Source organism: Leisingera sp. ABM4_060 (assembly GCF_056158765.1).
Genome location: NZ_JBSWTX010000001.1, coordinates 3,410,466 through 3,519,157, shown reverse-complemented (window position 1 = coordinate 3,519,157; position 108,692 = coordinate 3,410,466). Strand labels below are relative to the sequence as shown.

123 protein-coding genes, 1 tRNA gene and 2 pseudogenes (2 of these 126 cut by a window edge) are annotated in these 108,692 nt (G+C 62.1%); 32 read left to right on the top strand and 94 right to left on the bottom strand.

Features of this window, described 5'->3' with window-relative positions; all coding sequences use genetic code 11:
- The 18 genes from ACXAEH_RS17005 to rplO all read right to left on the bottom strand — a co-directional run.
- A protein-coding gene (locus tag ACXAEH_RS17005; RefSeq protein WP_475034427.1) for an ATP12 family chaperone protein crosses the window boundary here: on the bottom strand, nt 1-606 show its 5' portion. The gene continues 99 nt to the left of window position 1, outside the view; only the first 606 of its 705 coding nucleotides appear in the window; it begins with the start codon at nt 604-606; its stop codon lies off the left edge, out of view.
- A gap of 4 nt (nt 607-610) precedes the next feature.
- Entirely contained in the window at nt 611-1,279 is a 669-nt protein-coding gene (locus ACXAEH_RS17000; RefSeq protein WP_475034425.1) for an HAD-IA family hydrolase, read from the bottom strand.
- Complete coding sequence (locus tag ACXAEH_RS16995) at nt 1,276-2,322, bottom strand: RluA family pseudouridine synthase (protein WP_475034424.1); 1,047 nt, start codon at nt 2,320-2,322, stop codon at nt 1,276-1,278. The genes ACXAEH_RS17000 and ACXAEH_RS16995 overlap by 4 nt, the downstream gene beginning before the upstream one ends.
- The gene (crcB, locus tag ACXAEH_RS16990) at nt 2,319-2,699 is read right to left on the bottom strand and encodes a fluoride efflux transporter CrcB (RefSeq protein WP_475034422.1); all 381 of its coding nucleotides are present in this window, start codon (nt 2,697-2,699) and stop codon (nt 2,319-2,321) included. Before crcB ends, ACXAEH_RS16995 begins: the two co-directional genes overlap by 4 nt.
- A 164-nt stretch (nt 2,700-2,863) precedes the next feature.
- Complete coding sequence (locus ACXAEH_RS16985) at nt 2,864-4,168, bottom strand: replication-associated recombination protein A (RefSeq protein ID WP_475034420.1); 1,305 nt, start codon at nt 4,166-4,168, stop codon at nt 2,864-2,866.
- Nucleotides 4,169-4,254: 86 nt separating this feature from the next.
- Nucleotides 4,255-5,646, bottom strand: a complete 1,392-nt coding sequence (locus ACXAEH_RS16980; protein ID WP_475034418.1) for a trypsin-like peptidase domain-containing protein — start codon at nt 5,644-5,646, stop codon at nt 4,255-4,257.
- A 226-nt stretch (nt 5,647-5,872) separates the two neighbouring features.
- Nucleotides 5,873-6,466 (bottom strand): TauD/TfdA family dioxygenase, encoded by a 594-nt coding sequence (locus ACXAEH_RS16975; protein WP_475034416.1) that lies wholly within the window; start codon nt 6,464-6,466, stop codon nt 5,873-5,875.
- The gene (locus ACXAEH_RS16970; protein ID WP_475035642.1) at nt 6,427-6,564 is read right to left on the bottom strand and encodes a hypothetical protein; all 138 of its coding nucleotides are present in this window, start codon (nt 6,562-6,564) and stop codon (nt 6,427-6,429) included. The genes ACXAEH_RS16975 and ACXAEH_RS16970 overlap by 40 nt, the downstream gene beginning before the upstream one ends.
- An 83-nt stretch (nt 6,565-6,647) precedes the next feature.
- Nucleotides 6,648-7,727 (bottom strand): 3-deoxy-7-phosphoheptulonate synthase, encoded by a 1,080-nt coding sequence (locus ACXAEH_RS16965; RefSeq protein WP_475034414.1) that lies wholly within the window; start codon nt 7,725-7,727, stop codon nt 6,648-6,650.
- A gap of 322 nt (nt 7,728-8,049) precedes the next feature.
- The gene (locus ACXAEH_RS16960; protein WP_475034413.1) at nt 8,050-10,461 is read right to left on the bottom strand and encodes a CHASE3 domain-containing protein; all 2,412 of its coding nucleotides are present in this window, start codon (nt 10,459-10,461) and stop codon (nt 8,050-8,052) included.
- Between the two features lie 172 nt (nt 10,462-10,633).
- Entirely contained in the window at nt 10,634-11,062 is a 429-nt protein-coding gene (gene rplQ, locus ACXAEH_RS16955; protein ID WP_475034411.1) for a 50S ribosomal protein L17, read from the bottom strand.
- 130 nt (nt 11,063-11,192) lie between these two features.
- On the bottom strand, nt 11,193-12,209 hold the full coding sequence (locus ACXAEH_RS16950) for a DNA-directed RNA polymerase subunit alpha (RefSeq protein WP_222456102.1): 1,017 nt from the start codon (nt 12,207-12,209) through the stop codon (nt 11,193-11,195).
- A 113-nt stretch (nt 12,210-12,322) separates the two neighbouring features.
- Entirely contained in the window at nt 12,323-12,712 is a 390-nt protein-coding gene (gene rpsK, locus ACXAEH_RS16945) for a 30S ribosomal protein S11 (RefSeq protein ID WP_008560534.1), read from the bottom strand.
- A gap of 14 nt (nt 12,713-12,726) precedes the next feature.
- On the bottom strand, nt 12,727-13,095 hold the full coding sequence (gene rpsM / locus ACXAEH_RS16940) for a 30S ribosomal protein S13 (RefSeq protein ID WP_019298012.1): 369 nt from the start codon (nt 13,093-13,095) through the stop codon (nt 12,727-12,729).
- A gap of 208 nt (nt 13,096-13,303) precedes the next feature.
- Nucleotides 13,304-13,789 carry a hypothetical protein gene (locus ACXAEH_RS16935; protein WP_475034409.1) on the bottom strand — a complete coding sequence of 162 codons (486 nt, stop codon included), beginning with the start codon at nt 13,787-13,789 and terminating at the stop codon, nt 13,304-13,306.
- A gap of 240 nt (nt 13,790-14,029) precedes the next feature.
- Nucleotides 14,030-14,611: an adenylate kinase gene (locus ACXAEH_RS16930; protein WP_475034407.1), complete on the bottom strand. Its 582-nt coding sequence runs from the start codon at nt 14,609-14,611 to the stop codon at nt 14,030-14,032.
- Nucleotides 14,608-15,972: a preprotein translocase subunit SecY gene (gene secY / locus ACXAEH_RS16925; RefSeq protein WP_039125961.1), complete on the bottom strand. Its 1,365-nt coding sequence runs from the start codon at nt 15,970-15,972 to the stop codon at nt 14,608-14,610. Before secY ends, ACXAEH_RS16930 begins: the two co-directional genes overlap by 4 nt.
- 111 nt (nt 15,973-16,083) lie before the next feature.
- Nucleotides 16,084-16,554 carry a 50S ribosomal protein L15 gene (gene rplO / locus ACXAEH_RS16920; RefSeq protein ID WP_475034405.1) on the bottom strand — a complete coding sequence of 157 codons (471 nt, stop codon included), beginning with the start codon at nt 16,552-16,554 and terminating at the stop codon, nt 16,084-16,086.
- Between the two features lie 193 nt (nt 16,555-16,747).
- Between rplO and ACXAEH_RS16915 the strand changes: the two genes are divergently transcribed.
- Complete coding sequence (locus ACXAEH_RS16915; protein WP_475034403.1) at nt 16,748-17,335, top strand: hypothetical protein; 588 nt, start codon at nt 16,748-16,750, stop codon at nt 17,333-17,335.
- Between the two features lie 569 nt (nt 17,336-17,904).
- Here the strand turns inward: ACXAEH_RS16915 and ACXAEH_RS16910 are convergent.
- From ACXAEH_RS16910 to ACXAEH_RS16845, 14 genes are all read right to left on the bottom strand, one after another.
- Nucleotides 17,905-18,120, bottom strand: coding sequence for a DUF1127 domain-containing protein (locus ACXAEH_RS16910; RefSeq protein ID WP_475034401.1), 216 nt, complete (start codon nt 18,118-18,120; stop codon nt 17,905-17,907).
- A gap of 263 nt (nt 18,121-18,383) precedes the next feature.
- On the bottom strand, nt 18,384-18,593 hold the full coding sequence (locus tag ACXAEH_RS16905; RefSeq protein ID WP_475034399.1) for a DUF1127 domain-containing protein: 210 nt from the start codon (nt 18,591-18,593) through the stop codon (nt 18,384-18,386).
- A gap of 267 nt (nt 18,594-18,860) precedes the next feature.
- Nucleotides 18,861-19,049, bottom strand: coding sequence for a 50S ribosomal protein L30 (gene rpmD, locus ACXAEH_RS16900; RefSeq protein WP_019298002.1), 189 nt, complete (start codon nt 19,047-19,049; stop codon nt 18,861-18,863).
- Between the two features lie 13 nt (nt 19,050-19,062).
- Complete coding sequence (gene rpsE / locus ACXAEH_RS16895) at nt 19,063-19,632, bottom strand: 30S ribosomal protein S5 (protein ID WP_039160792.1); 570 nt, start codon at nt 19,630-19,632, stop codon at nt 19,063-19,065.
- Between the two features lie 133 nt (nt 19,633-19,765).
- Nucleotides 19,766-20,125, bottom strand: a complete 360-nt coding sequence (gene rplR, locus ACXAEH_RS16890; RefSeq protein ID WP_475034398.1) for a 50S ribosomal protein L18 — start codon at nt 20,123-20,125, stop codon at nt 19,766-19,768.
- An 11-nt stretch (nt 20,126-20,136) separates the two neighbouring features.
- Nucleotides 20,137-20,670 (bottom strand): 50S ribosomal protein L6, encoded by a 534-nt coding sequence (rplF, locus tag ACXAEH_RS16885; protein WP_475034396.1) that lies wholly within the window; start codon nt 20,668-20,670, stop codon nt 20,137-20,139.
- 13 nt (nt 20,671-20,683) lie between these two features.
- A complete protein-coding gene (rpsH, locus tag ACXAEH_RS16880; RefSeq protein ID WP_475034394.1) occupies nt 20,684-21,076 on the bottom strand; it encodes a 30S ribosomal protein S8 in 393 nt (130 codons plus the stop codon).
- Between the two features lie 13 nt (nt 21,077-21,089).
- Nucleotides 21,090-21,395 (bottom strand): 30S ribosomal protein S14, encoded by a 306-nt coding sequence (rpsN, locus tag ACXAEH_RS16875; RefSeq protein ID WP_019297997.1) that lies wholly within the window; start codon nt 21,393-21,395, stop codon nt 21,090-21,092.
- A 19-nt stretch (nt 21,396-21,414) separates the two neighbouring features.
- Entirely contained in the window at nt 21,415-21,978 is a 564-nt protein-coding gene (gene rplE, locus ACXAEH_RS16870) for a 50S ribosomal protein L5 (RefSeq protein WP_475034392.1), read from the bottom strand.
- Entirely contained in the window at nt 21,978-22,283 is a 306-nt protein-coding gene (gene rplX / locus ACXAEH_RS16865; protein WP_039160800.1) for a 50S ribosomal protein L24, read from the bottom strand. The genes rplE and rplX overlap by 1 nt, the downstream gene beginning before the upstream one ends.
- 2 nt (nt 22,284-22,285) lie before the next feature.
- Nucleotides 22,286-22,654, bottom strand: a complete 369-nt coding sequence (rplN, locus tag ACXAEH_RS16860; RefSeq protein WP_005621870.1) for a 50S ribosomal protein L14 — start codon at nt 22,652-22,654, stop codon at nt 22,286-22,288.
- Nucleotides 22,655-22,753: 99 nt separating this feature from the next.
- Entirely contained in the window at nt 22,754-22,984 is a 231-nt protein-coding gene (rpsQ, locus tag ACXAEH_RS16855; RefSeq protein WP_008555996.1) for a 30S ribosomal protein S17, read from the bottom strand.
- 11 nt (nt 22,985-22,995) lie between these two features.
- A complete protein-coding gene (gene rpmC / locus ACXAEH_RS16850; RefSeq protein ID WP_039125973.1) occupies nt 22,996-23,196 on the bottom strand; it encodes a 50S ribosomal protein L29 in 201 nt (66 codons plus the stop codon).
- A gap of 201 nt (nt 23,197-23,397) precedes the next feature.
- The gene (locus tag ACXAEH_RS16845; protein WP_475034391.1) at nt 23,398-23,745 is read right to left on the bottom strand and encodes a hypothetical protein; all 348 of its coding nucleotides are present in this window, start codon (nt 23,743-23,745) and stop codon (nt 23,398-23,400) included.
- A gap of 158 nt (nt 23,746-23,903) precedes the next feature.
- Between ACXAEH_RS16845 and ACXAEH_RS16840 the strand changes: the two genes are divergently transcribed.
- Nucleotides 23,904-24,287, top strand: a complete 384-nt coding sequence (locus tag ACXAEH_RS16840) for a DUF6122 family protein (protein WP_475035613.1) — start codon at nt 23,904-23,906, stop codon at nt 24,285-24,287.
- A gap of 93 nt (nt 24,288-24,380) precedes the next feature.
- Here ACXAEH_RS16840 and ACXAEH_RS16835 read toward each other — a convergent pair whose 3' ends face one another.
- From ACXAEH_RS16835 to rplB, 6 genes are all read right to left on the bottom strand, one after another.
- Nucleotides 24,381-25,001, bottom strand: coding sequence for a TIGR02466 family protein (locus tag ACXAEH_RS16835; RefSeq protein WP_475034389.1), 621 nt, complete (start codon nt 24,999-25,001; stop codon nt 24,381-24,383).
- Nucleotides 25,002-25,507: 506 nt separating this feature from the next.
- Nucleotides 25,508-25,921, bottom strand: a complete 414-nt coding sequence (gene rplP, locus ACXAEH_RS16830; RefSeq protein ID WP_424979962.1) for a 50S ribosomal protein L16 — start codon at nt 25,919-25,921, stop codon at nt 25,508-25,510.
- A gap of 12 nt (nt 25,922-25,933) precedes the next feature.
- Nucleotides 25,934-26,644 carry a 30S ribosomal protein S3 gene (gene rpsC / locus ACXAEH_RS16825; protein WP_475034387.1) on the bottom strand — a complete coding sequence of 237 codons (711 nt, stop codon included), beginning with the start codon at nt 26,642-26,644 and terminating at the stop codon, nt 25,934-25,936.
- On the bottom strand, nt 26,644-27,024 hold the full coding sequence (gene rplV, locus ACXAEH_RS16820) for a 50S ribosomal protein L22 (protein WP_008557868.1): 381 nt from the start codon (nt 27,022-27,024) through the stop codon (nt 26,644-26,646). Before rplV ends, rpsC begins: the two co-directional genes overlap by 1 nt.
- 3 nt (nt 27,025-27,027) lie before the next feature.
- Nucleotides 27,028-27,306 carry a 30S ribosomal protein S19 gene (rpsS, locus tag ACXAEH_RS16815; RefSeq protein ID WP_024088539.1) on the bottom strand — a complete coding sequence of 93 codons (279 nt, stop codon included), beginning with the start codon at nt 27,304-27,306 and terminating at the stop codon, nt 27,028-27,030.
- A 3-nt stretch (nt 27,307-27,309) separates the two neighbouring features.
- Nucleotides 27,310-28,152 (bottom strand): 50S ribosomal protein L2, encoded by an 843-nt coding sequence (gene rplB / locus ACXAEH_RS16810; RefSeq protein WP_475034386.1) that lies wholly within the window; start codon nt 28,150-28,152, stop codon nt 27,310-27,312.
- A gap of 420 nt (nt 28,153-28,572) precedes the next feature.
- Between rplB and ACXAEH_RS16805 the strand changes: the two genes are divergently transcribed.
- Nucleotides 28,573-29,568 carry a hypothetical protein gene (locus ACXAEH_RS16805; protein WP_475034384.1) on the top strand — a complete coding sequence of 332 codons (996 nt, stop codon included), beginning with the start codon at nt 28,573-28,575 and terminating at the stop codon, nt 29,566-29,568.
- 375 nt (nt 29,569-29,943) lie between these two features.
- On the opposite strand, the gene ACXAEH_RS16800 is transcribed toward ACXAEH_RS16805, so the two are convergent.
- From ACXAEH_RS16800 to rpsL, 10 genes are all read right to left on the bottom strand, one after another.
- A complete protein-coding gene (locus ACXAEH_RS16800; RefSeq protein WP_475034383.1) occupies nt 29,944-30,240 on the bottom strand; it encodes a 50S ribosomal protein L23 in 297 nt (98 codons plus the stop codon).
- Nucleotides 30,237-30,854, bottom strand: coding sequence for a 50S ribosomal protein L4 (rplD, locus tag ACXAEH_RS16795; RefSeq protein WP_475034381.1), 618 nt, complete (start codon nt 30,852-30,854; stop codon nt 30,237-30,239). Before rplD ends, ACXAEH_RS16800 begins: the two co-directional genes overlap by 4 nt.
- Entirely contained in the window at nt 30,851-31,555 is a 705-nt protein-coding gene (gene rplC / locus ACXAEH_RS16790; RefSeq protein ID WP_475034380.1) for a 50S ribosomal protein L3, read from the bottom strand. The genes rplD and rplC overlap by 4 nt, the downstream gene beginning before the upstream one ends.
- A gap of 18 nt (nt 31,556-31,573) precedes the next feature.
- Entirely contained in the window at nt 31,574-31,888 is a 315-nt protein-coding gene (rpsJ, locus tag ACXAEH_RS16785) for a 30S ribosomal protein S10 (protein WP_019298501.1), read from the bottom strand.
- A 243-nt stretch (nt 31,889-32,131) separates the two neighbouring features.
- The gene (locus tag ACXAEH_RS16780; RefSeq protein ID WP_475034378.1) at nt 32,132-32,533 is read right to left on the bottom strand and encodes a hypothetical protein; all 402 of its coding nucleotides are present in this window, start codon (nt 32,531-32,533) and stop codon (nt 32,132-32,134) included.
- A 21-nt stretch (nt 32,534-32,554) separates the two neighbouring features.
- Nucleotides 32,555-33,067, bottom strand: coding sequence for an ImmA/IrrE family metallo-endopeptidase (locus ACXAEH_RS16775; protein WP_475034376.1), 513 nt, complete (start codon nt 33,065-33,067; stop codon nt 32,555-32,557).
- A 222-nt stretch (nt 33,068-33,289) separates the two neighbouring features.
- The gene (tuf, locus tag ACXAEH_RS16770) at nt 33,290-34,465 is read right to left on the bottom strand and encodes an elongation factor Tu (RefSeq protein ID WP_475034351.1); all 1,176 of its coding nucleotides are present in this window, start codon (nt 34,463-34,465) and stop codon (nt 33,290-33,292) included.
- Nucleotides 34,466-34,528: 63 nt separating this feature from the next.
- Nucleotides 34,529-36,646, bottom strand: a complete 2,118-nt coding sequence (fusA, locus tag ACXAEH_RS16765; RefSeq protein ID WP_475034374.1) for an elongation factor G — start codon at nt 36,644-36,646, stop codon at nt 34,529-34,531.
- An 18-nt stretch (nt 36,647-36,664) separates the two neighbouring features.
- Nucleotides 36,665-37,135: a 30S ribosomal protein S7 gene (rpsG, locus tag ACXAEH_RS16760; RefSeq protein ID WP_039165519.1), complete on the bottom strand. Its 471-nt coding sequence runs from the start codon at nt 37,133-37,135 to the stop codon at nt 36,665-36,667.
- A gap of 15 nt (nt 37,136-37,150) precedes the next feature.
- A complete protein-coding gene (rpsL, locus tag ACXAEH_RS16755) occupies nt 37,151-37,522 on the bottom strand; it encodes a 30S ribosomal protein S12 (protein ID WP_008204009.1) in 372 nt (123 codons plus the stop codon).
- A gap of 373 nt (nt 37,523-37,895) precedes the next feature.
- Between rpsL and ACXAEH_RS16750 the strand changes: the two genes are divergently transcribed.
- The gene (locus tag ACXAEH_RS16750) at nt 37,896-38,699 is read left to right on the top strand and encodes a putative rhamnosyl transferase (RefSeq protein WP_475034373.1); all 804 of its coding nucleotides are present in this window, start codon (nt 37,896-37,898) and stop codon (nt 38,697-38,699) included.
- A gap of 9 nt (nt 38,700-38,708) precedes the next feature.
- Here ACXAEH_RS16750 and ACXAEH_RS16745 read toward each other — a convergent pair whose 3' ends face one another.
- The 9 genes from ACXAEH_RS16745 to rplK all read right to left on the bottom strand — a co-directional run bounded on the left by ACXAEH_RS16745 (nt 38,709) and on the right by rplK (nt 52,884).
- Nucleotides 38,709-39,584 carry a DMT family transporter gene (locus ACXAEH_RS16745; protein WP_475034371.1) on the bottom strand — a complete coding sequence of 292 codons (876 nt, stop codon included), beginning with the start codon at nt 39,582-39,584 and terminating at the stop codon, nt 38,709-38,711.
- Nucleotides 39,581-40,396: a glycosyltransferase gene (locus ACXAEH_RS16740; RefSeq protein WP_475034369.1), complete on the bottom strand. Its 816-nt coding sequence runs from the start codon at nt 40,394-40,396 to the stop codon at nt 39,581-39,583. The genes ACXAEH_RS16745 and ACXAEH_RS16740 overlap by 4 nt, the downstream gene beginning before the upstream one ends.
- Nucleotides 40,397-40,511: 115 nt before the next feature.
- A complete protein-coding gene (rpoC, locus tag ACXAEH_RS16735; RefSeq protein ID WP_475034368.1) occupies nt 40,512-44,759 on the bottom strand; it encodes a DNA-directed RNA polymerase subunit beta' in 4,248 nt (1,415 codons plus the stop codon).
- Between the two features lie 94 nt (nt 44,760-44,853).
- The gene (gene rpoB, locus ACXAEH_RS16730; RefSeq protein ID WP_475034366.1) at nt 44,854-48,990 is read right to left on the bottom strand and encodes a DNA-directed RNA polymerase subunit beta; all 4,137 of its coding nucleotides are present in this window, start codon (nt 48,988-48,990) and stop codon (nt 44,854-44,856) included.
- 248 nt (nt 48,991-49,238) lie between these two features.
- The gene (gene rplL, locus ACXAEH_RS16725) at nt 49,239-49,613 is read right to left on the bottom strand and encodes a 50S ribosomal protein L7/L12 (protein ID WP_039165540.1); all 375 of its coding nucleotides are present in this window, start codon (nt 49,611-49,613) and stop codon (nt 49,239-49,241) included.
- A gap of 81 nt (nt 49,614-49,694) precedes the next feature.
- Nucleotides 49,695-50,213 (bottom strand): 50S ribosomal protein L10, encoded by a 519-nt coding sequence (rplJ, locus tag ACXAEH_RS16720; protein ID WP_475034364.1) that lies wholly within the window; start codon nt 50,211-50,213, stop codon nt 49,695-49,697.
- Between the two features lie 374 nt (nt 50,214-50,587).
- Nucleotides 50,588-51,568, bottom strand: a complete 981-nt coding sequence (locus ACXAEH_RS16715) for a Hint domain-containing protein (RefSeq protein ID WP_475034362.1) — start codon at nt 51,566-51,568, stop codon at nt 50,588-50,590.
- A gap of 190 nt (nt 51,569-51,758) precedes the next feature.
- Nucleotides 51,759-52,457: a 50S ribosomal protein L1 gene (gene rplA, locus ACXAEH_RS16710; protein ID WP_475034360.1), complete on the bottom strand. Its 699-nt coding sequence runs from the start codon at nt 52,455-52,457 to the stop codon at nt 51,759-51,761.
- Nucleotide 52,458: 1 nt separating this feature from the next.
- Nucleotides 52,459-52,884 (bottom strand): 50S ribosomal protein L11, encoded by a 426-nt coding sequence (gene rplK, locus ACXAEH_RS16705; RefSeq protein WP_039134872.1) that lies wholly within the window; start codon nt 52,882-52,884, stop codon nt 52,459-52,461.
- Nucleotides 52,885-53,151: 267 nt separating this feature from the next.
- Here rplK and ACXAEH_RS16700 point away from each other — a divergent pair, with 267 nt between their 5' ends.
- A complete protein-coding gene (locus tag ACXAEH_RS16700) occupies nt 53,152-54,066 on the top strand; it encodes a hypothetical protein (protein WP_475034358.1) in 915 nt (304 codons plus the stop codon).
- 184 nt (nt 54,067-54,250) lie between these two features.
- Here the strand turns inward: ACXAEH_RS16700 and nusG are convergent, their stop codons facing one another.
- Both nusG and secE read right to left on the bottom strand, forming a co-directional pair.
- Nucleotides 54,251-54,784, bottom strand: coding sequence for a transcription termination/antitermination protein NusG (gene nusG / locus ACXAEH_RS16695; protein ID WP_475034357.1), 534 nt, complete (start codon nt 54,782-54,784; stop codon nt 54,251-54,253).
- A 214-nt stretch (nt 54,785-54,998) separates the two neighbouring features.
- The gene (gene secE / locus ACXAEH_RS16690) at nt 54,999-55,196 is read right to left on the bottom strand and encodes a preprotein translocase subunit SecE (protein WP_039165547.1); all 198 of its coding nucleotides are present in this window, start codon (nt 55,194-55,196) and stop codon (nt 54,999-55,001) included.
- Nucleotides 55,197-55,398: 202 nt separating this feature from the next.
- Between secE and ACXAEH_RS16685 the strand changes: the two genes are divergently transcribed.
- On the top strand, nt 55,399-57,531 hold the full coding sequence (locus ACXAEH_RS16685; protein WP_475034355.1) for an O-linked N-acetylglucosamine transferase, SPINDLY family protein: 2,133 nt from the start codon (nt 55,399-55,401) through the stop codon (nt 57,529-57,531).
- 83 nt (nt 57,532-57,614) lie between these two features.
- Here ACXAEH_RS16685 and ACXAEH_RS16680 read toward each other — a convergent pair.
- Nucleotides 57,615-57,690, bottom strand: a tRNA-Trp gene (locus ACXAEH_RS16680).
- A gap of 176 nt (nt 57,691-57,866) precedes the next feature.
- Between ACXAEH_RS16680 and ACXAEH_RS16675 the strand changes: the two genes are divergently transcribed.
- A complete protein-coding gene (locus ACXAEH_RS16675; RefSeq protein ID WP_475034353.1) occupies nt 57,867-58,553 on the top strand; it encodes a lysophospholipid acyltransferase family protein in 687 nt (228 codons plus the stop codon).
- Between the two features lie 210 nt (nt 58,554-58,763).
- Here ACXAEH_RS16675 and tuf (ACXAEH_RS16670) read toward each other — a convergent pair whose 3' ends face one another.
- The 3 genes from tuf (ACXAEH_RS16670) to parC form a co-directional block, all read right to left on the bottom strand.
- Entirely contained in the window at nt 58,764-59,939 is a 1,176-nt protein-coding gene (tuf, locus tag ACXAEH_RS16670) for an elongation factor Tu (protein WP_475034351.1), read from the bottom strand.
- Between the two features lie 124 nt (nt 59,940-60,063).
- Nucleotides 60,064-60,651 carry a hypothetical protein gene (locus ACXAEH_RS16665; protein WP_475034349.1) on the bottom strand — a complete coding sequence of 196 codons (588 nt, stop codon included), beginning with the start codon at nt 60,649-60,651 and terminating at the stop codon, nt 60,064-60,066.
- 128 nt (nt 60,652-60,779) lie between these two features.
- The gene (gene parC / locus ACXAEH_RS16660; protein WP_475034347.1) at nt 60,780-63,128 is read right to left on the bottom strand and encodes a DNA topoisomerase IV subunit A; all 2,349 of its coding nucleotides are present in this window, start codon (nt 63,126-63,128) and stop codon (nt 60,780-60,782) included.
- Between the two features lie 228 nt (nt 63,129-63,356).
- Between parC and ACXAEH_RS16655 the strand changes: the two genes are divergently transcribed.
- The 6 genes from ACXAEH_RS16655 to ACXAEH_RS16630 all read left to right on the top strand — a co-directional run bounded on the left by ACXAEH_RS16655 (nt 63,357) and on the right by ACXAEH_RS16630 (nt 67,676).
- Nucleotides 63,357-63,974: an SH3 domain-containing protein gene (locus tag ACXAEH_RS16655; protein WP_475034345.1), complete on the top strand. Its 618-nt coding sequence runs from the start codon at nt 63,357-63,359 to the stop codon at nt 63,972-63,974.
- Nucleotides 63,975-64,008: 34 nt separating this feature from the next.
- Nucleotides 64,009-64,839: an SDR family NAD(P)-dependent oxidoreductase gene (locus tag ACXAEH_RS16650; protein WP_475034343.1), complete on the top strand. Its 831-nt coding sequence runs from the start codon at nt 64,009-64,011 to the stop codon at nt 64,837-64,839.
- Between the two features lie 73 nt (nt 64,840-64,912).
- Nucleotides 64,913-65,116, top strand: a complete 204-nt coding sequence (locus ACXAEH_RS16645; RefSeq protein WP_475034342.1) for a twin transmembrane helix small protein — start codon at nt 64,913-64,915, stop codon at nt 65,114-65,116.
- A gap of 6 nt (nt 65,117-65,122) precedes the next feature.
- The gene (locus ACXAEH_RS16640; RefSeq protein ID WP_475034340.1) at nt 65,123-65,695 is read left to right on the top strand and encodes a cob(I)yrinic acid a,c-diamide adenosyltransferase; all 573 of its coding nucleotides are present in this window, start codon (nt 65,123-65,125) and stop codon (nt 65,693-65,695) included.
- 293 nt (nt 65,696-65,988) lie between these two features.
- Nucleotides 65,989-66,747, top strand: a complete 759-nt coding sequence (locus ACXAEH_RS16635; RefSeq protein ID WP_039125518.1) for an electron transfer flavoprotein subunit beta/FixA family protein — start codon at nt 65,989-65,991, stop codon at nt 66,745-66,747.
- Complete coding sequence (locus tag ACXAEH_RS16630) at nt 66,747-67,676, top strand: electron transfer flavoprotein subunit alpha/FixB family protein (RefSeq protein ID WP_475034338.1); 930 nt, start codon at nt 66,747-66,749, stop codon at nt 67,674-67,676. Before ACXAEH_RS16635 ends, ACXAEH_RS16630 begins: the two co-directional genes overlap by 1 nt.
- An 83-nt stretch (nt 67,677-67,759) precedes the next feature.
- On the opposite strand, the gene ACXAEH_RS16625 is transcribed toward ACXAEH_RS16630, so the two are convergent.
- Nucleotides 67,760-68,581 (bottom strand): DUF6473 family protein, encoded by an 822-nt coding sequence (locus ACXAEH_RS16625; protein WP_475034336.1) that lies wholly within the window; start codon nt 68,579-68,581, stop codon nt 67,760-67,762.
- 153 nt (nt 68,582-68,734) lie between these two features.
- On the opposite strand from ACXAEH_RS16625, the gene ACXAEH_RS16620 reads away from it, so the two are divergent.
- Nucleotides 68,735-69,610, top strand: coding sequence for a 3-hydroxybutyryl-CoA dehydrogenase (locus ACXAEH_RS16620; RefSeq protein ID WP_475034334.1), 876 nt, complete (start codon nt 68,735-68,737; stop codon nt 69,608-69,610).
- A 93-nt stretch (nt 69,611-69,703) separates the two neighbouring features.
- Here ACXAEH_RS16620 and ACXAEH_RS16615 read toward each other — a convergent pair whose 3' ends face one another.
- Genes ACXAEH_RS16615 through ACXAEH_RS16585 form a run of 7 tightly spaced genes read right to left on the bottom strand, consistent with a single transcriptional unit; the run spans nt 69,704 to nt 75,114 of the window.
- Nucleotides 69,704-70,597: a lysophospholipid acyltransferase family protein gene (locus ACXAEH_RS16615; protein WP_475034332.1), complete on the bottom strand. Its 894-nt coding sequence runs from the start codon at nt 70,595-70,597 to the stop codon at nt 69,704-69,706.
- 33 nt (nt 70,598-70,630) lie between these two features.
- Nucleotides 70,631-70,900: an HPr family phosphocarrier protein gene (locus tag ACXAEH_RS16610; protein ID WP_475034331.1), complete on the bottom strand. Its 270-nt coding sequence runs from the start codon at nt 70,898-70,900 to the stop codon at nt 70,631-70,633.
- Nucleotides 70,901-71,308, bottom strand: a complete 408-nt coding sequence (locus ACXAEH_RS16605; protein ID WP_475034329.1) for a PTS sugar transporter subunit IIA — start codon at nt 71,306-71,308, stop codon at nt 70,901-70,903. It abuts the gene before it with no gap.
- Between the two features lie 9 nt (nt 71,309-71,317).
- Nucleotides 71,318-72,196 carry an RNase adapter RapZ gene (gene rapZ, locus ACXAEH_RS16600; protein ID WP_475034328.1) on the bottom strand — a complete coding sequence of 293 codons (879 nt, stop codon included), beginning with the start codon at nt 72,194-72,196 and terminating at the stop codon, nt 71,318-71,320.
- A complete protein-coding gene (locus tag ACXAEH_RS16595) occupies nt 72,189-72,626 on the bottom strand; it encodes an HPr kinase/phosphorylase (RefSeq protein WP_475034326.1) in 438 nt (145 codons plus the stop codon). Before ACXAEH_RS16595 ends, rapZ begins: the two co-directional genes overlap by 8 nt.
- A gap of 14 nt (nt 72,627-72,640) precedes the next feature.
- Nucleotides 72,641-74,356 carry a sensor N-terminal transmembrane domain-containing protein gene (locus ACXAEH_RS16590; protein WP_475034325.1) on the bottom strand — a complete coding sequence of 572 codons (1,716 nt, stop codon included), beginning with the start codon at nt 74,354-74,356 and terminating at the stop codon, nt 72,641-72,643.
- A gap of 53 nt (nt 74,357-74,409) precedes the next feature.
- Entirely contained in the window at nt 74,410-75,114 is a 705-nt protein-coding gene (locus ACXAEH_RS16585; protein WP_039159184.1) for a response regulator transcription factor, read from the bottom strand.
- A gap of 352 nt (nt 75,115-75,466) precedes the next feature.
- Here ACXAEH_RS16585 and ACXAEH_RS16580 point away from each other — a divergent pair, with 352 nt between their 5' ends.
- Entirely contained in the window at nt 75,467-77,065 is a 1,599-nt protein-coding gene (locus tag ACXAEH_RS16580; RefSeq protein ID WP_475034324.1) for a phosphoenolpyruvate carboxykinase, read from the top strand.
- Nucleotides 77,066-77,259: 194 nt separating this feature from the next.
- A complete protein-coding gene (locus tag ACXAEH_RS16575) occupies nt 77,260-77,937 on the top strand; it encodes a methyl-accepting chemotaxis protein (protein ID WP_475034322.1) in 678 nt (225 codons plus the stop codon).
- On the opposite strand, the gene dgt is transcribed toward ACXAEH_RS16575, so the two are convergent.
- The 3 genes from dgt to ACXAEH_RS16560 form a co-directional block, all read right to left on the bottom strand.
- On the bottom strand, nt 77,934-79,286 hold the full coding sequence (gene dgt / locus ACXAEH_RS16570; RefSeq protein WP_475035611.1) for a dGTP triphosphohydrolase: 1,353 nt from the start codon (nt 79,284-79,286) through the stop codon (nt 77,934-77,936). The two genes, ACXAEH_RS16575 and dgt, sit on opposite strands and share 4 nt — an antisense overlap.
- 70 nt (nt 79,287-79,356) lie before the next feature.
- Entirely contained in the window at nt 79,357-80,253 is an 897-nt protein-coding gene (locus ACXAEH_RS16565) for a cation diffusion facilitator family transporter (RefSeq protein WP_475034320.1), read from the bottom strand.
- Nucleotides 80,254-80,277: 24 nt separating this feature from the next.
- On the bottom strand, nt 80,278-81,045 hold the full coding sequence (locus tag ACXAEH_RS16560; RefSeq protein ID WP_475034318.1) for a sulfite exporter TauE/SafE family protein: 768 nt from the start codon (nt 81,043-81,045) through the stop codon (nt 80,278-80,280).
- Here ACXAEH_RS16560 and ACXAEH_RS16555 point away from each other — a divergent pair.
- The 4 genes from ACXAEH_RS16555 to ACXAEH_RS16540 all read left to right on the top strand — a co-directional run bounded on the left by ACXAEH_RS16555 (nt 80,930) and on the right by ACXAEH_RS16540 (nt 84,372).
- Complete coding sequence (locus tag ACXAEH_RS16555; RefSeq protein ID WP_475035640.1) at nt 80,930-81,187, top strand: hypothetical protein; 258 nt, start codon at nt 80,930-80,932, stop codon at nt 81,185-81,187. The two genes, ACXAEH_RS16560 and ACXAEH_RS16555, sit on opposite strands and share 116 nt — an antisense overlap.
- 3 nt (nt 81,188-81,190) lie before the next feature.
- A complete protein-coding gene (locus tag ACXAEH_RS16550) occupies nt 81,191-82,876 on the top strand; it encodes an acyl-CoA dehydrogenase family protein (protein ID WP_475034317.1) in 1,686 nt (561 codons plus the stop codon).
- Nucleotides 82,877-83,039: 163 nt separating this feature from the next.
- Complete coding sequence (locus ACXAEH_RS16545; RefSeq protein ID WP_475034315.1) at nt 83,040-83,723, top strand: SGNH/GDSL hydrolase family protein; 684 nt, start codon at nt 83,040-83,042, stop codon at nt 83,721-83,723.
- Nucleotides 83,724-83,970: 247 nt separating this feature from the next.
- The gene (locus tag ACXAEH_RS16540) at nt 83,971-84,372 is read left to right on the top strand and encodes an META domain-containing protein (RefSeq protein WP_475034313.1); all 402 of its coding nucleotides are present in this window, start codon (nt 83,971-83,973) and stop codon (nt 84,370-84,372) included.
- Here ACXAEH_RS16540 and recO read toward each other — a convergent pair.
- The 3 genes and pseudogenes from recO to era form a co-directional block, all read right to left on the bottom strand.
- Nucleotides 84,356-85,080: pseudogene (gene recO, locus ACXAEH_RS16535) on the bottom strand (DNA repair protein RecO). The gene ACXAEH_RS16540 and the pseudogene recO sit on opposite strands and share 17 nt — an antisense overlap.
- 70 nt (nt 85,081-85,150) lie before the next feature.
- The gene (locus ACXAEH_RS16530; RefSeq protein WP_475034311.1) at nt 85,151-85,480 is read right to left on the bottom strand and encodes a DUF1491 family protein; all 330 of its coding nucleotides are present in this window, start codon (nt 85,478-85,480) and stop codon (nt 85,151-85,153) included.
- Nucleotides 85,481-85,571: 91 nt separating this feature from the next.
- Nucleotides 85,572-86,477, bottom strand: a complete 906-nt coding sequence (gene era / locus ACXAEH_RS16525) for a GTPase Era (RefSeq protein ID WP_475034309.1) — start codon at nt 86,475-86,477, stop codon at nt 85,572-85,574.
- Between the two features lie 202 nt (nt 86,478-86,679).
- On the opposite strand from era, the gene ACXAEH_RS16520 reads away from it, so the two are divergent.
- Nucleotides 86,680-88,062, top strand: a complete 1,383-nt coding sequence (locus ACXAEH_RS16520; protein ID WP_475034307.1) for a multicopper oxidase family protein — start codon at nt 86,680-86,682, stop codon at nt 88,060-88,062.
- A 4-nt stretch (nt 88,063-88,066) separates the two neighbouring features.
- Here the strand turns inward: ACXAEH_RS16520 and rnc are convergent, their stop codons facing one another.
- The 9 genes from rnc to folK all read right to left on the bottom strand — a co-directional run bounded on the left by rnc (nt 88,067) and on the right by folK (nt 95,223).
- On the bottom strand, nt 88,067-88,744 hold the full coding sequence (gene rnc / locus ACXAEH_RS16515; protein ID WP_475034305.1) for a ribonuclease III: 678 nt from the start codon (nt 88,742-88,744) through the stop codon (nt 88,067-88,069).
- Entirely contained in the window at nt 88,741-89,577 is an 837-nt protein-coding gene (gene lepB, locus ACXAEH_RS16510; protein WP_475034303.1) for a signal peptidase I, read from the bottom strand. The genes rnc and lepB overlap by 4 nt, the downstream gene beginning before the upstream one ends.
- A gap of 58 nt (nt 89,578-89,635) precedes the next feature.
- Nucleotides 89,636-90,067 carry a holo-ACP synthase gene (gene acpS / locus ACXAEH_RS16505; protein ID WP_475034301.1) on the bottom strand — a complete coding sequence of 144 codons (432 nt, stop codon included), beginning with the start codon at nt 90,065-90,067 and terminating at the stop codon, nt 89,636-89,638.
- A complete protein-coding gene (locus ACXAEH_RS16500; protein ID WP_475034299.1) occupies nt 90,064-90,483 on the bottom strand; it encodes an ABZJ_00895 family protein in 420 nt (139 codons plus the stop codon). Before ACXAEH_RS16500 ends, acpS begins: the two co-directional genes overlap by 4 nt.
- Before the next feature lie 7 nt (nt 90,484-90,490).
- Nucleotides 90,491-91,237, bottom strand: coding sequence for a pyridoxine 5'-phosphate synthase (locus tag ACXAEH_RS16495; protein WP_475034297.1), 747 nt, complete (start codon nt 91,235-91,237; stop codon nt 90,491-90,493).
- A 101-nt stretch (nt 91,238-91,338) separates the two neighbouring features.
- A complete protein-coding gene (locus ACXAEH_RS16490; protein ID WP_475034295.1) occupies nt 91,339-91,980 on the bottom strand; it encodes a DUF2062 domain-containing protein in 642 nt (213 codons plus the stop codon).
- A 55-nt stretch (nt 91,981-92,035) separates the two neighbouring features.
- On the bottom strand, nt 92,036-94,168 hold the full coding sequence (locus ACXAEH_RS16485; protein ID WP_475034293.1) for a RelA/SpoT family protein: 2,133 nt from the start codon (nt 94,166-94,168) through the stop codon (nt 92,036-92,038).
- Nucleotides 94,169-94,206: 38 nt separating this feature from the next.
- The gene (rpoZ, locus tag ACXAEH_RS16480; protein ID WP_039125464.1) at nt 94,207-94,560 is read right to left on the bottom strand and encodes a DNA-directed RNA polymerase subunit omega; all 354 of its coding nucleotides are present in this window, start codon (nt 94,558-94,560) and stop codon (nt 94,207-94,209) included.
- Between the two features lie 93 nt (nt 94,561-94,653).
- The gene (folK, locus tag ACXAEH_RS16475; RefSeq protein WP_475034291.1) at nt 94,654-95,223 is read right to left on the bottom strand and encodes a 2-amino-4-hydroxy-6-hydroxymethyldihydropteridine diphosphokinase; all 570 of its coding nucleotides are present in this window, start codon (nt 95,221-95,223) and stop codon (nt 94,654-94,656) included.
- A gap of 136 nt (nt 95,224-95,359) precedes the next feature.
- Here folK and ACXAEH_RS16470 point away from each other — a divergent pair, with 136 nt between their 5' ends.
- Nucleotides 95,360-95,929, top strand: a complete 570-nt coding sequence (locus tag ACXAEH_RS16470; protein ID WP_475034289.1) for a LabA-like NYN domain-containing protein — start codon at nt 95,360-95,362, stop codon at nt 95,927-95,929.
- A 66-nt stretch (nt 95,930-95,995) separates the two neighbouring features.
- Here ACXAEH_RS16470 and ACXAEH_RS16465 read toward each other — a convergent pair whose 3' ends face one another.
- Nucleotides 95,996-96,454, bottom strand: coding sequence for a c-type cytochrome (locus tag ACXAEH_RS16465; RefSeq protein WP_475034288.1), 459 nt, complete (start codon nt 96,452-96,454; stop codon nt 95,996-95,998).
- 140 nt (nt 96,455-96,594) lie between these two features.
- Here ACXAEH_RS16465 and ispH point away from each other — a divergent pair.
- The 5 genes and pseudogenes from ispH (at nt 96,595) to ACXAEH_RS16440 (ending at nt 99,982) form a co-directional block, all read left to right on the top strand.
- Nucleotides 96,595-97,546, top strand: a pseudogene (gene ispH / locus ACXAEH_RS16460) (4-hydroxy-3-methylbut-2-enyl diphosphate reductase).
- Nucleotides 97,547-97,647: 101 nt separating this feature from the next.
- A complete protein-coding gene (locus tag ACXAEH_RS16455; RefSeq protein ID WP_475034286.1) occupies nt 97,648-98,262 on the top strand; it encodes a LysE family translocator in 615 nt (204 codons plus the stop codon).
- Between the two features lie 23 nt (nt 98,263-98,285).
- On the top strand, nt 98,286-98,885 hold the full coding sequence (locus ACXAEH_RS16450; RefSeq protein ID WP_475034285.1) for a class I SAM-dependent DNA methyltransferase: 600 nt from the start codon (nt 98,286-98,288) through the stop codon (nt 98,883-98,885).
- Complete coding sequence (rnhA, locus tag ACXAEH_RS16445) at nt 98,878-99,342, top strand: ribonuclease HI (protein WP_475034283.1); 465 nt, start codon at nt 98,878-98,880, stop codon at nt 99,340-99,342. Before ACXAEH_RS16450 ends, rnhA begins: the two co-directional genes overlap by 8 nt.
- Before the next feature lie 16 nt (nt 99,343-99,358).
- Nucleotides 99,359-99,982, top strand: a complete 624-nt coding sequence (locus ACXAEH_RS16440; RefSeq protein WP_475034281.1) for a trimeric intracellular cation channel family protein — start codon at nt 99,359-99,361, stop codon at nt 99,980-99,982.
- A gap of 15 nt (nt 99,983-99,997) precedes the next feature.
- Here the strand turns inward: ACXAEH_RS16440 and ACXAEH_RS16435 are convergent, their stop codons facing one another.
- From ACXAEH_RS16435 to def (ACXAEH_RS16410), 6 genes are all read right to left on the bottom strand, one after another.
- Nucleotides 99,998-100,990, bottom strand: coding sequence for a glycosyltransferase family 2 protein (locus ACXAEH_RS16435; RefSeq protein ID WP_475034279.1), 993 nt, complete (start codon nt 100,988-100,990; stop codon nt 99,998-100,000).
- Nucleotides 100,991-101,118: 128 nt separating this feature from the next.
- Nucleotides 101,119-101,355 (bottom strand): GlsB/YeaQ/YmgE family stress response membrane protein, encoded by a 237-nt coding sequence (locus tag ACXAEH_RS16430; protein WP_475034277.1) that lies wholly within the window; start codon nt 101,353-101,355, stop codon nt 101,119-101,121.
- An 11-nt stretch (nt 101,356-101,366) separates the two neighbouring features.
- On the bottom strand, nt 101,367-101,603 hold the full coding sequence (locus tag ACXAEH_RS16425; protein WP_475034276.1) for a hypothetical protein: 237 nt from the start codon (nt 101,601-101,603) through the stop codon (nt 101,367-101,369).
- Between the two features lie 48 nt (nt 101,604-101,651).
- A complete protein-coding gene (gene fmt / locus ACXAEH_RS16420) occupies nt 101,652-102,557 on the bottom strand; it encodes a methionyl-tRNA formyltransferase (protein WP_475034274.1) in 906 nt (301 codons plus the stop codon).
- Nucleotides 102,558-102,723: 166 nt separating this feature from the next.
- Nucleotides 102,724-103,221, bottom strand: a complete 498-nt coding sequence (def, locus tag ACXAEH_RS16415) for a peptide deformylase (RefSeq protein WP_475034273.1) — start codon at nt 103,219-103,221, stop codon at nt 102,724-102,726.
- A 13-nt stretch (nt 103,222-103,234) separates the two neighbouring features.
- Nucleotides 103,235-103,753 carry a peptide deformylase gene (gene def, locus ACXAEH_RS16410; protein WP_475034271.1) on the bottom strand — a complete coding sequence of 173 codons (519 nt, stop codon included), beginning with the start codon at nt 103,751-103,753 and terminating at the stop codon, nt 103,235-103,237.
- Between the two features lie 111 nt (nt 103,754-103,864).
- Between def (ACXAEH_RS16410) and ACXAEH_RS16405 the strand changes: the two genes are divergently transcribed.
- Both ACXAEH_RS16405 and ACXAEH_RS16400 read left to right on the top strand, forming a co-directional pair.
- On the top strand, nt 103,865-105,037 hold the full coding sequence (locus ACXAEH_RS16405; RefSeq protein WP_475034269.1) for a MalY/PatB family protein: 1,173 nt from the start codon (nt 103,865-103,867) through the stop codon (nt 105,035-105,037).
- A gap of 1 nt (nt 105,038) precedes the next feature.
- Entirely contained in the window at nt 105,039-105,569 is a 531-nt protein-coding gene (locus tag ACXAEH_RS16400; RefSeq protein WP_475034267.1) for a L,D-transpeptidase family protein, read from the top strand.
- 6 nt (nt 105,570-105,575) lie between these two features.
- Here the strand turns inward: ACXAEH_RS16400 and ACXAEH_RS16395 are convergent, their stop codons facing one another.
- Entirely contained in the window at nt 105,576-105,944 is a 369-nt protein-coding gene (locus ACXAEH_RS16395) for a hypothetical protein (protein WP_475034266.1), read from the bottom strand.
- A 215-nt stretch (nt 105,945-106,159) separates the two neighbouring features.
- Between ACXAEH_RS16395 and ACXAEH_RS16390 the strand changes: the two genes are divergently transcribed.
- The 3 genes from ACXAEH_RS16390 to cbiB form a co-directional block, all read left to right on the top strand.
- Nucleotides 106,160-107,134, top strand: a complete 975-nt coding sequence (locus tag ACXAEH_RS16390) for a glutathione S-transferase family protein (protein WP_475034264.1) — start codon at nt 106,160-106,162, stop codon at nt 107,132-107,134.
- A gap of 151 nt (nt 107,135-107,285) precedes the next feature.
- A complete protein-coding gene (locus tag ACXAEH_RS16385; RefSeq protein WP_475035609.1) occupies nt 107,286-108,248 on the top strand; it encodes an aminotransferase class I/II-fold pyridoxal phosphate-dependent enzyme in 963 nt (320 codons plus the stop codon).
- Nucleotides 108,245-108,692, top strand: the beginning of a protein-coding gene (gene cbiB, locus ACXAEH_RS16380; RefSeq protein WP_475034262.1) for an adenosylcobinamide-phosphate synthase CbiB. Its footprint extends 464 nt past the window's final position; only the first 448 of its 912 coding nucleotides appear in the window; the start codon lies at nt 108,245-108,247; its stop codon lies off the right edge, out of view. The genes ACXAEH_RS16385 and cbiB overlap by 4 nt, the downstream gene beginning before the upstream one ends.

Genomic DNA, 108,692 nt, shown 5'->3' with positions numbered 1-108,692 from the left:
CCAGCGTTCATCCAGCCGCGACAACTGCCAGATCTCATCCGCCCCGCGCCAGCCCTGCGCAGCAGCAAAGCCAAGCACCAAAGACCCGGAAATCCCTACCAAATCGTGAAATCCGGCCAGTTGGAACGGGCTCATCGCATGAACCTTGCGGGCGAGGACTTCCAGCGCCTCCGGGTCCTGCGGCTGATGCAGAACGCCGGTCCGGGGCTGCAGCCGGGCGCCCAGCGCTTCAGCGGCCCAGTCCAGCACCGGGTCCCATTCGTCCGCTTGACGCAACGTCAACTCAGCAGGCGTGTCGGCGCGGTAGCACAACAGGTCGGAATCGCCATATTCAGCCAGCATGGCGGCAACTTCGCTGTGCTGATGTGTCACCTTGTCAATCGCCGCATTGGCGGAACGGGTGAACGGCATGGTCCCGGGGTCAACTGATTCGGTCTGCGCGTCCCACTCAGCCGCCACCGCACCGGCCATCTCCCGTGTCGGCACCACCAGCGGCGCCTTGGCCGGTGTCTTCACCCGGCGGCCGTCCAGTTCCACCGCAAACCCGCCTTCGGCCTCCGCCAACGAGACCTCTTTCCAGAACCGTTTCTGTGCCCAGTTGCTCATGCCCTCAGCCTTTCCAAATCTCTGCCAGCAGCGGCCGCAGCTCCGTAAAATCGCGGATCAGGTAATCGGCGCCCAATGTCTCTGCCGGATGGTATCCCCAGGGCACGGCAATGGTGGTAACCCCCGCCGCCTTGCCCATCTCAATGTCAAACCGCGTGTCGCCGATCATCACAGTGCTGCCGCGCTCCACCCCGGTCTCCGCCATCGCTGTCAGCACCATCGAGGGATGCGGCTTTGACGGGTGATGATCCGCCACCTGCCGGGTCACGAAACACTCCAGCCCATGCGCCGCGATCAAGGCATCCACGCCCCGCTGCGACTTGCCCGTCGCCACGCCCAGCAGATATTCCGGCACCGCATTCAGCTCCATCAGCATCTCCCGCGTGCCCGGATACAGCGGCGAATGCGCCGCCCCCGCCGCCTGGCGGGACAGCATATACGAGGACTTATACCCTTCAACCAGCGCCTCGACGGTAGCGGCATCCTGTCCCGGCGCCAGCTCTTTCATCGCCAAGGGCAGCGACAGCCCGACAATCGACAGGATCGCATTGCGCGCCGGAACTTCCAGGCCAAGCCCTTGAAAAGCCTCGGCCATAGCCCCGGTGATCGCCCCCTGGCTATCGGCCAGGGTGCCGTCCACATCAAACAGGATCAGCCGCAAGGGCGCGCTCACTTCAGATCCTCAAACGGGTCATCGGCGGCCAGGTCCTCGGTCCAGCCGAAGGTGTCCCAGCTTTCCTTCATATGCTCCGGCAGCGGCGCCACCACCGAAATGTCTTTGCGCGTCACCGGGTGCTCAAACACCATCCGGCGCGCATGCAGGTGCAGCTTCTTGGAGATCACCCCGCCGATCGAGGCGCCCCAGCCGTCGCCCAGGTTCTCCTGCCCCGAGCCGCCGTATTTACCGTCACCCGCGATGGGATGGCCCATGCCGGACATATGCGCCCGCAGCTGGTGGGTGCGCCCCGTAATGGGTTCCATCGCCACCCAGGCGGCCCGGCTGGCCACCCGGTAAAGCGTCGCATAAAGCGTATGCGCCCGCTTGGCGCCATAGGTGTCGTCGATGTCGTGCGGATGCACGTTGATCATCTTCTCGCCTTCACCGGACTTGCCATGCCCCGGCGCCTTCACCAGCCCGTTCTTGATCTCGCCCAGGTACGGCGTCGGCACGCCCGCGACCAAAGCCCAGTATATCTTGCGGGTGTTCTTGTGCCGGAAAGCCGCCGTCAGCGCCTGCGCGGCCTTGCGGTTGCGCGCCAGCACCAAGACGCCGGATGTGTCCTTGTCAATCCGGTGCACCAGCTTGGGCTTCTCTTCCAGCCCGAACTTCAGCGCCTCTGCCAGACCATCCACATGCTTGGTGGTGCCGGAGCCGCCCTGCACCGCCAGCCCTGCGGGCTTGTTCAGCACGATCACATCATCGTCGCGGTAAATGACGCAAGCCTGGATCATCTTGGCATCGGCGTCCGAGATTTTCGTCTCGCGCGGCGCGGCCGGTTTCAGATCGCTGTCCGCCAGCGGCGGCACCCGCACCACCTGCCCCGCCTCGACGCGGGTATTGGCTTTCACCCGGCCGCCATCCAAGCGCAGCTCGCCCTTGCGGCACATCTTCTCGATGCGGCCCTGGTTCACATGCGGAAACAGCCGCCGCAGCCAGCGGTCAATGCGCTGGCCGCCATCGTCTTCGCTGACGGTAATCATCTGAACGCCGCTCATGCGAACACTCCCCTTCCGGCCATCAGGCCCAGAAACAAGCCGCCGACCGACAGGCCCACGGACAAAGCTACATACAGCGCCGCCTGCCCGAAGGCGCCGCGCTCGATCAGGTTGGCGGTCTCCAATGAGAACGCCGAGAAGGTGGTGAAACCGCCCATCAGCCCGGTCATCACCAGGGGGCTTGCCCAAGTCAGGTCCCGCATCGCCGCCGCCACCACAAAGACCCCCATCAGAAAGGAGCCAAGGATGTTCACCATCAGCACCGCCACCGGGAAATCGTGATGGCCCAGCAGACGGATCACCCCCAGCCCGGTTAGATAGCGGCACACTGCGCCAACAGCGCCGCCAAAGGCGACCATGGTAACCGAAGACATCATCCCCGTCCTGTCGCGCGCGCGTACGGAGATGTCAAGTTTTCCCCGCGTTGCACCGCACGCAAGGCTCCGCGGACCGGCCAGGCCGGGCCTGCTGCTTCTTTCTGGTTTAAAATACTCCCGCCGGAGGCACCGGTTTTCCTCCAGGAAAGCCGGACAGCCCGGCGTCAGCCAAACCGCTTCGGCACCGGCCTGCCGGTCAGCCGCTCCCAATACTCATCGGCGCGCTTTTCAAAGGTCGGCGACTGCCGCGCATCGCTCACATAAAACCGGCCCGGCGCGCCCTCCGGCGCATAGGGCTGGTCGACCCAGCCGCGCGGGTCCTTATGCGGGCTGCGGTAACCCTCATGGCCCAGCTCCGCCGCCCCCTGGTAGTGCGCGTCACGCAGATGCAGCGGCACCGCCATCGGCGGCTCCTTCGCCACCGCTGCCAGCGCCGCTGCAATGCCGTGGTTGGCAGAGCCGGATTTCGGCGCACGGGCCACATGCAGCGCCGCATGGGCGAGGATGATCTGCACCTCCGGCAAGCCGACCATCTCCACCGCCTGCGCCGCGGCCACCGCCGTCTGCAGCGCCGTGTTGTCGGCCAGGCCCACGTCCTCGGAGGCCTGGATCATGATGCGCCGCGCAATGAAACGCGGATCCTCACCGCCGTGGATCAGACGCGCCAGCCAGTAAAGCACCGCATCCGGGTCTCCCCCCCTCATCGACTTGATGAAGGCAGAGATCACGTCATAGTGCTGATCGCCCGAGCGGTCGTGGTTAACCGGTGCCGCCCTGTAGGCCTCCTCCAGCATGGCGTCCGTGACCTCAACCTGCCCACCCGCATGGCCGATGGCCAGGCTTTCCAGCGTTGTCAGCGCCCGGCGCGCATCGCCGCCCGAGCGGCCCGCGATCACCCGCATCTGCTCGGCGCTCAAAACCACCTCAACGCCTGCCCCCGCAAGCTGGCGCAGCCCGCGGTCCAGCACCTCCTCCATATCCTCGATCGGGATCGGCTCCAGCTTCAGGATGGTGGAGCGGGACACAAGCGCCTTCGGCAGCGCGGTATAAGGGTTCTGGGTGGTGGCGCCGATGAAATCGGCGGTGCCGTCCTCGCAGATCGCCAAGAGGTCATCGGCCTGGGTCGCCGAGAACCTGTGCACCTCGTCCACAAATATCAGCAGCGGCCGGATCCGTGCCTCATCGGCCAGCTGGCGGATATCCTTGACGCCGGCGCGGGTGGCATGCAGCTGGCGGAACTCCTTGCTGAGCATCTCGCCCGTGGCCCGCGCAATCGAGGTCTTGCCGATCCCCGGCGGGCCGTACAGCACAATGCTGCCCAGCTGGCCGGCCGCAATCCGGCGCCGCAGGATAGAGCCTTCCGCAGTCAGCGCCTTTTGGCCGATCACATCATCCAGCGACCGCGGCCGCAACGCTGCCGCCAGCGGCTGCGCCCCCTGTGCACCGCCTGCATCAAAAAGATCCGCCATTGTTACCCTCGCTTTCGCGGTGACCTCGCCTGCCTGATGCGTGCTCCGGCAAGACCCGCCCGTCAAGCGTCAATTGCCGCCTGCCGTCAGAGACGGAACCGCAGCGACATATGGCGGCCGCGGCGCTGCAGGTCGATCTGGATCCACCGGCCGCTGTCCGACAGGACCGCATAAACGTCATCCGGGCTGCCAACCGCCTGGCCGTTGACCGCCAGCAGCTGGTCGCCCGGCTGCACGCCGCCGCGGCCCGCATAAGGCCCGGGATCGGTGACCACCACGCCTTCGGACGAGAGCGGCAGGCCAAGCCGGGCAATCACCTGCGGATTGATCCGCGCCACGATCAGGCCCGGCAGCGCGGTCCTTTCATCCAGCTGCACCGGATTGGCGGGCGGCTGATCCGGCGCCGCGATCATCGGCACCTCGATCTCTTCCCGCGCACCGCCGCGCAGCCGGGTGATCGTGGACAGCCCGTCCAGCCCCGCCACCGACATCCGGAACACCATTTCGGAAGGCGAATTCACCACCTCGCCGTCCACCTGGGTGATCACATCGCCCACCTTGAACCCCGCTTTCGCAAAAGGGCTTTCCCGGTGCAGGTCAGAGACCACCATGCCCTCGGGCAGATCCATCCCCAGCGAGGCCGCCAGATCCGCGTCCACCGGCTGCCCGGCCATGCCCGCCCAGGGGCGCTGGAACTCTTCCGAGCCGCGGCGGGCCTGGCTGACGAACTCCTTCACCAGATTGGCGGGAATGGCAAAGCCGATACCGTTGGAGCCGCCGGAGCGCGACAGGATGCGGGTGTTGATGCCGATCAGCTCGCCATTCATGCCGATCAGCGCACCGCCCGAATTGCCCGGGTTGATCGGCGCGTCGGTCTGGATGTAGTAGCCAAAGCCGTCGCCGGCCCCCATGCCGGTGCGCGCAAGGCCTGAGATGATGCCGCTGCTGACGGTCTGGCCGACCCCGAACGGGTTGCCGATTGCCAGCGCCAGCTCACCCACTTCGACCTGGTCGCTGTTACGCAGCGGCAGATACGGCAAGTCTTCGGCCGCCTCCAGCTGCAGGATTGCCAGGTCGCTGGCCTTGTCGCCCAGGATCACCCGCGCATTGTATTCGCGCCGGTCCGCCGTCACCACGCGGATTTCAGTGGCCATGCCCACCACATGGTAATTGGACACCACAATGCCGTCGCCCGACAGGATCACGCCGGAGCCCAGCGAGTTTTCTACTCGCGGCTGCGGCTTGGCAAAGCCGCCGAAGAAGTCATCAAAAAACGGGTCGTTCATGAACGGCGAGCGGCGGCGCTGCTGCACCTGGCGCACCACCTTGGCATAGATATTCACCACCGCGGGTGAGGCCTGTTTGACCAGCGGCGCAAAGCCCAGCGCGATCTCCGCCTGGCTCTGCGGCACTTGGGTTTCCGCGGCGGCAGGCAGGGCCAGGATGAGGGCGAGGGCGGTCAGGGCGGGTCGGATCATGCGGGCTCCAGCGTTTGTTGCCCGAAGGATATGCGAAGGACGCGCCCGGATTGCAAGGCGGGAGGCGGCCGGGACCGGCCCGGGCAGAGGAGTGCTGCCCCGCAGGTTTGAAAGAAAGAGGAACGCTGCCCCGCGGGTTTGATAGAAAGAGGGGCGCTGCCCCTCTTGGCCTGGCGGCCAATTCACCCCGGAGTATTTCTGACCAGAAAGAAGCAGCAGGCAGGGCTCAATCCAGCGGTGCGTGCAGCCTTGTGCCCTTGGTGATGATGCCGCCACGGCTGCCGGGGGTGATGCTGCCGTAGCGCTGCTTGAAACACTCCGGCAGCTCCCGGCGGCCCGGCTCCGGCCAGCCGGTGAACCCGGTGCGGCCGTGCAACTGCGGGTGGCTGCAGACAAACGGCATGCCGCCCGGCTGCAGCCGCATGGCCAGATGCAGCGCCGGATCGCTGGCCAGGGCGTCGAACATGTCCAGCGCCTGCACATGTTCCGGCGTCAGCCGCATGGCTTCGGGAAACCGCTTGGCGCTGCCGCTGTACTGGCGCTGGCAGAACACGGTGAATTTGCCCGCGTGCCAGCTCAGCGGCGGAATGGTCATAAAGGGCTGCATCCCTTCAGGGACATCGGGCTGCCGGTGTGGAAGCTCTGGCGCGCGCGGGTCTGGCAGATGCGGGTATTCGGATCCCGGGCATCTGCGCCGATGCCGCGCACGTGTCCAAGGCTGAGGCAGTGCCGCGCGGCCCGCTCCAGACCGGCGATGTCCTCCGCAGACAGCCGCACCAGTCAGCGTTCGGGATGCACCTGCATATCCTTCCCGGTCCACGCCGCCGGGCTGCCGGTCCGTTCCGGCAATTGGTCCGGCATGCTGTCCTGCCCCGCTGCGGCGGCCTTGCCCAAAGGATGCGGGATGCGCAGCGGCATGCAACCGAAACTGCTTTGCCGCCGGGCTTCCCCTTGCCTGCGTGAAAAGCCACGCGCGGCAATGCGCCTGCCCGGGCGGGGCTTCAGGCCTCCGCCAGACCCGGCACCTCCGCTGCGGCGCCGCGTTTGGCAACGGCGTCCGCCAGCGTCTCCAGCGCAGCCACCGTATCCTCCCAGCCCAGGCAGCCATCGGTGATGGACTGGCCATAGGTGAGGCCGCCCTTGCCCAGGTCCTGGCGGCCCGCCACCAGGTGGCTTTCCACCATCACCCCGGTGATCCGGCGGTCGCCGCCTGCAATCTGCGCCGCCACATCCGCCAGCACCGCGGGCTGCTGCATCGGATCCTTGCCGCTGTTGGCGTGGCTGGCGTCGATCATCACATGGCCGCGGATGCCGTCCTTTTCCGCCAGCCGGCAGGCCGCATCGACGGAGGCCGCGTCATAGTTGGTGCCGCCGCCGCCGCGCAGGATCAGGTGGCAGTCCGGGTTGCCGCTGGTGGCGGCAATCGCCGCGCGGCCGGATTTGGCCAGCGCCATGAAATGATGCGGATGCGCTGCCGAGCGCACCGCATCCACCGCGATCTGCACATTGCCGCGGGTGCCGTTCTTGAAGCCCACCGGGCAGGAAAGCCCCGAGGCCATTTCGCGGTGGATCTGGCTTTCGGTGGTGCGGGCGCCGATCGCGGCCCAGGCGACCAGATCAGAGATGTACTGCGGCACCGCGGTGTCCAGGAATTCGGTTCCGACCGGCAGTCCCAGCGCGTTGATGTCCAGGCACAGGCGGCGGGCCAGCCCCAGGCCTTCGTTGATGCGGAAAGAGCCGTCGAGGCCGGGATCGTTGATCAGCCCCTTCCAGCCCGAGATGGTGCGGGGCTTTTCGAAGTAGACCCGCATCACGATCTCCAGCTGTCCGGCCAGGCGCTGGCGCAGCGGCGCCAGCCGTTCGGCGTATTCCATCGCCGCCTTGGGGTCGTGGATCGAACAGGGGCCGACCACGGCAATCAGCCGGCCGTCGCGCCCATGCAGCACGTTCTGGATCGCAGTCCGGCTGGCCAGCACGGTGCCGGTTGCAGCGGCGCTGGCGGGCATCTGCTGCGCGAGATCCTCGGGCGAGATCAGTTCCTGCATGCCGGTGATGCGGAGGTTTTCGGTTTGCGGTGTCATGTCCTTGCTTTCCTGGCGGGGGCCCCTCGCCGGCGGGCATGAAAAAAGCCGCCTGCGGATGCGGGCGGCTGGTTGGTATCCTGGTGCGTTCTGACTGGTTTTTCAGAATGCGCTGACCCCTCCGTCCGCCATGTGGCGCGGATAATAGAAATACCAGAATGCGATTGCGGTGCGGGTCATGCTGCGGACGCTAACGGAGATTCGCAGGCCTGTCACCCCGGAAATGCTCTGCGAGGCGTTTCAGCGGCAACAGGCGGGCAGGCTGTCCGCCGGGGAAAGCCTGCCCTTGTTGCGCCTGCCGGTTCAAGCCTGGCCAGGCAGGTCAGAAGTCCTGCCACAGATCGCGGGCCGCATTGCCCTGCGCGGCGGCGGCGGGCACCGGAGCAGCCTCCTCCGCCCAGCCATCGCCATGGGCAGAAGGCTCTGCTGCCGCGTCCGGCAGCGCCGGTGCAGGCTGTGCCGCCTGATCCGCTGCCCCCTCTGCCACCTTGAAATGGGCGACAAGGCCGGTCAGCTTGCTGGCGTCGGTGTTCAGCAGATGGCCTGCGGCGGTGGTTTCCTCCACCATGGCCGCATTCTGCTGGGTCACCTGGTCCAGCTGCGTCACCCCGGTGTTGATCTCGCCCAGGCCGGTGGACTGCTCCTCCGCGCCCTCGGCGATCTCGGAGACCAGCTGGGAGATATGGCTGACCCGTGCGGCGATGGATTGCAGCGCGTCGCCGGCCCGGCCGACCAGATCAACCCCCTGCGCCACCTGCTGGGTGCTGTCGCCGATCAATGTCTTGATCTCCATGGCTGCATCCGAGGACCGCTGCGCCAGCGCCCGCACCTCGGAGGCGACCACCGCAAAGCCGCGGCCTGCCTCGCCTGCGCGGGCAGCCTCGACGCCTGCGTTCAGCGCCAAGAGGTTGGTCTGGAAGGCGATGTCGTCGATCACCGAGATGATCTGCGAGATCTTGCTGGAGCCCTCTTCGATGCCGCTCATCGCCGCCACCGCGCTTTGTACCACTTCACCGCTGCTGGCGGCCTCCTGGCGCGCCTCCTGCACAGTGGTTTCCACGTTGCGCGCGCCCTCTGCCGCTGACCGCACGCTGGCAGTCAGCTCGTCGATGGCCGCTGCGGTCTGCTCCAGCGTCGCTGCCTGGCTTTCGGTGCGGCGCGACAGGTCGTCCGCCGCCTGGCTGATCTCGGAGGAGCCGTTGCGGATGCTGGAGGCGGCAGCGATCACCTGCTGCACCACTGCGTTGAGATTGTCGATCGAGCCGTTGAAATCGGTGCGCAGCTGCTCGTAGTCCTCCGGGAAGGCGTCGTCGATGCGGATCGTCAGATCGCCTTCGGACAGCCGCGACAAACGGTTGCTCAGCTCCTCGATCACCCCCTTCAGCTCGGCATCCTTGCCTTCGGCTTTCTGCTGCTCAGCCTCCTGCATCTTGACCAGTTCATCGCGGAATTTCTCCAGCGCGCGGGCCATTTCGCCCACTTCGTCGCCGCGGTTCCCGCCTTGGATCTCCACGGCATTGTTGCCTTCGGCCAGGCCGCGCATCGACACCACGATGCGGCGGATGCCGGACGCAATGCCGGAGCCGGTGACCAGCGCCATCACCGCGCCGATCAGGATTGCGGCGCCGATCGCCGCCGGGATCATCATCCGGGTCTGGGCGGTAATCTCCTCGCTGGCGGCGCGGCTTGCGGCCATGATGCCCGCCGCCTTGGTTTCAAGCGCGGCCATGGTGGCGCGAAAGCTGTCGAAATAGGCCTTGCCCTGGCCCTGGGCCACGAAATCCGCCATATCATCCATGGTGGCCGCGTCACCGATGTCCCGGCGCAGCTGAATCATCGGGACGGCAACATCCTTGCGCCAGTTGTCGATGATCTTGGATGCCGCATCCAGGCGGTTCAATTGAATCGTATCCTCGATCATGGCCAGCCGCAGTGAGCCCATGACCGACCGCAGACGGGTGCTGCCCTCCATGAACGGGGTGAGGAATTCCCGGTCGCCCGCCAGCAAATACCCCCGCATACCGGTTTCCATGTCCACGGCAGCGGCCATCAGGTCCTTGGCGGTGCTGATCGTCTTGTGGGTCTTCTCGACCGCTTCCAGTGAGGTGTTCAAATAGTCCGGATCCGCGATCCCTGCGTTCACCAGGGAGGTAAAGGTGTTGCGCCGGTCGGCAAGGTTGACCTCCTCCTCCTCGATGATCCTGGCAACCTCGGCGCGGAATTCATCAAAGAACACGCGGCCCTTGGACTGTTTCACTTCATCGGCCATATCGTTCATGGTCATCGCGTCGCCGATTTCGCGGCGCAGTCCGATGGCAGCCGCGGCAACAGTGTCCTGCCAGCCGGTCAGCGTCTGCTCCGCTTCGTCCAGGTTCGTCGTCAGCGCCGCATCACCCGCGGCCAGCGCCCGCAGGTTCTGCAAGGCTTCGGCCACATCGGCGCGGCCCTCCTCGAAGGGCACCAGATATTCCTCGCGGCCTGCCAGCAGATAGCCCCGCAGCCCGGCTTCCATTCCCGCTGCGGCCTCTGCCAGCGCCTGCGACTCGCTCAGGATCTCCTGCGCGTGCGCCACGTCGCCTGAGGCCTCTTCCATCCGGCCCAGATCGACAACGGCCAAAACGCCGACGCCCAGCACCAGCAGCAGCGGAAACATCGCCACTGAAACAATTTTTGCCTTGGTGCTGAGGTTTGCCAGGGAGAACCGCCTGGCCGCGGAAGTTTTCTTCTTCGTCATCGCATCCGTTCCGGAGTTTTCTTGGATGCGACAGTCAAACCAAAAGAAAATTACGATTCCCTTTCGCACAGAAAGTGAATTCTAAACATCCTCAGATTGCCGGTGCGGAACGAAAAACCCCCGCTCCGGGCGGAGCGGGGGCTGACAGGTGAACCCGGGGGTTCAAAGCGTCTTATTCTTCAGCTTCTGCAGCTGCTTCTTCTGCTTCCAGGCGGGCCTTGTCGGCGGCGCCTTTGGCGGAAACGTCGCGGTCGACGAACTCGATGATCGCCATCGGAGCCATGTCGCCGTAACGGAAGCCGGCCTTCAGGACACGGACATAGCCGCCCTGACGGTCCTTGTAGCGCGGGCCCAGAACCTCGAACAGTTTCGCGACGTCCTTGTCCTCTTTCAGCTTGGAAGCTGCCTGACGGCGGGCGTGCAGGTCGCCGCGTTTTGCCAGAGTGATCAGCTTTTCGATGATCGGGCGCAGTTCTTTTGCTTTGGGCAGGGTGGTCTTGATCTGCTCGTGCTCGATCAGCGAGCCGGCCATGTTCGAGAACAGGGCTTTACGGTGCTCATGAGTACGGTTCAGGCGGCGGTAACCACGTGCGTGACGCATTTTTCAATTCCTTCTTTGCGTTTTGCTTTGTCAGGCGGCTGATGCGTGTCAGCTGCTCACCTTGGGGCGGATGCCCTTGTATTCCCCCGCAGCCGGGGCATTTCGGGCGGCCCTTGGGCCGCCCAATCTCTTAGAAGCTGTCTTCGAACTTCTTGGCCAGATCTTCGATGTTGTCCGGCGGCCAGTCCTCGACGTCCATGCCCAGGTGCAGGCCCATGCCCGACAGCACTTCCTTGATCTCGTTCAGCGACTTGCGGCCGAAGTTCGGGGTGCGCAGCATCTCCGCTTCGGTCTTCTGGATCAGGTCGCCGATGTAGACGATGTTGTCGTTCTTCAGGCAGTTTGCCGAACGCACAGACAGTTCCAGCTCGTCCACTTTCTTCAGCAGGAGCGGGTTGAACTCGAGACCGTCGTCCTCGTCCTGGCGGCCAGCCGATTCCGGCTCGTCGAAGTTGACGAAGATCGACAGCTGGTCCTGCAGGATGCGGGCGGCAAAGGCCACGGCGTCATCAGGGGTGATGGAGCCGTCGGTTTCCACCTTCATGGTCAGCTTGTCATAGTCCAGAACCTGGCCCTCACGGGTCGGCTGAACGTCATAGGAGACCTTCTTGACCGGCGAATAGATCGCGTCGATCGGAATCAGGCCGATCGGTGCGTCTTCCGGCTTGTTCTTGTCTGCCGAGACATAGCCTTTGCCGGTGTTCACGGTCAGTTCCATGAACAGGTCAGCGCCATCATCCAGGTGGCAGATCACGTGATCGCGGTTCAGAACCTCGATGCCCGCGGTCTCGGCGATGTCGCCTGCGGTGACAACGGCCGGGCCCTTGGCATTGATCGACAGGCGCTTGGGGCCTTCGACTTCCATGCGCAGGGACACGCCTTTGAGGTTCAGGATGATGTCGGTGACGTCTTCACGCACACCGGCAACGCTGGAAAACTCGTGCAGCACGTTGTCGATCTGCACGCTGGTGATGGCGGCGCCTTGCAGCGAGCTCATCAGAACGCGGCGCAGCGCGTTGCCCAGGGTCAGGCCAAAACCGCGTTCCAGCGGCTCTGCGACGACAGTTGCCTGGCGTGCAGGATCGTTGCCCGGCTTCACTTCCAGCTGTGCCGGCTTGATCAGCTCTGCCCAGTTCTTATGGATCATGCGTTCCCTCCATTCCTGTCCTTGCCCCATGTCCAGAAGGCCAAGGACGCCCGAGGTTTAAATGACGCACTGGGGCCCTGCGAATCAAGCGGGGCCCCAGCAAAAAATCGAAATTAGACGCGGCGGCGCTTCGGCGGACGGCAGCCGTTGTGCGCGATCGGGGTCACATCACGGATCGAGGTGATGTTGAAACCGATGGCGGCCAGAGCGCGCAGCGCCGATTCACGGCCCGAACCGGGGCCCTGAACTTCGACTTCCAGGGTTTTCACACCGTGATCCTGGGCTTTCTTGCCCGCATCCTCAGCAGCCATCTGCGCCGCGTAAGGAGTGGATTTCCGCGAGCCTTTGAAGCCCATGGTGCCGGCGGACGACCAGGAGATCGCGTTGCCCTGCACATCGGAGATCAGGATTTTGGTGTTGTTGAACGACGAGTTCACATGCGCAACGCCAGAAGCGATGTTCTTACGCTCTTTGCGCTTAATGCGGGTTTTATCGCGTGCCATTGATCAAGCCCCCCTTACTTCTTCTTGCCGGCGATCGGCTTCGCCGGGCCCTTGCGGGTGCGGGCGTTGGTGTGGGTACGCTGACCGCGGACCGGCAGGTTGCGGCGGTGGCGCAGGCCACGGTAGCAGCCCAGGTCCATCAGACGCTTGATGTTCATGGTCACTTCACGGCGCAGGTCGCCTTCGACGGTGTAGTTGGCGTCGATGTGCTCGCGCACGGCCAGGACTTCAGCGTCGGACAGTTCGTTCACACGACGGGTTGCGTCGATGCCAACAGCCTCGCAGATGGCTTTCGCCGAGGTGTTGCCGATACCGGTGATGTAGGTGAGGGCGATGGGAACCCGCTTTGCAGTCGGGATGTTAACGCCGGCAATACGTGCCACGTGTCACTTTCCTTTTCGTTGCGGTTCCGTAGCGCCGGAACCTTTTTTCACAACACTTGACCGTGGCAGTGTGGCCAGAGGGTCCAGCATTTCGAGGTAGTTTGGCGGACGGACGAATCCTGCCGCCGGGAATCATTCCCAGAAGGGATGGGGCTGGGTATTTGGTATTTCCAGTGCAGTCAACCCCGTTGCCACCTATGGCTTGGCTTTATGCTGCGCTACAAGTGGAGACACCCTTTTCCGCAAGCGACTGCCAGTTTTCGCCAAGAAAAACACGTGCATCCACTGCCTTGGAGAATCCTGGCTCCCCCTTCTTTAACATGACGACAGCAAGACGTTGATCATGGGAACCAAAGGCAATGGGTCCGCCACCGGTGAACGTCGTGTGGGATTGTCCGTAAACGTTGTTTCCATAAACATTGTAAGTGGAATTGGTTGTCGCGCCTGTTGGAGCAGTGTTCACAATCTGTACGTTGTTTGCAGATTGCATCCCTTGGATAATGAAACCATCGTAGCCCGCTCTAATCGTCTCAACTGCAGCCATTTTTGCGGCGACCTTAGCCGCACCTGATCGTCCGCACGCAGGCGCTGCACTTGTATCAAGTATGAAGGAATTCTTCGAAATAGGAGTTACGGTAGTACTGGCACAGGCAGACAATGCTAGCAAACTAACCATAACAATAAATTTCTTCATTGGAGTCTCCTCAGTCACTAGGCAAAATTCGTTGGCGTGCAGCATTCTAAATACGCAGTCAATCAAAAAGGTTGCAATAGCAATGACTGTCCATCCAGAGTTGCAGCCTGGATGCTCAACTAAAACCACCTTCAGCGATTGACCATTGAACTGACCACTCTTCCGAAAAGCGGCTAGAATCAAAAAAACGCCCCGTGCATTCTCTGCACAGGGCGTTTGCGATTCATTTTGGCATAGGCCTTAGCTGCCCATGATCCAGTCGATCGACTTGCGGACTTCGTCGATGGTGTCCATGCCGTCGATCCGCTGCAGGTTGCCCTTGGCATAGTAGTAGCCGATCAGCGGCGAGGTCTTCTTGTAGTACTCCATCAGCCGGGTGCGCATGGCCTCCGCGGTGTCATCGGCGCGCACGGGCTTGCCTGCGGCCTTGGCTTCGGCGGCGCGGTTGACGACGCGCTCGACCAGCACCTCGTCATCGACCTGCATCTCGATGACCGTATTCAGCTTGAGCCCCATCTCGTCCAGCAGCTTGGCCAGCGCATCCGCCTGCGGCAGGGTGCGCGGGAAGCCGTCGAAGATGAACCCGCCTTCGGAGCCTTCCTGCAGCTTCTCGCGGATCAGGCCGATCACGATCTGGTCGGTGACCAGCTTGCCTTCGGCCATGATCGCCGCGACCTTCTTGCCCATTTCGGTGCCGGAGGTCTGGGCTTCGCGCAGCATGTCGCCGGTGGACAGCTGGGTCATGTTGCGGGATTCCACCAAGTGGCTGGCTTGCGTTCCTTTGCCTGCGCCCGGCGGGCCCAGCAGAATAATATTGGTCATCGGCGAGAGGGTCCCCGTTTTGTCCGTTTCTTGTTGCGCCCGCGCAGCTGGCTCTTCTCGATAAGGCCCTCATACTGATGCGCGAGGAGGTGGCTTTGCACCTGCTGAATGGTGTCCATGGTGACGGATACCACAATCAGAACGGATGTGCCGCCAAAATATACCGGGATGGCGAATTGGCCGCGGAGGACCTCCGGCAGCAGGCAGACCAGGGCCAGGTAGCCGGAGCCCAGAACCAGGATGCGGTTCACCACATACTCGATGTATTCCGCGGTTTTCTTGCCCGGGCGGATGCCGGGAACAAAACCGTTCTGGTTCTTCAGGTTGTTGGCAACGTCTTCCGGTTTGAAGGAGACGTTGAAGGTGTAGAAATAGGCAAAGAACACGATCATCGCCACGAAGAACAAGAGGTACAGCGGCTGGCCGGGGCCGAAGTTGGCCAGGAGCCAGGACATCACCGGACCGGTGGCCGCACCCGAGGAGAACGCCGAAATGGTGGTCGGCAGCAGCAGAAGCGAGGAGGCAAAGATCGCCGGGATAACGCCCGCCGGGTTCACCTTGACCGGCAGATGGCTGGAGCCGCCGTCATAGACCTTCATGCCGACCTGGCGGCGCGGGTACTGGATGTGGATCTTGCGCAGCGCGCGTTCCATGAACACCACGAACATGATCACCGCAACCACCATGACGATCACGCCGATGATCACCGCCGGGCTGATCGCGCCGGAGCGGCCGGAGGCGAAGAACTGGGCAATCGCGGCCGGAACCTCGGCGATGATGCCGACGAAGATGATCAGCGAAATGCCGTTGCCGACGCCGCGCTGGGTGATCTGCTCGCCCAGCCACATCAGGAACATGGTGCCGCCCACAAGGGTGATCATGCAGGCCATGCGGAAATACATGCCCGGATCGGTGGCCAGGTCGCCCTGCTCCAGCGACACGGCGAGGCCGTAGGCCTGTGCAGTCGCCAGCGCCACGGTACCGTAGCGGGTGTACTGGTTGATCTTCTTGCGGCCCTGCTCGCCCTCTTTCTTGAGCTGCTCAAGCGAGGGCACCATCGAGGTCAGAAGCTGAACAATAATCGAGGCGGAAATATAGGGCATGATGCCCAGGGCAAAAATCCCCATCCGGCCAAGCGCGCCGCCGGTGAACATCGACACCATGCCGCCGATGCCCTGGCCCGCCTGCTCCATGAACTGGCGCAGGGCTTCGGCGTCGATTCCCGGAACCGGAATGAAGGTGCCCAGGCGGTAGACAATCAAAAGGCCGATGGTGAACAGGATGCGGTTGCGCAGATCCGTGGCTTTGCCAAGGGCCGCCCAGCTGGTGTTCGCCGCCATTTGTTCTGCTGCTGATACCATGAAAAGGTCTCTTCTTTAGCGAAACGCCGCCCGGAACCGTTTTCCGGCTCGGGCGGCGTCTTGGGAAAACTCGAAGACTATGTAAGCGGCATTGGCGCCGCTCACAAGCCGTTACTCTGCGGCGGCTGCAGTTGCCACAGTCAGAGCGCCGCCGGCTTTTGCCACGGCTTCAACGGCAGCGGCCGATGCGCCGGTGACCGAGATGGTGGCTTTGGCGGTGATTTCGCCTTTGGCCAGAACGCGGACGCCGTCCAGCTTGCGGCGCACCAGGCCGGAAGCCACCAGCAAATCTTCGGTGATGTTTGCTGCGTCCAGCTTGCCTGCGTCGATGAACTTCTGGATCAGGCCCAGGTTCACAACCGCGTATGCCTTGCGGTTCGGCTTGTTGAAGCCGCGCTTGGGCAGACGCTGATAGAGCGGCATCTGGCCGCCTTCGTAGCCGTTGATGGCCACACCCGAGCGGGATTTCTGGCCTTTGATACCACGGCCGCCCATTTTACCGGTGCCGGAGCCCGGGCCGCGGCCAACGCGCTTGCGTTTTTTGGTGGCGCCGTCGTTGTCGCGCAGTTCGTGCAGTTTCATGTCGCTTCTCCTTGCCGGATGTGGCCCCCGAAGCGTGATGGGCCAACCGCGGCGTTTCTTGATTGGTGATTCCGTGGCGCAGAACGCCACCGGGTGCCTATAGACCTGTTGGGGGATGGGATCAAGGGGTGCCTTGATCAGCTCACCTCAATGGCGAATAACTTTGGCGAACAATCCTGAACAGGTCATCGCCATGAACAAAGTGAAACGTCACATTATAGATCAAGATCGCCTTCCATCAGGGTTTCCGTGCCACCTTCTTTCCGATGAACACTGGTGCCTTCTGGGTAAAACCGTAGCAAGTTTTGGAACCTTAGAATACTTTTTGGGTCGTGCGATCTTCGCTCTTACCGCAACTAGATCTTACCCAGAGGACGAAATTGAAAAAGAATACGAGAAGTGGCTAAAACAACTCGAACGCTCTCTCTACAACCTGCTAAAGCCGCTCGTTGACGAGTTCATCGCCGCCGCGAAGAGGCATCCGGACTTGTCGATAGAAGACATCGACGTGCTGAAAGCCGAGCTTGAGCGCGCAGCGGAGATGAGAAACGTTTTGTGCCACGCCCATTGGCCAGCGCCTGACTCCTTCGGTAAGGTCACACCGTTCTATGTCAACAAAAGACTAGAAGTTTGGGACGGTCCAGTTGATGTAGATTTCCTTCGGACAGTTCAAGTTGCTACGGCTGAGCTATGTGTCGCAGTAGTAAATGTCGTTACTCACATGGGTTATCAGTTTCCGGGCTCTAATGGGCCTGGGATGGCGATCTTCGCGCGAAAGTAGCCCTGTGAGGAAAAAACCTAGATTCGATCCATGGCTTCTCCACACGTCTGCGCTCCCGCCAAGGCCCCTGCCCTGCCGGTTGCTGCTCTATCTGTCTTTCTCTGTGTCCGTTCCGTCTGAGGCCGTCCGTTAAAGGGTGGCGGCGCCGCCGGGGTGGAGATGGGATGGGCATCGCCCATGCGAAAACGCGTCTGCGCGCTCCGGGTGCCAGACCGGAGCCCTGTTCCAGGTGCCGGGGGTGCTACGCCCGGCGGGTGATCATGATCAGGAAGCAATCTCGCATAGCCAGGTAAATTCTGCGTAGGCGGGGCGTACGGCGGGGGCGCAACGGATGATCTAGCCCAACTTCTGCCAGGATGTTGAATTCCTCGAAGGGCGGCGCCTGACCCTGGGTGGGCGTGAAGCGCCCTCCCGTGGGGAGGGTCGGGCGCCGCCCGGCCTGCAGCCGGGCTAAGGGGGATCATAGTATTCGCTTGTCATCCCTGAAACGCAAAACACCCCCGCCGTTGGGCAGGGGTGCATCTGGTCCGGGACCGAGGGAGGGAGGAGGCTCCGGAACCGGAATTCTGTCAGCGGCCGTAGACGTTCTCGCGGGCGGTGCCGGGGATGTTGCCGCGGTGCAGGCCGATGTCGGCCAGCTCGCGCGCGGAAAGGCCGCGCAGCTCGGTCACGGTGCGTTTGTACTCGCGGCGCAGTTTCCAGTCCTGCATCAGGCTGGCGGCCAGGCCGCGCAGGCGGGCGGACAAGCTGGATGAGGCGGGGGCGGACAGGGTCGAATATGCCATCTCTTGCGTTTCCTATCAGTTGGACCGGGCCAATGCCCGGCCGGAGTGTTTCTTGTGACGGTTTTGTAACGCAGGGGAGATAGGCACCGCCGCCCGGCCCGGCAACGGATGCTTTGGTCTGGCGGCTATGCAGTGGCCGCATAGCACATTTGCGTGAGAAAACGCGGCCTTGGCGCAAAAGAAAACGCTCCCGCCGGATGGCAGGAGCGTCTTGGCCCGGGGCGCAAAGGAGGAGGAGAGCTGCGCCCGGGAATAGGGAATTCTCAGCCGTAGACGTGCGCGCGGGCGATGTCGGCGATGTCGGCGCGGCGGACGCCGATGTCGGAGAGCTCATGATCGGAGAGCGCGTCCAGCTCGTTGTAGGTGCGCTGGAATTCGCGGGCCTTCATCCAGGAGTCGATCACGCTGTCGAATGCGGAGCGGATGCGGGCGGTCAGCGAGATGCCGGCGGAAGCGGAGAGTACATATGCCATCGTTAAGTTCCTTGTCTCAAGCGAGCCGGGCCTATTCCCGGCGGTCTGTCTTACGGTCCGTTCTGTGACAGGGCTGAGATAGGATGCGGGCGCGATTCCAACAACTGACGGTTCGGACTGCCCGCTATGCAAGCTCTGCAAGGGGCCTTGCCAGCCGGTTAACAGCCCGGCCCGCCCCTCTGCCTGCCCTGCGCAAGAGCCGCCGCAAACGAAAAACGCCCCCGGTGTCCCGGAGGCGTTTTCCAAAGTTAGTGCTCGAAAAGGGGCTTAGCCGCGCTCTTCGATGATCTGAACCAGGTGCGGGATCGAGTTGACCATGCCGCGGACCGAAGGGGTGTCCTCCAGCTCACGGGTCTTGTGCATCTTGTTCAGGCCCAGGCCGACCAGGGTCGCGCGCTGTTTGGCGGGGCGGCGGATCGGGGAGCCGATCTGCTTGACGACGATGGTTTTTGCCATGTCTCTCTACTCCTTACGCTTCAGCTTCGGCAGCAGCCGGTGCATCGTCCCGCTTGGGCAGGATGTCAGCAACCTTTTTGCCGCGGCGCTGTGCAACCGAACGCGGGCTCTGCTCTTTGGTCAGGCCGTTGATGGTGGCGCGGATCATGTTGTAGGGGTTCTGCGAGCCGATCGACTTCGAAACGACGTCCTTGACGCCCAGCATTTCGAAGACTGCGCGCATCGGGCCGCCTGCGATGATACCGGTACCTTCCGGAGCGGTGCGCATGACCACTTTACCAGCGCCGTGACGGCCGTTGATGTCGTGGTGCAGGGTGCGGCCCTCTTTCAGCGGCACGCGGACCATCTGGCGTTTCGCCTGCTCGGTCGCCTTGCGGATCGCCTCGGGCACTTCTTTCGCCTTGCCCTTGCCAAAGCCGACGCGGCCTTTCTGGTCGCCAACAACAACCAGAGCTGCGAAGCCAAAGCGCTTACCGCCTTTTACGGTTTTCGACACGCGGTTGATCGCGACCAGGCGATCTGCAAATTCCGGTGCCTCTTCACGCTCGCGGCGGGGGCCGCGGCGGTTTTCACGTTCTGCCATCAGGCATTCCTTTCATAGGGCGCATTCCAGTTAGCACGGGGGGCGCCTGTTTTCTCAATCCTTGGTGAGAACCGGGCCGAAGCCCGGCCTCCCGGATCATCGGGGCAGCCCTGTCAGGCTGCCCGCATGGGATTTAGATCTTCAGGCCGCCTTCACGCGCAGCGTCGGCCAGAGCCTTCACCTTGCCGTGGAACAGGAAGCCGCCGCGGTCGAAGTAGGCCTCGGTCACGCCAGCCGCTTTCGCGCGCTCGGCGATCAGAGCACCGACTTTGGTTGCGGCTTCGACGTTGTTCTTGCCAACAACGCCGAGATCTTTTTCCAGGGTCGACGCCGCTGCCAGGGTCACGCCGCGCAGGTCGTCGATCAGCTGAACAGAGATGTTCTTGTTCGAACGGTGCACGGACAGACGCGGACGGCCTGCGTTCACTTTGCGAAGCTTGTTCCGGACGCGCAGCCGGCGCTTCAGAAACAGGGTACGTTTGCTGTTTGCCATTTTGCTGGTCCTTACTTCTTCTTGCCTTCCTTGCGGAAGATGAACTCGCCCTTGTAGCGGATGCCTTTGCCCTTGTAGGGCTCCGGACGGCGCCATTCGCGGATTTTCGCCGCGACTTCGCCCACCTGCTGCTGGTCGATACCTTCCACAACGATTTCGGTCTGCTTCGGTGCGGTGATGGTGATGCCATCGGGTGCAACGAAGTCGACGTTGTGGCTGTAGCCCAGGTTCAGCTTCAGGGTGTTGCCCTGCATCTGAGCCCGGTAACCCACACCCTGGATCTCCAGCTCTTTCTTGAAGCCCTGGGTCACGCCGGTCACGAGGTTGGCCACCTGAGTGCGGGACATGCCCCACTGCTGACGGGCACGCTTGGACTTGCCGCGCGGCTCGATGGTGACAACGTTGTCGTTCACGGTCAGGGTGACGTCGTCGGTTGCGGTGAAGGTGCGGGCGCCTTTCGGGCCTTTCACTTCGATGGTCTGGCCGGACACGGCAGCGGTAACACCGCTGGGCAGTTCGACCGGTTTTTTACCAATACGGGACATCTGCGAGGCCTCCTTAGAAGACGGTGCAGAGCACTTCGCCGCCAACGTTGGCTGCGCGTGCGTTTGCGTCCGACATCACACCCTTGGGGGTGGAGACAATCGACACGCCCAGGCCCTGGCGGACCGACGGGATGTCATTGACGCCCATGTAAACGCGGCGGCCGGGCTTGGAAACCCGCTTGAGCTCGCGAATGACAGGTTCGCCGTCGAAGTATTTCAGGCTGATTTCGATGGCCGGGTGGCCATTTTCACCAGTGGTTTTCTCATAACCGCGGATGTAGCCCTCGTCTGCCAGCACGTCCAGCACCCAGGCACGCAGCTTGGAAGCCGGTGTGGACACGGTGGATTTGCCGCGCATCTGAGAGTTACGGATACGGGTGAGCATATCGCCGATAGGATCGTTCATATCAGTCTCTCCCTTACCAGCTCGATTTCACCAGGCCGGGGATCTGACCAGCAGAGCCCAGCTCGCGCAGCGCAATACGGCTGACCTTCAGCTTACGGTAGTAAGCGTGGGGACGGCCGGTGAGCTGGCAGCGGTTGTGCAGACGGGTTGCCGACGAGTTGCGCGGCAGTTTCGCCAGTTTCAGACGCGCCTTGAAGCGCTCTTCCATCGGGCGGGATTCGTCGTTTGCGATTTCTTTCAGCTCGGCACGCTTTGCGGCGTATTTTGCCACCAGGCGCTCGCGCTTCTTCTCGCGTTCGATCATGCTTTTCTTAGCCATGGTCTCTTCCTTCCCGCGATCAGCTGTTGAAGGGCATGTTGAAAGCTTTCAACAGCGCCTTAGCTTCCGCGTCGGTTTCTGCGGTGGTGGCAATTACGATGTCCATGCCCCAGGCTTCGTCGATCTTGTCAAAGTCGATTTCCGGGAAGACGATGTGCTCTTTCAGGCCCATGGCATAGTTGCCGCGGCCGTCGAAAGAGGTGCCGGACACGCCGCGGAAGTCACGGATACGCGGCATCGCGATGGTGATCAGACGGTCCAGGAATTCGAACATCCGGTCGCCGCGCAGGGTCACCTTGGCGCCCATCGGCATGCCTTCGCGAACGCGGAAGCCGGCGATGGAGTTCTTGGCCACGGTGGTGACAGCCTTCTGGCCCGCAATCGCGGTCAGGTCGGCCTGTGCGGATTTGGCTTTCTTGCTGTCTTTGACAGCAGCGCGGCCGCAGCCGATGTTCAGAACGATCTTCTCCAGCTTGGGGATCATCATATCGTTCTTGTAGCTGAATTCCTCTTTCAGGGCGCCACGGATGGTGTCCTTGTAGAGGGTCTTCAGACGCGGGGTGTAGGTTGCAGCGTCAAGCATCAGACAGTCTCCCCGGTGGTCTTGGCGAAGCGCACCTTCTTGCCGTCTTCCTCGCGGAAGCCGACGCGGGTTGCTTTGCCGTTGCTGTCCAGCAGTGCCAGGTTCGACAGATCGATCGGCAGTGCCTTGGGCAGACGGCCGCCCTGGCTGTTTTGGGTCTGGCGGGTGTGGCGGATCGCCATGTTCACGCCTTCGACAACGGCTTTGCCGGCTTTCGGGTCAACAGAGGCAATGGTGCCTTCTTTGCCCTTGTCACGGCCGGACAGCACGATGACCTTGTCGCCTTTGCGGAGTTTCGCAGCCATAGTTACAGCACCTCCGGAGCAAGCGAGATGATCTTCATGAAGTTCTTCGCGCGCAGTTCACGAACAACCGGGCCAAAGATACGGGTACCGACCGGCTCGTTGTTGTTGTTCAGGATAACGGCTGCGTTCCGGTCAAACCGGATTGCAGTGCCGTCTTCGCGGCGGACTTCTTTGGCGGTGCGCACGACAACGGCCTTACGGACGTCGCCTTTTTTCACGCGGCCGCGCGGGATGGCTTCCTTGACCGAGACGACGATGATGTCGCCTACGGATGCGTATTTACGCTTGGAGCCACCCAGAACCTTGATGCACTGAACTCGGCGGGCGCCGGAGTTGTCAGCAACATCCAGATTTGTTTGCATCTGGATCATGTGGTTTCTCCCGACCTATGGGGCAGCGATGCGTGCTGGTATCCCCCAGGGTTTCGACTGACTGTTAAGTCTAGCCGCCAGGAGTCTCGGATGAGACTCTTAGGCTTCCAGAACTTCCCAGCGTTTCGTTTTCGATTTCGGCGCGCATTCGATGATGCGTACGGTGTCGCCGACCTTGAAAGCGTTCTTTTCATCGTGAGCCCGGTATTTCTTGGACTTACGGATGGTTTTCTTCAGAACCGGGTGCGTGAAGCGGCGTTCAACCGAGACGGTGACGGTCTGGGCGTTTGCGTCGCTGGTCACAACGCCTTGCAGGATACGTTTGGGCATTGTGTCGCTCCTTATTCGGCTGCTGCTGCAGCTTTTTCGTTCAGGATGGTCTTGACGCGGGCAGCATTGCGGCGGGCCGCCTTGATGCCTGCGGTCGATTCCAGCTGACCGGTTGCCTGCTGAAAGCGCAGGTTGAAGCTCTCTTTTTTCAGGGATGCGAGCATATCGCGGAGTTCATCCACGGTCTTCTCGCGCAGATCATTGGCGTTCATCGCCTTTGTTCCTTGTCCAAAGCACCAGAAGGCCCCGAGGGTCACCTTGTTACCTGGTGGGTTATGTCAACCGCCCGGAACGGGCAGCAAAAAAGAATCACCTGGCCCCGACCCAATGAGGATTGGGGGCAAGCGATGGGTCCCTATAGAGGAGACGGGGTGCCGGGGCAAGGGGAGATTCCTCCTGCCCCGGGCAGGCAGTTAGTCGCAATCGTAGATGATCTGCTTGGACGGCCTGACTGTGCCATCCGCAAGGGTGGTTTTGGTATCGGTCAGCGGCTTGTAGATTTTCAGCGTGGGATATCCGATCCGCTGACAGTAAGCCGCTGCGCGCGACTGAATTGCCGCATGGGAGACCTGTTCAGGGAAGTAGATGATCTCCAGATGGCTTTCCACAGGAAACGCCAGGGTAATACCGGTGCGATCAGCTTCGGCCGGGAACACGCGGGCAACCAGCGCAGCGCGCCGTTCATGCATTTTACCCAAGTCTTTTGTACAGGCCGCGGTCGCAGCCAGCGCAGCAACCGCCAGTATGAGTTTTGCTTTCAAAAAATCGGTCCTTTGATAATGCCTCAATCCGTGCAGCGCGCCGGGGCACCGCCGGGCTGCTGCCTAGCAAAACGGGCATCGAGGCGCAATTCATCGTCAAGACGGAACCGCGGCACGCGACGGATTGGACACGGAAACTACTTGTACTGCATTTGACGATGCTGCAAAGGGCACTGGAAACCGCCGAGGGCGAATTAGCTGTGTATCTTTATCTGCTCCCGCCCCTCATCCACTATGGTTCCCACTTCCTGGCGCCCTTCGCCATTGCGCGGATCCTGTTTGGCAGGCAGCGGTGGCTGGCCGCCGCCGGGCTGATGATCCTGGCGAATATGATTGACGCCGACCATCTGCTGGCAACACCAATCTTCGATCCAAACCGCTGCAGTCTTGGCTTTCACCCGCTGCACTCAGGGCTGGCTGCCGCCGCCTATGCCGCAGCGCTGCTGGTGCCAAGCTGGAAGATCCGAGCGCTGGCGCTCGGCTGCCTATGGCACCTGGCGGTAGATGGGCTGGACTGCGCGATGCAGGGAACCTGGAGCTGACCGCGCCGCAGAACCGGAATTCTACGAGAATTCCGGCCATGAAAAATCGATTTTTCATGGCCGTTTTCCGCTGCCGGAAAACGGCTCCCCCGCTCACTCCCACCGGTAATTGAAACTTACCGAAATCCGCTCTTCCTCAGCCATGTTGAGCGGCACCTCGTGGCGGATGAAGCTTTCCCACAAGAGCACATCGCCCACTGCGGGCGCCTGGTAGACAAAGGTCTTCAGCTCCTGCCGGCAGTCTTTCAGGCGTGGCGGATGCGCCATCATCATCGCGTGGCGCGGGTCCTCCAGCTTCAGCGCCGAGGCGCCGTCGGGCATCGACACGTAAGTTGTGCCGGAGATCACCGAATGCGGGTGGATGTGGCTGGCGTGCGTCCCGCCCTCCGGCAGGATGTTGATCCACAGATCCTCCAGCACCAGCTTGCGGCCGTCCAGATCCAGCTCCAGATCCTTGGCAAAACCCGCCACATGCAGATCCAGCGACTTCACCACATCGGCAAAGACCGGGAACCGCCAGGGCAAATCCGTCAGCGAGGCGTAGGACGTATACCCCGGGTAGCCGTTCTCCTCGCACCAGTCCTGCCCCGCCTCGTCATCGCCGGCGATCACGAGGCAGGAGTTTTCCAGTTCCTGCGCGTCAACCGATGGTCCGTGTTCGGACAGCTGCGCGCGGTAGAGGCGGGTCACGAAAAGCAAGTCAATCTGAGCCATAGCTGCGTCTTAGCGCAGCACTGCCCTCTTGGCGAGCCGCTTCGGCCGCCTCCGGATGCTTCTTTCTGGTTCAAAACTACTCCGGGGGAGCCGCAGCAGGCGGCGGGGGCAGAGCCCCCATGCGGCGCGGGCCAGTGGCTTTGCCGCCGGCAGGCTGCCCGCAGGGGCCAGTGGAAAGGACATTGAGACCAGTTCGCATCAGAGGGCGCTCCAACCAATCAGGCGCCCGTGCCGCTGAGGCCCGGCAACCCGGGGAACCTCCCGGCAGCAGGACACATTGACAAACATTGCCAATCCCTAGCAACAGACTGCGAGCCATTCGTGTTCAGCCTGGCATGGCAACGCATCACCCTGCCCCTTTCTGCCGGGGCTGCCGGCAAACCGCTCTGCCAAAAGAAAACCCCCGCTGATCTCTCAGCGGGGGTTTCTGATTTTCAGGACCGGTTGCGCTCCCGCCGCCTTTGCTCGCAAGAGCAGCGGGCCGCACGCGGCGGCAAGGCCGCTGCTTACCAGTCTTCGCGGACCACGACGCGAGTCTTGACCGGCAGCTTCATCGCGGCCAGGCGCAGGGCCTCGCGGGCGATCTCATCGCTGACGCCGTCGATCTCGAACATCACGCGGCCGGGCTTCACTTTGCATGCCCAGTAATCCACGGACCCTTTACCTTTACCCATACGGACTTCGACGGGCTTGGAGGTCACGGGAGTGTCCGGGAAGATACGGATCCAGACACGGCCCTGACGCTTCATGTGGCGGGTCATGGCACGGCGGGCAGCCTCGATCTGGCGTGCAGTCACACGCTCAGGAGTGGTTGCCTTCAGGCCATAGGTGCCGAAGTTCAGGTCGGAACCGCCTTTTGCCAGGCCGTGGATCCGGCCCTTGTGCATCTTGCGGAATTTAGTGCGCTTTGGTTGAAGCATCTCAATTCCTCCTTAGCGGCGGCCGCCACCAGCACCACGGGGTGCAGGGCCGTCCTGGATTTCCTGAGCCTTACGGTCACGCGCCGAAGGATCGTGCTCCATGATCTCGCCTTTGAAGATCCAGACCTTGATCCCGATGATCCCGTAGGGGGTCATCGCTTCGGAGTGTGCGTAATCGATGTCGGCACGCAGGGTGTGCAGCGGCACGCGGCCTTCACGGTACCATTCGGTCCGCGCGATTTCCGCGCCGCCCAGACGGCCAGCCACGTTCACCCGGATACCCAGGGCGCCCATGCGCATGGCGTTCTGAACCGCACGCTTCATGGCGCGGCGGAAGGACACACGGCGTTCCAGCTGCTGAGCAATGCTCTCGCCAACCAGCTGCGCGTCCAGTTCCGGCTTGCGCACTTCAACGATGTTGAGGTGCAGCTCGGAGTTGGTCATCTTGGCGATTTTCTTGCGCAGGACTTCGATGTCCGCGCCTTTCTTGCCGATGATGACGCCCGGACGGGCGGTGTGAATGGTCACACGGCATTTCTTGTGCGGGCGCTCGATGATCACGCGCGCAATGCCTGCCTGCTTGCATTCTTTCTGGATGAACTCGCGGATTTTCAGGTCCTCGAGCAGCAGATCACCGTAGTCTTTGGTGTCGGCATACCAGCGGCTGTCCCAGGTGCGGTTGACCTGAAGGCGCATGCCGATCGGATTGACTTTCTGACCCATTAGGCTTGCTCCTCAACTTGACGCACCTTGATGGTGATCTCCGCGAACGGCTTCAGGATTTTGCCGAACCGGCCACGAGCCCGCGGACGGCCGCGCTTCATGGTCAGGTTCTTGCCAACCCATGCCTCGGCGACGATCAGCTCATCGACGTCCAGGTTGTGGTTGTTTTCAGCATTCGCGATGGCGGACTGAAGGCATTTCTTCACGTCCTGCGCGATCCGCTTGTTGGAGAAAGTCAGGTCGGTCAGCGCCTTCTCGACTTTCTTGCCGCGGATCATCTGCGCCACCAGGTTCAGTTTCTGCGGCGAGGTACGGAGCATGCGCAGTTTTGCCATTGCTTCGTTGTCTGCCACGCGGCGGGGGTTCTTTTCCTTGCCCATGACTTACTTCCGCTTCGCTTTTTTGTCAGCGGCGTGGCCATAATAGGTGCGGGTCGGCGAGTACTCACCGAACTTCTGACCGATCATGTCTTCCGAGACGTTGACTGGGATGTGCTTTTTGCCGTTGTAGACACCAAAGGTCAGGCCGACGAACTGCGGCAGGATGGTGGAACGGCGCGACCAGATCTTGATCACTTCATTGCGGCCCGATTCACGCGCTGCTTCGGCCTTTTTCAGGACATAAGCATCAACGAAGGGGCCTTTCCATACGGAACGTGCCATGGATTAGCGGCCTTTCTTCTTGGCGTGGCGCGAGCGGATGATGAGCTTCTGCGACGCCTTGTTTTTGTTGCGGGTCCGTTTGCCCTTGGTCGGTTTGCCCCAGGGGGTCACCGGATGGCGGCCACCGGAGGTCCGGCCTTCACCACCGCCGTGGGGGTGGTCGATCGGGTTCATCACGACACCACGCACGGAAGGACGCTTGCCCTTGTGGCGCATACGGCCGGCTTTACCGAAGTTCTGGTTCGAGTTGTCGGGGTTGGACACGGCACCAACGGTGGCCATGCATTCCTGACGCACCAGGCGCAGTTCGCCCGAGGACAGGCGGATCTGAGCGTAACCGCCGTCACGGCCAACAAACTGAGCGTAAGTGCCGGCTGCGCGGGCGATCTGGCCGCCTTTGCCCGGTTTCATCTCGATGTTGTGGACGATGGTACCGATCGGCATGCCCGAGAACGGCATTGCGTTGCCCGGCTTGATGTCTGCCTTTGCGGAGGCGATGACCTTGTCACCCACTGCCAGACGCTGCGGAGCCAGGATATAGGCCTGCTCGCCGTCGTCATACTTCACCAGGGCGATGAAGGCAGTCCGGTTGGGGTCATATTCGATGCGCTCGACGGTTGCGGCGACATCAAATTTATTCCGTTTGAAGTCAACGATCCGGTAGAGACGCTTTGCGCCGCCGCCGCGGCGGCGGGAAGTAATCCGTCCGGTGTTGTTCCGGCCGCCCGATTTGGTCAGACCCTCAGTGAGAGATTTGACCGGACGCCCTTTCCAAAGCTCCGAACGGTCGATCAGAACCAGCCCACGCTGGCCCGGCGTCGTCGGCTTATACGACTTAAGTGCCATGCTTTCTGTCTTCCGTTTAGCGTGCCAGGCCTTAGGTTATTGTCTTTGGCCCAGCTATGTTTAAGGCCCCCGTAGGTGCCAAAGATATAGGGCCCCGAAGGTCCCCGAGTTCACACATCCTGACAAACGTAACGACCCCGGAGCGAATCCGGGGCCTTCAGGATGGATGGCGTGTAGCAGAGGTGTTTGGGGGAGTTTAGGGGTGACATACGCAACGATGTCGCCCATTTGTTAAGCGCTGAATTTCCACAAAGTAAACTTAGCTATCCCACGTCGAGTTACCATACTTTCATGCTAGAAAAGCCAATCGTCGTCTACTTGGACACACAAGACTATATTCGCTTGTTCAACGAGGACCGACACAGCCCTTCTCATCGAACGTTAGACAGGCTCATTGAGTTTAGAGACCAGGGGAGCATAGTGATCGGATTCTCTTGGGCAATCATGCTTGAGTTTGTAACCAAACCTACTGATAGGTTCCGAACAGAAAGAGTTCGGCGCGGCCAGCTTGTTAAAGATATCTGCGGTCCGAATGCGTTTCCCTTCCTTACAGAAATCGAACTTGGTGCCAAGTTCCCTAACTCTGGGAGGTGGATGTCGGGGAAGGGAGGAGAGCATCTTCGCGCCAAAGAGTTTCGGCAAAAAATGTACAAAGAGTACCTTAGCGTTCTGTCAACAAGAGGGAATCTCAACCGTGCGGAATTAAGGCGATTAAAGCGCCCGCAAGCGATGAATGAGTTACTCAGGAAGAGCACGTCAACTTGGGGAAACAAGGCTGAAGACTATAAGGGTATACCCGTCTCCAAAGAGTTTGTAGAAAGCGGTATCGCTAACCGTTTCCTAAAGGGACGTTGTTCAGATGCCGAGTTTGAATCCCATCTAAACAAATGGTTTAGTGACCCTGCTGAGTACAGTCGGATTGTTTACGACTATGGCGGCATGCCAAACATGCTTTCAGAGTACTTCGGGGGCGGCATAGAGGCGTTTGAAAAGCTAATCTTGGGCCTCCAAAGCTACAACAAAGGATTTGACGAACTCGAAGCTGCGAGAGCCAAGATTTGTCAAAAAATCCTTGCGCTTGGGGTTTCCAAGAGAAGCGCTAGAGAACTAACGAAACCCAAAATAAGACGTGAAGCATTCGATGCTAAGAGCGCGATGAAGCCTATAGCCGATGCTTATGGCCCAGAGCGTGTAGCACATTTCAGCCATTACATTGAGCGAGCCCAGAAGGCTAATTACAAATTCAAACCTAGCGACGTAATCGACCTAATGCAGATGATGTATATTTGTGAGTGTGATCTTTTCCGCTGCGACAAAGCCATGAGCGATCTTTTCAAAGATTACCCTCCATTCGACGGCAAACTGGTGAAACGCTTTGAGGACCTTCCTGCGAGGATCGAAGCCGAAATAGGTTGATTTCCTGTAGAGCGCCAGCGCCGTCCCGCGGGGTGGCGCTCTCAACGTGGCGTTTGGCAGTTTATCCCGGCCAAATCCGTACGACTTCACCGACACGCAGAACACAAGCCAAAGCGCCGCCCCATGGGGGCGGGACGGCGCTGGCGCGGCGGCCTGCGGCCTCGATTCCGCACCTGGGTGCAAGATCGCAGCTCTGCGCATTGAAGGCTGTTGCGTGAGGTGCGCACGCACGGCTTCGCGGATCTTAACCGGCAGCGGCTATACCTCGGGGCAAAGCTGCCTTCAGGACCCCGCCATGCCCCACAATCCCCCTGCCCCAAAGCAAAAGGCCCCCGCTTGCGCGAGGGCCTCTCAATCTTGTCAAAGACACAAATCTCAGAGTCCGGTGGACACGTCGATGGTGTTGCCTTCTTCCAGGGTCACATAGGCTTTTTTCACGTCCTTGCGGCGGCCCATCTGGCCGCGGAAACGCTTCACCTTACCCTTGGTGACGGTGGTGTTGACCGCTTTAACCTTGACGCCAAAGAGCGCTTCAACGGCTTCTTTGATCATCGGCTTGTTGGAGTCGATTGCCACTTCGAAGACCACTGCGCCGTTCTCGGACGCCATGGTGGATTTCTCGGTGATGATCGGCTTGCGGATCACGTCGTAGTGTGCTGCTTTCGCGCTCATTTCAGGCGAGCCTCCAGTGCTTCGACACCTGCTTTGGTGATCACCAGGGTGTCACGCTTCAGGATGTCATAGACGTTGGCACCGATGGTCGGCAGGATGTCCAGACCTTCGATGTTGCGCGACGCTTGCAGGAAGCCTTCGTTGACCGAAGCGCCGTCGATGACCAGAGCGCGTTTCCAGCCCAGGTTCTTCACCTGTTTGGCCAGTGCGGCGGTCTTGCCCTCAGCTGCTGCGTCCTCGATGATGACCAGCTCGCCCGCTTTTGCTTTGGCGGACAGCGCGTGGCGCAGGCCCAGCTTGCGGAACTTCTTGGTCAGCTCGTGGCCGTGCGAACGCGGGGTCGGGCCCTTGTAGATACCACCCTTGCGGAAGATCGGCGCGTTGCGGTCGCCGTGGCGCGCGCCGCCGGTGCCCTTCTGGCGGTAGATCTTCTTGGTCGAGTAGGAGGTCTCCGAGCGGGTCTTCACCTTGTGGGTGCCGGCCTGCGCGTTGTTGCGCTGCCAGCGGACCACGCGGTGCAGGATGTCCGCACGCGGCTCCAGGCCGAACAGGTCTTCCGACAGTTCGATGTCGCCTGCCTTGGCGCCGTCCAGTTTGATCACGTCAAGTTTCATGCTTCACCACCTTCCGCGGGAGCTTCCGCAGTTTTCAGAGCGGCCGGGAAAGGCAGACCCTCGGGGGCTTTCTTCTTCACGGCGTCCTTGACGGTAACCCAGCCGGATTTCGGGCCCGGTACGGCACCCTTGATGAAGACCAGGCCGCGCTCGGCGTCGGTTTTCACCACTTCCAGGTTCTGGGTGGTCACGCGGGCAGCGCCCATGTGGCCGGCCATTTTCTTGCCTTTGAAGACGCGGCCGGGGTCCTGACACTGACCGGTCGAACCGTGCGAACGGTGCGAGATCGACACACCGTGCGAGGCGCGCAGACCGCCGAAGTTGTGACGCTTCATGGCACCTGCAAAGCCTTTACCGATCGAGGTGCCGGTGACGTCCACTTTCTGGCCAGCCAGGAAGTGTTCGGCCGAGATTTCGGCGCCGACTTCGATCAGGCCGTCCGCGGGAACGCGGAATTCGGCCAGCTTGCGCTTGGGTTCCACCTTGGCAGCGGCGAAGACACCGCGCATGGCTTGCGAAGTGCGCTTTGCCTTGGCAGAGCCTGCACCCAGCTGAACAGCGGTGTAGCCGTCTTTTTCTTCGGTGCGCTGAGCAACAACCTGCAGGCCGTCCAGGGACAGAACGGTCACAGGGATCTGCTTGCCGTCTTCCAGGAACAGGCGGGTCATGCCCACTTTTTTAGCGATAATACCGGAACGCATAATCTATACCCTCCGATCTTACGACTGCAGCTTGATTTCGACGTCAACGCCGGCGGCCAGGTCGAGCTTCATCAGCGCGTCCACGGTCTGCGGGGTCGGGTCGACGATGTCGAGAAGGCGCTTGTGGGTGCGGATCTCGAACTGGTCGCGGGATTTCTTGTCGACGTGGGGGCCACGCAGAACAGTGAATTTCTCGATCTTGTTCGGCATCGGGATCGGGCCGCGCACTTGCGCGCCGGTCCGCTTGGCAGTGTTGACGATCTCTTGCGTGGACGCATCCAGCACGCGATAGTCAAATGCCTTCAGCCGGATACGGATGTTTTGGCTTTGCATCGTACAGCCTTTTAGTCAGGCGTTGGGGTTGAGAGGAGGGCCTGCGACCACCGCAACCCCTCATCGAACCCAAAAGGCGGGAATCATCCCGCCCCTATCCGCACGTGGCGAACTCGCGCCCTATACGCCCTGCGGGCCCATGAGGCAAGGGGTTTCGCGGCGAAACCGTTGCGTTTAGAGCGGGCGGTGCGTTTGGGGCTTGTTAAGATCTAAGAAGCAAGGCGTTTTTTACCAAAAACAACGCTACTCCGGTGGATCTCTAAATAAGAAACGCACCGCAACATATCCCATGCCAACAATCTGCAAGAATGTTTCCACAGTTATTGCAGTTATGAACCATTCGTACTGCAGAAAGTTAAAAACCCTTAAGCCGACACCAACCGCTAGTAGACCATTGAACACAATCAACCCTGTGATCCATCCGATGATCCACGATGACCAGCGCGTTCTGAGTTTGTAGAACTCACGAAGACCTTGCGTCTTGATATTTGCCTCAAGGACCTTGACACGTCGCGCCAACTCGTCCGCCTCAAGGCCACCTTCTTCTAGCTGTTGCTCTTTCCTTTGTTCTTTATCTTCTTCTTCAAAGGTTTCCAGCTCATCCAAATCCGGAAGCTCGAATTTGTCATCAAAATCATCGCTCATAAAATCTTTGAGAACCCACTACTACGTTGCTAGGTTCGGGTGGCGCCGAAGTAGATCCAAGCGGTTTTCAATGACGTCTTCCGAAACCGCGAACATCGTTGCTAGCTCGCTCACATCCGCAACGTCTTTGTACTTCCGAAGAATATCCAACGGGACCAAGAAGTTAGCGGCGAAAGTATCCGCCTCGACTTCTTCAACCGGTTTTTCCTCAATATGAACATTGCTGCGAAATACCGGCTGATAGTCTTTGGACTTAATATACTCCTGATGCAATACGGCGTGGCCGAGCTCGTGAGCAATCGTAAAAATCATGCGATTGGGAGCGATATCTTTATTGATAACAATCTTGTTGTCCGACTTACGGTAGAAGCCAGAAATCTTCTTATTGTACGGCTCTTGGAACTTCGCGTACACGACTTGAATATTCTTTTCTTCCGCAATTTTCTCTGGGTCGAACGGCGGTTTGGACCCAAGAACGCGCCTTGTAGCAGCAGCCGCGTTGGACGCTTTCTTAAAGTTCGGCTTCTTTGCCATTACAGAGCTTCCCTTCAGAAGGTTGCACCGGAACTGATATAAATATGGCGGCCAGTACGTCAAGAGGATGGTTTTCCCAACATTTGAGCATCTTCATAGTACCCAACCCAAGTTAACAAAGCAAAAGGGCCTCCCGAGGGAGGCCCTTTCGCAGAACATTACCGAGTGGGCTCCCGGCAGTTTTCTAGCGAAAACCGCCTGCCGCCCACTGGTCCAAAATCCTTATTCGATGATTTTGGACACAACGCCGGCGCCGACGGTGCGGCCGCCTTCGCGGATGGCGAAGCGCAGGCCGTCTTCCATCGCGATCGGCGCGATCAGCTCAACCGCGAACTTCAGGTTGTCGCCCGGCATCACCATCTCGGTGCCTTCCGGCAGGGTCACGGTGCCGGTCACGTCGGTGGTGCGGAAGTAGAACTGCGGACGGTAGTTCGCGAAGAACGGGGTGTGGCGGCCGCCTTCTTCCTTGGTCAGGATGTAGGCTTCGGCTTCGAACTTGGTGTGCGGGGTCACGGAACCCGGCTTGCACAGCACCTGGCCGCGCTCGACGGAGTCACGGTCCACACCGCGCAGCAGGGCGCCGATGTTGTCGCCGGCTTCACCGCGGTCCAGCAGCTTGCGGAACATTTCCACGCCGGTGCAGGTGGTTTTCGAAGTGTCTTTGATGCCGACGATTTCGATTTCGTCGCCAACGTTGATCACACCGCGCTCCACACGGCCGGTCACAACGGTGCCGCGGCCGGAGATCGAGAACACGTCTTCGATCGGCATCAGGAACGGCTGGTCAACCGCGCGCTCCGGGGTCGGGATGTATTCGTCCACGGCCGCCATCAGCTCTTTGATCTTGTCTTCGCCGATGTTGGCGTCGCGGCCTTCCATCGCCGCCAGAGCGGAGCCTGCAACGATCGGGATATCGTCGCCCGGGAACTCGTAGGAGGACAGCAGCTCGCGGATTTCCATTTCCACCAGCTCCAGCAGCTCTTCGTCGTCGACCTGGTCGACTTTGTTCATGAAGACAACCAGGGCCGGAACGCCGACCTGACGCGCCAGCAGGATGTGCTCGCGGGTCTGCGGCATCGGGCCGTCGGCTGCGTTCACAACCAGGATCGCGCCGTCCATCTGGGCCGCGCCGGTGATCATGTTCTTGACGTAGTCGGCGTGGCCGGGGCAGTCGACGTGGGCGTAGTGGCGCGCGTCGGTTTCATATTCCACGTGGGCGGTGGAGATGGTGATGCCGCGGGCTTTTTCTTCCGGCGCGCCGTCGATCTGGTCGTAGGCTTTGAAGTCGCCGAAGTATTTGGTGATTGCCGCGGTCAGCGTGGTTTTGCCGTGGTCAACGTGGCCGACGGTGCCGATGTTGACGTGCGGTTTATTACGTTCAAACTTTTCCTTAGCCATGATGGCCTCCTTTTGTTTCGAGGGAGGTCCGCAACGGTTGCGAACCCCCTTATTTTCTGACGCTTACGCGTATTTCGCCTGGATCTCGTCGGAGATGTTCTGCGGCACTGGATCGTAGTGATCGAACTGCATGGTGAACTGGGCGCGGCCCGAGCTCATCGAACGCAGGGTGTTGATGTAGCCGAACATGTTTGCCAGCGGCACAAAGGCGTCGATGGCAATGGCGTTGCCGCGGTTCTCCTGGCCGGACACCTGGCCGCGGCGGGAGGTCAGATCGCCGATGATGCCGCCGGTATATTCCTCCGGGGTGATCACTTCGACCTTCATGATCGGTTCCAGCAGCTTGGCGCCGGCCTTCTTCATGCCTTCGCGCATGCCCATGCGGGCGGCGATTTCGAAGGCCAGAACGCTGAAGTCAACGTCGTGGAACTTACCGTCGATCAGGGCAACCTTGAAGTCGATCACGGGGAAGCCGGCCAGCGGGCCGCTGTCCATGACGGACTGGATGCCTTTTTCCACACCGGGGATGTATTCCTTCGGAACCGCACCGCCGACGATGCGGGATTCGAAGGAATAGCCTTCGCCGGCTTCGGTCGGCGAGATGATCAGTTTCACCTCGGCGAACTGGCCCGAACCACCCGACTGTTTCTTGTGGGTGTAGGAATGCTCGACCTCTTTGGAGATGGTCTCGCGGTAGGCCACCTGCGGTGCACCGATGTTGGCTTCCACCTTGAACTCGCGCTTGAGGCGGTCAACCAGGATGTCCAGGTGAAGTTCGCCCATGCCCTTCATGATGGTCTGACCGGACTCGAGGTCGGTTTCGACGCGGAAGGACGGGTCTTCGGCGGCCAGACGGCCCAGACCCTGGGACATTTTCTCCTGGTCGGCCTTGGTTTTCGGCTCAACCGCAATCTCGATCACCGGATCCGGGAAGGTCATGGTTTCCAGGACAACCGGATCGTTGACGGCGCAGAGGGTGTCACCGGTGGTGGTGTCCTTCAGGCCTGCCAGCGCGATGATGTCGCCCGCGAACGCTTCGGTGATTTCCTCGCGGTCGTTGGAGTGCATCATCATCATCCGGCCGACGCGCTCTTTCTTACCCTTGGTGGAGTTCAGAAGCGTGTCGCCCTTGTTCAGGACGCCGGAATAAATGCGGGTGAAGGTCAGCGAGCCGACGAAGGGGTCGTTCATGATTTTGAACGCCAGGCCCGAGAACGCCATTTCATCGTCCGCGCGGCGGGCAATGTTACGCTCTTCGGTTTCGTCACCGGGTTTGAAGCCCATGTAGTCGACAACGTCCAGCGGGCTGGGCAGATAGTCGATCACGGCGTTCAGCAGCGGCTGCACACCTTTGTTCTTGAACGCGGAACCGCCCAGAACCGGAACAAACGCCAGCTCCAGGGTGCCCTTGCGCAGCAGTTTGCGCAGGGTGGCAACGTCGGGCTCTTCGCCTTCCAGGTAGGCTTCCATGGCGTCGTCGTCCATTTCGACGGCCGCTTCCACCATTTTGCCGCGCCATTCGTCAGCCATGTCTTTCAGGCTGTCGCGGATCGGAGCTTTGATCCAAGATGCGCCCAGATCTTCGCCCTGCCACAGCCATTCTTCCATGTTGACCAGGTCAACCAGGCCTTCCAGCTCGGTCTCTGCGCCGATCGGAACACCAACCGGAACCGCGCGGGCGCCGGTGCGGTCTTCGATCATCTCAACACAGTTGAAGAAGTCGGCGCCGATCTTGTCCATCTTGTTGACGAACACCATCCGCGGAACCTTGTAGCGGTCAGCCTGACGCCACACGGTTTCGGTCTGGGGTTCAACACCGGCGTTGGCGTCCAGAACACAGACTGCACCGTCGAGAACCGCCAGCGAACGCTCAACTTCGATGGTGAAGTCAACGTGGCCGGGGGTGTCGATGATGTTCAGGCGGTGCTTGGGCGAGTCGGCGGTCTTACCGTCTTCGGTGCGTTCCCAGAAAGTGGTGGTCGCAGCCGAGGTGATGGTGATACCGCGTTCCTGCTCCTGCTCCATCCAGTCCATGGTGGCTGCACCGTTGTGCACCTCACCGATGTTGTGGGATTTGCCAGTGTAATACAGGATGCGTTCGGAGCAGGTGGTTTTACCTGCGTCGATGTGCGCCATGATACCGAAGTTACGGTACAGGTCGAGCGGATATTCGCGTGCCATAGGTCTGTGTCCTCCGGCTTACCAGCGATAGTGCGAGAAGGCTTTGTTCGCCTCTGCCATCTTGTGGGTGTCTTCGCGCTTCTTGACCGCGGTGCCACGGGACTGGACGGCGTCCAGCAGCTCGCCTGCGAGGCGCTCTTCCATGGTGTTCTCGTTGCGGCCGCGGGCGGCGGTGATCAGCCAGCGGATGGCCAGCGCTTCGCGGCGCTCGGGGCGGACTTCAACCGGAACCTGGTAGGTCGCACCGCCAACACGGCGGGAGCGGACCTCGACGGACGGCTTAACGTTGTCCAGCGCTTCGTGGAACACTTCCACCGGCGCGCGCTTGATCTTGGTCTCAACGCGGTCCAGCGCGTTGTAGACGATTTTCTCTGCAACCGACTTTTTGCCGTCGATCATCAGGTTGTTCATGAACTTGGTCAGAACGCGGTCGCCGAACTTGGCGTCGGGCAGAACTTCGCGTTTTTCAGCGGCGTGACGACGTGACATATCAGCCTCTCCTTCTTACTTAGGACGCTTCGCGCCGTACTTCGAGCGGCGCTGCTTACGGTCTTTGACGCCCTGGGTATCCAGAACACCGCGCAGGATGTGGTAACGGACACCCGGAAGGTCTTTTACACGGCCGCCGCGGATCAGAACCACGGAGTGTTCCTGAAGGTTGTGGCTTTCACCGGGGATGTAGGAGATCACTTCGAAACCGTTGGTCAGGCGGACCTTGGCAACTTTCCGCATAGCGGAGTTCGGTTTCTTCGGAGTGGTGGTGTACACGCGGGTGCAGACGCCGCGCTTCTGCGGGCACTGCTCGAGGTGCTGGGACTTCGAAACTTTACGCTTCGGCTGACGCGGCTTGCGGATCAGCTGCTGGATCGTTGGCATTCAGGTATTCCCCGTTTAGCAACTTGTCATGCACGCCGGCGCGTGCGGGTTATTTCGCTGCACCTGTGCGTCCACAAGCGCAAAAACCGCAATCGCTCCCATTCCGAGGTGAGACGACGCGGTGAGGTTACAGAGGGCCGGGGTGGTAAAAGTGCCCAGGCCTTGAGACACTGCAATTTTGAATTCGGCTTGCGAAGCATACACTCCGGGTGCCGGATAGGCGCGCGTATATGGGGAGTCGCGCAGGTTGTCAACAGCGGCCGGGCGCTGCGGCCCGGGGCCGGTTGCGGGCAGGACCGGCACGGCAGTTGCCAGCAGGCCGCCGGCCCGCCATAGTCGCGCGCGCAGGCTTTTGCAACAAACGGATTTCAGAATGCAGGTCATCGGATTGTGCCGGTTCTCCTACCCGGCTCTTGGCGGTTTCCAGGTCGAGCACGAAACGATGGATGAGCGTATTGCCTATCTCTATGCCGAGGCGCGGATGGAAGAGCGGTTCCGGCTGTTTGAAACCATCGCCCTGCCCGCCTTCCGGGAGCAGACGGATCCGGAATTCGACCTGATCATCGTCACCGGGGACAGCCTGCCGGAAGCGTACCGGGACCGGCTGCATGATCTGACGGCGGGCATGCCGCAGGTCCGGATCCTGGCAGAGCCGCCCCGCAGGCACCGGGACGCGATGAAGGATGTTCTGAAAGCGGCCCGCCGGGACCCCGGCAAACCCTGCATCGAGTTCCGCCATGACGACGACGACGCAGTTTCCGTGGACTTTATCCAGCGGCTGCGGGCCACGGCAGAGGATTGCCGCGGACTGATGCGCAAGAACCGGTCGGTGGTGATCGATTTCAACCGCGGATACCTGGCCAAGGCCGGGCCCGGCGGGATTGCCGCAGAGGAAGGGGTGCACTCCTACCTGGCTGTCGGCCTGGCAATGCATGTGCGCGGCGGCTGTCCTCTAACGATCATGAATTTCGCCCACAACAAGATCAACCGCTTCATGCCGACGGTCACGGTGACCGATGCGCCGATGTTCGTGCGCACCCACAACGGCTATAACGACTCGCGCCAGAAGTCCGCAAAACCGGTGCAGCTGACACCGCTGACACCGGCCCAGGAAGGTGAGTTCGAGGCCCGCTTTGCGATCCGCGCGGACCATGTCCGGGACGTCTTTGGACGCTAGGCGCCCGCGTCAGGCCTTGCTTTTGCGGGCCTGCCGGCGTTCGCGGTAGAGGGTAAAAATGCCGGCGCTGGCAACGATGGCGGCGCCGGCCAGGGTCAGCAGGTCCGGCCATTCGCCGAACACCGCCCAGCCCAGGAGCAGCGCCCAGAGGAGGCCGCTGTAGCGGAACGGGGCCACCACCGCGACTTCGCCCACCCGCATTGTCATCACCGAGCACAGGTAGCCGGCAAAAATGAACAGCGCCGCCCCCATCAGGGTCAGGAATTCGGTGCTGCCCATGGGTTGCCATTCGGTGGCGGCAGAGGCGGCGATGCCGGACAGCAGCACGGAGACCGAGGCCGAGAAGGTGACCGTCATCGACGGCACCTCTGGCGGCATCCGCCGGGTGACCAGGTCGCGGGCGGTGATGCAGGCCACCGCCGCCAGCGCATAAAGCGCGCCGTCGCTGAAGCCCTCCGGCCCCGGGCGCACAATCAGCAGCATGCCGCAGAAGCCCGCGGCAATGGCCGCAAGGCGGCGCCAGCCCACCGGCTCTTGCAGAAACAATGCGGCGCTGAGCGTGACCGCCAGCGGCAGCACCTGCAGGACCGCGGTTACATTGGCGATCGGCATCAGCATCAGCGCAGTGAGGAAGAGATAGGTGTTGGCAACCTCGAAGACGCAACGCAGGCCGAGCATGGCCCAGGCGCCGCCGGAGAGGTTCAGGCGCAGGCTGCCGAGCCGCAGTGCCAGCAGCAGGATCAGAACGCTGGCGGCCAGCCCCCGGACCGTCAGGATCTGCGGCAGCGGCAGCGCATCACCTGTCAGCTTCACCAGCGTGTCATTGAAGGTATAGGCGGCCATGCTGCCCGCCATCAGCAGCGCTCCGGCCTGGTTCGGCGTCATTGCAGCAGGTCCTTGAGGCTGGCGAAGCTGTGGCCGAAATGCTGTTCCAGCGCTGCTTCGGCCTGTTTCGGGCGCCATTTCCGGGTCAGCCCCATGTGGGTCGGGTTGGACTTGTTGTCGCCGTGAATGGTGCGCAGGAAGGCCGGCACCGAGATATCGGAGAAGGTATTGTAGTGCTGGGCTATCTTGCGGTGGTTGAAGGCGTAAGGATTGTGGTCGCTGCCGGCCAGGGCCACCAGCGACATGCCAGCTGACAGGGGAGACCGCTCGCAAGTGTCATAAAGCTCGATGCCGTCTTCGGTTTTTTCAAGATAGAGCCCTCGGTTGTGGGCAATGATAAACGGGGTTTCACCCGCGCCCTGCAATGGGATCATGCCACGGGCAAACGCCTTGGTGCGCGTGACAAAGTCCAGATCCAGCGCATCGTCGTCATCAAGCCGGAACAGGACCTTGTGCGTGGCCCGCCGCAGCTGCACCCGGCCATAGGCTTCCTTCAGCTGCTGGTAATGCGGCCGCGGGGCGGCCTGGTGGCAGAGGATGTTCGGATAGGGCCCGATCAGCGCCAGCAGCCGTTCAAGGTACGGCTGCGGCAGCCCTTCGGATGTCAGAATGATCAGCCGGAAGCTGGTGTCGCTCTGCCGGGTCAGGGACCTGAGGCACAGATGCTCGAACAGGCGGAACCGCAGCTCCATCCGGCCGGGCGAGAACAGATGTGCGGCCAGCTCCTTCCGGGTGGGAAAGACGTCAGAGTAATAGTCGGTTGCAAGCGCGGAAAACCGCACCAGCCCGATCATCCTCAGCCTCAGATCCATGACCGCTCCCTGCGCGCCGGGGTTCACCTGCCCAACAGATAACCGCACAGGCGGAAACGAAAAAGCCCCCGCATGAAATCATGCGGGGGCTTTTCCCAACGTTTGCTGCCGGGGCTTAGTCGCGGCTTTCCGGGGTTTCGACCAGGATATCCAGATCGTCGCCGCCGCCCATCACGTCCTCGTCCATCACCGGTGCAGCCAGGGCTGCAGCGGCTTCGGCTTCCTCGCGGCGGGCTTCCAGAACCACGTTGTCGCGGCCCTGTGCAATCGAGCGCACGGCCTGGGTCGCGCCGCCGGTGCCGGCCGGGATCAGGCGGCCCACGATGACGTTCTCCTTGAGGCCGACCAGCTTGTCCTTCTTGCCCTGCACCGAAGCCTCGGTGAGAACCCGGGTGGTCTCCTGGAAGGAGGCCGCGGAGATGAAGGAGCGGGTCTGCAACGACGCCTTGGTGATGCCGAGCAGGATCGGTTCGCCCTGTGCCGGGCGCTTGCCGCGGGCCAGAGATTTCTCGTTGGCTGCGTCAAACTCCTGCTTGTCGACGTGTTCGCCTTTCAGCAGCGTGGTGTCGCCGGAGTCCGAGATCTCCCACTTCTGCAGCATCTGGCGGACGATCACCTCGATGTGCTTGTCGTTGATCTTCACACCCTGCAGTCGATAGACGTCCTGGACCTCGTCGATCATGTAGTTCGCCAGTGCCTCGACACCCATGATGGACAGGATGTCATGCGGTGCCGGGTTGCCGTCCATGATGTAGTCGCCCTTCTGGACAAAGTCACCTTCCACAACCGGGATGTGCTTGCCCTTGGGCACCATGTATTCGACGGGCTCCAGCGACTCGTCCACAGGATCAATCGCGATACGGCGCTTGTTCTTGTAGTCGCGGCCGAAGCGCACGTGGCCATCGATTTCGGCGATGATCGCGTGGTCTTTCGGACGGCGGGCTTCGAACAGTTCCGCAACGCGCGGCAGACCACCGGTGATGTCCTTGGTCTTGGCGCCTTCACGCGGGATACGCGCAACAACGTCGCCAGCCATGACCTGCTGACCGTCCTCGCAGGACAGAATCGCATCCACGGACATCGGGTAGGTGACCGGGTTGCCGTTGTCGTTGCGAACCGGCTCGCCGTTGCTGTCGACCAGGATGATCTCCGGCTTCAGGTCGGAGCCCTTCGGAGCCGCACGCCAGTCGATCACGATCTTCTGGGTCATGCCGGTGGCTTCGTCGGTCTCGTCGCGGACCGCCAGGCCCGAGATCAGGTCCACGTATTTCGCGGTACCCGGTTTCTCGGCGATGATCGGCAGGGTGTAGGGGTCCCATTCGAACAGCTTGTCGCCGCGGGAGACGTCCTGGCCTTCCTTGACGAACAGCTTGGAGCCGTAGCCCAGCTTGTGGCTGGCGCGCTCTTCGCCGTGCTCGTCCTGGATGATCAGCTTCATGTTGCGGCCCACAACCAGGGTCTCGCCGTTGGCGTTCACCAGGGTGTTGGGCATCTCGAAGACGATCTTGCCTTCCTGAGACGCTTCCAGGAACGACTGCTGGCCGCCCTGGGCAACGCCGCCGATGTGGAAGGTCCGCATGGTCAGCTGGGTGCCGGGTTCACCAATCGACTGCGCCGCGATGATGCCGACGGCCTCGCCGGTGTTCACCTGCGTGCCGCGGGCCAGGTCACGGCCGTAGCACATGGCGCAGACGCCCTCTTCGCTCTCACAGGTCAGCGGCGAGCGGATGCGGGTCGACTGCACACCGGCCTCTTCCACTGCGTCGGACATGCGTTCGTCGATCAGCTGGCCGGCGGCCACGATGATCTCCTCGGTGCCGGGACGCTTGATGTCGTCGGCAGCCACACGGCCCAGGATGCGTTCGCTGAGCGAAGCAACCACTTCACCGTCGTTGACGGCCGCCTCAGCGGTGATCGCCCGCTCGGTGCCACAGTCGCGCTCGCGCACGATGCAGTCCTGCGCCACATCCACCAGACGGCGGGTCAGGTAACCCGAGTTCGCCGTCTTAAGCGCGGTATCCGACAGACCCTTACGGGCACCGTGGGTCGAGTTGAAGTACTCAAGAACGGTCAGACCTTCTTTAAAGTTCGAGATGATCGGGGTCTCGATGATGTCGCCGTTCGGCTTGGCCATCAGGCCGCGCATGCCGCCCAGCTGCTTCATCTGGGTAACCGAGCCACGCGCACCGGAGTGAGCCATCATGTAGACCGAGTTCGGCTCCATGACTGCACCGTTCTCGTCGCGCTTGTCGTCCGAGATGGTCGACATCATCGCTTCGGTGACCTTGTCGTTACACTTCGACCAGGCATCGACAACCTTGTTGTACTTTTCGCCCTGAGTGATCAGGCCGTCCATGTACTGCTGTTCGAAGTCTTTGACCTGATCGCGGGTGTCGTCGACGATGGTCCACTTGGTGTCAGGGATCACCATGTCGTCCTTGCCGAACGAAATGCCCGCCTTGAACGCTTCACGGAAGCCCATGGTCATGATCTGGTCGCAGAAGATCACGGACTCTTTCTGGCCGCAGTAGCGGTAGACGGTGTCGATGACCTGCTGAACCTCTTTCTTCCGCAGCAGTCGGTTGACCAGCTCAAACGGCGCTTTGGCGTTTTTCGGCAGCAGCGCGCCCAGACGGACACGGCCCGGCGTGGTTTCAAACCGCTGCAGGACTTCGTTGCCCTCTTCGTCGATCTGGGTGATCCGCGCAGTGATCTTGGAGTGCAGGTGCACTTCGCCAGCGTCCAGCGCGTGCTGAACTTCGTCGATGGTGCCAAAGATCTTGCCTTCGCCGGGCATACCTTCGCGCTCCAGGGTCACATAGTAGAGACCCAGGATCATATCCTGCGACGGAACGATGATCGGTGCGCCGTTGGCGGGCGACAGAACGTTGTTGGTGGACATCATCAGGACGCGCGCTTCCAGCTGGGCCTCAAGGCTCAGCGGGACGTGCACAGCCATCTGGTCGCCGTCAAAGTCCGCGTTGAACGCCGAGCAGACCAGCGGGTGCAGCTGGATTGCCTTGCCTTCGATCAGCGTGGGTTCGAACGCCTGGATGCCAAGGCGGTGCAGCGTCGGTGCGCGGTTCAGCATCACCGGGTGCTCGCGGATCACCTCGTCCAGGATGTCCCACACTTCGGGACGCTCTTTTTCGACCAGCTTCTTCGCCTGCTTCACGGTCGAGGACAGGCCTTTGGCCTCCAGACGCGAGTAGATGAAGGGCTTGAACAGCTCCAGCGCCATCTTCTTGGGCAGGCCGCACTGGTGCAGCTTGAGTTCCGGACCGGTCACAATCACCGAACGGCCGGAGAAGTCGACACGCTTACCCAGAAGGTTCTGGCGGAAGCGGCCCTGCTTGCCTTTCAGCATGTCGGACAGCGACTTCAGCGGGCGCTTGTTGGCGCCGGTGATGACGCGGCCGCGGCGGCCGTTGTCGAACAGCGCGTCCACGGATTCCTGCAGCATCCGCTTTTCGTTGCGGACGATGATATCCGGCGCGCGCAGTTCGATCAGACGCTTCAGACGGTTGTTCCGGTTGATAACGCGGCGGTACAGGTCATTGAGGTCGGAGGTCGCAAAGCGGCCGCCGTCCAGCGGAACCAGCGGACGCAGTTCCGGCGGAATGACCGGGATCACGGTCATGATCATCCATTCCGGACGGTTGCCCGATTCCAGGAAGGATTCCACGACTTTCAGACGCTTGATGATCTTCTTGGGCTTCAGTTCGCCGGTGGCTTCGGCCAGTTCGGCGCGCAGCTGCTCGGCTTCCGATTCCAGGTCGATCTGGGCCAGCATGTCACGGATTGCTTCGGCGCCGATGTTGGCGGTGAAGGCGTCCATGCCATAGGCATCCTGAGCGTCCATGTACTCTTCTTCGGTCATCATCTGACCATAGGAGAGGTCGGTCAGGCCCGGCTCGATGACGACGTAGTTTTCAAAGTACAGAACACGTTCCAGATCGCGCAGGGTCATGTCCAGCATCAGGCCGATGCGGGACGGCAGCGACTTCAGGAACCAGATGTGCGCAACCGGCGCCGCCAGTTCGATGTGGCCCATGCGCTCGCGGCGCACTTTCTGCAGGGTGACCTCGACGCCGCATTTTTCACAGACGACGCCGCGGTATTTCATCCGCTTATATTTGCCGCACAGGCATTCGTAGTCTTTGATCGGGCCAAAGATCCGGGCGCAGAACAAGCCGTCGCGCTCCGGCTTGAAGGTCCGGTAGTTGATGGTCTCAGGCTTTTTGATTTCGCCGTAGGACCAAGACAGGATCCGTTCCGGGCTGGCCAGAGAGACTTTGATTTCGTCAAAGACCTTCGGCGGGGTCAGCGGGTTGAACGGGTTGTTGGTGATTTCCTGGTTCATTTTGATGTCCTCAAATTCGTGCGGAAGGGCTGGGAGGGTCGCCCAAACTTTTCTGAAAAGTTTGGGCAAAAGTTTTCAGAAAACTTTTGACCCCTTATTCCTCAACCTCCGCATCCAGGAGTTCCATGTTCAGGCCGAGGCCGCGGACTTCTTTAACCAGAACGTTGAACAATTCCGGAACGCCCGCTTCAAAGTTGTCCTCGCCCTTGACGATCAACTCATAGACCTTGGTCCGGCCGGCGACGTCATCCGATTTGACGGTGAGCATCTCCTGCAGGGTGTAGGCGGCGCCGTAGGCTTCCAGAGCCCAGACTTCCATCTCACCGAAGCGCTGACCGCCGAACTGCGCCTTACCGCCCAGCGGCTGCTGGGTGACCAGCGAGTACGGGCCGGTGGAACGCGCGTGGATCTTGTCGTCCACCAGGTGGTGCAGCTTCAGCAGGTACTTGATGCCAACGGTCACCGGACGCGCGAACTGCTCGCCGGTTCGGCCGTCGAACAGGATCGACTGGCCGGACTGGTCAAAGCCCGCACGCACCAAGGCGTTGTTCACATCGTCTTCCTTGGCGCCGTCAAAGACCGGGGTCGCAATCGGCACACCACGGGTCACATTGCCTGCGGCTTCGATCAGCTCGCCTTCGGACATCGAGGCGATGCCTTCGTCATAGACGTTGTCGCCGTAGGCGTGGTGCATCGCGTCACGGACCGGAGTCAGGTCGCCCGAGCGGCGGTATTCCTGCAGCGCGTCGTCCACCTTGATGCCGAGACCGCGTGCGGCCCAGCCCATGTGGGTCTCCAGGATCTGACCGACGTTCATACGCGACGGCACGCCCAGCGGGTTGAGGCAGAAGTCGACCGGGGTACCGTCGGCGAGGAACGGCATATCCTCCATCGGCACCACTTTCGAGATCACACCTTTGTTGCCGTGACGGCCGGCCATCTTGTCGCCCGGCTGCAGCTTGCGCTTCACGGCAATGAAGACTTTGACCATCTTCATCACACCCGGCGGCAGGTCGTCGCCGCGGCGGACCTTCTCAACCTTGTCCTCGAAACGGGCGTCCAGAGCACGTTTCTGTGCTTCGTACTGCTCGTTCAGAGCCTCGACAACCTGGGCGTCCTGCTCGTCCTCGAGGGCAAGCATCCACCACTGGCCGCGGGACAGGCTGTCCAGCAGGGCTTCGTCGATCGGGGCACCGGCGCGGACGCCTTTGGGGCCTTTGACCGCGGTTTTGCCCAGCAGCATGCCGCGCAGGCGCGCATAGATGTTGCGGTCCAGGATGGTCAGCTCGTCGTCCCGGTCACGGGCCAGACGCTCGACTTCCTCACGCTCGATCTGCAGCGCACGCTCGTCTTTCTCGACGCCATGGCGGTTGAAGACGCGCACTTCCACAACAGTACCGTAGTCGCCCGGCTTCACGCGCAGCGAGGTGTCGCGCACGTCGGAAGCTTTTTCGCCGAAGATGGCGCGCAGCAGCTTCTCTTCCGGGGTCATCGGGCTTTCGCCCTTCGGAGTGATCTTGCCGACCAGAATGTCGCCCGGTTCCACATCGGCACCGATATAGACGATGCCCGCCTCGTCGAGGTTGCGCAGGGCTTCCTCGCCGACGTTCGGGATGTCGCGGGTGATTTCTTCCGGCCCAAGCTTGGTGTCACGGGCGGCGACTTCGAATTCCTCGATGTGGACCGAGGTGAAGACGTCGTCGCGCGCAATGCGCTCGGAGATCAGGATGGAGTCTTCGTAGTTGTAGCCGTTCCACGGCATGAACGCGACGACCACGTTTTTACCCAAAGCCAGTTCGCCCATATCGGTCGACGGGCCGTCGGCGATCACTTCGCCTTTCTGAACGGTGTCGCCCACCTTCACCAGCGGACGCTGGTTGATACAGGTGTTCTGGTTGGACCGCTGGAATTTGCGCATCCGGTAGATGTCAACGCCCGCATCGCCCAGCTCCAGATCGGAGGTGGCGCGGATCACGATACGCTGCGCATCGACCTGGTCGATGATGCCGGCACGTTTGGCCTGGATGGCCGCGCCGGAGTCGATTGCGACCTTTTCCTCGATGCCGGTGCCGACCAGCGGCGCCTCGGCGCGCAGGAGCGGAACTGCCTGACGCTGCATGTTCGAGCCCATCAGAGCGCGGTTGGCGTCGTCGTTTTCCAGGAACGGGATCAGCGAGGCTGCGACCGAGACCAGCTGCTTGGGCGACACGTCGATCAGGTCGACGCTTTCGCGCGGCGCCAGGGTGTAGTCGCCGGACTGACGGGTCGAGACCAGGTCGTTGATGAACTTGCCGTTCTCATCCAGGGTCGCGTTCGCCTGCGCCACGGTGTGGCGCATTTCCTCGGTCGCGGACATGTAGTGGACTTCGTCGCTCACCTGACCTTCGTTCACAACGCGGTAGGGTGTTTCGATGAAGCCGTATTTGTTGACGCGCGCAAAGGTGGCCAGCGAGTTGATCAGACCGATGTTCGGGCCTTCCGGGGTCTCAATCGGGCACATCCGGCCATAGTGGGTCGGGTGCACGTCGCGGACCTCAAAGCCGGCGCGCTCGCGAGTCAGACCGCCCGGGCCAAGCGCCGACAGGCGGCGTTTGTGGGTGACTTCCGACAACGGGTTGGTCTGGTCCATGAACTGCGACAGCTGCGAGGAGCCGAAGAATTCACGCACAGCGGCAGCAGCCGGTTTCGCGTTGATCAGATCCTGCGGCATCACGGTGTCGATCTCGACGGAGGACATCCGCTCCTTGATCGCACGCTCCATGCGCAAGAGGCCGACGCGGTACTGGTTTTCCATCAGCTCGCCAACTGAGCGCACGCGGCGGTTGCCCAGGTGGTCGATGTCGTCGACATCGCCGCGGCCGTCACGCAGGTCGACCAGCGCCTTGATACAGGCGACAATGTCTTCCTTGCGCAGGGTGCGCTGGGTGTCCTCGGCGTCGAGCGCCAGGCGCATGTTCATCTTCACACGGCCAACTGCGCTGAGGTCGTAGCGCTCGGAATCGAAGAACAGGGTGTCGAACAGGGCCGAGGCCGCTTCGACGGTGGGCGGCTCGCCCGGGCGCATCACGCGGTAGATGTCCATGAGCGCGCTTTCGCGGCCCATGTTCTTATCCGCCGCCATGGTGTTGCGCATGTAGGGGCCGACGTTGACGTTGTCGATGTCCAGCACCGGAATGTCGGTGATGCCTGCGTCCAGCAGCTCTTTCAGGGAGCCGCCGATCAGTTCGCCGTCCTTGTCGTATTCCAGGGTCAGCTCATCACCGGCCTCGACATAGATCGCGCCGTTGTCTTCGTTGATGATGTCCTTGGAGACATATTTGCCGACGATGTGCTCGAAGGGAACCAGCAGCTCGGTGATGGTGCCTTCTTCGATCATCTTCTTGACGGCGCGCGGAGTAACCTTCTTGCCGGCTTCGCAGATGATCTCGCCAGTCGCAGCGTCGACCAGGTCGTAGGTCGGGCGGGTGCCGCGCACGCGTTCCGGGAAGAACGGAGTGACCCAGCCGCGGGATTTCTCCAGCTTGAACTGCACGGTGTTGTAATAGGCATCCATGATGCCTTCCTGGTCCAGGCCCAGGGCGTACAGCAGGGTGGTCACCGGCAGTTTGCGGCGGCGGTCGATACGGGCAAAGACGATGTCCTTGGCGTCGAACTCGAAGTCCAGCCAGGAGCCGCGGTACGGGATGATGCGGCAGGCAAACAGCAGTTTGCCCGAGGAGTGGGTCTTGCCTTTGTCGTGGTCGAAGAACACGCCCGGCGAACGGTGCATCTGGGACACGATCACACGTTCGGTGCCGTTCACGATGAAGGTGCCGTTCGGGGTCATCAGGGGCATGTCGCCCATGAAGACGTCCTGTTCCTTGATGTCCTTCACCGACTTGGCGCCGGTGTCTTCGTCCACATCGAAAACGATCAGGCGCAGGGTGACCTTCAGCGGTGCCGAATAGGTCATGTCGCGCTGCATGCACTCTTCGACGTCGTACTTCGGCTTTTCGAAGGAATATTTCACGAACTCCAGAACGGAGGTTTCGTTAAAGTCCTTGATCGGGAAGACCGACTGGAAGACGCCTTTGATGCCTTCGCCGTCAAGCGGCTCGGCGGCATCGCCGGAGCGCAGGAACAGATCGTAGGAAGATTTTTGCACCTCAATGAGGTTCGGCATCTCCAGCACTTCGCGGATTTTGCCGTAGTATTTGCGTAGACGTTTCTGGCCAAGGAACGATTGAGCCATGTCAGATGTCACCTTTCGAGTTCTCACCGGTCAAGGTAGCCGCCGGGCCCCGGCACCTTGCCCATACGAGACAGCGTGTTCGGATCAATTCATGGCCACCGTCCCGAAGGCAGCCTCCCGATCCCTTGAACCTCGCCTGAAAAAACGCCCCGGAATTTAGGGCCCTTTCTAAGACAGGTTCGGCTGGGCCCGGAAAAATCCGGACCCAGCCAAATTTCGATGCATCAGCGATGCACCAGAAGACGGGCTTAGGCCAGCTCGACTTCTGCGCCAGCTGCTTCCAGCTTGCCTTTGATCTCTTCGGCTTCGGCTTTGTCGATGCCTTCTTTGATCTTGCCGCCTGCTTCGACCAGCTCTTTGGCTTCTTTCAGGCCCAGGCCGGTGATGCCGCGGACTTCTTTGATCACGTTGATCTTGGAAGCGCCGGCGTTCTTCAGAACGACGTCGAATTCGGTCTTTTCTTCTTCAGCTGCACCGCCGGCGTCGCCGCCAGCTGCCATGACAACTGCGCCGCCAGCTGCGGGCTCGATGCCGTATTCGTCTTTCAGGATGGTTTTCAGTTCTTGTGCTTCCAGCAGGGTCAGACCCACGATGCTTTCTGCGAGTGCTTTCAGATCAGCCATTGTATCAGCTCTTTCCGTTTACAGTATGTGTGTTCCAACGTGCGGGCGTTCACCCCACGCCAGTCATTCAGTGCCAACCGCTTACGCAGCTTCCGCCTTCTCTTCGATGGTCGAAAGGATGCTTGCGATGTTGCTTGCAGGTGCGCCAATTGCGCCGGCGATGTTCGAAGCAGGTGCGCCAATGCAGCTTGCGATCTGAGCGATGAGCTCGTCGCGGGACGGCATTTTGGACACGGTTTCGACGCCTGCGCGGTCCAGAGCATTCTCACCCATTGCGCCGCCGAGGATCTCAAACTTTTTGTTATCCTTGGCGAAATCCTCGGCCACCTTGGCGGCGGACACGGGATCTTCGGAGTAGGTCAGAACGGTCATCCCTGTCAGCAGGTCGGCCATGCTTTCACACGGCTTACCCTCGAGGGCGATTTTGGCGAGCCTGTTTTTGGCAACACGCACGGAGCTGTTCGCGTCGCTTGCACGCGCGCGCAGATCCTGCATCTCGGCAACTGTCAGACCGGCGTAGTGAGCTACCACCACGACGCCAGAGCTTTCGAAGATCTGGCCGAGTTCCTCGACCACTTTCTCTTTCTGGGCTCTATCCACAGTTCTCTCCAAGTTAGGGATGCTTACACATCCCGGCTCATATTTGCCGAACCAGATGGCCCGGCGTTCAGGTCCGTTTTACGGGATGAGCCAAAGTCGCCCGAGGGAATGAAAACCCTCGATCTTCCTGGTCTTACCCGTCTCAGGAGGGAAATTAAGACCCGATCGAGAGGCCACCCACCATCTTGGACGAAATGAAATAAAGCGCACGACGAATCGCACGCTTTATCTCCAGGCCGTAGTTATTCCTATTTTACGGGTTTTCCAAGGGGGAAACGCGCGGAGCCCGGCATTTTCAGCCACTCAGCCCGCGGCCATGAAAGCCCCCTGCTGCAGGCAGTTCCGCAGCACCCTCGCCTCGCCCGCGCTGAGGGTCATCGCCGCCGTTCCCCCAAAGCCGTCCATTCCCTGCCCCAAAGAGGGAAACAACGCCAGCAGTTCACTGCGCTGCGCGCTGCGCAGCGGGGCGAGGATCCTGGCGACAGGAAGAAGCTTTCGGTCAGCGCACCATTGGATCTCACAATGTGGTGGCGGTCGAACATGAAGTGGTAATAGCAGATGCTGCGCTGTTCACGGATCTCAACGCCAGGCAGGCCGCATAGGTGCTTGGCCGCCACCAGCACATCCGCGCGCCCGAACAGCATTTCGGCCACTGCCAGCTCCAGATGCACGCGGTGCTCCTGGGACAGAAGCAGTTCGCTGGTATTGCCGATCGCCCCGGGCGCGAACACCACGGGGGCAAAGGCGCCAACGCCCTGGACCCTGGTGGAGGATATCCAGCGCAGCCGCTGCAAGCCCGCATCCCTGGTCCACACTTTTTGCCCCTTGATCAGATCTTCGACCGCGGTCACGCCGGAAGCGGTCTCGATCAGCGTCCCCGCACCGAAACAGGTGATGTAGTCGGAGTAATTCGACGTCCCCGAGTTCGACCCGCCGGTTTTAACGTAGGATGTCCCGCTTTCCAGCGGCGCGTTGGTTGCATAACCCCAGACGTTTGACGTCTGGCCGCCCTGCGAAAAGACATAAATGGTGATCTCCGGCCCGGTCGGATTGCCGCTGCCGTCAAGCGCCCTGACCAGAATGCGCGACTCGGATTCCACCTCCGCCCCGTCCGCGACAATACCGCCGCCATCGGTGATGACATGGTCGTCTTCCCGGTCATCGTTGAAACGGTTCCGGCCGCCGCCCGTATCGTCCAGCGTGACCTGGGTGCCGCTGCCGCCGGAATAGGTGAATACTGTTCCGTTCGGCGTGTCCGAGTTGTTGATAACCGGGCTGCCGATGATTGAGCCGTTTGAACTCGAGGCAACCACCAGGCTGGAGCTGTCCTGGGCGAAAAAACTGCGAAGTACCATTTGCCCCAAATAACCTCCGATGACATGCGAGCAAGAGTTAACCCAAGGTTACCCAGATAGAATCTCCGTGAGGAGGGCCAGGCAATGACAACAGCGGAAAGCTGCCTTGCGGCAGCCTGCTCAATCCGCCAACAGAAAAGCCCCGGGCACCTTGGCACCCGGGGCTTCGAAGTCTGGCAATACCGCCCGATTACTCGGTGACGGCGTTGTCCACGTCAACCGTGATGCCCGGACCCATGGTCGAGCTGAGGTTGATCTTTTTCATGTAGGCGCCTTTAGCGCCCGACGGCTTGGCCTTGGCCACAGCCGACACGAAGGCACGGATGTTCTCGACCAGCTTGGCTTCGTCAAACGACGCTTTGCCGACGCCTGCGTGCACAACGCCGCCTTTTTCCGCCTTGAACTGAACTTCGCCGCCCTTGGCTGCTTCCACGGCCGCTTTCACGTCCATGGTCACGGTGCCGACCTTCGGGTTCGGCATCAGGTTGCGCGGGCCCAGGATTTTGCCCAGACGGCCGACGATCGGCATCATGTCCGGGGTTGCGATGCAACGGTCAAAGTCGAGATTGCCGCCCTGGATGGATTCCATCAGGTCTTCGGCGCCAACGACGTCTGCGCCTGCTTCCTTGGCCTCATCCGCTTTCGGGCCGCGGGCGAAGACAGCAACGCGCATGTCCTTGCCGGTGCCGTTCGGCAGGCCGACCACACCGCGGACCATCTGGTCTGCGTGGCGGGTGTCGACGCCCAGGTTCATGGCGATCTCAACGGTCTCGTCGAATTTGGTGGTTGCGTTGGCTTTCACCAGGGCAACTGCTTCTTCCACGGACAGGTTTTCTTTGCCTGCGAAAGCTTCGCGCGCGGCGCGGGTGCGTTTACCGAGCTTTGCCATCTTACTTCACCTCGATGCCCATGGAGCGGGCCGAGCCCAGGATGATCTGCATTGCCGCGTCGATGTCGTTGGCGTTCAGATCTTTCATCTTGGCTTCGGCGATCTCTTTCACCTGGGCCACGGACACGGTGCCGACGGTTTCACGCGACGGGTTGTTCGCGCCGGATTTCACCTTGGCAGCCTTCTTCAGGTAGTAAGACGCGGGCGGCGTCTTGATGTCCATGGTGAAGGACTTGTCCTGATAGTAGGTGATCACGGTCGGGCACGGCGCGCCGGGCTCCATGTCTGCGGTCTTGGCGTTGAACGCCTTGCAGAATTCCATGATGTTGATGCCGCGCTGACCCAGGGCCGGGCCGACGGGCGGAGAGGGGTTTGCCTGACCTGCAGGAACCTGCAGCTTCATCGAACCAACAAGCTTCTTAGCCATTTGGTGTCCTTTCAACGAGGACGGAACGCGTTCCGCCCGGAGAATGTTGCGTGGTCGGATTTCAGGATCGCGATCCGTCCATCTCCCACGAGAGAATCTCGCCCGAAGACGATAGAGGCGGCATGTACAGGGGAACGGTGGGGTTGGCAAGTGGGCGGGGCCGCTGAATTCGGAACCACGGTCTCGAGCCTATTTTGCAGCCCTTAGCCAATTGGTAGTCTTTTGCCGGTGCAGCACGTAACAAAGGCATGAAACCGGACATTTAGTGTGAGTGGATTGTTTTGTGGCAACCAGAGTTCATTAATGGAGGCAGCGATGCACGGCGGACCTGACAAAAATGTTTCCAACCAAAGTGGCAGGATGTCGAAAGCTATAGCAATACTTGCTGGGAAAGCGAAGAAGCGGCTCTGGCCGGTTCTCTTTTCAAGTGCAGTGTCGTCCGTGGGGGCAATGGCGGCTAGTCAAGAATTGACGTCCGACCTGTCGCAACCCACGGCGAGATATTTGCGTCAAGGCCCGAGTAGTGCGCTTACATTAAGCCATTGGGCCAATGAAATTACATTGGACGTGTTGAGCCCACGAATTGATGCTCAAGTATTGCATGCAGTTTCTATGGTCGACGTCTTATCCGACCATGCAGCTGTCGACATGAAGTTTGCCGGAAAGATTTCCGACGCATTTGCACCTAGATCCAGCGTTGGTCCGGGTGCGAATTACATTGTAATGTTCGAGAACCTTAGCGAGAGGACTGTGGGGCAAGGCTCTACACTGTACGGAGAGGAAATCTCATTTAACTTTGCAGATGCCGACACGTCGGCCCGGTCAATTCTGAAAGCAGGCCTGAGAAAGCAAGGCCAAGGGTGCTTCGCAAATTGGAGCATAGACAGTTCAAACGCGATCTCTGCTTTTGTTCTAGTGATTGATAGACACATGGCAGCCTCCAAGAGGAGGGACTGCATTAACATCGCAACGCCGCTGTCATTTGCTGTGCACCCGGCTGTTACCACACTGAGCTACCCACAGATGCAGGCTTCGCAGGACTTTTTTGACAAGAGTGAAACCTTCCTGCTCTTAAGGTTGTCAGCATATTGTCGAAATGAACTAAAGCAGAATTCTCTGCAGTGCCCTGCAGAAATGTTAGGTGCCTTGTACCAGATGCACGCCAATCTTCTAAAACAGTAGCACCCTTATCCAAGGCAGCAATCCCACACCACTTACAACTCAAAGCGGACGTTCTGCGGATCCCATGCCCCCCCCGCACAGAGCGGCGACTCTGCCCGCAAACCGTCAAACACACAAAAACGCCGCGTTGCAAAACAACGCGGCGCCTCGAATTCTCTAGCGCGGGCAACCAGCCCGCAGCAAATCACCCCTGCTTGGTGACCTGGGTAAAGTCCAGCTCGACCGGGGTCTCGCGGCCGAAGATCGACACGGTGACCTTGAGCTTCTGGTTGTCGTCGTCGACCTCTTCCACCATGCCGTCGAAATCCTCGAACGGGCCGTCGTTGACCTTGACCTTCTCGCCGATCTCAAAGCTGATCAGGGTGCGCGGCGCCTCAACGCCTTCCTCGACGCGGCCCAGGATGCCCTGCACCTCGGCGTCGCGCATCGGCATCGGGCGGCCCTGCGGGCCGAGGAAGCCGGTCACCCGGTTGATCGAGGAAATCAGGTGGTAGCCGCGGTCGGACATTTCCATATGCACCAGCACGTAGCCGGGCATGAAGCGGCGCTCGGTCGAGACCTTCTTGCCGCGGCGGATCTCGATCACCTCTTCGGTGGGGACCAGAACCTCGTCGATCTCGTCCTCAAGGCCCTGTTCTGCGACCGAGGTGCGGATCTGCTCTGCGATTTTCTTTTCGAAGTTCGAAAGAACGCTGACCGAATACCACCGTTTCGCCATGAACCGTCGTCCTTGTGTTGCCGGGCCGGCCCTTGCCGTGCCGCCGCCTGATCATCCTGTTGCAGCCAAAGCTGCGCTCTCCAACAAAAAGCGGCGTGCAACCCGAATCGCCGCACGCCCGCCTCAAATCTTAGGGTTCAGGTACCGCCCATTGCTGGCAAGATCAAGTGCCGCGCAGCAACGGCTGCCCTGAAGCCGGTCGTCTGCCGCAGGCTTAGCCGAACATCCCCAGGAGCCCTTGCAGGCCCCAGCGGATCAGCAAATCGACCAGCGCAAAGAACACCGCTGTAAGCGCCGCCATGATGAACACCATGACGGTGGTCAGCAGCACCTCGCGCCGGGTCGGCCAGACGACCTTGGACACTTCGGCACGGACCTGCTGAATGAACTGAACTGGGTTGATAGTCGCCATACTGGGGGTGTCTCTCTGCTAGCAGTGCAGGCGATTTAACCCCTGGCGCCGGTAAATTCAAGCCCTGCCCCGGCCGCATGGCAACCTGGGCCGGAGCGGTCAATCCAATTTTAATCCACTTCCTGCAAAACTGAATCCAGCAGCCCCGGCAGCCAACGTGCCGCGTGGGCATAACCCGTGTGTTTCAGTGAGATCAGATGCCATGACCCCTGCATACTCCCTTTCCCAAGCGGAACAGCTCGAACGCGATTCCAAACTCGAAGATGCCGTGCTGGCCTATTCCGGAATTCTGGCCCGCAACCCCAAGAACGAACGCGCGCTGGAGGCGCTGGACTTGCTGCGCGGCCGCCTGCGCGCCCAAAGGGAGCCCTCTGCCGACACCAAGGCTGAGCTGGAGGCCGCCCTGGCCGCCGGGCGTCATTTCGATGCCGCGGAAAGCTGCGGCGCGCTGCTGAAAACCTTCCGCGATTCGCATTTCCTGTGGGATTTCCTGGGCCGCTGCCATCTCTCTGCCGGCCATCTGGACAACGCCGCGACCTGCCTCAACAAGGCCTGCGGGATGGATCCCAAGGCGGCCGGAACCTATGCCGCCATGGGCCGCGTCCAAATTGCCCGGGATGAGCTGGAAAACGCGCTGGCCCTGTTCCAAAAGGCGCTGGCGCTGGACCCCGGCTGCCTGCCCGCCCTGCGCAGCATGGCCGAAGTGCTGCCGCAGCTGGGCCGCACGGCTGAAGCCGCGGCAGCCTTGCAGAAAGCGGTTGCACTGGCACCGCAGGACGCCTCCGTCCACCTGGCCCTGGCCTCGCATTTGCGCGCACAAGGGGCCGCGGCGGACGCCGGGCAGCATTACGAACAGGCCGCCCGCCTCAACCCCGCTCTGAGCGAAGCGCATTTCCAGCTGGGACTGCTGCGCAAGGAGGAAGGCCGGTATGCGGATGCGCTCCCGTGTTTTGACAAGATCCTGCAGATCTCGCCATCCGATGATCGCGCCCGCACTCAGCGCCTGCATGTGCTGGCCATGCTCAACGATTGGCGCTGGGAGCAGGAATACGAAGACTGCCGCCGCCTGCTTGGTCTGCGGGGCGGCGGCTGCGATCCCAGCGCGCTGATGCTAATGGAAGACAATCCCGATCTGCTGCGCGCCCGCGCCCAGGCCTATGCAAGCGATCTGTTTCACGCGGCACAATTGCAAACTGCGCCGCCTCTCCCGCAGCGGCCGCAGCGGCTGCGGATCGGATACATCTTCACCAGCCGCGAGGCGGCAGCCGTGATGGAGCAGCATTCCGCCATGCTTGCAGCGCACGATACCGGGCGCTTTGAGATCTATGCCTACGCCACCGGCCCGGAGCTGGCCCCGGAGGCAGCCGCGGAAATCGGCCGCCAGGTTGCCTGCTTGCGGAACTTGGATAGCGCACCTTCGGAGTTTATGGCGGCTTCGGTCAAGGCAGACAGCCTGGACATCGCCGTGGATCTCACCGGCTATGCCCGGGGCAGCCGCCCCAATCTCTTCTCCGCCCGCCTGGCACCGCTGCACATCGCCTATCCCGGCTACTCCGGAACCCTTGGCACCGCCGCCTATGATTACCTGGTCAGCGATGCCACCGTGTGCCCGCCAGGAAGCGAACGCTACCACAACGAATTTTTGCTGCGCCTGCCGGAAGGCCACATGGCGGTATCTCCCGCGACGGCTGCTTCGAGCGGGCTTGACCGGGCCGGCTGCGGCCTGCCGGATGAAGGGTTCGTATTCTGCAGTTTTGCCAGCGGAGCCAATATCTCTCGGAGGGAATTCGATATCTGGATGCGCTTGCTGGGCGGCTCCCCCGGCAGCGTGCTTTGGCTGCAGGACAATGGCGAACATGCCATTTCGAACCTGCGCCGCAGCGCTGCGGCGCGCGGCATCGACCCTGACCGGCTGATCTTTGCCCCGCCGATGCCGCTGCCGGAGCTCTTGACCCGCCTGCCGCTGGCCAATCTGTTCCTGGACACTTTCACCGTCAATGCCTGCACAACTGCCCGTGCAGCACTGGCCGCCGGCCTGCCGGTTCTCTCCCTGCCCGGCCAGCAGTTTGCAGCCCGCACCGGGGCCAGCCTGCTGCAGGCCGCCGGTCTGCCAGAGCTGATCGCAGCCAGCGCTGAGGAGTATGAGGCAACCGCCGTCCGGCTTGCTTCCAGCCCTGAGGCCTGCACGGCCCTGCGCAGCAAATTGCAGGAGCAGCACAAAACCGCACCCCTGTTCAAACCGGTTGAAGCCACCCGCCAGGTCGAGGCCGCGTTTGACGCAGTCTACGACCGCCACCTGCAAGGGTTGGCGCCGGACCATCTGACCCTGTCCTGATCAGCGCATGTGCGGTCCGGGTGCACCCATCCGGACCCGCCTGAACAGGCTGGTTTGCAAAGACCGGATTGCGGGTTGGAAACTGGCAGGGGCAGCAGGGTTCGAACCCGCGACCTACGGTTTTGGAGACCGTCGCTCTACCAACTGAGCTATACCCCTGTGGTGCGGCATGTCCTACGGCAGCCGGACTGCGCTGGCAAGAGCAAAAGCGGATTTTCTGCGCATGGCAAACCGGAATTCCGGCCGCAGGCTTTGACGCGGCCGGGCCATGCAGTAAGAGGGGTTGAATTGCCGGGCCTACGCCCTGGCCGCCTTGCAAGAATGAGCCGGTATCCGTGAGCCTGAGAAAGAAAATCGCCGACAGCCCCAAGGTCAACCGCGCCATTGAGGGGCTGTTTGCCGCCTATGTGCGATTCGCCTTCCGCACCTCGCGCTGGACACGCAGCGGATTTGAGGACATGGACGCCTGCGTGCGCCGCGGCGAACCGGTGATCTTTGTGCTTTGGCACCAGCGGCTGATCATGGCACCCTACCTGTTCGACACCTCGCTGGGCCGTATCTGCGCGCTGACTTCAGCCGCCCGCGCCGGGCGGCTCGCGGGCCAGATCCTGGTCCGGCTGGGATTTGAGACCATTCCGATGTCGAGCCATAAACGTCATGTCGCCCTGTCGCGCGAGGTGCTGCGGCGCACCAGGGAGGGCTGCTCTATCGGTATCGCGGCGGACGGGCCGCGCGGGCCGGCGCGCGTATCCTCGACCGTGCCGGTCGTCTGGGCCCGGATGACCGGTTGCCGGGTGTTCACGGTGGCTTTTGCCGAAAAGAAAGTGATCAAGCTGCCGACCTGGGACCAGCAGATGCTGCCGCTGCCGTTTTCGCGCGGTGTGCTGATGTGCCGGGAATGGACCGACGAGGTGCCGAAAAAGCCCAGCGACGGCGAAGCTGAGGCCTTGCGCCAAAGCTTGGAGCAGTCACTGGACACCATTACGGACGCGGCCGACACAGCCGCAGGGCGCAGCGGCTAAGGCAGAAAACACTCCTCAGCCCGGGCCCGCCGTTTTTCGACGCGGAAAACGGCCATAAAAAATCGATTTTTCATGGCCGGAAACCGCGCCGGTTTCCGGTATCCGCAATGCAAAAAGGCCGCCCGAAGGCGGCCTTTCGCAGAACATTACCGAGTGGGCTCCCGGCAGTTTTCTAGCGAAAACCGCCTGCCGCCCACTGGTCCAAAATCCTTATTCGATGATTTTGGACACGACGCCGGCGCCGACGGTGCGGCCGCCTTCGCGGATGGCGAAGCGCAGGCCGTCTTCCATCGCGATCGGCGCGATCAGCTCAACCGCGAACTTCAGGTTGTCGCCCGGCATCACCATCTCGGTGCCTTCCGGCAGGGTCACGGTGCCGGTCACGTCGGTGGTGCGGAAGTAGAACTGCGGACGGTAGTTCGCGAAGAACGGGGTGTGGCGGCCGCCTTCTTCCTTGGTCAGGATGTAGGCTTCGGCTTCGAACTTGGTGTGCGGGGTCACGGAACCCGGCTTGCACAGCACCTGGCCGCGCTCGACGGAGTCACGGTCCACACCGCGCAGCAGGGCGCCGATGTTGTCGCCGGCTTCACCGCGGTCCAGCAGCTTGCGGAACATTTCCACGCCGGTGCAGGTGGTTTTCGAAGTGTCTTTGATGCCGACGATTTCGATTTCGTCGCCAACGTTGATCACACCGCGCTCCACACGGCCGGTCACAACGGTGCCGCGGCCGGAGATCGAGAACACGTCTTCGATCGGCATCAGGAACGGCTGGTCAACCGCGCGCTCCGGGGTCGGGATGTATTCGTCCACGGCCGCCATCAGCTCTTTGATCTTGTCTTCGCCGATGTTGGCGTCGCGGCCTTCCATCGCCGCCAGAGCGGAGCCTGCAACGATCGGGATATCGTCGCCCGGGAACTCGTAGGAGGACAGCAGCTCGCGGATTTCCATTTCCACCAGCTCCAGCAGCTCTTCGTCGTCGACCTGGTCGACTTTGTTCATGAAGACAACCAGGGCCGGAACGCCGACCTGACGCGCCAGCAGGATGTGCTCGCGGGTCTGCGGCATCGGGCCGTCGGCTGCGTTCACAACCAGGATCGCGCCGTCCATCTGGGCCGCGCCGGTGATCATGTTCTTGACGTAGTCGGCGTGGCCGGGGCAGTCGACGTGGGCGTAGTGGCGCGCGTCGGTTTCATATTCCACGTGGGCGGTGGAGATGGTGATGCCGCGGGCTTTTTCTTCCGGCGCGCCGTCGATCTGGTCGTAGGCTTTGAAGTCGCCGAAGTATTTGGTGATTGCCGCGGTCAGCGTGGTTTTGCCGTGGTCAACGTGGCCGACGGTGCCGATGTTGACGTGCGGTTTATTACGCTCAAACTTTTCCTTTGCCATTCCTTAGGCGCCCTTTTGAAATGAGGGGTCAACTTTGACCCGGTTTCCTCTGCGCGGGCGGATTATTTGGTTTGGCCGGAAAAATCAACCCGTTCCTGCTTGACAGCGGCGGAATTCGCGCGCCTCAGCTGTCCGTGCTGTCCGGCACGGGCCCATCTGCGGCTTCCCCGGCCGGGCGCGGCGCAAACCAGCCCTCTTCCTTGTGCTGTTCCGCCATCCACTCTTCGACCTTGTCGGCGATATTGATGGCCAGGCCCTGGATCTGCTCTTCCTTGGTGCGGGCATGGCCGGAGCCCAGAAGAGCACTTTCGCCGGTGGTGCTTTCGAAGATTTCCATCTGATGCTTCTTGGCGAGGAATTTCTCTTCCGCAACGTCATAGACAAAGACATTCACCACCACCGCGCTTTTTGGCGAAAACAGAACCGGCACGCCGGGCGGGGCCAGCATGAAGCCTTCGAGCGTCACCGCCACGTCATACTCCTGCGTCCCCTCATAGCGACGCAGGCGGGTGTCGATTGCATTTTTCATGGGCGCGGTCCATTCGCTGTGCTCCGCGTCCCGGGACAGCGGCCACTGCAGCGCCTTTTCCGTGTAAACATGGGTAACCCGCGCTTGGAAAACACCCAGATCCTCGGGCGCCTCGTTCAGGCTGGTTTCGCCGCAAGCGGTGAGCAGGGCCAGCCCGGACAGCAGAGAGAGAATGCGGATCATCAATGGTCCCCCACGGAGTTCAGTCCAGCCCAGATAGCCGGGCAAAGCGCGGCCGGTAAAGGCCTGCAATCAGCAACCCCCGCGCTGGTGGCGCGAGGGGCACAGGCAATAGGCAGAACACTGCGGCCTTACTTGAACTTGTAGTCTCGCGGGAAGCCATGCGGCGGGCGTTTGCCGACGCCGGCGCGCTTGCCGAGCCATTGGGTCAGGTCGGCCTCGTGGCGGGTCTTGCCGCCGCCCATTTCCCATTTCAGCCCCTCGTCCCAGTTGAAGGTGGTGATGTCGCTGAGGCCGCCGTCCAGTTCCAGCGACCCCTGCTTGCCGCGGGCCATGTTGTACTTCTGCAGCCGCACCCCCTTGCCGCGGGTGAGTTCCGGCATCTCCTCAACCGAGAACACCAGGAACTTGCCGTTTTCCGAGACGATGGCCACGTGGTCGCCCTCAACAGGGATACAGATCTTGGCGCGGTCATCGTCCTTGACGTTCAGCACCTGCTTGCCGCTGCGGGTCTGGGCGACGATTTCCTTCTCGGCGCAGATGAAGCCGTTGCCTGCGTCGGAGGCAACCAGCAGCCTGCCTTCCGGGTCGTGGATCAGCAGATCGACAATTTCCACCTCATTGGGCAGGTCGACCATCAGCCGCACCGGTTCGCCCATGCCGCGGCCGCCGGGCAGATTCGCCGCCGACAGCGTGTAGAAGCGGCCGTTGGAGCCAAAGACCAGCAGCCGGTCGGTGGTTTCCGCGTGGAAGATGAAGCGTGGGCCGTCGCCGTCCTTGAATTTCAGCTCGCGGGTCAGGTCGATGTGGCCGGTCATTGCGCGGATCCAGCCCATCTGGCTGCAAACCACGGTGATCGGCTCCTTGTCGATCATCGCTTCCAGCGGCACCTCTTCCACTTCGCCGGCCTCGGCAAAGCGGGTGCGGCGGGCGCCGCCTTCGTAGGTTTTGCCGAACTGCTTCTTGGTCTCTTTCAGCTGCTCCGTGATGCGGGTCCACTGCAGCTCTTCCGAACCCAGCAATTCGACCAGACCAGCGCGCTCCTCGCGCAGCGCGTCGCGCTCGCGGGTCAGTTCGATTTCTTCCAGTTTGCGCAGAGACCGCAGGCGCATGTTGAGGATGGCTTCGGCCTGGACCTCGGTCAGCTCGCCAACGCCTTGGGCCGGAGTCATATACTCCGCCTCGGTGAAGGCGCGCGGGTGGTCTTTGCTCCAGTCCTCGCGGATCAGCGCCGCCTTGGGGTCCTCGTCATAGCGGATGATGTCGATCACCCGGTCGAGGTTCAGGAAGGCGATGATGAAGCCTTCCAGCACTTCCAGCCGGTGGTCGATCTTTTCCATCCGGTGGCGCGAGCGGCGCTGCAGCACGTCGCGGCGGTGGTCGAGGAAGGCGCGCAGCACCTCCTTCATCGAGCAGACCTTGGGGGTCACACCGTCGATCAGCACGTTCATGTTGAGGCTGAAGCGGATTTCCAGGTCCGAATTGCGGAACATCATGTTCATCAGAACCTCGGGGTCCACGTTCTTGGACTTGGGTTCCAGAATGATGCGGATGTCGTCCGCCGATTCGTCGCGCACATCGGCGAGGATCGGCACCTTCTTGGTCTGGATCAGTTCGGCGATCTTTTCGATCAGTTTGGACTTTTGGACCTGATAAGGGATCTCGGTGACTACAACCTGCCACTGGCCGCGGCCCAGGTCCTCGACCTCGTGCTTGCAGCGCAGGCGGAAGGACCCGCGGCCGGTGCTGTAGGCCTTGGCGATGTTTTCCTTCGGTTCGACGATGATGCCGCCAGTCGGGAAATCGGGGCCCGGCACGTAGTTCAGCAGCGTGTCGTCGCGGGCATCCGGTGTCTTGATCAGGTGGATACAGGCGTCGATCAGCTCGGCGATGTTGTGGGGCGGGATGTTGGTAGCCATGCCTACCGCGATGCCGGCCGCGCCGTTGGCCAGGATGTTCGGGAAGGTCGCGGGCAGAACCGCAGGCTCCTGCAGGCGGCCGTCGTAGTTGTCGCGGAAATCAACCGCGTCCTCGTTGAGGCCCTCCAGCATCGCCTCGGCGATGAAGGTCATCCGCGCCTCGGTGTAGCGCGAGGCAGCCGGGTTATCGCCGTCGATGTTGCCAAAGTTGCCCTGGCCGTCAACCAGCGGGTAGCGAACGTTGAAATCCTGCGCCAGGCGCGCCATCGCGTCATAGATCGCGGCATCGCCGTGGGGGTGGAAGTCGCCCATGGTATCGCCGGAGATCTTCGCCGACTTCAGGAATCCCCCAGTTGAGCTGAGCCGCAGCCGGTTCATCGCATAGAGGATCCGCCGGTGCACCGGTTTCAAACCATCGCGGGCATCGGGCAGCGCCCGGTGCATGATGGTGCTGAGCGCATAGGTCAGATAGCGCTCGCCAATGGCGCGGCGCAGCGGTTCGCGGATTTCGCCACTTGCAGGGGCGGACGGCATGTCGGGGTCTTCTACCAGGTCGGTCATGCATCGGTGATACTGCCGCTGCCGGAATTGGTAAAGCGGGCGCGCGCGAAATTCGCACACCTCTGCCTGGTTGCCAGTGCACGGGGAGAAGCGGCGCGTCTCTCCCCTGTTTCCTGGCCGTTAACATGCACTAGGTATAGAGGGACCGGGCAGCTGCGCCGGTCGTTTTTGTACTGGAAATCCATTTTCTCATGCAGCTGCCTTAAGTTGGTCTGGGGGGACCGGGTTATGTCGCGATTTGTTCTGGTATCATTTGCCTTCCTCGGATGGGGATTTTACGAGCTGAGCGGAGGGGCGGATTTTGAACCGCCCAAACGGCCGGAGCCGGTAGCGGCGGCGCTGCCTGCCGCGGCTCAGCCTGTGAGAATCACCGCAGCTGCGCTGACTGTGCAGCCGGTGCTGACCCGCCGGTCGCAGGTTCAAGCGCCCCACCGCCCGGCTGCGGACCCGGCCCTGCGCCAGCGGGTCGCAGCCGAACATCTGGCCAGCGCGTCCGGCGTCCTTGCGTCGACTCAGACAGCCTTTTCCAGCGAGCCGGCCCCAGGCGGCCTGCAACTGGCATCGCTTGATGGCGGCCTGGCGGCGATCACGGCAGCACCTGCCGACATCGTGGAAACCGTGCAGCCGGAGCCGGAGGCCGTTTTGGACCGCCGCAGTGTCCGCGCATCACGGGTGAACATGCGGCAAGGGCCAGGCACCAATTATCCGGTAATCACCCGCTTGCTGGGCGGGGATGAGGTCATCGTGATCGAAGACAGCGGCACCGGCTGGCTGCATCTGCGGGCCCCGGCCAAGGGGCATGTCGGCTGGATTGCGGCTTCCCTGGTGAGCAAGAAACGCCCATAACGGCACCGGAGCAATCCGGGCAAAGGGCGCGAACATGAAAAAAACCATCCTGATTACAGGCTGCTCCTCGGGGATCGGTCTGGATGCGGCGCGCGGCATGCGGGAACGCGGCTGGCGGGTGTTTGCCTCCTGCCGCCAGAAACGCGATTGCGACCGGATGCGGGCGGAAGGGTTTGAAAGCCCGCGGATCGACTACACCGAGCCAGCCAGCATTAGTGCAGGCCTCGCCGAGGTGCTGGAGGCCACCGGCGGCACGCTGGATGCGCTGTTCAACAATGGCGCCCATGGGCTGCCCGGCGCGGTGGAGGACCTGCCGACCGAAGCGCTGCGCACGATCTTCGAGGCCAATTTCTTTGGCTGGCACGAGCTGACCCGGCAGGTGATTCCGGTGATGCGCAAACAGGGGCACGGGCGGATCGTGCAGAATTCGTCGATCCTGGGCTTTGTCTCCTTCCCTTGGCGCGGCGCCTATGTGGCGACGAAATACGCACTGGAGGGGCTGACCGACACACTGCGGGTCGAGCTGCAGGGCACCGGCATCCACATGGTGCTGATCGAGCCGGGACCGGTGACCTCGAAAATACGCGAGAAATCCATTCCGCATTTTGAGCGGTTCATCGACTGGAAGTCTTCGCCGCTGCGCGATCTCTACGAGACGCGCCTGCTGAAACGGCTGTATGAGAGCAAGGGCCCGGACACGTTTGAACTGCCCGCCTCTGCCGTCACTGCCAAGCTGGCCCATGCCTGCAAATCCCGACGGCCGCGCCCGCGCTATTACGTGACCACACCGACCCATATTGCCGGTTTCCTGCGCCGGATCCTCAGCACTAGGGCAATTGACCGCATCCTGGTGAAGCTGGGTTAGCCGATTCCCGGTCGCCATCTGCCCGTGCGCAGGGTAGAGGAAAGCAACGGAACAGACGCGCATGGGGGATGGGATGAGCAATCCGCTGTATTATCTGGGTTTGGCCGCCATGGCCGCCGTGGTCCTGGCACTGGTCATCGGCATCGGCGGCTTTGGCAAGGGCGGCGAGTTCAACCGAAAGAACGCCAACAAGATGATGCGCCTGCGCATCCTGTTTCAATTCATTGCGGTGGTTCTGCTGCTGGCCTACATCTACCTGCAAAGCCAGGGAGGATAATTGGCAATGGTCGTTCTGAACAAGATCTACACGCGGACCGGCGACAAGGGCGAGACCGCCCTGGGCAACGGCGACCGTGTGGCCAAGCACTCGGCCCGGGTGAACACCTATGGAACCTCGGATGAGCTGAACGCCTTTGTCGGTGTGGCACGCCTTGAAGCCGGCGGCGAGATGGACGCAGCCCTCAGCCGCATCCAGAACGACCTGTTCGACCTGGGCGCCGATCTGTGCCGCCCGGAGATGGAAAAGGACGCCGAGGCCGAATATCCGCCGCTGCGCATCGCCGTGGCGCAGGTCGAGCGGCTGGAAGCCGAAATCGACGTGATGAACAAGGACCTGGAGGCGCTGCGCAGCTTCATCCTGCCGGGCGGTTCAAAGCTGGCGGCCCATCTGCATGTCTGCCGCACCGTTGCCCGGCGTGCCGAGCGTATGGCAACCGAGCTGAGCACTGCTGAGGACGTGAATCAGGCGGCGGTGAAATACCTGAACCGGCTGTCGGATTGGTTCTTTGTTGCGGCGCGTGTGGCCAACAACGGCGGCAAGGACGATGTCCTTTGGGTGCCCGGCGCCAATCGCTGACACCCCGGCCGCATTGCCAGGCATCTGATTCGCCCAGCCAGCCCTGAATTCCCCTGAAAACGCCTGCCCCGGTGCGCCTTTGCCGCCGGGGTTTGCGGCGTCGGCCGGAACAATTTTCCGTCAGGAAACATTCTTGCAAAATTGATGCCTCAAATGCGCAAACGCGACGTCGGCGTGCGCTAACGTGACGATTTTGCCCTGTTACGGCGTCACACCAGCCGGTATCAACGCTGCGAGAGCATAAAGGGGAGTCGCCGCTGGCGGCTTGCCGTTTGTTAAGGAGAGAACGCAAAATGAAGGTACTTGTGCCTGTCAAGCGCGTGATTGACTACAACGTGAAGGTCCGCGTCAAAGCGGACGGCAGCGGTGTCGATCTCGCCAACGTGAAAATGTCGATGAACCCCTTCGACGAAATCGCTGTCGAAGAAGCCATCCGCCTGAAAGAAGCCGGCAAGGCTGACGAGGTGGTTGCAGTTTCGATCGGCGTGAAGCAGGCCCAGGAAACTCTGCGCACCGCCCTGGCCATGGGCGCGGACCGCGCAATCCTGGTGGTTGCTGCCGACGACGTGCACACCGACATCGAGCCGCTGGCCGTTGCAAAAATCCTGGCCAAAGTGGTCGAGGAAGAGCAGCCCGGCGTCGTGCTCTGCGGCAAGCAGGCAATCGACAACGACATGAACGCCACCGGCCAGATGCTGTCGGCGCTGCTGGGCTGGTCCCAGGGCACCTTCGCCTCCGAGCTGGACATCGAAGGCGACACCGCAAAAGTCACCCGCGAGGTTGACGGCGGTCTGCAGACCATCTCCGTGAAGATGCCCGCCATCATCACCGTGGACCTGCGCCTGAACGAGCCGCGCTATGCGTCGCTGCCGAACATCATGAAGGCGAAGAAAAAGCCGCTGGACGAGAAAACCGCCGCCGACTACGGCGTCGACGTCACGCCGCGCCTGGAAATCGTCAAGACCGAAGAGCCGCCGGCACGTGCCGCAGGCATCGTGGTTGGCTCGGTTGACGAACTGGTCGAGAAACTCAAAGAAGCGGGGGCTGTGTAATGGCTGTTCTTCTCCTTGCTGAAGTGACCGACGGCGCCCTGGCGCTGGACGCAACCGCAAAAGCCGTGGCCGCAGCCTCTAAACTGGGCGACGTGACCGTTCTGGCCGCTGGCGCATCTGCTGCAGACGCCGGTGCCGAAGCCGCGAAAATCGCTGGCGTTGCCAAGGTTCTGGTTGCCGAGGACGCATCGCTGGGCCACCGCCTGGCGGAGCCGACCGCAGCGCTGATCGCAGGCCTGGCGTCCGACTATGAGCACATCGTTGCTCCGGCCACCACCGACGCCAAAAACGTTCTGCCGCGCGTTGCTGCGCTGCTGGACGTGATGGTGATCTCGGACGTCTCCGGCGTTGTCGACGGCTCGACCTTCGAGCGCCCGATCTATGCCGGCAACGCGATCCAGACCGTGAAGTCGAACGACGCCAAGAAAGTCGTCTCGATCCGCACCGCGTCCTTCGACGCAGCCGGCGAAGGCGGTTCCGCATCCGTGGAAACCATCTCTGCCGCTGACAACCCGGGCCTGTCCGAGTGGGTTGAAGACAAAGTTGCGGCAAGCGACCGCCCAGAGCTGACCTCGGCCGGCATCGTTGTTTCCGGCGGCCGCGGCGTTGGCTCCGAGGAAGACTTCAAACTGATCGAAACCCTGGCCGACAAGCTGGGCGCCGCTGTTGGCGCATCGCGCGCGGCGGTCGACTCGGGCTATGCTCCGAACGACTGGCAGGTTGGCCAGACCGGCAAGGTTGTTGCTCCGGACCTCTATGTCGCCATCGGCATCTCCGGCGCCATTCAGCACCTGGCCGGCATGAAGGACTCTAAGGTCATCGTGGCAATCAACAAAGACGAAGAAGCACCGATCTTCCAGGTTGCAGACTTCGGCCTGGTTGCAGACCTCTTCGAAGCGGTTCCGGAACTGACCGGCAAGCTGGGCTAATCTCCCGCTTGATAGCTGACCAAAACGAAGGCCCGCCATCTGGCGGGCCTTTTTCTGTTGCGGGGAATTGGAGGCAGAGACTGCTACTGCTGAACCAGCGGTGTCAGCTGATCCGCCAGCGCGGTGGCGATCCGCTGATGCTCCTTGGGGCCGATCATGTGGCGGGCCGCGGGCAGTTCCATCTGTCCGAAAACCATGCCGGCAATATCCCGCGCAGCAGCGGCGGATTCGGCGCGGAATTCGAGAATGCCCCGGACCTTCGGGCGTAGCGCGTCCGCCATGGCGCGGTCGACCAGAACCGGTTCCTCGGGGAACCCGGCGTCCGCATCCAGCTCATAACGCAGCCACAACAGCAGCACACGGCCATCCAGCTGTTCGATCAGCAGGCTCATACGTTCTACCCAGCTGCGCTGCAGCTGCTCGCGCACCTGCTCAAAGCGCGGACCTGAGATGTCGCGCAGGGTGCACAGCAGGTGCTTGTTGAAGTGGAACTCAGTGAAATCCACCTCCGGGTAGAGTGTCTTGAGTGCCGGGTGGGCTTGCAGGAAACGGTCGTTGCGGCGCGGATGCACCCGGTAATAAGGGTTCGAGATATTCTGCGCCCCCAGCATCTGGAGAACGGAAACATGCGCGTGCCGGGCGATTCCGGTCAGGGTTCCGTCCTGCACGAAACTGTCCAGCCCGGCATTCACGCTGCCCAGGTTGATGCAGTCCATGCCAAGCTGAGCTTGCAATGCATCGACAAAGGGAAATTCAACGAATCGCCCGTAGACTTCGGTTCCGCCGAGAAAGGCAATATAGGGGTCCTTCAGAGCCCGCTCCGGCCCCCGGACCAGCAGCCTGGAGTCTCCATATCTGCATGGTTCTCCCGAAAGCGCCCCGGCGCTTTTGAGTTCATAGCTCATTTCACCACCAATTTTTCACCCGAGACTCACTCTGGCGGGGAAGCATTGCAATTTCCCTAAAGTGAGAATTTGCCTCAAATCCGCTGCAGCCGCCCTTGTGCCCGCCCTTCCCCCGCCAGTAAGGTTGCCGCAGATATTTCAGGAGCCTGAGGCATGGAAATTCAGAAGGTTGGAGTGATCGGCGCCGGGCAGATGGGCAACGGCATTGCCCATGTCTTGGCACTGGCCGGGTATGAGGTTGTGCTGAATGACGTCAGCCAGCAGGCGCTGGACGGAGCCTTGAGCGTCATCCACAAGAATATGGCCCGCCAAGTGAGCAAGGGAAAGGTCGCCGAGGCGGACATGAAGGCCGCCCTGGCCCGAATCGTGCCATCGCTGAAGCTGGCGGATGTGGGCGCAACCGACCTGGTGATCGAGGCAGCCACCGAGCGGGAGACCGTGAAGCAGGCCATTTTCGAGGACCTGCAGCCGCATCTGCAACCGCATACAATCCTGACCTCCAATACTTCGTCGATTTCGATCACCCGGCTGGCCAGCCGCACTGACCGGCCTGAGCGTTTCATGGGCTTCCACTTCATGAATCCGGTACCGGTGATGCAGCTGGTGGAGCTGATCCGCGGCATCGCCACCGACGAACCCACCTTCACTGCCTGCCAGGACGTGGTGGCGCGGCTGGGCAAGACCTCGGCCAGTGCCGAGGATTTTCCCGCCTTCATCGTGAACCGGATCCTGATGCCGATGATCAATGAGGCGGTTTACACGCTCTATGAAGGCGTGGGGTCGGTAAAGTCGATCGACGAGTCGATGAAGCTGGGCGCCAACCACCCGATGGGGCCGCTGGAGCTGGCGGATTTCATTGGCCTGGACACATGCCTTGCGATCATGAACGTGCTGCACGACGGGCTGGCCGACACCAAATACCGCCCCTGCCCGCTGCTGACCAAATATGTCGAGGCCGGCTGGCTGGGCCGGAAGACCCAGCGCGGGTTCTACGACTACCGCGGAGAAACCCCGGTGCCGACACGCTGATTGGCAAGGTTCGGGAGGGGGCCGGCCCCTCTTGGCCTGACGGCCAACTCACTCCCGGGATATTTCTGGCCAGAAGAAGAAGCGGATCCAGGATCAGCCTTGCTTGCCCAGGCTCAGGGTGTGTTCACGCAGCCAGGCCATGAAGCCGCGCGGGTCGCTTTGCAGCTGCGCCATCTGCTCATCGGTCAGCGGTTTACCGACCACCGGCGCCTGCGGTTTGTTGCAGGAGCGGACGATCTCATGCAGCAGCAGGCCCTGGCGCAGGATCGGAGAGACCTGGCAGGCAATCTGGTACCAGCGCGAGTTGTTGCCGGGGAAGAAGATCGGCACCACCCGCGCGCCCGAGCGGCGGATCAGCTGGGCGGTAAAGACGTTCCACTCACGTTCTATGGCCGGGCCGAACCAGCTGTCGGAGGACATCACCACCCCCGACGGGAACAGCGCCACCGCGCCGCCTTCCTTGAGGAAAGCCATGGTCTTGGCCCGCATATCGACCATCTTGCGCTGCGCTTCGGGATCATGCGGGAAGGGCACCGGGATCATGAATGACGTGGCCGCCTCGTCCAGCCCGGTCAGCACGGAGCGGGTCAGGATGCGGTAATCCAGGCGGCGGCGGCCGATCAGATCGGCAAAGATCATGCCGTCGACCATTCCGTGCGGATGGTTGGCGACAATCACCACCGGGCCATCGGCGGGAATGTTGTTGATCTGCTCTTCGGGGGTTTGCAGATTGATGCCCATCACATTGAGCGCACCGCGCCAGAACTTTTGCCCGCGGTATTCGGCATTCTGCTTTTCGAACCGGCTGACCATGCGCAGAATGGTCAGCTTGCCGGTCAGCCATTCGATGGCCTTGATCGCCAAAGATGTCCAGCGGTCGTCAAAGGAATTGGCATAGGTCAGCGTGCGGCGGTCATAGACCTCCCCCGTCTGATCAGCGGCCTCCGGCGCAACGCCGGTGTTCCTGTCGTGTGCGGTATCCGCCAATGTGCCTTTTCCCGTTCCGCTGGCCGGCTGGGCCTAGTACCCCTCGCCGAACTTGTCGGACACCAGGGCTTCCAGCGCATGCGCCAGCGCATCTGCATCGGGCCCCGAAGTCTCGACGTCAATAGTCGTTCCTTTCGAGGCTGCCAACATCAAAAGCCCCATTATGCTGTCCCCAGAGGCCGAGAGACCGTCCCGGGTGACTTCTGCCGTGGCGTCAAAGCCTTCGACCACCTCCACCAGCTTGGCCGAGGCGCGGGCGTGCAGCCCCTTTTCATTGATGATTTTCAGCGTCTTCAGAGCCATTTAATGTGCCTGCTCCCCGTCAGGGTTTACGTTTTGCGCGTTGATGTATTTGCGCCCGGCCTCCATTGCCTGCCGGACCGCGTCGGCGACCGGCAGGTGGCGGGATTTCGCCAGTTTGATCAGCATCGGCAGATTCGCCCCATAGAGAATGCGGCGGTCCGCCGGCGCACAGGCCTTGAGACTGAGGTTTGAAGGAGAGCCGCCGAACAGATCCGTCACGACCACGACGCCGCCGCCGCTGTCGACGGAATTGGCAGCCGCGCAGATTTCATCCTGCTTGCCGTTCCGGTCGTCCTCCGGAGCAATGGCAATCGACATGAGATTGGGTTGCGGACCCACAACGTGTTCCACTGCGGCGAGGTACTCCCTTGCCAGCCCGCCATGCGCTACGATCACAATTCCGATCAACCCGGCCTCTCACTTCTTTTGCTGGCCTTGCAGCTCGCGGTGTCTAATTGACACTTGCAGGCCGTCTTCTGCAAGGGCCTTGGCCAGGGTTTCCGCCATTGTGACGGATCTGTGCTGGCCTCCGGTGCAGCCGAATCCGATGGACAGATGCGATTTGCCCTCTTCCCGGTAAGCTGGAAGAAGCAGGCGGGTGAGGTCCAGAACCCGTGAAAAGAACGGCGCGAAACGGGCATCGCTCCGAACATACTCCTGCACTTCGGCATCCTGGCCGTTCAATTGGCGCAGCTTTGGCTGCCAATAAGGATTTGCCAGAAACCGGCAGTCGAACACCATGTCAATGCCATGCGGCATGCCCCGCTTGTAGGAGAAGCTCTGCACCGACAAGGCTAGCGCCCGGCCCTCGGGCGCAAACCAGCGTTCGATCTCCGCCTTTAGCTGGTGGACATTCATCGCTGAAGTATCCAGCAGGATATCCGCACGGTCGCGGATCGGCGCCATCAGATCCAGCTCGCGGCGCACCCCCTCGCCTGGCGATTCCGCCGGCGCCATTGGGTGGCGGCGGCGGGTTTCCGAATAGCGGCGCAGCAGCACGTCCGGCTGGGAATCGAGATATAGCACCGTGAGCTCCACCTCGCGGCGGCCCGACAGCATGTCGATCACATCCATCAGTGCCCGCGGCGAGAAATCCCGGTTGCGGCTGTCCAATCCCAGCGCCATCGGCCGGGGCGCGGCAGCGGCGTCGATCAGCCCGGGCAGCAGCCGCAGCGGCAGATTGTCGATCGCCTCAAAACCAAGGTCTTCGAGCACGTTGATCGCGGTGGTCCGCCCAGCCCCGGACGGGCCGGTTACCAGGACGACCGGAACCGCCTGCTTTTCCGCATCAGGCATCGGGATCAATTGCTCCGCATCTGAGGTATTGAATAAGGGCCGGGGCGAAATGGGCGCCGTCCACACGTTTCAGACGCAGCACTTCCTGTCCCAGCAGTTGCGTGCAATGCCGCTGCGGCAGGCGTTCCGTTTCGGCCTCATCCAGGTCGACCAGCGCCGCCACCGGCACCGGGCTGCGGACCTGCGCCTTCAGCAAGCCCATATACCGTGCCTCGATCAATCCGCGGATCGGCTCCGGGGCGCTGGCCACGGCCGCGCCGTCCAGAAGCTGCAGCAGCACTCTGTCGTCGGCAACCAGTTGGGCACCATAGGCCATCAGCTGCAGCGCTAGCGCCGATTTGCCCTGCCCCGAGGTGCCAGTGATCAAAAGCCCCTGCCCCTCCAGCGCGACGCAGGAGGCATGCAGGATGAGGCTTTGCGGTTCGGACATGGGCTACACCGGGTTCAGACGGGCAAGCCTACCACAAAACGCGCGCCCAGCGGCTCGGAAGTTACATCAGCCTCGGTGGGGCGGATGTTTTCAGCCCAGATCACACCGCCATGCGCCTCGACAATCTGTTTCGAGATTGCCAGGCCAAGGCCGGAATTATTGCCGAAATGCTCCACCGGGCGCTGGGAATAAAAGCGTTTGAAGATCTTGGACAGCGCTTGATCCGGAATACCGGGACCGGTATCCTCGACCACCACCAGCACCCGGTTGGCGCGGCGCCGCGCCCAGACGCGGATGGCATCGCCCTCCTCGCAGAAGGAGATCGCGTTGGTGATCAGGTTGACAAAGACCTGGGCCAGGCGTGCCTCCAGCCCCTGCAGCATGATCGGCTGTGCGGGAAGGTCGGTAATGTAATCGACACCCTTGGCGCGGGCATCCTCGCCCAGATACTGGTTCAGGTTGCCCAGCATGGTCAGCAGGTCGAATTCTTCTTCCTCCTCCTTGACCAGCTCGGCATCCAGCCGGGAGGCGTTGGAGATGTCGCTGACCAGGCGGTCGAGACGGCGCACGTCGTGTTCGATCACCTCCATAAGCTTTTCGCGCTGATCATCGCGGCGGACCATGCGCAGAGTGCCGACCGCGGATTGCAGGCTCGCCAGCGGGTTCTTGATCTCATGCGCCACATCGGCTGCAAACTGTTCGTTGCTGTCGATCCGGGTGTAAAGCGCCTTGACCATGCCGCGCAGGGCCCGGCTCAGGCGGCCGATCTCATCCGGGCGGGCCGAAAGGTCTGGGATCCGGATCCGGCCGGGGTTGGACTTGCGGCTGCCGCGCTCGCGGCCGAGTTCCGCCGCTTCGGCCAGGTCGGCCAGCGGGTTGGCAATAGTCGAGGCCAGCACCAAGCTCAAACCGACCGAGACCAGCAGGGCAACAACGAACATTTGCAGCACCCGCTCCTGCTCGCCGCGCACCAGCGCGTCCACCTCGCCGGTGGGCGAAGTCAGGGCAATGACGCCGACAGCCTTGCCGTTGTGCATGATCGGGGTTGCCGCCGAGATCACCCGGCTGCCGCTGGTGTCCGCCACGGTTTCCACCCCGGTGCCGCCGTTCATGGCGCGGTCAACAAGGCCGGCCAGACGCAGTTCCAGGGCCGGAGCGGTTTCGGCGTCAGCTGCCGCCGGATTGCTGCCGCCGTCTGCAAAGCCCCAGATAGCAGCCAAAGCATCGCTGATCAGCGTGCGGTTTCCGGTGCTGTCGTGCAGGCTGTTCAGCGCGTCGCTGCGGCCGGCACCCTTGATGCTGGAAATCAGATTTCCGGTGGTGTCGAACACAAAGGCCTCGACTCCGCTGCGCAAGCTTAGACGGGCCAGGGTGTCTTCCACCTGGATGCCATCACCCGCAGCAAAGCTGACGGCGCCTGCAGCCGGCATTTCCGCCTCGAACACATTGGCGGCCAGCATGGCCTCTGACACCAGGGTGCCCGCCCGCTGCTGCACCAGGCTCTGGCGCGAGGAATTCAGATACAGGATCCCGGCAACCAGGATGATCAGCGCGATCAGGTTGAAGGTAATGATCTTGCGGGTCAGCGGTGAACCTTTGAGCGACAAAAGCCCCCGGCGCGCGCGCTTGACCTGCATTTCCCGCGTGACGGATTGCTCAGGGGTGACCCAGTCCTCCCCCAGAACAACATCGCCGTCCTGCTGGCGTTGCGTTATGCTGGTATCGCGCATGCGCGCCTTCTCCTCCGGCCCCGGTGGCATTCCGCCCCGCTCAATCGAGCCGCTTATTCTTCGTTGTAACGGTAACCGATCCCATAAAGGGTTTCGATCGCCGCAAAATCTGAATCCGCGCTGCGCATCTTCTTGCGCAGGCGTTTGATGTGGCTGTCGATGGTGCGGTCATCCACATAGACCTGATCGTCATAGGCCACATCCATCAGCTGGTCGCGGCTCTTGACGAAGCCTGGACGCTGCGCCAGCGCTTGCAGCAGCAGAAACTCGGTGACGGTCAGCGACACATCTTTGCCCTTCCAGCTGACCGCATGGCGCAGCGGGTCCATCCGCAGGTTGCCGCGCTCCATCACCTTGGTCTCGGGGCTGCTGCCACCGGAGGCATCGCTGCTGATCGCCTCCTGCCGGCGCAAAAGCGCCCGGATGCGTTCAACCAGAAGACGTTGCGAAAACGGCTTTTTCACATAATCATCGGCGCCCATGCGCAGACCCAGCACCTCGTCGATCTCATCATCTTTGGAGGTGAGGAAGATCACCGGCATCTGGGTTTTCTGGCGCAGCCGCTGCAACAGATCCATGCCGTCCATGCGCGGCATCTTGATATCCAGCACCGCCATGTCCGGCAACTTCTTGTTGAACGCGTCCAGTGCCGCCTGGCCATCGTTATAGGTCTCGACCTCGAAGCCCTCGGCCTCAAGCGTCATGGAGACGGATGTCAGGATGTTCCTGTCATCGTCAACCAAAGCAATCTTTGACATCGGAATTGCCCCTAATCTGCTCTGCTCTGTTTTGTTTTTACCACTTTCATCGCCCTTATGGTGCTCCGAATCAATCCCATTTGAAGAATCGCGGCCATCTTTGGGCCCAATTGGGGCAAAAATACCTTAGCGCCTGCTGAACAAGCAGGCGGCTGCGGCTGTTAAATCAACTGTTAAATCAATGGTTGCGCTAAACATCGCCTTGGTGGCGCTAACTAGGGGAAGCCGGCCTGTTCACCGCCCGAAGGCCCATGTTAAGACCCCGCCACCGGCAGCGATGCCGTTTTCTATTGCCCCATTGGCGCAGCCGCGCAGCCTGCGTGCCGCCGCGCCGCCACAGGAGAAAAAACGCATGACATCTGGACGGGTTAACCCGCAATTCCGCCTCGAAGATCAGGGCATCGAGGGTCTGGGCAATGTCTACTACAACTTCATGGAGCCGGCGCTGATCGAAGCCGCGCTGAAGCGCGGCGAAGGCACGCTGGGCAATGGCGGCGCTTTCCTCGTGACCACCGGCAAATTCACCGGCCGTTCGCCCAAGGACAAACATGTCGTGAAATCCGACAGCGTCCGCGACACCATCTGGTGGGACAACAACGCGGCGATGAGCCCGGAAGGCTTTGATGCGCTCTACAACGACATGCTGGAGCACATGAAGGGCAAGGATTACTACGTGCAGGATCTGGTCGGCGGTGCCGACCCGGCGCATGCGATCAATGTTCGCATGGTGACTGAGCTGGCCTGGCACAACCTGTTCATCCGCACCATGCTGCGCCGTCCCGACCGCGAGGACCTGGACGACTTCACCGCCGATTTCACCGTGATCAACTGCCCCAGCTTCCAGGCGGATCCGCAAAAACACAACTGCCGCTCGGAGACCATCATCGCGATGAACTTCGACCGCAAGATGATCCTGATCGGCGGCACCGAATACGCGGGCGAGAACAAGAAATCCGTGTTCACCCTGCTGAACTACCTGCTGCCGGAAAAGGGCATCATGCCGATGCACTGCTCCGCCAACCATGCCAAGGGCAACCCGGTCGACACCGCCGTGTTCTTCGGCCTGTCGGGCACCGGCAAGACCACCCTGTCCGCCGACCCGGACCGGGTGCTGATCGGCGATGACGAGCATGGCTGGGCCGACAACGGCACCTTCAACTTTGAAGGCGGCTGCTATGCCAAGACCATCAACCTGAACCCCGAGGCAGAGCCGGAAATCTACGCGACCACCTCCAAGTTCGGCACCGTGATCGAGAACATGGTGTTCGACGAAGAGACCAAAGAGCTGGATTTCAACGACGACAGCCTGACCGCCAACATGCGCTGCGCCTACCCGCTGCATTATATCTCCAATGCGTCGGACAGCGCCCGCGGCGGCCACCCGAAGAACATCATCATGCTGACCTGTGATGCCTTCGGCGTGCTGCCTCCGATCTCGCGGCTGACCCCGGCGCAGGCGATGTACCACTTCCTGTCCGGCTTCACCTCCAAGGTGGCCGGCACCGAGCGCGGCGTGACCGAGCCGGAGCCGACCTTCTCCACCTGCTTCGGCGCCCCCTTCATGCCGCGCCGCCCGGAAGTCTATGGCAACCTGCTGCGCGAGAAGATCGCCCAGCACGGCGCCACCTGCTGGCTGGTCAACACCGGCTGGACCGGCGGCGCCTATGGTGTCGGCTCGCGGATGCCGATCAAGGCGACCCGCGCGCTGCTGACAGCAGCACTGGACGGCTCGCTGGCCGAGGCAGAATTCCGCAAGGACGGCAACTTCGGCTTTGACGTGCCGGTCACCGTGCCGGGCGTGCCGGAAGTGCTGCTGGATCCGCGCCGCACCTGGGATGATCAGGAAGCCTACGACCGTCAGGCGGCCAAGCTGGTTCAGATGTTCTCGGACAACTTCGAACAGTACCTTCCGTTCATCGACGAGGATGTGAAAGCAGCTGCCATCGGCTGATTCCCTTCCCTACCAAAGCCTTAAGAAAACCCCGGTTCCGGCCGGGGTTTTTCTTTTATGTGCCGCATCTGCAGGCACCCAATGCCGCAAATGGCCAATATACGCTAATTTAACGGCACGAACCCACGCTATTGAGGAATCAGACACTCAGATCACATGCATTTTGCGCAGCCTCCTCGCTGGGAAAGGGCCACATGGACACGCAAGCTTTGACGGTATTCAACAGCATCTTCAGCTCCGGCAGTGCCTTTGTCTACCGCTGTGCCAACGACGAGAATTTCACCATGGAATTCATGGCAGGCCAGGTCGAGAAGCTCTGCGGCTGCGCAAAATCCGATATCCTGGGCAACGCCAAGGTGTCCTATGTCGGGCTGACCCACAAGGACGACATTGACCGGGTGTTTGCCGATGTGGACGCTGCCATCGAAGCCAGGGAAAACTGGGACGTTGCCTACCGGCTCAACCGCCCGGACGGGTCAGAGGCCTGGGTGCGCGAGCGCGGCAATGCGGTCTACGACGACCGGGGCGAGATGGTCTATCTAGAAGGCCTGGTGGTGGATGCATCCGCAGAGGTGAATCTGCGCAGGGAATTGCAGGCAACCCTGAACCGCACAGAAGAAGCTAATGCCGAGATCATTGATCTGGCAGAAAACATCCTGTGGTCGGTGCAGAAACTGTCGATTCTGGCGATCAATGCAGGCATCGAGGCAGCGCGCGCGGGTAAGGCGGGCCTCGGCTTTGCTTATCTCGCCCGCGAGATCAAGGCGCTGGCAGACGAGAACAACCAATGGGCCAGCCGCATCACCGACACCATGGCCGAGCGCAAACGTGATGAGGCACGCGAAGCGGCCGAGAACCGGCGTGCCGGCTAGCGGGCGGCCGCCCCCGTAACCATGTCCCGCACCTTGAGTGCATAGCGGTCGGTCATGCCGGAAACGAAATCCGCCAGAGAATGCATCGCGGTGTATGCGTCTTCCACCCCGCGCAGATCCAGATCGACAGCGCGGATCAGCTTCGCCCAATAGCCGTTGGCGGCTTTCAGTTCTTCGGTGTCCCAGCCGCACGCGCCGAGGTCCGTATAAAGTTCATGGAAGTGATCCAGAACCGCATACAGGACCTGACGGCCCTTGATTTCCAGTTCGGTTTTGCGCAACGCCGTAAAGATGCGCGCGTTGGAAATCTCCTTCATTTCGTCGAAGGCCTCCCGCTTGGAGGATATCTCCATCAGCCCATCGTTGAAATCCCCGGCCATGATGGCACCGTAATTGTCCATAAAGGCTTCAACCGCGGCCTCGATTGCCTTGGTAATTGCACTGGCGCGGCGGAAGGCAACGATATCACGGGTGGTGGCCTGCGGATCATCCGCCCGGTTGGGTTTACCCGCAATTTTCTCCAAGCAATCAATGACAAGCCGGCTGTCCAAGTCACCGACTGTCGCGGCGTCCTCCAGGTCCAGAATGCGGTAGCAGATGTCGTCTGCCGCCTCGACCAGGAAGGCGAGCGGATGGCGGCGCCAGTGGCGCGCTGCGCCGCTGCCCTCTGCGCGCAGCCCCAGTGCTTCGGCGGCCTCCGCAAAATGGGTGGCTTCGGTGCCGAACACCCCGAATTTCTTGAGCCCCACATAGCCGCCCTCGGATAATTGGCGCGCCTCAGCTGTACAGGGGTATTTCATAAACGCACCGAGTGTTGCGTAGGACAGCCGCATACCGCCGTCCCGCCGCGCCATTTCCAGGCGGCTGGCAATGCGGAACCCCTGGGCGTTGCCTTCGAACGCGGTGAACTCTGCCTGCTGCGCCCGGCCCACCGAACCGGCAGCGCCGGAGCCAGCCCTGAACTGAGTTGCGAACCATGCCCCGATGCTGTCTTCGCCGGAGTGCCCGAAAGGCGGGTTGCCGATGTCGTGCAGCAGGCAGGCGGATTGGATGGTGCCCGCAATCGCGTCGCGCTGCTGCTCTGTGATGAAGCCCTCTTTCAGCATGGCCTGCCCCGCCAGAGTGCCAAGAGAGCGGCCGACGCTGGCGGTTTCCAGGCTGTAAATCATCCGGTGATGCACATGGTCGTGCTCATAAAGCGGATGCACCTGGGTCTTCTGCGCCAGCCGCCGGAACGGTTCGGAGAACAGGATGCGGTCATAGTCCTGCAGATAGGCCGGGCGCCCCGGCAGCTCCTCGAACTCCGGCCGGCACAGTCTTCCCGGGTTCAGCAGCCTGTTCCACTCCATTGCCATAGTCCCGCTCCTTGTGCCTGTTTGAGGCTGCTTAAACGGCAGGCGCAGCGGAAATGCAAACGCTTCAGCGCGGCTTGATCCCGGCGGGCTCCAGCTTGTGCTCGGGCTCCACGTGAATCACCACCTGCGCTTCGGGCAAGGCATCGCGAAGGGCAATCTCGATCAGGTCGCAAATGCCATGCGAGGCCCGCACCGTCATGGCGCCGTCCACAACCATATGAAACTCGATAAACAGCGCCTGCCCCGCCCGGCGCGTCTTCAGGTCATGCACCTGAAGCGCCCCGGAGCCCATGCGGTGAATGATCTCCTCGATCTTTCTGCGTTCCGCTTCCGGCGCTGCGGTATCCATCAGCCCGTTCACCGAGGAGGCGATCACCAGCCAGCCCTCGCGCAGGATATTGACCGCCACCAAGAGCGCCAGCAGCGGGTCGAGGAAAGCCCAGCCGCTGGCCAAGGCCAGGATCAGCCCGGCCAGCACCCCGGCCGAAGTCCAGACATCGCTCATCAGATGCCGCCCGCCTGCCGACAGCGCCGGCGACTTCAGCCGTCCGCCCGCCGCCAGCAACACCCGCGCCCAGGCAAGGTTCAGCACCATGGCCAGCGCATTGACCAGCAGGCCCGCCGTGCCCCAATCGGCAGCCGAGGGGCGGCCAAGGGCATTCACAGCCTCATGCAGGATCACCACTGCGGCGATCACAATCATGATGCCTTCGGCCACGGCCGAGAAATACTCCGCCTTGTGGTGGCCGTAGGGATGGCCGTCATCCGCAGGCCGCTGGGCATAGCGCACGGCAAACCAGGCAATCACAGCGCCGCCGATGTTCACGAAGGACTCAAGCGCATCCGACAGCAGCGCAACTGAGCCGGTCAGCATCCAGGCAGCAACTTTCAGCCCGGTCACCGCCAGCGCGATCAGGATCGACCCTGTCGCCAGTTGTGTTGCACTGAAGCGTTGAAACATGCCCTCTCCCCGCTTGTGCACTGTTTACATCAGCAGCCCGCGGCGCAAGAGGTTCAAGCCGGCGATCAGCAGCACCACCAGCGTGGCCCGGCGGAACAGCACCTGGTCGATCCGGTCATGCAACTGGCCGCCGATCCACATGCCCGCCACTGCGGGCACAATCAGAGCCAAAGAGAAAGGTGCCGTTTCCGCCCGCATCACACCGGAGCCGACATGCGCCAGCAGCAGCGCCACGGCTCCGAGGCCGTAGATCACACCCTGCACCCGGATCTGCTCTGTCTTTTCGGTGCCCAATGCGGTCAGATAGGCCACCGTCGGCGGCCCCCAGACACCCGACACCCCGCCAATCAGCCCGGCAATGCCGCCCACCGCGGCCTCGCTGCGGCGGGTCGGATTGGTGATCGAAAAGGTCTTTCCCATCAGCTGGATAAAGGCAAAGACCGTCACCGGCACCCCGATCACCAGCAGCAGCACCTGCTGCGGCAGCACCCGCACCGATTGGGCACTGAGCAGCAGGCACATCAGGCCAATCAGCAGAAACACCCGGAACTTGCCGATAGAAGCCACTGCCGCCCGCGGCCCTTGCCGCAGCGCTTGCATTCCGTTGGTGACCAAAGTTGGCAGAATCAGCCCCGCCAGCGCCAGATCTGGCGCCAGGAACATGCTGAGGCCGGAAATGAAGATCATCGGCATGGCAAAGCCGACCAGCCCTTTGACGGTGCCTGCCAGCAATGCGATTCCAAAAGCGGCTGCCAGCTCGGCCGGGGAAATGAGGGAAAACAATGCGCTCATAACCCTGCTCTACCACATCCGTGCCGCGCTGCACCGGCAAAATCAACACGCAATATTTGATCCAAACGCCGCACCTGTGAGTATTTTTGTTGCGCTGCACCTGCAAAATGATTTACCACCGGGCGACCGAAGAAGGATCTGATTCATGGCTCATGACGGACAGGACTTGCAGATGAAACCGACACTCATTCCCGACCTGCTGGCACTGACCGGCGCCGCCCTGGAACCGCTGGACCAGCTGCTTGACGCTGCCCGGGCCTCCGTGAAGGAAATGGTCAGCAGCGAGGGCCGCGTTTCCGGCAAGCTGATCGAGGAAAACCAGGTCGCCGCGCACGGGCTGTCCTGGCTGGCCACTTACGTCTACTCGCTGCGGCAGATGCAGAAATGGGCCGAGAAGCTGCAAGGCGAGGGCAAGTTCGGCGAGATGGAGCAGCTGATCCATCAGATCGGCTTTGGCGAATACCTGTGGCAAGTCTACGGTGGCATCCAGATGAACCAGGGCGAGATCATCCGCCTGCAGGACCTGGGTCTGAGCCAGGATGCGCAGCGCTCGCTGATGGTGCCTGCGGTGATGACGCTCTGCGAGCAGGGCAACAGCCAGGCCGCCCGCTCCCGCCTGGTTGAACTGATGGAAGAGCAGGCAGGCTCCACCATGTTCGGCACCTCCGGCCTGGAAGAAGAGCTGGAAATGATCCGCGACCAGTTCCGCCGCTATGCGGTCGAAAAGGTCGAGCCGAGTGCCCATGACTGGCACCTGAAGGATGAGCTGATCCCGCTGAGCGTGATCGAAGAGCTGGCGGAGATGGGCGTCTTCGGCCTGACCATCCCCGAGGAATACGGCGGCTTTGGCCTGTCCAAGGCCTCGATGGTGGTGGTCTCCGAGGAACTCTCGCGCGGTTATATCGGCGTTGGCTCCCTGGGCACCCGCTCCGAGATTGCGGCCGAGCTGATCCTCTGCGGCGGCACTGACGAGCAGAAAGCCAACTGGCTGCCGAAACTGGCCAGCGCCGAGATCCTGCCCACCGCAGTGTTCACCGAGCCGAACACCGGCTCCGACCTCGGCTCCTTGCGCACCCGCGCGGTGAAGGATGAGAACGGCGATTACAAGATCACTGGCAACAAGACCTGGATCACCCATGCGGCGCGCACCCATGTGATGACCCTGCTGGCGCGCACCGATCCGAACACCACCGACCACCGCGGCCTGTCGATGTTCCTGGCGGAAAAGACCCCGGGCACCGACGAGCATCCCTTCCCGACTGAAGGCATGACCGGCGGCGAGATCGAGGTGCTCGGCTACCGCGGCATGAAGGAATACGAGCTGGGCTTCGACAACTTCCATGTGAAGGGTGCAAACCTCTTGGGCGGCGAGGAGAACAAAGGCTTCAAGCAGCTGATGGAGACCTTTGAATTGGCCCGTATCCAGACCGCGGCCCGCGCCATCGGCGTCGCGCAATCAGCGCTGGACATCGCCATGCAATACGCGCAGGAGCGCAAGCAGTTCGGCAAGTCGCTGATCAACTTCCCGCGCGTCTCCGGCAAGCTGGCGATGATGGCGGTGGAAATCATGATCGCCCGGCAGCTCACCTATTTCTCGGCCTGGGAAAAAGACCACGGCCACCGCTGCGACTTGGAGGCCGGCATGGCCAAGCTGCTGGGCGCACGGGTCGCCTGGGCAGCAGCCGACAACGGCCTGCAGATCCACGGCGGCAACGGTTTTGCGATGGAGTACAAGATCTCCCGCGTGCTCTGCGATGCCCGCATCCTCAACATCTTTGAGGGCGCCGCCGAAATCCAGGCACAAGTCATCGCCCGCCGCCTGCTGGGCTGACCTGCCAGCAGCCGCTGCAATTCATGTGCACCAAAGCCCGGCCGCCGCGCCGGGCTTTTTCTTTGGAGCGCAAAATGCGGCCAGCTTGCAATGGCCGCGCGGAATAACACTGTTTCCAATCCTGGTTATTCGTTCCTTAACAATTCGTGGTTAACAAGAAACCATGACCCTTCTGCGCTGCCTCCTTGTTCCGTTCCTGATGCTGCTTTCCGCTTGCGGCGATGCCGTGCCGGCCGAACATCCTTCCCGCATTCTGGCCATGGGGGATTCCCTTCTGGCCTGGCACAGCCTGGCAGGCAAATCGGTTGCAGACACTGTGGCCCAAGAACTGCAGGAACCTGTGGTCGACCGTTCCGTTTCCGCCGCACGGGTCATCTACAAACTGCCGGTCTCTGCCGCAGCCGGACTGCAGATCCGCAACCAGTACAGGCCCGGAAAATGGGACTGGGTGATTGTCAACGGCGGCGGCAATGATCTCTGGCTCGGCTGCGGCTGCATTGCCTGCAACCGCAAGATGGACAAGCTGATTTCGGCAGACGGGCGCAAGGGTGCAATCCCCGGCATGCTGTCGGAGCTGCGCGCGACCGGTGCCAGGGTCATCTATGTCGGCTACCTGCGCAGCCCCGGAGTCGGATCGCTGATCGAGCACTGCCGCGACGAGGGCAACGAACTGGAAACCCGCATTGAACGGCTTGCGGCACTGGACGAAGGCATCCACTTCCTGTCACTCAAGGACATGGTGCCTTTTGGCGACCGCTCCTACCATGCCCTCGACATGATCCACCCGTCAGTGAAGGCCAGCACTGAAATCGGCCGCAAGGTCGCAGACATCATCAACACCAACTAGCCGCGCACGCCCTCCCGCCCCCTCCAGCCTTGAGCATGGCGCCGTGCTGCACACGGCGCGGCAGCGGATTTCTGCAAGGGGCGCGACCGCGCCGCGCGCCGCGCGGCGCCACGCCCAACGGAAGCAAGGCATTTCCAATGCCGCCGCGACGGGCGGGAGCACACCGTGCCCCCCTCCCCGATAGCGCCTTGCATTTGACAGGGTCTCTCTTCACAGTTCCGGCTGCCACAGCAATTGGTCTCTTCTGATGCCGCGCCTTGCCTGGATCCTTGTGTTTCTGCTCACCGGCGCCTGTACCGGCGACGAGACTCTCTCCGCATATGGGGCGGCCGGCAAGCTGTGGCAGCTCTCCAGCATTGACGGCGCCGGTTTTCCGGCAACCGCCAGCCTGGCCTTTCCAGCGCCCGGCAAAATCGCAGGCCAGACACCCTGCACCCGCTTCCGTGCCAGCCAGACCGCGCCCTACCCCTGGTTTGCCGCCGAAATGCCCACGGCCGCGGCCCCTGCAGATTGCCCGGGCCCGGAGCAGGATGCCGAAACCGCGTTTCTGACAGCGCTGCAAGAGATGACACTCGCCGAAATCTCAGGAGACGTGCTGATCCTCAGCAACGAACAAGGGCGCGAAATGCTGTTCAAAGCCGCGCGCTGAGCAGGTCCGCGAACCGCCCGCGTGCGTCCGGCAGCGTCCGGTTGCCCAGCGATGGCGCCAGATGTGTTTCCAGGAAATAGCCGGTGGTGCGCAGCGCCTGCACAATCTCAGCATCCTCCGCAGCGCCTTCTCCCAGCATCACCGGCGGCAACGGCAGCACGGCCAGGCCCAGTCCCCGGCGCCTTCACGTGAAACAGCCCGGCCCGACTTGGGTGATACAAACTCCAGGCCGCGGGTGCGCCCAGTCACCGCACAGGCCGTGAAATCCAGGCCAAACCCCAATTCCTCCAGCAGCGCCAGTTCCCAGCGCAGATAGGCAAGCGGCCAAAGCTCCTCGTTCTCCAGGAGATCCAGCAGGTTTTCGCTGCGCCGGTAGAGCGCGGGGTGCGGTTCGCGCTCCGGCAGGCAGAAGCCAAGCAGCGCCGTCACCGCGTTGAGCCCGGCCAGCGCCAGCCGCCCGGACAAAGCCGCAGCCGCCCGGCTGCGCAACAGTTCAGCGTCATAACTGCCGAGGTGCTCTTCCAGCCGGGCCCGCCAGGTGAGATCAAGCTGTGCGCCCGGCTGCAGCACCGGCGCCATCCTGCGGCCGGCGCCGCCGCGCACCACGCCCGCATGGCGGCCATGTTCTTCGGTGAATACATCAATGATCGCCGAATTTTCACCGTGGCGGCGAATTGAAAGCAATATGCCGTGATCACGCCATTCCAACGGCGGGTCTCCCTGTCATCCGGACTGTACCAGCAGAACCGATTGCAGCGGCGCCTGCAAGTGGCCGCAACTACTCCAGCCCGGGCTCGTCCAGCAAGTGGCGGCCGCGGCGGTCCTCGACCTCGATCACCCAGAGATCAGGGTCGAACTCCTGCTGGCGGCGGATCGAGGCGTCCACATCCGTTTCTGCCCCAGAAGCCAGCGCATCCCATTTCCGGTTGCCGCTCATCAGGTCATAAGTGCGGTGAAAGGCGCTGGCCCGGCCGTCAAGGGTATTGAGCTTGACCAGAACGGCGCCGGCCGTGTCGTCGCCATGCGCGGTGACAAAGGCTGGGATATCCATCAGCCGCAACCGGGCCAGATAGGCCTGCACCCAGAATTCCGCAGTGAGGCGGCTCATTGCGCATTACCCCCGGCAGCGGAGGCGGATGAGGGCGCCGGAGCCTCCGGCGGGGATACTTCGGGCAAGAGGAAATCCAAGGCGCCCCGCCTCAGTTGCCGTCTTTGAAGTCGAGGCCCATTTCCGAGTAGCGCTCGGCCTCTTCCAGCCAGTTCGGGCGCACTTTCACCTGCAGGAACAAATGCACCTTGCGGCCCAGGAAGTCTTCCAGTTCCGCGCGGGCAGCCTGGGAGACCGCCTTGATGGTCTCGCCGCGCTTGCCCAGCACGATGCCTTTGTGGCCGTCGCGCATCACATAGATCAGCTGGTCAACCCGGGCCGAGCCGTCCTTGCGCTCTTCCCATTTCTCGGTCTCGACGGTCAGCTGATAGGGCAATTCCTGGTGCAGCCGCAGGGTCAGCTTTTCGCGGGTCATTTCCGCAGCGATCATCCGCATCGGCAGGTCGGCAATCTGGTCCTCGGGGTAGAGCCAGGGGCTTTCCGGCAGCTTGCCTGCCAGCCACTGGCGCAGGTCGTCGACGCCGTGGCCGCGCTCGGCCGAGATCATGAAGGTTTCTGCGAAACCATAGCGGCTGTTCAGGTCTTGGGCGAGGCCCAGCAGTTTCTCGGCCGGCACCTTGTCGATCTTGTTGATCGCCAGCGCCACGGTGCGGCCCTCGCCGATTTCCTCCAAGCCTTCAAGGATCGTTTCGACGCCTTCGGTGATGCCGCGGTGGGCTTCGACCATCAGGACGACAACGTCAGCGTCCGCAGCGCCGCCCCAGGCGGCGGCAACCATCGCCCGGTCCAGACGGCGGCGGGGTTTGAACAGGCCGGGGGTGTCCACGAACACCAGCTGTGCATCGCCCTCCATTGCCACACCGCGGATGCGGGCGCGGGTGGTTTGCACCTTGTGTGTCACGATTGAGACCTTGGCCCCGACCATACGGTTCAGCAGGGTGGATTTGCCCGCGTTGGGCTCTCCGATCAGGGCAACGAATCCGGCGCGTGTGGTCATCTGTACTGGTCCTGTTTGCAGAGCAGACCCCCTACAGGATTTTACCCACAGGGGCCAGAGGTGTTTTCCAGGGCATTCAGGCCAGCCTCGCACAGGCTTGCCCTAGGTCAAAGACCTGTGGCACTCCCCATGCAACAACCGCAGCGCCGAGCCATTCCGACAGCCAGGCCGTTCTTTGAATGCATGACAGGAGGCCTGCCTGATGAACCGCCGTGATTTTTTGCTTGGCACCGCTGCAGCAGGCGGCGCTGTCGGGGCTGCTGGCTGGGGCCTAGCCAGCGCTGGGAATGTGCAGGAGCTGACACTTCAGCCCGCCAGCTTCACGTTCCGGGACAAGCCGACCGAAGGAATGGTGAGCCTGTCGCCGGGCGCGCCGCCGCCGGTTCTGTTTGGCGCGCAGGGCAAACCCATGCACCTGCGGGTGACCAATGGCACGCCGGATTACACCGCAATGCACTGGCACGGGCTGCGGATAGCCAACCAAATGGACGGGGTGCCCTACCTGACCCAGGTGCCGATCGCAGGCGGCGAGAGCTTTGAGTACACTTTTACGCCGCCCGATGCCGGCACTTACTGGTATCACCCGCATTGCATGACCATGGCGCAGATGGCGCATGGGCTGACCGGGGTGATGGTGATCAAGGAGGCGGAGGATCCCGGCTTTGACGGCGACCAGGTGATCAACCTGCGCGACTTCCGGCTGGATGATGAGGGCGCCTTCCTGCCCTATTACACCGCGCGCGGGGCCGCACGGGGCGGCACCCATGGCAATGTGCTGACCGCTAACTGGCTGCAGGCACCGGTCTATGACCACCCGGCAGGCGGGCTGGTGCGCCTGCGCGTGGTCAACACCGACACAACCCGGATCTACAAGCTGCATCTCAGCACATCGCAGGCGCGCATCATTGCCTGGGACGGGCACCCGGTGGAGATTGATGTGCCTCTGCCTTCTGCCGAAGCGCCCTTGCTGGTCGGCCCCGGCCAGCGGGTGGATTTTGCAGTGCGGATGCCTGCGGGCGAGGGGGAGACGGCAGACTTGCTGACAGAGCTGCCGGGGCAGCCAACGCGCACCATGGCGCAGCTTCGGTCCGTCGGCGCGAACCTGGCACGGGATCTGCGGGAGCTAAAGCCGCTGCCTGCCAACCCGCTTTCGCGGCCTGATCTGGCAAATGCCGAAGTGCATGATTTCGTCTTTGGCTGGACACCGGAGGGCGATGCCCCCAACGACGGCTACTGCGGCTCGATGGGTTACAGTTTCTGGTCGATCAACCGCACGCCCTGGGCAGGCGATGCCGCCAAGGGCACCGGCCCGCTGGCAACGCTGGAGCGCGGCAAGAGCTATGTGCTGCGGCTGAGGAACGAGTCTCCGAACCTGCATCCGATCCATTTGCACGGGCTGGCCTTCGTCCCGATCAGTTCAAACCTGCGCAAGCTGCCGCCGCTGGTCACCGACACCATGCTGCTGCTGAAAGACGAGGTAGCTGAAATCGCCTTGGTCGCCGACAATCCCGGTGACTGGGCCTTTCATTGCCATGTGATCGAACACCAGAAGACCGGGCTCGCGGGCTATATCCGGGTGACCTGAAACCTCAGCCCAGTTGCGCAAGCAGCGCCTTGGCGGCAGCCTGTTCCGCCTGCCGCTTGGAGCCTGCGGTGGCCTGCGCCTCGGTACCATCCTGCAAACGCACGGCGATAGTGAAGACCGGCGCGTGGTCCGGGCCGCTGCGGGAGACCTCGGCATAGACAGGCACTTTCTGCCCGCGCGCCTGCGCCCATTCCTGCAGCGAGGTCTTGGCGTCGCGCGCGTCGGTTTCCACCTGATGAATGCGGCTGCCCCAGAGGCGCAGGATCATCTCGGCCGCAGCCTCAAAGCCCGCATCCTTATAGACCGCGGCAATCACGGCTTCCATTGCATCGCCCAAGAGCGCCTGCTTGCGCCGGCCGCCGGACATCATCTCGGAACGGCCCAGTTTCAGCACTGCGCCCAGGTCGATCTCCTTGGCAACATCGGCGCAGGCTTCCTTGCGCACCAGCGCGTTGAACCGCGGCGCCAGCTGGCCTTCGGTGGCGGCCTTGTCGTGCTCCAAGAGCGCAGTTGCCATCACCAGTCCCAGCACCCGGTCGCCCAGAAACTCCAGCCGCTGATTGTCCTTGCGGTTGGGCGATGACACCGACGCATGAGTCACGGCGCGCTGCAGCAGGTCGGGACGGTTAAACCGGTAGCCGATCCGCTCTTCAAACGCGCGCAGTTCCTTGGACAGTTTCACTGGATCCCCTTGAAGAAACGGTCGCCGCGCCAGGTCCAGAAGTAGAGCATCGAACGCCCGGCAGAGGAGAACATGATCCGGTCGGCCCGGCCAATGAGGTTTTCAAACGGCACAAACCCAACACCGCCCGCGGATTGCGGCAGGCGGCTGTCTGAGGAGTTGTCGCGATTGTCGCCCATGAAGAAGAAATGCCCCTCCGGCACTTGGTAGACGCCGGTGTGGTCCATGCCCTGATTGGTGATGTTCAGCACGATATGCTCGTTGCCGCCGGGCAGGGTTTCCTTGGTACGGGTCTTTTTGCAGACGGCACCCTGGCCAACCGGAGCGTTCTCGCAGCGCGGGAAAGACCCCTGCGGCCCCTGGCGTTCCATCACTTCTTCGAACTGGCCAGCATCCTCGCGCTTCACGGCTTCGCCATTAATGAACAGCACGCCGTTCTTCATCTGGATTTTGTCGCCCGGCAGGCCGACCAGCCGCTTGATGAAATCATTGCCGTTGACCGGATGGCGGAACACCACCACATCGCCGCGCTCAGGCTCACCGCCCATAAGGCGGGTGTTGTCGCCGTCCAGGAAACCGCAAATGTCCTTGGCGTCGATGTTCAGCCCCACGGCAGGAATGCGCACGCTGGGGCAGGACGCATAGGAATAGCCATAAGCCATCTTGTTCACGAACAGGAAATCCCCGATCAGCAGGGTTTCCTTCATCGAGCCCGAGGGGATCCAGAACGGCTGGAAGAACAGGGTGCGGAAGATACCGGCGATCAGCAGCGCATAAACGATTGTCTTGATGGTCTCGACAATCGAACTGCCGGTCTTAGCTTTGGCCGTCATCAGGCTCTCCGGTTTGGAAACAGGGTCCGGGGCTACATGCGGGGCTGAGGGGGGCAAGTCAAGTTCCAGAGGGCGTTTCCGCGGGGTCTTCCGCCTTGGGGCGCGCTTCGATCACCACAAAGGCCTGCGCCCAGGGGTGATCGTCGGTCAAAGTCACGTGGATTACCGCCTCATGGCCGGGCGGGGTCATCTCGCGCAGGCGCTCGGCCGCCCAGCCGGTCACTTGCATCACCGGCTGACCGCTGCGCAGGTTGGAGACCGCCATGTCCTTCCAGGCAATCCCCATCCGCAATCCCGTGCCCAGCGCCTTGGAACAGGCCTCCTTGGCGGCCCAGCGCTTGGCATAAGTGCCCGCCACATCGCGCCGCCGCTCAGCCTTGCGCTGTTCAACTTCGGTAAAGACCCGGTTGCGGAACCTGTCGCCAAAGCGGTCCAGCGTCCGCTGGATCCGCTCGATATTGGCAAGGTCGGTTCCAACGCCCAGGATCATTCTTCCAGCCGCTTCAGCCCCAGTTTGATGCCGTGGCCCAGGAACAGGCGGTTGATCATCAGCACCACCGCCAGCAACACGCAGAAAACACCCGCAAGGAACACGAACGGTATCGTTTCCCGCGCCTCGGCGAGCACCGGGTTGTTCCAGAACAGCGGCAGCTGGGCGGTGGTCAGAATGGCCACAACGCCAGTCATTGCCGCCGCATTGACCCAGGCGGCCTTGCCCGCCAGAGGCGCGCGGGTCTCCCGCGCAATCCGCAACCCCTCCATGACCGAGGCAAACATCGGCGGCAGCACGGTCGCCAGCCCGGCCGGCATATCCATCCCGAATTGCGACAGCAACAGCGCCAGCAGCATCATCCCAACTGAGGCAGCCATCCACAACAGCCCGTAGCGGATCAGATTGACTTGCATTGCCCCGTTACCCCCGTGCTTCATCCATCAGCCGGCGCATTTCCTGCACTGCCGGCACCAGCCCGCGAAAGACCGCTTCACCGATCAGGAAGTGGCCGATGTTCAGCTCCTTCACCTCCGGGAACGCCGCGACCGGCTGCACCGTATCGTATGTCAGCCCGTGGCCCGCGTGAACCTCCAGCCCCAGCGAATGCGCAAATGCCGACATTTCGCGCAGCGCTTCAAGTTCGCGATCGCGCTCGGCAAACTTGTCCTCGGCGTGAAAATCGCAGTAAGCGCCGGTGTGCAGTTCGATCACTTCGGCACCAATCCGGTGCGCGGCCTCGATCTGCTTCTTGTCCGCCGCAATGAAGATCGACACCCGGCAGCCCGCATCCCGAAGCGGCGCAATGTAATGCGCCAGACGGTTCTCCTCGCGCGCCACTTCCAGCCCGCCCTCGGTGGTGCGCTCCTCTCGCTTTTCCGGCACGATGCAGACCGCGTGCGGCTTGTGGCGCAGGGCGATCTTCTGCATCTCCTCCGTCGCCGCCATCTCAAAGTTCAAGGGCACTGTCAGCGCCGCCATCAGCCCGTCTATATCGGCATCGGTGATATGGCGGCGGTCTTCGCGCAGATGCGCGGTGATGCCGTCGGCGCCCGCCTCCTCGGCCAGTTTCGCCGCCCGGACCGGATCCGGATAGGCGCCGCCGCGGGCATTGCGCACGGTGGCGACATGGTCGATGTTCACACCCAGCCGCAGTTGGTTCTGTGTCATGAAAGCTGTCTCATCCGTCTGAAGTCAAAGCCTTAGCCCAAGACTAGACAGACAGCGCACAAGAGCAAGCTTACAGGCAATAATGGTACAATCCGGCAGGATCAGGAGCCGGAGCCAATGTCCGCGCGCTGCTTGATCGCCTCGAATTTGGCCTTGATCTTGGCCCGGCGGCGCTGCTGGTAGAACCGGATCGCCGGCAGGCTCAGCACATAGCAGACCGTGGCCGAAATGATCCCCGGAATGATGCCGCCGATCATGTAGGGATAGAACACCTCGTTATAAAACAGATGCAGCCCCTGCCAGTCTGCCGGCTGATCCATGAACAGGGCAAACAGGTTGTCTTTCAGGTCCTTGCCTGCATCCATGAACTTGCCCACCAGGGATTTGTCGACCTGCTCGTCGAATTCGGTCCCCAGGATCCAATGCCCGGTTTGCAAGGACGCCACCCCGATCGGCACATAGGTCAGCGGATTGCCAAAGAAGGTGGCGCTGAGCGAGGCGAGGATATTGCCGTTCATCACCCGGGCAATGAGGGCGGCAACCAGAAAATGCAGCCCGTAAAACGGCGTGAAGGTGGTAAACACACCGGCCCAGATGCCGCGTGCGATGCGTTCAGGAGAATCGGGCAGCCGGCGCACCCGGTGCTTGACATACAGGAACGCCCTTCCCCAGCCGCCGCGCGGCCAGAGGAAGTCTGCCAGCGCCCGGAGGGGCGGACGTCTGTCCCGGCGCCTGAATACCAAAGCTGTGCGTCCTTCCCAGTTTCCGGCCCAGATTCAGGCTCAGAGTTTCAGCGGCTTATCCCGGAAAATGGCGCTCTTCCGGCCGTTCCCGGAACCGCGCAACCGCGGCAACATCGCTTTCCGCTTCAAGCGTCAGCATAAGCGAGTGCAGCTGCTCCACATCCCGCAGCTCCACATTGATCATAAGCCGGTAAAAGTCTGGTTTCCTGTCGACAAATTCCAGGTCCGAAATATTGGCCTTTTTTTCGCCAATCAACGTGCAAATGCGTCCCAGCACCCCGGCGTCATTGCCGATGGTCAGCTCCAGTGTGGTGCCATAGGCCGCCGGGTGGGTGCCGCTGTGCCACTGCACGTCGACCCAGCGCTCGACCTGGTCCTCGAATTCGCTCAGCCGGTCGCAATCGGCCGCATGCACCACCACCCCGCGGCCGCGGTAGGTGATGCCGATGATACGCTCACCTGGCAGCGGCTGGCAGCAGGGCGCACGCTCAAAGCTCTGGCCCGGCTCCAGGCCGACCACCGCCCGGCGCGGTGAAATTTCGTCGCCATCTCCGGTGGTCAGCTCAGGGTACACCGATTGCACCACGTCATGCGCGGTGATCTCCGCAGCACCCAGCCGTGCCAGCAATTCGTCAACGCCGCTGGCCCGCAAGGCCCGCGCCGCGGTCTCCAGCGCCTTATCGGTGGCTTTCTTGCCGACATGTTCAAAGGCAGAACGCGCCAGCTCATGGCCCAGTTTCACAAACCGCGCCCGGTCCGCCTCGCGCAAGCTCCGGCGGATGGCGGTGCGGGCCTTGCCCGTCGTCGCAATTTCCAGCCAGCTCACCTGCGGGGTCTGGCCTTCGGCGGTGATCACATCCACCGACTGGCCATTGCGCAGCCGGGTCCACAGCGGCACCCGGATCCCGTCCACCTTGGCGCCGACGCAGGAGCTGCCGATACGGGTATGGATGGCATAGGCAAAATCGATCGGTGTCGCGCCCTTGGGCAGCTTGATCACGTCGCCCTTGGGGGTAAAGCAGAACACCTGGTCCGAATACATCTCGAGCTTCACAGCCTCGAGGAATTCGTTGTGGTCGTCCTCGGCGTCGAACTGCTCGGTCAGCGAAGCGATCCATTTGGCCGGGTCCACGGCAAAGGGGTTTTCCGAGCGCACGCCGTCCCGGTAGGACCAATGCGCAGCAACCCCGGTTTCCGCCACATCATGCATCTGCCGGGTGCGGATCTGCACCTCCACCCGCTTGCCGTCACGGCCCGACACCGTGGTGTGGATCGAGCGGTAGCCGTTCGATTTCGGCTGGCTGATGTAGTCCTTGAACCGGCCCGGCACCGCGCGCCAGCGCTGGTGAATCGCGCCCAGCGCCCGGTAGGCATCCTCTTCGGACAGGGTGATCACCCGGAAGCCATAGATATCCGACAGCCGCGAGAACCCCTGATCTTTGGCCTGCATCTTGCGCCAGATCGAATAGGGCTTCTTGGCGCGGCCGAATACCTCGGCCTCGATCCCTGCCTTTTCCAGCTCGCCGCGCATGTCACCGGTAATCCGGTGGATCACGTCGCCGGTTTCGCGCTGCAGGGTGACAAAGCGGCGGATGATCGACTGGCGCCCCTCGGCGTTCAGCACGCGGAAGGCCAGATCCTCCAGCTCTTCGCGCATCCACTGCATCCCCATGCGCCCCGCCAGCGGCGCATAGATATCCATGGTCTCGCGCGCTTTCTGGGCCTGCTTTTCCGGGCGCATCGCCTTGATGGTGCGCATGTTGTGCAGGCGGTCGGCGAGCTTCACCAGGATCACCCGCAGGTCCTTGGACATCGCCATGAACAGCTTGCGGAAGTTCTCCGCTTGCTTGGTCTCGCGGCTGGACAGCTGCAGGTTGGTCAGTTTGGTGACACCATCGACCAGCATCGCCACCTCGCCGCCAAAGCGGCGCTCGACCTCCTCATAGGAGGCCTTGGTGTCTTCGATGGTGTCATGCAATAGCGCGGTGATGATGGTGGCATCATCCAGCCGCTGTTCAGTCAGGATCGCGGCCACTGCCACCGGATGCGTGAAATAGGGCTCGCCCGAGTGGCGGAACTGCCCGTCATGCATCTGCTCGCCAAAGTCATAGGCTTCGGCGATCCTGTCCGCATTGGTCTTGGGGTTGTAGTTGCGGACCAGAGCAATCAGGTCTTCAGGGGAAATCATGTCCGGTCCGCAGCCTCAAAATTCTTTAGGCGCGCGCCTCAGCCCTGGCCCTGGGCCTCCATCAGTGCGCGCAGCAGTTTCTCTTCCGACATGTCGTCTTCGGCGGGTTTGTCGCCGTCAGCACCCATCAGCAGAGCCATGGAATCTTCTTCCGGCTCGTCGACTTCGATCTGGGTCTGGTTGCTCTCGATCAGACGCTCGCGCAGATCGTCGGCGCTTTGGGTCTCGTCTGCAATCTCGCGCAGGGACACGACCGGGTTCTTGTCGTTGTCACGCTCAACGGTGATCGGCGCACCTGCCGAAATCTCGCGGGCGCGGTGGGCTGCCAGCATCACCAGCTCAAAGCGGTTGGGTACCTTGTCTACGCAATCTTCAACCGTCACGCGGGCCATGAGCGACTCTCCAATTCATTCCGGGTCCAGAAGGCAGACATTTACGCCCATATCTTTCTCTTGACAAGGGCGGAAAACGCCGCATTGGACGGGTTACAGCGGCTTTACCTCTGCCACTTCTCCTGCGGCCAGATCCGCCAGCATTTCAGATACAGTTTTCTTCAGCACCGGATGGCTCCAGCGCGGCGCAATATCGTTCAGCGGCACCAGCACAAAGGCCCGGTCCTGGATGCGCGGATGCGGCAGGATCAGCTGCCCCGGCGCCTCTTTCATCTGGCTCTCCAGCGGCAGCCCGTGCCAGCGGGCAAAACCCTCCGCATCAGGCAGCACGGCACCGCCGTAATCCAGCAGGTCCAGATCCAGCGTGCGCCCTGCCCAGCGCTTGTCGCGCACCCGGGCAAACTCCGCCTCGACCTCATGCAGGCGGGCCAGCAGCGCCCCCGCCGGCAGCGTGGTTTCCACAGCCGCCGCCGCGTTTACATAATCCGGCCCGGCGCCCGCCGGAAAACAGGGCGTCTGGAAGAAACGCGACACGCTGCGCAGGATGACGTCCTCCGACTGCAGGGCAGAAATAGCCTTTGACAGCGTGACTTGAGGCGCATTAGCGTCAACAGGCAGGTTGCCGCCAAGTGCGATAAGCGACATTTTCCGGTTTGCGGCCATTTTTGACCCTATTTCAGAATGGCAGTATACTTGCGGCAGATGGCAAATAACTTACATTAAGTCCACCCGTTTCGCCGAATTCATTCTTTCACTCACGGACTCCCGGCCGAGGCGGATATACCGGAAGGAACATTTGATGTTTTACAAAGACGAACGGCTCGCGCTGTTCATAGACGGGTCGAATCTATACGCCGCGGCCAAGGCGCTTGGATTTGACATCGACTACAAGCTTCTGCGGCAGGAATTCATGCGCCGCGGCAAGCTGTTGCGCGCCTTTTATTACACGGCCCTGCTGGAAAATGACGAGTATTCGCCGATCCGGCCTCTGGTGGACTGGCTGCATTACAACGGCTTCACCATGGTCACCAAACCGGCCAAGGAATACACTGACAGCATGGGCCGCCGCAAAGTGAAGGGGAACATGGACATCGAACTTACTGTCGATGCCATGGAACTGGCGCCGCGGGTCGACCATATCGTGCTGTTCTCGGGCGATGGGGATTTCCGCCCGCTGATTGCCAGCCTGCAGCGCCAGGGCGTGCGCGTCTCGGTGGTCTCGACCATCCGCAGCCAGCCGCCGATGATCTCGGATGACTTGCGCCGCCAGGCCGACAACTTCATCGAGCTGGAGGAACTGCGCGACGTGATCGGCCGCCCGCCGCGCGAACAGAGCGAACCGCGTTCGACTACGGTGGCCCACGGCTGACCCGGCCGCTGCGCGCGTCAAATACAGAATCAGGCGCCCGATGGGGAGGCGCCTGTTCACATGAGCTTACCCGCCCGCCTGGGCATTGATCTGATTGTGGCGGGTGATGATGTCCGGCGGCCAGCTGCTCTTGATATAGGCCAGCACCGCCAGCATCTCTTCTTCGCTCAGCACGCCCTCATAACCGCCCATGCGGCTGCGGTACCCCTCACCCGCCAGCGGCTCCACGCCGTATCTGGTGATCGCCAGAAGCTGCGCATCCGGGTGATGCCAGGTATGGCCGCTTGCATCATGCGGCGGCGCAGGCAGATAGCCCTCGGCGTCCCGCTGCTGCCAATCGGGCTCTCCTTGCAATCCGGCCCCATGGCAGCTGGCACAAAAGTCCTGATAGATTTCCGCGCCGGCTTTAACGGCCTCCGGATCCTGGTAGGGCAGGATCCCGGACGCAAGTGCATCCGTTCCGGCCAGCCAGTAAGCACCGCCCGCCAGCACCGCTGCGGCAGCGCCGCCAATCATCCGCTTCATGCCTGCCTCTCTTGCTGTTCCATCCCGCAGCTCTCTGCCGCCTTCCTCCGCAGGAAGCTCCAATCACAAACCCGTGAGGTCTATCTGGCCCTAGACCTCGACGCCCGGACCGCTTACCTCTGCTGCGCAAGGAGACGCCAATGACCAAGCCAGCCCTGACCCTCTACCTCGCTGCCCCGCGCGGCTTTTGCGCCGGTGTCGACCGCGCCATCAAGATTGTCGAAATGGCGATCGGGAAATGGGGCGCGCCGGTCTATGTGCGCCATGAGATCGTGCACAACAAATTCGTGGTCAACTCCTTGCGCGACAAGGGTGCGGTTTTTGTCGAAGAGCTGGACGAATGCCCCGATGACCGGCCGGTGATCTTCTCCGCCCACGGCGTGCCAAAATCAGTGCCCGCCGCCGCCGAGGCGCGCGAAATGGTCTATGTCGACGCCACCTGCCCGCTGGTCTCCAAGGTCCATATCGAGGCCCAGCGCCACGCCGAGGCTGGACTGCAGATGATCATGATCGGCCACAAGGGCCACCCCGAAACCATTGGCACCATGGGCCAGCTGCCCGATGGCGAGGTGCTGCTGGTGGAAACCGTCGAGGATGTGGCCACGGTCGATGTGCGCGACCCCGACCAGCTGGCCTATGTCACCCAGACCACCCTGTCGGTGGATGACACCAAGGGCATCGTGGCAGCGCTGGAGACGCGTTTCCCCAACATCACCGGCCCGCACAAGGAAGACATCTCGTTATGCCACCACCAACCGCCAGGAGGCGGTGAAATCGGTCGCCCCCAAGGCCGATGCCCTTTTGGTGGTCGGCGCGCCCAATTCCTCCAACTCCCGCCGCCTGGTCGAAGTCGGCGCCAAGAACGGCTGCGACTACGCCCAGCTGGTGCAGCGCGCCGAAAACATCGACTGGCGCGCGCTGGAGGGCATCCGCTCGGTGGCCATAACCGCGGGCGCCTCCGCACCGGAACTGCTGGTCAACGAGGTGATCGACGCCTTCCGCGAGCGCTATGACGTCACCGTCGAAGTGGTCGAAACCGCCGTCGAAACAGTGGAGTTCAAGGTGCCCCGCGTCCTGCGCGTGCCCGCGTAAAGAAACTTTCAAGTTAAGAGAAGGGTTTCACAGTCTGCGCCGCTGGTGCAGGCTAACCATGCTACGCGACAGCCTTTGAACTTTTCCCTGGAGCCGCATTCATGATTACCCTTCATTTTCTGATTACTGCCTTTGTCGTCGTCCTCGCCCCCGGCACAGGCGTCATTTACACGCTGGCCCTGGGTCTCGGCCAGGGCCGGCGCGCTGCGATCTGGGCGGCACTTGGCTGCACCATCGGCATCGTCCCGCACCTTGCCGCCGCAACCCTGGGCCTGGCGGCCGTGCTGCACAGCTCGGCCCTGCTGTTCCAGATCGTCAAGGCCGCCGGGGTTGCCTATCTGCTGTATCTCGCCTGGCAGGCCCTGCGCAGCGGCGGCGCCTTGGCCGTAAACTCCAAACGCACCAGCCAGCCCGGCTGGAAAATCGCCTGGCGCGGAGCGCTGATCAATATCCTGAACCCCAAGCTGTCGGTGTTCTTCCTGGCGCTGCTGCCCCCCTTTCTCAGCGGCAACCCAGCCAGCGCCACGCTGGAAATGTCGGTGCTGGGCCTGGTGTTCATGGTGATGACCTTTGCCATCTTTGTGCTTTACGGGCTGTTCGCCGCCCAGGCCCGCAGCTACCTTCTGAACAGTGAGCGGGTGCTGAAATGGCTGAACCGCGGCTTTGCCGGGGTGTTTGCAGGCCTTGCCGCCCGGCTTGCCATGGAACGCGCCTGAATTGACGGCTTGGAGATGATCACATGAGCGATGACAGAACGATCGGAGTCTATGACGATCAAGCGGCGGAATACGCCCAGCGCTTTGCCGGCGGCATGGACGCAGGGGAAGAGGCTGATTTCCTTGCCATGACCGCCCGGCTTCCCGAAAACGGCACCCTGCTGGATCTCGGCTGCGGCCCCGGCCAGTGGGCGGCCCGTTTCCGGGACGCAGGCTACCGCGTTGCCGCTCTGGATGCCTCGCAGGAAATGGCCGATACAGCCCGCGGGACCTATGGGATCGATGTCATCGTCGCAGGATTTCACGCTCTGGACGCCGAAGCAGTCTTTGACGGCGTCTGGGCCTATTTCAGCCTGCTGCATGTGCCCCGCACCGAGCTCCCCGTCCATCTGGCCGCGGTGCACCGCGCGCTGACACCCGGCGGCACCCTGTGCCTGGCGATGAAACTGGGCGAAGGCGAAGGCCGCGACGAGCTGGGCCGGTTCTATGCCTATCACAGCGAAGAGGAACTTCGCGGACATCTCGGAACCGCCGGTTTCACCGTTCTGGGCCACCGCCGCGGAAAAGGCAAAGGACTGGCTGGCACCGAACAGGAGTTCGTAGTACTGACCGCGCATGCCTGAATTATTTGCTTATACCGACGGCGCTTGCTCCGGCAATCCCGGCCCTGGCGGCTGGGGAGTGCTCTTGCGCGCCATGGATGGTGAAACCATCGTAAAAGAAAAAGAACTGCAGGGCGGCGAGGCAGAGACCACCAACAACCGGATGGAGCTCTTGGCCGCTATCAACGCGCTGGAAAGCCTGGCCCGCCCCTCAGTGATCACCGTGGTCACCGACTCGGCCTATGTGAAAAACGGCGTTACCGGCTGGATCTTCGGCTGGAAGAAAAACGGCTGGAAGACCTCGAACAAGAAACCGGTCAAGAATGTCGAGCTATGGCAGCGCCTGGACGAAGCGCAAGCCCGCCACAAAGTGACCTGGGAATGGGTCAAAGGCCACGCAGGCCACCCGGAAAACGAACGCGCAGACGAGCTGGCCCGGGCCGGCATGGCGCCTTTCAAGAAGAAGAAAAGCGCCTGATGCGTGAGGCGCACGGATGACCTTCCTGATGCTGCTGGATTACGCCTCGGTGCTGGTCTTTGCGCTGACCGGCGCGCTGGTCGCCAGCCGGGCGCAGCTGGACATCGTCGGTTTTGCCTTCGTCGCCTGCCTTACCGCACTAGGCGGCGGCACCGTGCGCGACCTGCTCTTGGACCGCAACCCGGTGTTCTGGATCGGCAACCCGGATTACATCCTGCTGGCAGCCAGCGCGGCGGTGGCGGTGTTCTTCACCGCTCATCTGCTGGAAAGCCGCCTGCGCTGGGTGGTGTGGCTCGACAGTTTTGCATTATCCGTGGCTGTCCCCGCGGGGACAGGCGCCGCAATTGCACTGGACAGCCCGCCGGTGATCACTGTTCTGATGGGCATGGCCACCGGCACCATGGGCGGCCTGATGCGCGATGTGGTGTGCAATGAGGTGCCCTTGGTTCTGAAACAGGGCGAGCTCTACATCTCCTGTGCCATGGCTGGCGCGATCACCGCGGTTCTGGGGATCTGGCTGGGCCTGGAACTGGGCTTTGCCCTGCTGGCTTGTGCCGCCGTGTGCTGGTGCCTGCGGGCCGGCTCCATCCTGTTCGGCTGGCACCTGCCCGTCTACAAAAGCCGGCCGCCGCGCAGCTGAACAGCTGAGCCGGACTCAGGCAGCATCCCGGCCGACATCCAGCAGGCCGAGAAACGCTTGCCCCTCCTGGCTGATCCGCGCCTTGCGGCCCTTGCGGCGGTGCCAGCCCAGCGCCGCCTCGTGCTGTTCGTGCAGCGCCTCATCGCGCAATAGCTCTTCCTTGATCTCCAGCGCCGCGCCGAAATGATCCGCCAGCCGCCGGTCCTCCTCCTCGTTGCGGTCGAACCTGTGCCAATAGCCGGGCTCGATGGAGGAGGTGAAATGGTTTGCCCGCCCCCGCGCCTTCTTGTTCAGGAAGCCGTCGCGCGAGCGCAGCGCATAATGGTTGAGCTGCGCCGCGGAATAGCCGTAGCTGCCGCGCACATGCAGCGCCCCTTCCAGTTCCGCTTCCGGCAGCCGGGTGCCATCGGCCAGCTGCCAGTTCACCTCCTGCGGCGGCACCGCCAGGAACGGGCGGTGCACCCCCATCCGGTCAAACTTGCCGTTATTGCGGTGAACAGTCTTGAAGAAGCGGTGCTCTCCCGCTACCCCCGCCTCGGGCTCGGCGCGGGTAAAGGCCTGCGGCACCGGCGGGTGGTCCACCTGCGCGACGCCGGCATTGCCGAAGATCCGCCACACGAACGAAACCGCATCCGCGTCGGCCCGCTCCGCCAGCAGCCCCGGCAGCGTGCCGTCGCCGGAATTGATCTGCAGGTATTCGTCAACGTCGACAACCAGCACCCAGTCGGCAGCGGCCACTGCCGGTTCGTATTCTGCCCACATCAGCGCGCTTTTATGCGGTCCCCGCCGCATCACCCGGTTGAAACGGTGCTGCACCACCCCCATCCGGTTCAGGCAGCGCAGGATATGGTCGGTCGGGTCCGAGCAGTCATTGGTGAAAATGACAAAATCGCTGACGCCAATTGCCTTGTAGTGGCTGATCCAATCGAGAATATAGGCGCCTTCATCCTTCATGGTGGTCACAACCACCACCTTCGGCGCGCCCTGCCGGGTGCTGTCCTGTGTCATCTGCAAATGCTCTCTGCCTCGGGTCCGCCGCTTTTGCGGTCGTTAACGCTACATTAACCATTCAGCCGGGCAGCGCAGCAGAAATTACGCCTTCTCCTCCAAGCTGTGGCCCGCAGGCCGCAGCCGGGCTATTTGCCCCTGTACCGCTGCCACAGCCAGATCAGCAGCAGCGCACCCAGAACAGCGCCGGCAAAACCGGCCATGAAGCCCATCACCGTCAGCAGGAACCGCAGCACCAGCCCGCCGATCAGGGCGCCTGCCATGCCGATGCAAACCGTGGTGATGATATCGGTGTCCAGCTTCATCAGCCGGGTGGCAAGGAAACCGGCCGCGGCGCCAATGATGATCAGGGCAATGATGGGCATGTCAGGCCTCCTTACTTGCGCCAATGGGTCGGCACGATCACCAGCGCCCCGATCGAAGAGGCGATGGCGTTCCAGCCCGGCGCGCTGAAGCCGATGCCGAACATCAGCCGCACGAAGAAAAACAGGAAGGCGCCGCCGGTGCAGATGATGATCGATTGCACATAACCATTGCTGGTGAAGCCGCTGCGCTCAGCGGCATAACCAACGATACCGGCAATCACCACGGTGCCCATCAGGGTCAGGATCATCACGCGCCTCCGCTTACAGTCTGGTTACAGGCCTGATGACAGCCCTGGTTACAGGCGGCTGCCCTTGGGCACCGGGAAGCCGCGCAGGAATACGTCCGGATCCTGCGCGCTTTTGCCTGCCCGTTGCAAGCGCAGCAGTTGAACTGCCCCTTCGCCGCAGGCGATGGTCAGCCCGTCATCAAGCACTTCGCCGGGATTTCCCTGGCCTTCCGCCAGCCGTGAGGCCAACAGCTTCACCCGCTGGCCTTCAACCTCGCACCAGGCGCCCGGGAAGGGCGACAGACCGCGGATCTTGCGGTCGACTTCGACGGCCGGCCGGGTCCAGTCGATCTGCGCCTCCGCCTTGTCGATCTTTTCGGCGTAGATGACGCCGTCTTCCGGTTGAACCTCAGGCATCAGTTCCGGCAGGCGGGTGAGTGCCTCGACGATCAGCCCAGCCCCCATTTCCGACAGCCGGTCATGCAGCTGGGCAGTGGTTTCCTCGGCGCCGATTGCTGTGGCTTCGCGCAGCAGCACCGGCCCGGTGTCGAGCCCGGCCTCCATCTGCATGATGCAGACGCCGGTCTCCGCATCGCCCGCCATCACCGCCCGGTGAATCGGTGCCGCCCCGCGCCAGCGCGGCAAAAGGCTGGCGTGAATGTTCAGGCAGCCATGCACAGGCGCGTCCAGCACCGCCTGCGGCAGGATCAGCCCATAGGCAACAACCACCGCAACGTCAGCATTCAGCGCCGCAAAAGCCGCCTGCTCCTCCGTCCCTTTCAGCGAGACCGGATGGCGCACCTCCAGCCCCAGGGCCGCGGCGCGGGCGTGGACGGGGGTGGGACGGTCCTTCTTGCCGCGGCCCGCAGGCCGGGGAGGCTGGCAGTAAACGGCGGCAATCTCGTGCCCGGCGGCAACCAGCGCGTCCAGCACCGGCACCGAGAAATCAGGTGTTCCCATAAAGATGATGCGCATCAGTGTTCCCGTCCCTGCCCCGCTGCCTTGCCGCACGTCTGGCGGGGCCTTCCAGCGCAACAAAAGGGTCGCGCCCGGTCCCGGGGTGGGCGTTTCGCGCCTGCCCTGGGGGCGGGGCCGGGCGAAAACCGGGCCGCGACCGGCCCGGAGAATGGAAATCCGGCCTTTAGCCGTTCAGCTTCTTCGCCTTGCGGATCAGCATGTCGCGTTTCACCTTGCTGAGGCGGTCGAAATACATCTTGCCGTTCAGATGGTCGATCTGGTGCTGCACCGAGGTCGCCTCGATGCCGACAAAGTCGCGCCTGTCGACCATGCCCTGCTCGTTGATGTAGCGGACCGTAACCGCGCGCGGCCGTTTGATCTTGGCCGAGACACCCGGCAGGTTGGGGCTGGCCTCGTCATGCTCGCGCAGCTCGATCGAGGCATGCAGGATCTCGGGGTTGGCAAGCTTCACCGCCTTGCCGCGCTCGGTGGAGCCATCCACCACCGCAAGCCGCAGCATCACACCGATCTGATTGCCCGCCAGGCCAACCCCCGGCATCGCGTCCATGGTATCGACCATGTCGTTCCAGATCTCGCGGATCTCGTCGGTGATCTCAGTTACTTCCTCGGCCTTGGCGCGCAGGCGCTTGTCAGGCCAGGGCAGGCAGGTGCGGACAGTCATGTCTGGTGTTTCCTCAGGCCCGGGCGCGTTCGCGCTTCAGCTTCTGCATCTTGCGGGTGATCATCTGGCGCTTCAGCGGCTTCAGGTAATCGATGAACAGCTTGCCGTCCAAATGGTCGATCTCATGCTGCACGCAAGTGGCCCAAAGCCCGTCAAACGCCTCGGCTCTCGCATTGCCGTCGCGGTCCATCCATTCGACCTCAACCACCTTGGGGCGGGTCACCTCGGCGTATTGATCCGGGATCGACAGGCAGCCTTCCTCATAGACATTGGTTTCGTCCGAAGAGGAGATGATCTGCGGGTTGAACATTACCAAAGGACGCGGGTCGCCGTCCTCTTCCTTAACGCAATCCAGCACGATCAGCCGCTGCAGGATGCCGATCTGCGGCGCCGCCAGGCCGATGCCGGGCGCAGCGTACATGGTTTCCAGCATATCATCCGCCAGCACGCGCAATTCATCGCTCAGGTCCGGCACAGGCACGCAGACCTTTTTCAGGCGGGGGTCGGGATGGATCAGGATCGGTCTTTTCATGAGGTTCATCTATGCGATCAGCCGCTTTACCGCAACGCCCCCCTTGCGCGCAGCGCAGCAGCGATTAGCTTCGCTGGCAAAGTTACGGGCAACGACACGGGAGTCCACCGCATGAATTTCGACAAACCCGCCGACCGCCGCGGCACCCACAGCTCAAAGTGGGACAAGATGGAGCAGCTGTTCGGCGTCTCCGCCGAGGACGGGCTGGCGATGTGGACCGCAAATTCGGATTACCAGACCGCGCCCTGTGTCATCGAGGCCGTCAAAAAGGCCGCGGAACATGGCGTGTTCGGCTACTCCTGGCAGCATCCGGAGTATCTGCAAGCGGTGCAGTGGTGGATGAAGACCCGGCACAGCTGGGAGATCGAAACCGACTGGATCCTGACCACCCAAGGCCTGGGCAACGCGATTGCCTTGTGCCTGGATGTGCTGACCGCACCGGATGATGGCGTGGTGATCTTCTCGCCCGTCTATCATGAGTTTGCCCACAAGGTGAACAAGGCGGGCCGCAAGGTGGTGGAATGCCCGCTGGCACGCAACGGCGATGATTACAGCGTCGATCTGGACGACGCCCAGTCGCGGCTGGACGGCTCTGAAAAGCTGCTTCTGTGGTGCTCGCCGCAGAACCCCTCGGGCCGGGTCTGGACGCCGGAGGAGCTGCGGTCGGTGGCGGATTTCGCCAAGCGCAACGGGCTGATCCTGGTCTCGGATGAGATCCACCACGATCTGGTCTACCCGGGCCACACCTTTGTGCCGATGGACGCTGCCGCACCCGAGGCGCGTGCCTGGACCATTACCCTGACCGCCGCCTCCAAGACCTTCAATATCGCAGGCCAGCGCACCGGCAACATGATCATTGCCGACCCGGAGCTGCGCGCCAAGATGCGCCATCGCCTGAACACGCTGGACTATGACCCGAGTTCCCTCGGCGTGGCGATGATCACCGCCGCCTACTCGCCCGAGGGTGCCGAATGGGTGGATGCCCAGATCACGCACCTGGAAGGCAACAGGAAACTGTTTGATGAGGCCGTCAACGCCCTGCCCGGCCTGAAATCGCTGCCGCTGGCCTCCACCTACCTGGCCTGGGTCGATTTCTCCGGCACCGGGATGAGCCGCGAGGAGTTCATCAAGCGCCTGCGCGAAGACGCCAGGATCGCCACCTCGCCCGGCGACGGATTCGGCACCGGCGGCGAGTTCATGGAGCGTTTCAACCTGGCCACCCAGCGCGCGCGTGTTGAAGAAGCCTGCCGCCGCCTGACCGCAGCCTTCTCGGACCTGCAGTAAAGTGAAGCGCCTGCTGCGCCTCTTGGCGCTGGTTGTTCTGACCAGCGCTGCCTGGATGGCCTGGCAGGCCTTTGCCCCGCGCCCGGCACCGCCGCCCCTGGGCGCGGCGGTGGACCGGATCGACCGCATCCTGATCGAGAAATCGGCCCGCCGCCTGACCGCCAGCCGCGGCGGCGAGACGGTGCTGAAGTTCCCCATCTCGCTGGGGTTCACCCCTGACGGCGACAAGGAACAGGAAGGCGACGGCAAGACGCCCGAGGGCGTTTTCCTGATCGACCGCCGCAACCCCAACAGCGCTTATCACCTGTCCCTAGGGATCAACTATCCGCAGCCCGAGGACCGCGCCCGGGCGCAGGCCGCCGGCGTCAGCCCCGGCGGCGACATCTTCATTCACGGGCAGCCGAATTCCCTGGGCAGCCTGATCACCCTGCCGGGCGACTGGACCGCCGGCTGCATTGCCGTCAGCAATAAGCAGATGGAAACGCTCTGGCGCCTCACCCAGATCGGGACTGAGGTGGAAATCCGGCCCTGAAGCCGGTTAGATCTTGCCCTGCGACTGGTCGAAGGGAATCAGCCCCGCAGGCCCGTCCGGCGACTTGTAAAAGTCGACTGGCGCCTTGTCCGCGGCAGGGGTCGAACGCTTGAATTCATAACGCATCTCGCCGCCCTCTTCCTCGCTGGCGACAATCAGGCACTGCGACAGGTGGCGGGCGCCATCGTAAATATCGACCAGCCCGCGCAGCATCGGCGCGGCATCGGCCTCAACCGAGAATCCGGTCTTCCACATCCGCAGAACCGGGATCAGCGTGTCATCCGCCATCACCCGCAGGCGGCTTTTCTTGCGCATCCCCTGCAGCCGGGCGGTGTCCAGCGCGTCCTGTACAGCTTTGGGCACATAGGTGTTCATATTTCCGGCCTTCCAAGTGCTGGGGTTTCCTTGCGTCTTCCTTTCAACGGTGCGTCACAAATAGATAAAATCAAGTGAACATTTTCGGAAATTTGGCGGCCGCGCAATTTTGTTGCTCTTGTGCAGTGGCGCAGACGCCCTGCGCGCGCCGGTGCATAGGCGCAAAGCACCGCCGCGATTATGTTCCCCTCAGAACAGCAGCGGGAGCACAAGCGATGGGCCTTTTGATCGACGGCAAGTGGCACGACAAATGGTATGATACCAAATCCACCGGCGGCGCCTTCAAGCGCAGCGAATTGCAGTTCCGCAACTGGATCACCGCTGATGGCAGCGCAGGCCCCTCGGGCCAAGGCGGCTTCAAGGCGGAAAGCGGGCGTTACCACCTTTATGTCTCGCTGGCCTGCCCCTGGGCTCACCGCACGCTGATCTTCCGCAAGCTGAAAGGGCTGGAAGACCACATCTCCGTCTCCGCCGTGCATCCCGACATGCTGGGCGAGGGCTGGACGTTCGAGACGGATGACAACGGCGCCACCGGCGATGCCCTGTTCGGCAGCACTCATATGCACCAGATCTACACCCGCGCCGATGCGGGCTATACCGGCCGGGTGACGGTGCCGGTGCTGTGGGACAAGCAGCAGGACACCATCGTCTCGAACGAAAGCTCCGAGATCATCCGCATGTTCAATTCGGCGTTCAACGACATCACCGGCAATACCGATGATTACTGGCCCGAGGAACTTCGCGAGCCGATCGAGGCCGTGAACGCCCGTATTTACAGCACCATCAACAACGGCGTCTACAAATGCGGCTTTGCCACCACGCAAGAGGCCTATGACGCCGCAATCGGGCCGCTGTTCGACAGCCTGGAGTGGCTGGAGGACCTGTTGTCGCAGCACCGCTACCTGCTGGGTGATCAGGTGACTGAGGCCGACTGGCGGCTGTTCACCACCCTGTTGCGCTTTGATCCGGTCTATCACGTGCATTTCAAATGCAACCGCAAGCGGCTGGCGGACTACCCCAACCTCTGGACCTATGTCCGCGAGCTGTACCAATGGCCGGGCGTGGCGGAAACCGTGGGCATGCAGCATATCGTGCGCCACTATTTTTACAGTCACGACACCATCAATCCGCACCGGATCATCCCCATCAACCCGGAAATCGACTGGCTGGAGCCGCACCGGCGCGGCTGAACGGCGGCAGAATTGACGCCAATTGGCGTCATAACAATAAACACCGCGTCAAATTGGGAGTTCACGCAAAGCGCTGGTTGCTTTATTAACCACTGTGTCTCATACGGCATCCGACCTGTTCGGAGAGAATGTTTCACCGGTGGCTACCGCGATGCTTGACCCCTTGCCCGACAACGAATTGCTGCCCCGGGATCACGGCGGCAACCTCAGCGCCGCCATGGATGAATTCGGCGGCGCCCGCAGTGATTGGATGGACCTGTCCACCGGCATCAATCCGCACCCCTACCCGCTGCCGGACTTCACCGCTGCCGACTGGGGCGCCCTGCCCGACGCCGCAGCACTTGCGGCCCTGGAACAAGCCGCGCGCGCATTCTGGAACATCCCCGACGCGGCAGCGGTGCTGGCCGCCCCTGGCGCCTCTGCCCTGATTGCCGCCATCCCTGCCCTGGCCGAACCGCGCTGGGTGCAGATCACCAAGCCGACCTACAACGAGCACGCCGCCGCCTTCGAGGCCCGCGGCTGGATCACCAGGGTGCACGGGCCGGCAGAGGCCAAGGTTGCGGTGCATCCGAACAATCCCGATGGGCGTATGTGGCACGAGGACGAGCTTACCGCGCCGCTGACGATCATCGACGAAAGCTTCTGCGATGTCTGCCCGGGTGAAAGCCTGATCCGCATGGCTGCCCGCCCCGGCGTCATCGTGCTGAAGAGCTTCGGCAAATTCTGGGGCCTGGCCGGCATGCGTCTGGGCTTTGCCATCGGCGACCCCGCCCTCATCAAGGAACTCTCCAGCTGGCAGGGCCCTTGGGCCGTTTCCGGCCCCGCCCTGCGTACCGGCGTGCGGGCACTGCAGGACCAGGCCTGGGCGGCCGCCGCCCGCAGCCGCCTGCGCCAGGATGCGGCCCGGCTGGACGCGCTGGTGCTGGCCAAGGGCGCCAGCCTGGCCGGCGGCACCGATCTGTTCCGGCTCTACAACGTGGAGGATGCCGCGGCCTGGCAGCACAAACTGGCCCGCAGCCATATCTGGAGCCGCATCTTCCCCTATTCCAAAACCTTCCTGCGCCTCGGCCTGCCGCCCGCAGACGGCTGGAAGCGCCTGGAGGCTGCGTTATGACCACTGCCGCGATGCTGGTCGTTGCCCTGCTGCTGGATGCCGTCTTTGGCGAACCCAAATGGCTGTGGTCCCGCGTCACCCACCCGGCGGTGCTGATGGGCCGGCTGGTTGGTTTCCTCGACCGCAAGCTCAACACCGGCCCCAGCCGCCGCACCAATGGCGTGCTGGCTGCCGCGGCCCTGGTCCTGTGCGGCCTTGTTGCGGGCAAACTGCTGTCCTTGCCGGGCACACTGGCAGAGATCCTGGTGGCTGCCGTCCTTATTGCCCAACGGTCGCTGAGCGAACATGTCGCCGCCGTCGCCAAGGGATTGCGCAGCAGCCTGGCAGAGGGGCGCGCGGCGGTGGCCATGATCGTCAGCCGCGACACCGCAGAGATGACCGCGCCGCAAGCCGCCCGTTCCGCCATCGAAAGCGGCGCCGAGAACATGTCGGACGGGGTCATTG

Bases quoted from the DNA above. Each gene is read 5' to 3' on its own strand.
- ACXAEH_RS16995 (WP_475034424.1), bottom strand. From the start codon at position 2,322: ATGAGCGGCGTTCAGATGATTACCGTCAGCGAAGACGATGGCGGCCAG.
- crcB (WP_475034422.1), bottom strand. From the start codon at position 2,699: ATGATGTCTTCGGTTACCATGGTCGCCTTTGGCGGCGCTGTTGGCGCA.
- ACXAEH_RS16985 (WP_475034420.1), bottom strand. From the start codon at position 4,168: ATGGCGGATCTTTTTGATGCAGGCGGTGCACAGGGGGCGCAGCCGCTG.
- ACXAEH_RS16980 (WP_475034418.1), bottom strand. From the start codon at position 5,646: ATGATCCGACCCGCCCTGACCGCCCTCGCCCTCATCCTGGCCCTGCCT.
- ACXAEH_RS16970 (WP_475035642.1), bottom strand. From the start codon at position 6,564: ATGCCGCTGCGCATCCCGCATCCTTTGGGCAAGGCCGCCGCAGCGGGG.
- ACXAEH_RS16965 (WP_475034414.1), bottom strand. From the start codon at position 7,727: ATGACACCGCAAACCGAAAACCTCCGCATCACCGGCATGCAGGAACTG.
- ACXAEH_RS16960 (WP_475034413.1), bottom strand. From the start codon at position 10,461: ATGACGAAGAAGAAAACTTCCGCGGCCAGGCGGTTCTCCCTGGCAAAC.
- rplQ (WP_475034411.1), bottom strand. From the start codon at position 11,062: ATGCGTCACGCACGTGGTTACCGCCGCCTGAACCGTACTCATGAGCAC.
- ACXAEH_RS16950 (WP_222456102.1), bottom strand. From the start codon at position 12,209: ATGATCCATAAGAACTGGGCAGAGCTGATCAAGCCGGCACAGCTGGAA.
- rpsK (WP_008560534.1), bottom strand. From the start codon at position 12,712: ATGGCACGCGATAAAACCCGCATTAAGCGCAAAGAGCGTAAGAACATC.
- ACXAEH_RS16935 (WP_475034409.1), bottom strand. From the start codon at position 13,789: ATGAAGAAATTTATTGTTATGGTTAGTTTGCTAGCATTGTCTGCCTGT.
- ACXAEH_RS16930 (WP_475034407.1), bottom strand. From the start codon at position 14,611: ATGACCAATATTATTCTGCTGGGCCCGCCGGGCGCAGGCAAAGGAACG.
- secY (WP_039125961.1), bottom strand. From the start codon at position 15,972: ATGGTATCAGCAGCAGAACAAATGGCGGCGAACACCAGCTGGGCGGCC.
- rplO (WP_475034405.1), bottom strand. From the start codon at position 16,554: ATGAAACTGCACGAACTGCGCGACAACGACGGCGCCACCAAAAAACGC.
- ACXAEH_RS16915 (WP_475034403.1), top strand. From the start codon at position 16,748: ATGAACAAAGTGAAACGTCACATTATAGATCAAGATCGCCTTCCATCA.
- ACXAEH_RS16910 (WP_475034401.1), bottom strand. From the start codon at position 18,120: ATGGCATATTCGACCCTGTCCGCCCCCGCCTCATCCAGCTTGTCCGCC.
- ACXAEH_RS16905 (WP_475034399.1), bottom strand. From the start codon at position 18,593: ATGGCATATGTACTCTCCGCTTCCGCCGGCATCTCGCTGACCGCCCGC.
- rpmD (WP_019298002.1), bottom strand. From the start codon at position 19,049: ATGGCAAAAACCATCGTCGTCAAGCAGATCGGCTCCCCGATCCGCCGC.
- rpsE (WP_039160792.1), bottom strand. From the start codon at position 19,632: ATGGCAGAACGTGAAAACCGCCGCGGCCCCCGCCGCGAGCGTGAAGAG.
- rplR (WP_475034398.1), bottom strand. From the start codon at position 20,125: ATGGCAAACAGCAAACGTACCCTGTTTCTGAAGCGCCGGCTGCGCGTC.
- rplF (WP_475034396.1), bottom strand. From the start codon at position 20,670: ATGTCCCGTATTGGTAAAAAACCGGTCGAACTGCCCAGCGGTGTTACC.
- rpsH (WP_475034394.1), bottom strand. From the start codon at position 21,076: ATGAACGATCCTATCGGCGATATGCTCACCCGTATCCGTAACTCTCAG.
- rpsN (WP_019297997.1), bottom strand. From the start codon at position 21,395: ATGGCTAAGAAAAGCATGATCGAACGCGAGAAGAAGCGCGAGCGCCTG.
- rplE (WP_475034392.1), bottom strand. From the start codon at position 21,978: ATGCTTGACGCTGCAACCTACACCCCGCGTCTGAAGACCCTCTACAAG.
- rplX (WP_039160800.1), bottom strand. From the start codon at position 22,283: ATGGCTGCGAAACTCCGCAAAGGCGACAAGGTCATCGTGCTGTCCGGC.
- rplN (WP_005621870.1), bottom strand. From the start codon at position 22,654: ATGATCCAGATGCAAACAAATCTGGATGTTGCTGACAACTCCGGCGCC.
- rpsQ (WP_008555996.1), bottom strand. From the start codon at position 22,984: ATGCCCAAACGTATCCTGCAAGGCGTTGTGACCAGCGACGCAAACGCC.
- rpmC (WP_039125973.1), bottom strand. From the start codon at position 23,196: ATGAACGCCAATGATCTGCGCGAGAAGACCGTGGATGAACTCCGCGAT.
- ACXAEH_RS16840 (WP_475035613.1), top strand. From the start codon at position 23,904: ATGCTGCAAAGGGCACTGGAAACCGCCGAGGGCGAATTAGCTGTGTAT.
- ACXAEH_RS16835 (WP_475034389.1), bottom strand. From the start codon at position 25,001: ATGGCTCAGATTGACTTGCTTTTCGTGACCCGCCTCTACCGCGCGCAG.
- rplP (WP_424979962.1), bottom strand. From the start codon at position 25,921: ATGCTTCAACCAAAGCGCACTAAATTCCGCAAGATGCACAAGGGCCGG.
- rpsC (WP_475034387.1), bottom strand. From the start codon at position 26,644: ATGGGTCAGAAAGTCAATCCGATCGGCATGCGCCTTCAGGTCAACCGC.
- rplV (WP_008557868.1), bottom strand. From the start codon at position 27,024: ATGGGCAAGGAAAAGAACCCCCGCCGCGTGGCAGACAACGAAGCAATG.
- rpsS (WP_024088539.1), bottom strand. From the start codon at position 27,306: ATGGCACGTTCCGTATGGAAAGGCCCCTTCGTTGATGCTTATGTCCTG.
- rplB (WP_475034386.1), bottom strand. From the start codon at position 28,152: ATGGCACTTAAGTCGTATAAGCCGACGACGCCGGGCCAGCGTGGGCTG.
- ACXAEH_RS16800 (WP_475034383.1), bottom strand. From the start codon at position 30,240: ATGAGCGCGAAAGCAGCACACTACGACGTGATCCGCAAGCCGATCATC.
- rplD (WP_475034381.1), bottom strand. From the start codon at position 30,854: ATGAAACTTGACGTGATCAAACTGGACGGCGCCAAGGCAGGCGACATC.
- rplC (WP_475034380.1), bottom strand. From the start codon at position 31,555: ATGCGTTCCGGTATTATCGCTAAAAAAGTGGGCATGACCCGCCTGTTC.
- rpsJ (WP_019298501.1), bottom strand. From the start codon at position 31,888: ATGCAAAGCCAAAACATCCGTATCCGGCTGAAGGCATTTGACTATCGC.
- ACXAEH_RS16780 (WP_475034378.1), bottom strand. From the start codon at position 32,533: ATGAGCGATGATTTTGATGACAAATTCGAGCTTCCGGATTTGGATGAG.
- ACXAEH_RS16775 (WP_475034376.1), bottom strand. From the start codon at position 33,067: ATGGCAAAGAAGCCGAACTTTAAGAAAGCGTCCAACGCGGCTGCTGCT.
- tuf (WP_475034351.1), bottom strand. From the start codon at position 34,465: ATGGCTAAGGAAAAGTTTGAACGTAATAAACCGCACGTCAACATCGGC.
- fusA (WP_475034374.1), bottom strand. From the start codon at position 36,646: ATGGCACGCGAATATCCGCTCGACCTGTACCGTAACTTCGGTATCATG.
- rpsG (WP_039165519.1), bottom strand. From the start codon at position 37,135: ATGTCACGTCGTCACGCCGCTGAAAAACGCGAAGTTCTGCCCGACGCC.
- rpsL (WP_008204009.1), bottom strand. From the start codon at position 37,522: ATGCCAACGATCCAGCAGCTGATCCGCAAGCCGCGTCAGCCGAAGCGT.
- ACXAEH_RS16750 (WP_475034373.1), top strand. From the start codon at position 37,896: ATGCAGGTCATCGGATTGTGCCGGTTCTCCTACCCGGCTCTTGGCGGT.
- ACXAEH_RS16745 (WP_475034371.1), bottom strand. From the start codon at position 39,584: ATGACGCCGAACCAGGCCGGAGCGCTGCTGATGGCGGGCAGCATGGCC.
- ACXAEH_RS16740 (WP_475034369.1), bottom strand. From the start codon at position 40,396: ATGGATCTGAGGCTGAGGATGATCGGGCTGGTGCGGTTTTCCGCGCTT.
- rpoC (WP_475034368.1), bottom strand. From the start codon at position 44,759: ATGAACCAGGAAATCACCAACAACCCGTTCAACCCGCTGACCCCGCCG.
- rpoB (WP_475034366.1), bottom strand. From the start codon at position 48,990: ATGGCTCAATCGTTCCTTGGCCAGAAACGTCTACGCAAATACTACGGC.
- rplL (WP_039165540.1), bottom strand. From the start codon at position 49,613: ATGGCTGATCTGAAAGCACTCGCAGAAAGCATCGTGGGTCTGACCCTG.
- ACXAEH_RS16715 (WP_475034362.1), bottom strand. From the start codon at position 51,568: ATGGTACTTCGCAGTTTTTTCGCCCAGGACAGCTCCAGCCTGGTGGTT.
- rplA (WP_475034360.1), bottom strand. From the start codon at position 52,457: ATGGCAAAGCTCGGTAAACGCACCCGCGCCGCGCGCGAAGCTTTCGCA.
- rplK (WP_039134872.1), bottom strand. From the start codon at position 52,884: ATGGCTAAGAAGCTTGTTGGTTCGATGAAGCTGCAGGTTCCTGCAGGT.
- nusG (WP_475034357.1), bottom strand. From the start codon at position 54,784: ATGGCGAAACGGTGGTATTCGGTCAGCGTTCTTTCGAACTTCGAAAAG.
- secE (WP_039165547.1), bottom strand. From the start codon at position 55,196: ATGGCGACTATCAACCCAGTTCAGTTCATTCAGCAGGTCCGTGCCGAA.
- ACXAEH_RS16685 (WP_475034355.1), top strand. From the start codon at position 55,399: ATGACCCCTGCATACTCCCTTTCCCAAGCGGAACAGCTCGAACGCGAT.
- tuf (WP_475034351.1), bottom strand. From the start codon at position 59,939: ATGGCAAAGGAAAAGTTTGAGCGTAATAAACCGCACGTCAACATCGGC.
- ACXAEH_RS16665 (WP_475034349.1), bottom strand. From the start codon at position 60,651: ATGATCCGCATTCTCTCTCTGCTGTCCGGGCTGGCCCTGCTCACCGCT.
- parC (WP_475034347.1), bottom strand. From the start codon at position 63,128: ATGACCGACCTGGTAGAAGACCCCGACATGCCGTCCGCCCCTGCAAGT.
- ACXAEH_RS16655 (WP_475034345.1), top strand. From the start codon at position 63,357: ATGTCGCGATTTGTTCTGGTATCATTTGCCTTCCTCGGATGGGGATTT.
- ACXAEH_RS16650 (WP_475034343.1), top strand. From the start codon at position 64,009: ATGAAAAAAACCATCCTGATTACAGGCTGCTCCTCGGGGATCGGTCTG.
- ACXAEH_RS16645 (WP_475034342.1), top strand. From the start codon at position 64,913: ATGAGCAATCCGCTGTATTATCTGGGTTTGGCCGCCATGGCCGCCGTG.
- ACXAEH_RS16640 (WP_475034340.1), top strand. From the start codon at position 65,123: ATGGTCGTTCTGAACAAGATCTACACGCGGACCGGCGACAAGGGCGAG.
- ACXAEH_RS16635 (WP_039125518.1), top strand. From the start codon at position 65,989: ATGAAGGTACTTGTGCCTGTCAAGCGCGTGATTGACTACAACGTGAAG.
- ACXAEH_RS16630 (WP_475034338.1), top strand. From the start codon at position 66,747: ATGGCTGTTCTTCTCCTTGCTGAAGTGACCGACGGCGCCCTGGCGCTG.
- ACXAEH_RS16625 (WP_475034336.1), bottom strand. From the start codon at position 68,581: ATGAGCTATGAACTCAAAAGCGCCGGGGCGCTTTCGGGAGAACCATGC.
- ACXAEH_RS16620 (WP_475034334.1), top strand. From the start codon at position 68,735: ATGGAAATTCAGAAGGTTGGAGTGATCGGCGCCGGGCAGATGGGCAAC.
- ACXAEH_RS16610 (WP_475034331.1), bottom strand. From the start codon at position 70,900: ATGGCTCTGAAGACGCTGAAAATCATCAATGAAAAGGGGCTGCACGCC.
- rapZ (WP_475034328.1), bottom strand. From the start codon at position 72,196: ATGCCTGATGCGGAAAAGCAGGCGGTTCCGGTCGTCCTGGTAACCGGC.
- ACXAEH_RS16595 (WP_475034326.1), bottom strand. From the start codon at position 72,626: ATGTCCGAACCGCAAAGCCTCATCCTGCATGCCTCCTGCGTCGCGCTG.
- ACXAEH_RS16590 (WP_475034325.1), bottom strand. From the start codon at position 74,356: ATGCGCGATACCAGCATAACGCAACGCCAGCAGGACGGCGATGTTGTT.
- ACXAEH_RS16585 (WP_039159184.1), bottom strand. From the start codon at position 75,114: ATGTCAAAGATTGCTTTGGTTGACGATGACAGGAACATCCTGACATCC.
- ACXAEH_RS16580 (WP_475034324.1), top strand. From the start codon at position 75,467: ATGACATCTGGACGGGTTAACCCGCAATTCCGCCTCGAAGATCAGGGC.
- ACXAEH_RS16575 (WP_475034322.1), top strand. From the start codon at position 77,260: ATGGACACGCAAGCTTTGACGGTATTCAACAGCATCTTCAGCTCCGGC.
- dgt (WP_475035611.1), bottom strand. From the start codon at position 79,286: ATGGAGTGGAACAGGCTGCTGAACCCGGGAAGACTGTGCCGGCCGGAG.
- ACXAEH_RS16565 (WP_475034320.1), bottom strand. From the start codon at position 80,253: ATGTTTCAACGCTTCAGTGCAACACAACTGGCGACAGGGTCGATCCTG.
- ACXAEH_RS16555 (WP_475035640.1), top strand. From the start codon at position 80,930: ATGAAGATCATCGGCATGGCAAAGCCGACCAGCCCTTTGACGGTGCCT.
- ACXAEH_RS16560 (WP_475034318.1), bottom strand. From the start codon at position 81,045: ATGAGCGCATTGTTTTCCCTCATTTCCCCGGCCGAGCTGGCAGCCGCT.
- ACXAEH_RS16550 (WP_475034317.1), top strand. From the start codon at position 81,191: ATGGCTCATGACGGACAGGACTTGCAGATGAAACCGACACTCATTCCC.
- ACXAEH_RS16545 (WP_475034315.1), top strand. From the start codon at position 83,040: ATGACCCTTCTGCGCTGCCTCCTTGTTCCGTTCCTGATGCTGCTTTCC.
- ACXAEH_RS16540 (WP_475034313.1), top strand. From the start codon at position 83,971: ATGCCGCGCCTTGCCTGGATCCTTGTGTTTCTGCTCACCGGCGCCTGT.
- ACXAEH_RS16530 (WP_475034311.1), bottom strand. From the start codon at position 85,480: ATGAGCCGCCTCACTGCGGAATTCTGGGTGCAGGCCTATCTGGCCCGG.
- era (WP_475034309.1), bottom strand. From the start codon at position 86,477: ATGACCACACGCGCCGGATTCGTTGCCCTGATCGGAGAGCCCAACGCG.
- ACXAEH_RS16520 (WP_475034307.1), top strand. From the start codon at position 86,680: ATGAACCGCCGTGATTTTTTGCTTGGCACCGCTGCAGCAGGCGGCGCT.
- lepB (WP_475034303.1), bottom strand. From the start codon at position 89,577: ATGACGGCCAAAGCTAAGACCGGCAGTTCGATTGTCGAGACCATCAAG.
- acpS (WP_475034301.1), bottom strand. From the start codon at position 90,067: ATGATCCTGGGCGTTGGAACCGACCTTGCCAATATCGAGCGGATCCAG.
- ACXAEH_RS16500 (WP_475034299.1), bottom strand. From the start codon at position 90,483: ATGCAAGTCAATCTGATCCGCTACGGGCTGTTGTGGATGGCTGCCTCA.
- ACXAEH_RS16495 (WP_475034297.1), bottom strand. From the start codon at position 91,237: ATGACACAGAACCAACTGCGGCTGGGTGTGAACATCGACCATGTCGCC.
- ACXAEH_RS16485 (WP_475034293.1), bottom strand. From the start codon at position 94,168: ATGATTTCCCCTGAAGACCTGATTGCTCTGGTCCGCAACTACAACCCC.
- rpoZ (WP_039125464.1), bottom strand. From the start codon at position 94,560: ATGGCCCGCGTGACGGTTGAAGATTGCGTAGACAAGGTACCCAACCGC.
- folK (WP_475034291.1), bottom strand. From the start codon at position 95,223: ATGGCCGCAAACCGGAAAATGTCGCTTATCGCACTTGGCGGCAACCTG.
- ACXAEH_RS16470 (WP_475034289.1), top strand. From the start codon at position 95,360: ATGTTTTACAAAGACGAACGGCTCGCGCTGTTCATAGACGGGTCGAAT.
- ACXAEH_RS16465 (WP_475034288.1), bottom strand. From the start codon at position 96,454: ATGAAGCGGATGATTGGCGGCGCTGCCGCAGCGGTGCTGGCGGGCGGT.
- ACXAEH_RS16455 (WP_475034286.1), top strand. From the start codon at position 97,648: ATGATTACCCTTCATTTTCTGATTACTGCCTTTGTCGTCGTCCTCGCC.
- ACXAEH_RS16450 (WP_475034285.1), top strand. From the start codon at position 98,286: ATGAGCGATGACAGAACGATCGGAGTCTATGACGATCAAGCGGCGGAA.
- rnhA (WP_475034283.1), top strand. From the start codon at position 98,878: ATGCCTGAATTATTTGCTTATACCGACGGCGCTTGCTCCGGCAATCCC.
- ACXAEH_RS16440 (WP_475034281.1), top strand. From the start codon at position 99,359: ATGACCTTCCTGATGCTGCTGGATTACGCCTCGGTGCTGGTCTTTGCG.
- ACXAEH_RS16435 (WP_475034279.1), bottom strand. From the start codon at position 100,990: ATGACACAGGACAGCACCCGGCAGGGCGCGCCGAAGGTGGTGGTTGTG.
- ACXAEH_RS16430 (WP_475034277.1), bottom strand. From the start codon at position 101,355: ATGCCCATCATTGCCCTGATCATCATTGGCGCCGCGGCCGGTTTCCTT.
- ACXAEH_RS16425 (WP_475034276.1), bottom strand. From the start codon at position 101,603: ATGATCCTGACCCTGATGGGCACCGTGGTGATTGCCGGTATCGTTGGT.
- fmt (WP_475034274.1), bottom strand. From the start codon at position 102,557: ATGCGCATCATCTTTATGGGAACACCTGATTTCTCGGTGCCGGTGCTG.
- def (WP_475034273.1), bottom strand. From the start codon at position 103,221: ATGACTGTCCGCACCTGCCTGCCCTGGCCTGACAAGCGCCTGCGCGCC.
- def (WP_475034271.1), bottom strand. From the start codon at position 103,753: ATGAAAAGACCGATCCTGATCCATCCCGACCCCCGCCTGAAAAAGGTC.
- ACXAEH_RS16405 (WP_475034269.1), top strand. From the start codon at position 103,865: ATGAATTTCGACAAACCCGCCGACCGCCGCGGCACCCACAGCTCAAAG.
- ACXAEH_RS16395 (WP_475034266.1), bottom strand. From the start codon at position 105,944: ATGAACACCTATGTGCCCAAAGCTGTACAGGACGCGCTGGACACCGCC.
- ACXAEH_RS16390 (WP_475034264.1), top strand. From the start codon at position 106,160: ATGGGCCTTTTGATCGACGGCAAGTGGCACGACAAATGGTATGATACC.
- ACXAEH_RS16385 (WP_475035609.1), top strand. From the start codon at position 107,286: ATGCTTGACCCCTTGCCCGACAACGAATTGCTGCCCCGGGATCACGGC.